The sequence below is a fragment of the Spirillospora sp. NPDC049024 genome, assembly GCF_040649235.1.
Taxonomy (GTDB): domain Bacteria; phylum Actinomycetota; class Actinomycetes; order Streptosporangiales; family Streptosporangiaceae; genus Spirillospora.
The window spans coordinates 54,566-144,300 of the sequence record NZ_JBEZFD010000002.1 but is presented as its reverse complement, the minus strand read 5'-3'; the positions used below and the strand labels follow the sequence as shown (position 1 = coordinate 144,300).

Below are 89,735 nucleotides of genomic sequence, written 5' to 3'. Positions count from 1 at the left end.
GCCGTCTTCTCGCCACCTGCGGTCTGCGCGGCGCCTTCGGTTCGGGCCGTCATGCGGGGTCCCGGAAGAGGACCGCCCGGGCCGTCAGCAGCAGGATCCGCAGATCGCCGGTGAACGACCAGTGGTCGATGTAGTGGTTGTCGAGCCTCGCCCGCAGCTCGATGGACGTGTCGCCCCGGAACCCGTGGATCTGGGCCCAGCCCGTCATCCCGGCCGGGACGCGGTGCCGCAGCATGTAGCCGGGGCAGGTGCGGGAGAACTGCTCCACGAAGTGCGGCCGCTCCGGGCGCGGCCCCACGAGGCTCATCTCGCCGCGGAGGACGTTCCACAGCTGCGGCAGCTCGTCCAGCGACGTGTCGCGCAGGAACCGGCCGACGCGTCCCACCCGCTCGTCGTCCTTGACGGTCCAGCGGGTGTCGGCCTCCTTCTCGTCCGCGGGCTTCAGCGTCCGGAACTTCAGCAGGACGAACTCCTCGCCGCCGAGCCCGATCCGCCGCTGCCGGAACAGCACCCCGGGGCCGCCCTCGATCCGGACGGCGACCGCGCACGCCGCGAGCACCGGCAGCGCGAGCACCAGGACGAGGGACGCCACGACGACGTCCAGCATCCGCTTGGCGCAGCGGGCGAACGGGGTGCGCAGGCCCCACTCGACCCGCGCGCACGGCAGCCCGGCGAGGTACTCGCGCCGCGCCGGCACCACCGGGACGACGTCCGACGGCGGCTGGACGAGCAGCGTCTCGCACGGCAGGGCGAACGACATGCGCAGGACCGCGTCCAGCCGGTCGGGCGGCACGTCCTCGGCGACGACGACCAGCGTCTCGACGCCGTGCTCCTCGACGAGCGACGGGAGGTCGGTGTCCGCCCCGAGGACGGGCACCGCGCCCGGAGGGCCGCCCGGAGTGTCGTCCGGCTCTCCCGCGGACACCTGCCCCGCCACCGCGAGCCCGAGGTCACCGCGTTCGCGCAGGACGTCGAGCACGTGGGCGGCGGTTCCGCCCGTCCCGACGACCAGGGCCGGACGGGCCCTGGAGCGGCGGCCCCGGTAGCCGCGGACCGCCGAGTTGAGGAATCCCCGCGCGCCGAGTTGGACCGTTCCGCACAGGGCCGCCGTCCACAGCCAGGCCGGGCCGTCCGAGCGCAGCAGCGCGGCGATCCCGCAGACGAGCAGCGTCCGGAACAGGAGCGGGGGCGCGTCGGTGAGCAGGGACGGCGCGCGGCGCGCCCGGTACAGCCCGCCCGCGCCGTTGAGCACGACGACCGCCGCGGCGGCCAGGCCCGGCAGGGGGCCTCCCCCGGTGAGGAACACGGCGGCGGCCATCGTCCAGCCGTCCAGCACGGCGAGGCACACCGGGCACAGCCAGGCCGGCAGCCGCGTCCCGCGCGCGGCGACCGGGCGGGCGCCCGCCGAAACGGGTTCCGGAGGGGCCGCGCCGGAGTCGACGGAGAAACTCAGCCCCTGGGCTCTCATCGCGGTCCCCTTCATGGACAAGACACCTTGCGGGGCCGTCGCAGGCGGCCAGTGATCAGCATCGCACCTGGTCAGAGCACAAATCGCCGCTTTTAACCGGGGCCGCCGCAGTCTTGGAGAGAAGATCAACGGGCTTGACGGAGAAGATCGACTCGACCTCCGCGGGGGCGGTGGCCCGAGAAAGATCATGCGAAGTGGCCACCGGATGCGAACCTTCGCGGGACCATGGACGTCTACAAGTGAGTCGGACGCCGAAACCGGCCGTCCGCGCCCTTCTGGGGGCGGGACGGGAATAAACGGCCGTTCCGGGATCTTGTTGCCGTCCCGCATCGCGCGGGATCCGGCGGGCTGTTGAGGGAGAACGGTGCGAGGTAAGGCGTTGGTGGTGGCGCTCGTCCTGGGCCTGGCGACCGCGTGCGGCGGGAGCAGCGGCGGTGGCGGCGAGGGCGGCGGCGGAACGACCACGAAGGGCGACGACGGCGCGCCCCAGGTGACGATCACTCCGGCGGACGGCAGCGGCAAGGCCCGCCCCGACCAGGGCGTGACGGTGACCGCGGCGGGCGGCAAGCTCGGCGACGTCTCCGTGAAGCTGAAGGGGGCCGACGTCCCCGGCGCCCTCTCCGCCGACAAGACCAAGTGGCGCTCCACGTGGACCTTGCAGCCGGGCGCCAGCTACCAGGTCTCGGCGACGGCGACGTCCGACAAGGGCAAGTCCACCACCGCGAAGAGCGTGTTCCGCACGACCCGCGCGACCGCCCAGACCCGCGTCAACAACATCGTGCCGAGCCAGAACGAGACGGTCGGCACCGGGATGCCGGTCTTCGTCCAGTTCAACAAGGCCGTCCCGGAGAAGGCGAAGCCCGCCATCGAGCGCGCCATCGAGATCTCCTCGACCACTCCCACCGAGGGCGCCTGGCGCTGGCTGAGCGCGGGCGAGTCCTTCAACGGCCTGCCCTCCGTCGTCTTCCGCCCGAAGCACCCGTGGAAGCCGCACCAGACCGTCACGGTCAAGGTCCACTACGCGGGCCTGAAGATCGGCGCCAACGTCTTCGGCGACCGCGACGCCACCCAGACCTTCAAGGTCGGCGACTCCCACGTCATCAACATCAGCGCCAAGACGCACCGCCTCGTCGTGAAGAAGAACGGCCGCGTCGTCCGCAACTGGGGCGTCAGCCTCGGCACCGGCGGCGACGTCCAGCGCGACGGCGTCGACCACCTGCTCACCACCAGCGGCGTCCACCTGACCATGGACCACGTCCGCCTGGAGCGCATGCGCCCGCCCGGCAAGAAGGAGGGCGACGACGGCTATTACGACGAGAAGGTGCCGTGGGCGACCCGCATCTCCAACAGCGGCGAGTACATCCACCAGAACATGGACGACCCGTCCTGCCTCGGTAACCGCAACTGCAGCCACGGCTGCGTCCGCTCCCCCGCGAACGACGCGCAGTGGTTCTTCCACTGGTCCTACCGTGGCGACCTCGTCACCATCACCGGCACCAAGCGCAGCCTCCAGTGGACGAACGGCTGGGGCTACTGGCAGCTTCCCTTCTCCCAGTGGGCCAGCGGCAGCGCCCTCGGCAAGCCCATCACCACGACCCAGGCCTGAGCACGTCCCACGCCTGACCTCCCGCGGCCACTACTCTTCGTGACCAACAGGTCGCGGGGGGGAGTGCCGGGGTGGCGGCGAAGATCATCCTTCACATCGGCGTGCAGAAGTCGGGCACGACGTTCCTGCAGCATGTGCTGCAAGCCAACGCCGAGGCGCTCGCCGGCGAGGGCGTCCGCTACCCCGTCAGCCTTGACTGGGCCCGGGGGCGGCGGACGGTCGCCAACCACGAATGGGCGAGCTACGGACTGCTGGGCACGGAGTTCCCCTGGGTGTCGCGGGACCGCGCGTCTGAGGAGACCTCCTCCTGGCAGACCCTGCTGGACGACGTGCGGTCGACGCCCGGCACGGTGCTGCTGTCGGCCGAGGCGCTCTCCGTCATCCGCACGCCCGCCATCCACCGCCTCCTGGACGCGCTCGCCGTCGACGACGTCGAGGTCGTGGTCACGGCCCGCGGCTTGGGCCGATCGCTGCCGTCTCTCTGGCAGCAGCACATCCGCAACGGCCGGACGGTGAGCTTCGAAACCTACCTCGCCCGCCTCGCCGCCCAGCGGGAGAATGGCCGGGACCACATCGAGACGGACCCGTCCGCCCATCTGTGGCGAGCGTTCGGCCTCGGCGGCCTCGCCCGTCGCTGGTCGGACGCGGGAGCCGCCCGCGTCCACATCGTCACCACACCCGGCAGGCCCCCGCGCCTCCTGTGGCAGCGTTTCGCGGAGGCGATCGGCCTCCCCGCCTTCGCCGAGTCCGCCGTCCTGCCCGTCGAGCAGGCCCACACCGGCCTGACCGCACCGGAGACGCAGGTGCTCTCGGCACTCAACGCGGCCATCCGGCAGACCGCCTGGAGCGGCCAGAACGCCGACTGGGTTCGGAAAAATCATCGGCCGCTTCCAGGCCCGCACCGAACGCGGCGGCAAGGTCGTCACCCCACTCGAATGGCGGACCCGCATCGCGCAGTGGGGCGAGGAAGACCTCGCCGCCCTCCAGGACTCGCCAGCGCAGATAGTCGGTGACCTGGACGAGCTGCGCTACGACCCGTCCTCGGAAACCACACGCCCGCCGACCCCCGAGGAAACCGCCCAGGCCGGCGCGGAAGCAGCGATCGCCCTGGCAGAGGCCGCCCTCCAGGAAACCCTGGTCCAACGCAACATCCGCCGCCTACGCCAACGCCTCACCACGTAGCCGCATCACCACGTGACCGGAAACAACCGCCTCTTCAGCACCGAATCGACGCGTTCCCCGGCGGCCTTGGCGTCCCCGCACGAAGAGAGAACCCGCCCCCGCTGGACGTCCTGGTAGACCCACGTCCCACCGACGGCCCGCGCCCGCACGACCACACCCACGTCTTCGGCGACCCCGCTGGCGTAAACCCAGAGCAGCGGCGTGGGGAACTCGCGTCCATACAACTTCACGCACCGCCACCCCCTCGCCCCGACCGCGAGCGCAAGCAGATCCAGATACCGGACGGCTTTCCGCCGCCCCCGCCACCGCCTCAGCACGAGACCCTCGCCCACACCCACTTGCCGGTCTCGCCCTCGGCCACCCCGCACGCCGCCGCCAGCGCCTGCACGAGCGGCAACCCCCATCCGCCCGTCCCGTCGTCGTACCCGTCATCGAGCGCCCGAGCGTCCGCCCCGAATTCGTCGGGCCCCATCACCGGCCGCATCACAGGCCGCTCCGCAGAAGAGTCCCAAACAGCCACCAGAACGCTCCCCGCCTCACGCGCGCACCTGACCCGGATCTCCCGCTCCCCCGCAACCCGCACGGCGTTGGTGACAAGCTCCGCGACGATCAACAGAACGCTGTCAGCGAGCCCCTCCAAGCCCCATTCCACAAGCCGCATCCCGACCACCGTCCGCACCATCCCCGGAACCGTCCGATCAGCCAGACAAGAAATGTCCACCTCGCCCGCATCCACGGCTTCTATCGCCATTTCACCGTCCCTCCCTTCGCGGCATTCCGCGGACAAGAGTGACCCCACCGCGTTAATTTCGGAAGGTTCGTGAAACAGATACAACAACGGAGGAGATCGAATGAGCCGCGCCGACTCACTGCGCCCCGACTTCTCGCTCTGGCATCTCATCGCCGTTGAGCTGCGCAGACAGCGCCAGATGCGGCGGATCTCCGGCGCCGCCCTGGGCGTCATACTCGACTGCGACCGATCAACTGTTGCACGTTATGAATCAGGGGACGTCCAACTCCCCACGGGACGCGCCAGGACCTTAGATCGAGAATGGGATCTTCAAGGCCTCTTCGAGAATCTGGTCAAACACGCCAAGAACGCCCGGGACCTCGACTGGTGGGAGACATTCAAGGAATACGAGCGCCGAGCGAACCTCATCAAGACTTACGAGCCCTCGCTTATCCCCGGGCTCCTCCAACGCGAGGCCTACGCACGCGCCATCTTCACGTCGAGCCGCCGGACGGACGCCGACGAGGCGGTGGCGGAGCGCCTGGCCCGTCAGGAAATCCTCACCCGCCAAGACCCGTGCAAGCTCATGGCCATCCTCGACACCGCTGCCGTGTTGCGCTCGTTCGGAGACGCGGACGTCATGCGCGATCAGCTCGGCCATCTCCTCGAAGCCTCAGAGTGGCCGAACGTCTACCTGCGAGTGACCTCTGAAAAGCTGATCGGCTACGGCGGCGTCGGAGGCGGATTCACCGTGATGCAGACCCCCACCGGCGACCTCGGATTCGCGACCGTCGGCTCCACGGGCCACATCTCACTCGATCCCATCGATATCCAAGAACAAGCGATACGGTATGACGAGATCGGCATGTCCGCGCTGACCGTCGAGGCATCCCGTGCCTTCATCGCCAAGACACTGGACTCACTCCCATGAACCTTCAGTGGCGCAAATCCACTCGCTCGGAAGATCACGGCAACTGCGTCGAGGTGGCCGCGCTCCCCCACGCGGTCGCCGTCCGCGACAGCAAAGCCCCCGAGAGCGGCCACCTCGCCCTCACCCCCGACGCCTTCGCCGACCTCCTCGCCCGCGCCAAGCGCAACGAGCCGGCTCTCTAACGCGGTGCCGCAGCCTGCCTTACGAGCACACCGGTCACTGCCATCAGGGCCGATGAAATGATCACATGGCACAAGTCCACCCCCAGCGACGAGGTCGGCGGCCGGTGCGTCGAGGTGGCCGCGCTCACCCACGCGATCGCCATACGCGACAGCAAAGCCCACCGAGAGCGGCCTCCTCGCCCTCACCCCTACGCCTTCACCGACCTGGCCATCCACGCCAAGCAAGGCAGTCTGATGCGCTGATCAACGCGACCGCCTAGAAACTGACACCCCGGGAGCCCGTTGAAGACCCGGCGGCCGGTGGAAACCGCTGACGGGACGCGCTCGTTCGGAGGACGTGGCACTCATCGCGTTCATGACGATTCCTGGCCTTGTGGTCGCGCTGGTCGCCTTCGCCATCCTCGACCGTGCGGGCCTGTGGGCGCATCGCAGGTTCCGCCTGCCTTGGAGGAGAGACGAGGTAGGCCGTCCGGTCTCGGCGATCGCGGTCGGTGAACTGGACGCCTTCTTCCATGGCACGCACCGGCATCAGCAGGAGCAGCGCCGCTCCTCCCTGATCCTGCGAGACGACGAGAACGACGGCGCGCCGCCGCGCAGCCGCGTCGATCTCGACGCCGGAACCGCCATCGTGCGGCGTCCGCCCGACTCCGCCGGAGCTTGATCATCCGGCTTTCGCCTCCGGGCCTCGGTCGTCGACCAACACCCCGCGTGTGACGTCCCAGAGTGCTGAGTTGTCTGACCTCCGCCCACGTCCCGGCGTGGGGTTCAGGGTGCTAAGCGGGTGCCGCGGCGCCAGATGGTGCGGGTGTCGAGGGTGTCGAAAATGGCGGTGGTGGATCGCCGAGGAGGCGGGGAGAAGGTCGGCGCGTGGGCCCTCGGCGATGTTCGGGCGGTCGGGCGCCACCCGCGCGAGCCGTTCTGCTGATCAAACGTCACGGAGCCCGATCAGCAGCCGACTTCGGATCGTCCCGGGACGGAAGCGCGAAGACCTCGTCGCCACGGAGACAGTCGCTTCTGGGGTCGGGCGACAAGGGGGCCGGTTCGTTGATCACAATCTGCGCGCGCCACCCGCCGACCGCCAGCCCGTCGGCGGCGTGGTCGAGAAGCCGGCTGTCGGCCAGGTCGCCGAGCAGCCCGGCATGCTCAAGGATGACGAACAGCGCGTCTGCGGCACCGGTCACCATGCTGGAGGCTTCGGCGGCGCTCGTGTCCGGATGGAGTTGGCGGTAGATGCGGCGCGCGACCGTCAGAAGACGGTCGGCGTCCGTCACGGTGAAGTCGCGTCGCAGCCGCACGGACAGGGCCATCCCGTCGGCAAGCGGATCGTCCCCCACCACGCTGTCATTGCCAGGCATGCGCACACGGTAGAGGAGATCACCAAGCTCAACGAGCCCGTCCGGGGCCCGCCTCGTACGGCCGCCGTTCCTCAGCGAGCGCGGCCGCCAGGAACGCGGTCTTCTCCACCGGCGCGTCCAACCTCGCACGCGTGCCGCAACCGCACCGTCTAGCCCCGGGGTGACAGTAATCAATCCTCCATCGACGCGCTTGTCGACAACCAGTTCGATATACTCTGGGCATGCGTTCGGTCACAGAGCGAGGTTTCGGTGAGGTGTCCACCCAGGAGCTGGTGGACGCCGCCGCCGCGATCGCCGCCGAACTGGCCCGACGCCCCGCCCCCGAATCACCTGCGGCGTGCATGCATCTCGCCGAGACGCTAGCGGCCGCCTCCGACGCCCACGAAAGCGCGCTGGCCGGGTTCATCGCCCGTGTCGACGCAGCAGGCGAGACACGCCGCTGGGGACTGCCGTCCACCCAGGCGTGGCTGCGGTCGCGGCTGGGCATGCGCGACTCGCGCGCCAAAGAGCGCCTCGCCCTGGCCCGCCAACTCCCCCGGCTCCCCACCGTGACCGCGCTGCTTGCCGCGGGCGAGTTGTCCTACGGGTACGCCTCCACCGTGGCCGACGCCGTCGTCCGCCTGGACGATGAGGACTGCGCCAAGGCCGAGACGCTGCTGCTGGACATGGTCGGGCAGGGGTTCTCTGCCGGGAAGGTCGCGGCGTTCGGGCGGCGCATCCGCGACGTGATCGCCGAACGCGACGGAGACGAGACGGCCCCCGAGGATGCGCAACGCGGGTATGAGCGGTCCTGGGTCACAAGCACCCGTTCCCTGGACGGCGGCCGCTACGTCAAAGGCTGGCTCAACCCTGAGGACGCCGCGATCTGGGACGGCGCCCTGGGTCCGCTGGCCAAGCCGGCCGGGTCCGACGACCGCCGCGACCTGCCCGAACGCACCGCAGCAGCGCTGAGCAGCGTGCTGTCGGGTGGGCACAAGGCCACCAAGGTCACCGTCATCTGCGATCTCGAAACCCTCACCGGCGGCCATGAGCCTGCCCGCCTCACGGATGGAACCCCCATCCCTGCGCCGCAGGCTCGCCGCATCGCCTTGTCAGCCGGAGTCTCACCCCTGCTGCTGGGGAACGGCCACGCGCCGCTGTACCTGGGCCACCGGGTGCGGTTCGCCACCGTTGCTCAGCGCCAAGTCCTGGAAACGCTGTACCCCACGTGCGCGGTACAAGGGTGCGAGGTGCCCGGGACGCTGTGCGAGGTCGACCACGTCAACGGATGGGCCCTGAGCGACAGCCCCACCGACATCGACAAACTCGCCCTGTGCTGCGGATGGCACAACCGCTACAAACACACCCATCCCCAACAAATCCACACCGCTCAAGACCCCGCCACCGGCCGCTACACCTACCGACTCCTCCCACCACCTGACACACCGGCAGCCGACCCACGAACGGCCGTCCCACCCGCCATCCTCAGCTGGGCCGCTTAAGCCCGCATGTCGGCGGGCGCGATGTCGTGCGCGAGCAGGTCGCCCATCTGATCCGGCTTTCGGAGCACCGAGTGTCATCTCGCGGATCGTCCCGAATGCCGCGCGGGGGCCAACGAAGGTTTGGATGGTCCGTTCAAGGTCCTCAAGGTCAAGGAGGGGAGATCGGTTTCCCTGAGGCACCAAACGGGGGCCGACTAGAGTTGGACGCCGAGGAGGTCATGGGTCTGCGCAACAGGTTCGACCGCATCGGTGCCGCGGCGCTACCCGTGGAGACGTCCCGGGCGCTACTCAAGGGACACGATGGAGAACATCTAATGGCGCCCCCCGCCGCCCTCCTCGCCCGCGCCAGACAAGACGAACTGCCGCGCTGACCCGCACGCCACGGCCCGCGTCAGGGTGAAGTAACTCGCCGCTCGGATCGTTCCCGTTGTCCGTCGAGGGTCCCGTGCCATCAACGGAAGAAACCGGACTCGCTCCGATGAACGTTATGTGACGCAAATCCACTCGGTCGGAAGATCACGGCAACTGCGTCGAGGTGGCCGCGGTCCTCCACGCGGTCGCCATCCGAGACAGCAGAACCCCCGATGCAGGCCGCCTCACCCTCACCCCCGATGCCTTCGCCGACTTCCTCGCCCGCGCCAAGCAGGACTCTCGCCCGTGCCAAGCAGGACTCTCTGCCGCGCTGACCTGAGCACCCTTGCAGCAGCGGACTCGGCGGCGGCGATTCGCACGGGGCAGCCGAACGCGGTGCGCCTTCAGCGGATGCGTGGAGCGTCCTGGGCGCCTTCGCTGTCCGTCGACCACGGTGACGTGGACATCGGCCCCGCCGGTCTTCCACACCAGACGCCCGCGATCAAGCCAGAGGTACTGAGCTATAGGCTGACCTCCGCAAACTTCGCCTATCAGGATGATCGGGGTGGCGGTACCGCAATGCCGACTCACGAGTGGACCATGGCCGATGAGGGATACGGCTCGCGTCCGCGCCCGAGGCGGAAGACCTTCCTGGTCCTGGCCGCGGGTCTGTCAGGGCTCCTGGGACTGCTCGCCGTGCTCTACCAAGTCGGTGCGCTGGACGGGAGCACCCCGTCCATTGGCCCGAAGAACTACAGCGCCCACGTCGAATGCCAGGTGAACACGGCCGGATCGCAGGGCACGGTAACGATCAGCGGCACGATCACAGGCGACGCGACGCGCTACTCGGTCACCGTCGAGGTCGTCGACGCGGCCTCTCACCAGCGGATCGGCCTCCAGACCTTCGAGGTTCGCGGCACGAACGCCTTCGAAGGGACCACTCCGGCGCAAGCTCCGATCGGACCCGCCGGCATCAAATGCAAGATCACCAAGGTCGCTTAACACGCCATCTCACTCACCGGCGCGGGCATCGTCGCCGCGATACTGATCGGTGACGCCCGGCAGTGTTCGCCCTGATCGTTGGCTGCCTGTTCGCCGTGCTGATCCCCCTGGGGATCGGGGCCCTCCTCAGCTCTCGGATCACCCTGACGGCGCAGGATCTCGTCGTCCAAGGGTTGTTCGGCCGGAAGCGTGAGCCACGCTCGCGCGTTGCGGAGGTGGTGCGCGCGAGCATCATCGCGCTTCGCGGAGGGGTCGGGAGAACCTGTTCGTGCGCGCGTCCGGCCCGAGGTCCTCCTGCACAGTCCGGCCGGACGCCCTCAGCGCGCCGCCGGTCGGCGACCTCTGGCTTCGCTCTCCGTGGGTTGCGACTCGCCGCTTTCGCAGTCTGGAAATCGAGGAGCGGGACCGGTTCAGCCAGCGTGCGACGAGGCGCCTGCGGGTGGTCGGCAGGCCCCGCCGCTCCGTGCCCCACTCGCGCGTTTCGGCCCCCGGTGGCCGGGGGCCGAAGACGGAATGGGCCCGTTGCGGCCAATGGCCTTTGGAGCGGCGTCCTATCGGAAGAGAGGAACCGACTCGGTTGTGAAGAAGTCCCCGTTCGGGTCGGCCGTCGTTGGGGCGGCGCGCAGGGCTCTGTCGGAGCGGCGCGCAGGCACCGCCCCAACAGTCATCACATCACCGTGTCACGCTGCCCTCACGCGGGAGGCGTGAAGTCGGCGAAGGGCGCGCAGTTACCGGGCCACGGCGGGTTGCCACCCAGGCCGGGAACCGGCCACACCGTGCACGTCGTCTGGCGTATGACGTCGTTGCCGGCTGCGTCAGTCCCACGAACGGTCACGTGGATCTGATTGGCCCCTCGGGAGATGACGGAGATTTCGCTGGCACCTCCTGCCGGGTAGCCGGGCAGGCCGGAGATGTTGTTCCAGGTGCCCAGGTAAGAATCATAGATCCGGGTCTGGCCGTTCCGGCCGATCGCTCCGATGTACTTTTCGCCGGCCTGGATCGTGCTGTCGAGGCCCAGGCCGCCCGGCCCGGTCGGACCGGTCGTTCCTGCGGGCCCGGTCGGTCCCGTCCCTCCCCCGGGCCCGGTCGGACCGGTCACTCCCGCGGGCCCGGTCGGTCCCGTCCCTCCCCCGGGCCCGGTCGGTCCTTCCGTGCCCGAGGGGCCGGTGGGTCCTGTCGGGCCGGGGGTGCCTTCGCCGGAAGGCCCGGTCGGACCCGTCTCACCCGCAGGGCCAGTCGGGCCCGTGTCACCCGCAGGCCCGATCGGACCGGTGGGGCCCGGCTCACCCCCACCAGGCCCGGTCGGACCCGTGGGACCAGTGGCGCCCGAACCCGGCCCAGTCGGACCTGTGGGCCCCGTGGCGCCGACCGCGCCGGACGGGCCGGACGGGCCGGACGGGCCGGTCGCACCGGTCGCACCGGACGGGCCGGTAGCGCCGGACGGGCCGGTAGCGCCGGACGGGCCGGTAGCGCCGGACGGGCCCGTCGGCCCGGTGGAGCCGGCTCCACCGGGGCCGGTCGGGCCCGTGGGGCCGGTGTCCCCTTTCTCCCCTCGCGGGCCAGTGGGGCCGGTCGGGCCCGTCGGGCACTTCGGCTTGCATCCGCCGTGGTCCTCACCGCACGACCCCGGATGGCAGCCGCCGTGGCCGCCGGGGGCACCGTCTCTCTGGAGTGCCGGCGCGGGCGCGGCTTGGGCTGCGGTGGCCAGTGCGGCCCCTGACATCACGGTGAGCCCGCCGGCGGTCGCCACCGCGACCAGCCAGGCACGCCCCTTCGGGGATGTTCGCCACTCTGGCCGTTTTCTGTAGTAGGCCAACTTCTTACCTCTTCTGCGAATTGTGCGGATTTGTTATCATCGACACCGCTCGAGCGGCAAGAAGCGCATGCCCACAAGGCATTCAAGTCAGCACATGGCCAACGAAATCATTCAACAACAAGGCGCGATAGAAGTTTAAGATTGGCCAGAAAAATCCGAATTACCCTTATGTGACCATAGGCCAGGGGTCAGCGCGTGCGGCGCCAGACGGCCCAGGCACCCGTGTAGGTCCAGCGGGACGTGACGAATCTGAAGTTCGCGGGTGCGGCCGGCCAGCTCTTCAGCGGGGACACCCTAGGGTTCCAGGGGACGACGGCGAGCGTGGCATCCGAGGGCAGGGTCGCCGGGTCGAAACGGTCCAGCGGTCTCAGATGCGTCCGCACCTGGAATGTCTGCGACACCCAGACGCGCCAGGGCATGCCGTTGTAGTCCAACGCCACCACGTCACGCGCGGTGAGTCCCGCCACGGCCAGGCTGGTGGCGGAGTCGAGCCTGTGGCCCCAGTACCGCGTACCCCGAACGGTGACCGCGGCGACGACCGCGATATTCAGGGCGACGACGAGAACGAGCGCCGCCGAGGCCACCCGGCGGTTCTTCAGCAGGATGAGAAACGCCGCCCCCGGGAACACCATGAACGTCGCCCATCCTGGCTTCAGAGCATCCCAGCTCCACGTCACCACGCTCATCTCAGGGAAGTCGAACACCCCGAAGAAGTCGGTGTACAAGCGCTGACCGGCGTGCTGCATCACCACGACAGCGCACAGCAGCGTCACCATGACCGTGACGGCGGCGGCGCGCTGGACGTCCCTGCGACGTCCGCACAACGCCACGGCGGCGCCCGCCAGGAACAGGACCGGTGCGAGGCAGGCCAGATAGCGGCCGTAGGCGAAGTTCGCGACCGTCCCCTCGTCCGGCACAGCGGCAGAGGACGCGAAGGCGATCCCCGCCGTCGCCGCCAAGACGACCAAAGCCGACACCCGCAGCGCCCGCCCCGCCCCCCGGCGCACCGCGACAAAGCCGGCGGCCGCAAGGCCCGCACCTGCCACTCCCCACGTGGACACGATGAGGTACCAGATCTTCCCCGCCGTGAGACCCAGGGCCCAGCCCCAGCCGTCCAGGCTGGTCAGCCGCTGGACGAGGAAGCCGTCCAGATGCATGGGACCACCGGGATAGATCTGCAACTGGAGCAGCTTGTTCAGCAGAGCGCCCGTGGCAACGCCCAGCGCCAGAACACCTGCCGCGACGACGACATCGCGCCTGGCCGCCCAGCGGCGCACGAACACGGCCACGAGCAGCCCCGCGTGCACCAGCACGATGACGTCACCGCGGACGTGAACACTGGCGGTGTAGGCGGCCAGCGCCGCGGCCGCCATGCCCTGCTCCATTCCGCCCCGCGACATCCAGGAATGGATGCAGAGGAGCCAGCCGAGCACGACCACCGGCAGGACCGCATCAGTCAGGGCGAACTGCCCGTAGTAGATGGCGGACGGCAGGAAACCGGTCGCCATCGCAACCGCATACGCCGAACCACGCGGCAACTCCAGCCGCCTCAACGCCACATAGGCGAGCACGAAGAGGAACGCACCGATCAGGGCATTGATGACCAGCACAAGCCGGTAGGCCGTCGCCGGGTCCTCGCTCACATGGAACGCCAGGCTGATCAGCAGCGGGTATCCGCCCTCATAGAAGGTGCGGCCCGACAGGTCGCCTCGATCACCGCCCGCCAGCAGGCGAGCGGCCCGGAGGTAACCGGTCTCGTCCGGAACGAGGACGGGCATCCGGTGCAACGGGATGAACACCAGCCGGACAACGAACTGCATCGTCCAACCGCCCGCGAACAGCACCGGCCACCAGGGACCGGCCCGGCGCCCGCCCTTGCGGATCGTCGACGCCGGTCCCCACCCGCGCTGGCGCGGTCTCACCGTTTCAAGCAAACCCATGCTGCCCGCCCGTCCCCCATCCAGGCGCCGAATTCTCCCGCCCGGCGCCACCCCCACCGCCCCTTGATGCCTCCGACGATTATCCGCAGCCGCCGATCATGAGGGCCTGAAGGAGCCCCCCTGATCACCGGACACGTACTGAAAACAGAAGATCCGCTGGACTCCGACCGCCACGACCGAGACGGCTTTGCCATCTCGCGACGGACGGTCCACATCGCCGGTGAATGTTTTGCATGCAGTCGCTCACAGCGAGGCTCACCATCGGGAGCGGCGCGAACGGTGATGGCCACTGGCCGCTCTCCGCACTCGCCGTGTCCGCGGCCCCTCCCCCTTCGCGACGCCACCACGGGTGCGGGGCGGGCCACCCGTTCCGGATGCGCCGGGGGCTCAGGTCACCGCCGGGGGGTGGTCGGCGATGGAGACCTTCAGCTGGGCAGAGTTGGTCAGCACGCTTCCGACCGGCGCCTGCGCCTTCGTGGCGTCGGTGACGACGCTGCGCCTGCCGAGGTACTCATAGGTCTTGTCGTCGAAGATGTACTCCTCGCGGACACCCCCACCGAGCGGGTTCAGCGTGACGGCGATGCCGGTCCTGCCTGCCGCGTCCACCGCGCGGCCGACGGTGGTGACGCCGTGGATGGCCGCCGCCGCCCGGAACAGCGCGGCCCGCTGCGCGCGGGGCATGTAGGCCTCGGTGAGCATGCTGCCGACGTTCTGCCACGCGTCGGCGTCGGCGCGAGGGCCGGTGCCCAGACCCATGTACAGGTGCTGGTACATCTTGGCCGGATCGGCCGGCAGGCGGCTCAGGTGGACGTAGTCGTTGCGCAGATTCTCGGCGCGGTCGTCGAAGTCGGCGGCCTTGGACATCGAGCTGCGTCCCACGGCCTGGCGGGCCTCGGCAGGGATGGGCCAACCCGGCCACGGCTTGGGCTCCAGCTGCCTTTCCCACAGGACGCCGTGTGTGGCGTCGCCGTCCACGGGCAGCCAGATCTTTCGTCTCTCCCGCCCCAGGTACCGGACCTGCCGACCGTCGGACTCACTCTCGACCGTGTCCATGGTCTGCGACTCGAAGACCAGGAACTGGCCGGGTCGGGGGTGCAGCTCCGGGGACTTGGCCGCGCGGTCGGCGGCCTGCTTGAGCACCTGCACCGACGCCACCGGCATCGTGTGGACGGCCGGCGGGGTGACCGGCTCCTCGCCTGTGTCGACCGCGATGACCCCGGCAGCGGCGGCGGCGACGCCCAGCCCCGCCGCCAGACCGATCCGCAGCCGCACGGCCCGGCGAGGGAGGCCGAGAGCACGCTGTCCGGTGGAACGCCCCGGGTTCGGGGTCGCGTCCCGCATGACGCTCAGCAGCCTGCGCTCCTCGGCCCGCACGTCGGTCAGGTCGAGCTCGGGGACATCCGAGCGGAACCGCTCAAGCTCGGTCATCTCATTCATGGACGGGTTCCTCACTGACGTAGATCACGGGATCGGTCGCACCGAGGTGCCTGCGCAGCCTGTGCTTGGCCCGGTTGATGCGCGACCGCACCGTCCCGACGCGCACGTTCAGCGCCTGCGCGGCCTCCGCGTAGCTGAGATCGCCCCAGGCGACCAGCAGCAGCGCGTCGCGGTGTCCTCTCGGCAGCGCGGCCAGCGCACTCGCCAGCGCCCTGCCGGAAGCCCCCGCACTGAGCCGCTCGTCACTGCGCTCCGTGAACGGCTCCATCACCGGGTCGGTGCCCATCCGCTCCAGGACGCGCAGCTGCCGGACCTCCGCCCGGACGTGCCGGCCCATCAGATTGGTGGCGATCCCGTACAACCAGGGCCGTGCGTTGGGGCGGGACAGGTCGTACCGTTCGCGCTGCCGGAACGCCGCCAGGAACGTCTCGGCCACCACGTCTTCGGCGGCGTCGGCGCCCAGCCGGCGGATCACGTACCGCTTGATGTCCGGTGCGTACCGGCGGAACACCTCGGCGAACGCCTCGGGCTCCCGGCGGGACCGCTCGACGACCGAGGCATCGTCGGCGTCCTCTTCACTCGCAGTGCTCATACACGGCCTCTCGGCTTCGGATCGGGACACCCGTTGTTGCCGAGCGGACCGCATCCGGTTCCCGCCCGCGTGCGGAGCCCCGTATGAGGGCGAGGACGCCGCAGTGTGATCAGCGCGTGGAGAGGCTGATCCCGACCGCGTGATGGACGCACCTGGCGCGGCGAACGGCGAACCCGCTCGCACCGAGCCGTCCGGGCTACCCCGCGGCTCCGGGAGGCCGTTGAAGCCTGACCTGGCGTTCGGTCTCGGTGAAGCCGAGCGAACGGTAGATCCGGATCGCCTCGGCTTCCGGATCGGCGACGATCACCAGCGTTTCGGCCCCTCTGCTCATGGCCTCCACTCCGGCGAAGTGGACGAGTGCGGAGGCCAGGCCGCGTCGGCGGAAGGCGGGATGGGTCTCGACGTGCTGGTAGCGGGCGAGCCCTTGACCGTCGAGGAAGACGCCGAGGCCCGCGCGCATCTCGCCGTCCACGAACGCGCCGAACCAGGTGGCGTCGCCCGCCTCGCACAGCCGCCGCTCCTCGGCGAGTTTCGCCGCCAGGAACGCCTTGTTCTCCGCCGACGCCTCCGACTCGTCGCACGCGTGCCGCAGCCGCGCCGCCTGATCCCAGTCGTCCGCGGTCAGCGTCCGCAGCTCGGCTCGCACCGGGCGTGCGGGGCGCAGGAGTGAGGAGGCGGTGAGGACCGCGTCGGTCTCGACAGTGATCCCGAGCCGCTCCCATCCTGCGCGCGGGACCGTCTCTCCCTCGGTCCCGTCAACACCGATCGCCAGATGGGCTGCCTCAGGGAACTCCGCGACGAACAGGCCGGGAGCATCCGGGAGCATGCGGGGGGAGACGAGCACGAAGTTGCCCCACCAGAAGTTCGGGTTGGCGGGCGTCCGGACCACCAGGTGGGACGGGTGATCGATGATGACGGAGCCGGCCAGCCGGCGAAGCAGTAGATCCGTGCGATAAGCGAGAGAGCGGACTTGCATCAGGCGAGCCTAAACCGACACCGGGGGACGCGCGTCTTTGCCGGTAGGCCCGGTGGTGGAGGGCCGGGGGCATTGCGATAGGGGGCCATGGTGAAGCAAGCCCGGGTGGACGGCGTCGCGGCGTCGACGGCGAGGGCGGCCATGTCCTTGTGGGCACGGCGCGGGAGAGAGCGGGCTCCGGGCGAGGACAAGAGCGGGAGGGCGAGGCGCGGAACGGCTTGGACGAGGGGCCGGATGCTCGCCGCGCTCGCGGCAGGGACCGCCGGGCTGCTGGCGTTCCATCGGGCGGTGCCCAACTCGATCGGCCGGCCGGGCAGCCTTCTGGAGACATTCCTGCCCTGGCTGGGGCTGGTGGCCGTGGTGCTGTTCGGCTTGGCGCTGCTGCGCCGTTCGGCCACCGCACTGGTGGCCCTGCTCTTGCCGACAGCGGCGTGGGCGTACCTTTTCGGCGGCCTGCTGCTGCCGGGGGCCGATCCCGGCTCTCGTGCCCTGGTCGTCGTCCAGCACAACGTCAGCGACGAGAACTCTGACCCGGCGGCCACGGGCCGCGCGCTGATCGCCGCGGCACCCGATCTCGTCGCATTGGAGGAACTGACGCCTTCGGCACTGCCCGTCTACGAGAAGACCTTCGCCTCAGCCCTCCCGTACCACTCGGTCCAGGGCACCGTCGGACTGTGGTCGAAGCATCCGCTGGCCGACAGCCGGTCGCTGGACATCAAACCCGAGGGGATCACGGAGGGCTGGAGCCGGGGGTTGCGGGCCACGGTGCGCACGCCGCACGGCGAGATCGCCGCGTACGTCGCACACCTCCCCTCGGTTCGCGTCCGGCCGAGCGGCCTAGCCTCCTCCTGGCGCGACGAGAGCGCCACCCGGCTGGGCAAGGCCGTCGCCGCCGAGGAACTGAAAACCGTGGTCCTCCTGGGAGATCTCAACGGCACCGTCGACGATCGTGGGCTGGCTCCGCTCACCACGCGGATGAACGTGGCGGAGCGGGGCCTGGCCTTCAGCTTCCCCGCGGCCTTTCCGCTGGCCAGGATCGACCAGGTCATGGCGCGTTCGGCGACCGTGACCCACGTCCGCACCCTGCCCGCCACCGGCAGCGACCACCTGCCGGTCGCCGCCCAGGTCGCACTGACGCCTTCTCCCGCGCCGTGAAGCCGAGCGGGGGTGGGCGGCCAAGGACGCAGGACGGCCCGGACGATGCGGTCGAGCGGCTTGGCGAGCGGCGGCTCAGCGGGGGACGGTGACGACGATCTTGCCGATCTGGGTGTTCGACTCCAGGTGGCGATGTGCCTCGGCCACCTCGGACAGGGGGAAGGTGCGGTCGATGACGGGACGGAACGCGCCCGAGCGCAGGCCGGAGGTCACGAAGGCGGCGGCGCGGCGGAGGCGCTCGGGGTCCTTGGCCGTCTCCAGCATCGTGTAGGTGCGCATGTTCAGCGCCGGCATGCCGAGGTCGATGCCCGGATAGGGGGTCGGCTCGCCGCTCAGCGCCCCGTAGACCAGGAGCGTCCCGCCGGGTGCGACCAGGCGGGCCAGGTCCGTCACGCCGGGGCCCGCGACCGCGTCGAAGACGAACTCGGCGCCCCGGCCGCCGGTCGCCGCGAGCACCCGTCCGGCCACGTCGTCCGACTCGGTGACGATCACCTCGGCCGCGCCCTCCTTGAGCAGCGCCTCCTTCTTCGCGGCCGTGCGGGTCAGGGCGATCGGGGTCGCCCCGACGCGGTCGGCGACATGGACGGCGGCGAGCCCGACGCTGCTGGAGGCCGCGTTCAGCACGACCGTGTCGCCGGGCCGCATGCCGCCGACCTCGACAAGCGCCCCATAGGCCGTCAGGTACGGCATCCACACCGCGGCGCCTTCTACCGCGCCGAGGCCCTCGGGACGGTGCAGCACGGCCGCGGCGGGCACGATCGCCTGCTCGGCGTAGACGCCGTACTCGTTCTGCGAGAACCCCGGCACCGTGCTGACCAGGTCCCCTGGCCGGAAACCGGTGACGCCCTCGCCGACCGCCTCCACCACGCCCGCGGCCTCGGTGCCGAGCCTGGCCGGGAACGCCTTCACCGGCTCGATGTAGTGGCCGGTCCGGAACAGCACCTCGGCCCTGTTGAGGCCGATCGCCTCAACGCGCAGCCGCAGCTCCCCCGGGCCGGGCTCGCCGACCTCGACGTCCTCAAGCCTCATCACCCCGGGTCCGCCGAGCTCGTGGAACATCACCGTCATGGCCATCGTGTGGGCCCTTCCTCGTAGCAGGTGGGCCTACTCAAACCCGTAAGTACGATTCCTGTCAAACTTTGATGGCAGTCGAAGTTCGATGCCCGCCAAATTCGATGTTCGTCGTACTATGGGCTCCATGGAGGCCGACCGCACCCCGACGCACCCCGACGTCCGGACGATCCCGTTGCAGCAGGTTCTCGAAGCCCTGGTCGATCCGGTGAGGCGGAGCATCGTCACGAAGCTCTGCGAGGCGTCCACCGACATCCGCTGCGGCGCGTTCGACCTGACCGTGAGCAACTCCACGGCCACGCACCACTTCCGGATCCTGCGCGAGGCCGGGCTCATCCGGCAGTACTACGTCGGCACCTCGCGCATGAACGCCCTCCGGCGCGACGAGATCAACGAGGTCTTCCCGGGTCTGCTGGACGCCATAGTCACCGCCGACCGCAGGTCCCCCCAGCCCGCCTGACCCCGCCGCGCGGAACCGGAGGCGGTGAGGAAGTCAGGCCGCGAGGCGGGCGCCTCGGCGCCAGACGGCTCGGGTGTTGAGGGTGTCGGAGATCGTGGTGGTGGGATCGCCGTCGACGAGAAGGAGGTCGGCGCGTAGCCCCTCGACGATGCGTCCGCGGTCATCGAGGCCGAAACGGCGGGCGGGGACAGAGGTGGCCGCGCACAGAGCCTGGACGGGGCTGAGCCCGGCACAGACCAGGTACTGCAACTCGTGGTGGAGGCTCGCGCCGTGTGCGAGCCCGCCCAGGAAGGGCAGCGGAACGGCGGCATCTGTACCGGCCAGCAGGTCCACGCCCGCGTCGCTGAGGGCCCGGACGGTGGCGAGGACGTCTTCGATCTTGCCCTGGGGGTAGTGGCCGTAGCTGGAGCGCAGCGTCTTGTCCCAGTCGGCGTCCAGGCGTGAGGCGACACGGGGATCGTCGGCGAGGTCGCCGCCGGTGATCCCCATCATGGAGGCGTTCAGGACGACGCAGGGGACGACGAACACTCCCGCGTCCTTGACCAGGTCGATGACCTCCTCGGTGTGAGGCCGGTCCATGAACAGGTGAGCCAGGCCGTCGATGCCCGCCTCGACGGCCATGCGGGTGGCGTCCACGGTCAGGGTGTGGGCGATCGTGAGCATGCCGCACCTCTTGGCCTCGGCCACGCCGGCGTCCAAGGTGGCCTGGTCGAGCATCGGCAGGCCGGGGTGCCCTTCCACGCTGCCGTCGTCGACCATGAACTTGATGTAGTCCGAGCCGCGTTCGATCAGCTGCGGGATGAACGCGACGGCTTCCTCGGGGGTCGTGGAGAACGGCATGAGCGGAGGCCGCCCGGTCGGCTTCGCCCCTGGAGGCGGTCCGGGGCGGAAGCCTTCCGGGAACAGCTCGCTGGGGTGGCCGCCCGGCGGCGTGATGCCGAACCCGGAGGAACGCACATCGGCGACGGTGTCGTCCTCGCTGATGTGGCCTCGGTCGTCGCGCGTGTGGAGGCCCTGCATCTCCAACTCGGTCGTCACGCCGAACCGCAGCGCCAGGGCCAGCGCCTCCCGGTTGGTGTGGACGTGGGCGTCGATCAGGCCCGGCAGGAGCGTCGCCCCGCCGCCGTCGACGATCTCGGCCCCCGCGGGAGGGTCGCCTCCGAGGCGGGTGATGCGCCCGTCCTCGACGAGCACGGTGGTCACGCCCAGCGCCTTCTCGCCATCGAAGACCTGGGCACCGGTGATAGCGGTCAGGGCTGCGGTCACGGCTTACCTCACTCCTGGAGTACGATCACCTCAATGTATAGCACTTGCTATGCAAATGCATAGCGTCATGCATATGCATGCCGACTGCAACTCGCTAGGATGGGTGCATGACCGACTCCCCTCCGGCTCCAGGGACCGACGACGGCGAGCTTCTCGATCAGGTCGGGCCGGCGCTGTCGCAGCTGCGGCGGCGCACCTCCGGCGGGCGGGCCGACCTCACGCGCAACCTGGTCCTGAACGTGGTCGCGAACGCGGCCGGGGAGATGACGGTCGGCGGACTCGCCGCCGAGATGGGAGTCACCCAGCCCGTCGCCAGCCGCACCGTCGCCGCCTGCATCGCCGACGGGATCCTGCGGAGGACCGCGTCCCAGGCCGACAGCCGGCGCACCGTCCTGGAACTCACGGACGCCGGAGAAGCCGAACGCCGACGCTTCGCCTCCGAACAACGCGAGACCTTCGAGGCCATCACCGCGCACTGGGAACCGGCCGAGCGCGTCCAGTTCGCCCGCTCCCTGATCCGCTACAGCCAGGACGCCACCACCTGGTCCGCCCACCAGCGCCACCGAGACCAGAACACGAACACCGACCCCGACGACTGACCGCCCCGCAACAGTGTGAGCGGACCGCCTTCCCCGAACCGCTTTGCCACGTCAGGCGGGGCGAATCGCCGTGCTGACTTCCATCCTGGGGTTCGTCGAGAGGCTGCGCGGGGTCGCCGATGGAGGCAGAGGCTTGAAGAGCGGGGTCAGAGAAGACCGCGGCGGCGCGCCTCGTTGACGGCGAGCACGCGGCCGCGGCATTCCAGCTTCTGGTACACGTGCTCAAGGTGTTTGCCGACAGTTCGGACGCTGATGCGACACAGCCTCGCGACCTGCCGGGCGGTGTGCCCCTCCGCGATGAGGGACAGTATTTCGAGCTCACGGGCCGTCAGCCCACTGCGCAACCGACTCTCCTCCCGCTGTTCCGGGGTGCCCCGTGGGTCGGCCGCGAGCGAATAGACCCGGTCTAGCAGGGTCAGCGCAGGCTGCAGGGCGGCCGTCACCTCGACCTCGCGGTCAGTGAAGTCGCTGGTGAACCGATTGATCGCCCAGCCCTTGCCGCCCTTTGGCGGCTGCACCCCGACCGCAATGCCCAACTGGTGCCGGGCCTGCATCGGGACGAACAATTCGCTGTAGACCCGGTGTGAACGCCAGGCGAGGTCCGGGACGAGGTCGCTGATGCGGCGGGGCATGTCGCCGGGATGGTCGAGGAAGTGGGCCACCAAGGGATGGTCGTCCACCACCGCGGCCAGTCTTTCCACCGAGACGGGGGCATCCGGCGGATCCGCCCAGAGCTCTACTTCCCCATTGACAAGATCGAAATCGTTCCACCCGACCGCGTCCCCGCCCACGGCGGCATGCAGGCATGCCGCGGCGGCGGAGAGATAGGTCCGCCGGTCGGGGAGCCCGCTCAGCTGATAGCTCAGCTCGGCCGCCGTGATCGCAGGGCGTCTCATCCCAACCCCTCGCATTCCCGGTACGTAAAAGAGCGTATTCCCTGAAGCCTTGTGATCGGGAGAACTTGGAAGTGTCCGTTCTGTCGACAGTGGAGGACTGGATCGACATGGACTTTCAAGGCCGGGACCGATCCGTGATCTTCGCGCCGGTACGCGGAATCGCGATCAACGCGATCGAGATCAAGGAAGGCGGGGCCACCGGGCACGGCAGTGGGAATCGAAGCCGTGTCCGTTGGTCGCGGGCGTGGCGGCACAGCCACGACGCCCTGGGCGGGCGGCTTTGAATCCTTCCCTCGGAACGAGGAGAACGCGAGCGATTCTGGAGGGAGACGCATGAATCCGCAGGGCCCGGAAACCGGGTACCAGAGCTTTGCCCCACCTCAGAGGCCTGGCACGACAGGGGGCACGAATCCGGGAGGGCGGACCCCGGGCTTCTGGACCGTTGTGGGAGGTGCATGCGCGGTGGTTGCGCTCCTGGCCCCCGTCGGAAAGCACTTGTGGGACCAGGCGCAGAAAGAGGCCGACTTCCAGTCCAAAGCGAAACACATCGCGGCGGCGGACCGAGAATGCGCGGCCGCCAGGGCGGCCATCTCACGGTTCGGCCAGCCGGACATAGCCGACTCTCGGGCGTACGCGTCGTTCTTACGTCAGATCATACCTGTGGAACGGCAGCTCATCGTGCGCTGGGCCGCCATCCCGACGCCGAAGGGCGACAGGGGGAAGGTGACAAAGATCATCACCTACATGCGACAGAGCTCCAACGAACTGGCAGAGGCCGCAATGTTCCTCGAAAAGGAGGACGTGCAAACGGCCAACAGGTCGATGACCAGAGCAAAGGAGTACGGACAGCGAGCCCAGCAGGGGGCGTTAGTGTACGGCTATCGGATCTGCTCGGACCTTTAGACCTGCGAGCGAGCCTTCCGCCGGCCCCGCCGTCCGCCCCGGTGTGGGGCCCGGCCGGGTGGGTCGTTCGTGCCGGCCGGGCTCGGTGGTCGGGCGTCGGGTGGTCAGTCGCCGGGGGCGATGCAGAAAGGGTGGCCTGCCGGGTCGGTGAGGACGGTCCATTCGCCTTCGCCGGGCTGGGTGTCCGGGCGGGTCGCGCCGAGGGCGAGGAGATCCTTCACCGCGGTCTCGACGTCCGAGACGGAGAAGTCCAGGTGCGCCTGCTTGGCGGGGCCGGGCCACACGGGGGGCTGGTAGCCCTCGATCCGCTGGAGCGCGAGTTGCGGCGCGGACCCGTTGCCGAGGTAGACGACGTCGTCGTCGCCGTAGGTGACCTCCCACCCGGTGGCCTTCCGGTAGAAATCGGCCAGCGCTGTGGGGTCGGCGCAGTCGAGGATGACCGCACCGAGCTTGTTGAGGACGGACATAGGGACCCCCTGCTGTCGAACATGGCTGGAACAGACGGCCGAGTGCTTCCTCAGCACCCCGCCTGCGACCAGCCTGCTCGCACCGGCAGGCCCAGGGCTTGAAGATCTTTGCGCACCTGGACCCCCGTCAGGCGCGGGTCCCAGGACGACGGCTGCGGGCGGAAGGCTTGTTCAAACGCGGCCAAGCTCGATGACCAGGCCGTCGTGCGCCATTTCGAAGGGGACGTCGCGGCCCAGCATGTCGTCCGACATATGGGTCAGGATCACGCGCCTGGCGGTCAGCCGGTCGCGGTGGGCCGCGAGGTCGGCCAGGCGCAGGTGGTACGGGACGGCCTTGTCGCGGTAGTAGGCCTCCGCGATGAGCAGGTCGGCGCCCGCCGAAGCCTCGATGAGCGCGTCCGTCCATGCGGTGTCGCCCGTGCAGGCGATGGCGCGTCCGGCGGCGTCCAGCCGAAGGGCCAGCGGCGGGGCGCCGCTCGGGTGGTCGACCTCCCACGCCGTGACACCGAAGCCGGCGACGGTCGTGGTCTCCCCCGGCGCCAGTTCGACGACCTCGACCGCGAAGCGGCGGCGCGCGGTCGACGAGCCCGGGAACATCACCTCCATCGCCGCGGCCAGGCGGCGTCCGGTCCCCGGCGGTCCGGCCACGGTCAGCGCCTCGGTGCGCCCTGAGAACTGGCCGTCGAGGACGAGGAACGGCAGCCCTCCGAAGTGGTCGCCGTGCAGGTGGGTGACGAAGACGGCGGCCACCTCGCCGGGGTCGAGCCCCTGCCGTTTGAGCGCGGTCAGCGACGTGGCGCCGCAGTCCAGCAGGACGGGCGGCAGGCCCGGGGCGCGGACGTGCACGCAGGCCTGGCACCGTCCGCCGCTGCCGAACGCGTCGCCGGACCCGGCGAACGTCACGGTGATCGGGTCGCCCACGTCCCCAGTGAAGCAAGCGCCCGGGAGGGACGCGAGTCCCCTCCGCCGAGGCTGGGCTTTTCCTACCGATACGTAGCTATTCGCGGGGGGAGGTGCGGAAGAGGGCGGTTCACTAGGATGCTCGGGTGCGCGAAGATCAAGAGGTCCAGGACGACGTCGTGCTGACGGCGCCGATCCGGTTGCCGGGCGGCGCGCCGGCGGCCGCGGACGAGCCCGTGGAGCGCGCCACGAGCACCGATCCCGCGCCGGTCCGGGCGTTCCGGCAGGACGTGGAGCGGCTGTCCGGGCTGGTCGCGCAGCTCGTCGAGACCGCGGGCGCGCTCGGCGTCCGGCTGGACGGCGAGGTCGACGAGGTGCTCGGCAGCGCGGAGAAGGCGTTCGCCGAGGCGCGGGAGGCGCGGCGGGAGGCCGCCCAGGCGGACATCCTGACGAGCGAGGCCGAGGCCCGCGCCGAGGCGGCCCGCCAGGAGGCCGTCGAGGCGCAGGAGGAACTCCGCAAGGGACTCGCCGCCGCCAAGGCCAGCGTCACGGCGGCGCAGGAGAGCGAGGCCAACGCGTGGAAGGAGGCCGGCGCCCACCAGCAGGCCCGTGCCACGTCCGCCAACGAGGCCGCGAGCGCCGAGGGGCTGCGCAAGCGCGCCGAGGCGGCGTGGAGCACCGAGCACCAGGCGCGCATCGAGGCCGAGCGCGAGCGCGACGACCTGGCCACGCGGCTGAGCACCGACCAGGCGGCGCTGGCCACGGCCAGGAGCGAGCTGGTCGACTCGCGCGCCGAGCTGGTGGAGCTGCGCGCCAAGCTGGAGGCCGCGGCCGAGGCCGAGCGGCGGCTGCGCGCGGAGCTGAGCGTCGTGCAGGGCGAGGTCGCGGGGCTGACCGTGGAGCGCGACGCCGCGACCGCGCGGGCCGACGAGCTGGCCGCGCGGGTCGAGCGCGCCGAGAAGCTCGCCGACACGGCCGACGCCCGGATCGAGGCCGAGCGGGTGCGCGCCGACCGGGCCGAGGAGCGCGCGGACGCCGCCGAGATCCGCATCGACCGCGACGCCGCGACCGTGCGGGCGTTGCAGGACACGCTGCGCGCGGCGCTGGACCTCCCGTCCGTGGAGGACCTCGACGACGGCCGCGGCGTGCAGGTCGGCGACGTCGGGGCGGTCACCGTCCAGCCCGGCGGCCTCGTCGGCGTCGACCAGGTTCCGGAGCTGATGGACGGGGAGCTGGCCGGACGGTTCGCCCGCGCGATCCTGGCCGTGCGCGTCCACCAGGCGACCCGGCGGGCCGTGGCAGAGCCGCAGGACGAGCCGGACGAGACGTCCGCCGAGGAGTAGCCCCTTACTCGGCAGGTCGCCGGGCGGAGGCGCGGCGGCGCAGGACGAGCCACCGTCCCGCCAGGCCGACGGCGAACATGATCACTCCGGCCGCCACCGAGGGCCAGGGCAGCGCGGCCACCAGGACGAGGCATCCGGCGGCGCCGAGCAGGTTGAGCGGGCGCGGCCAGCGGCGGTCGGCCGCGGGCTGGGTGAACGCGGACGCGTTGGCGATGGCGTAGTAGACCAGGACGCCGAACGAGGAGAAGCCGATCACTCCGCGCAGGTCGGCGGTGGCGACCAGCGCGCTCACCACGACCGCCACGGCGATCTCGGCGTGGTGCGGGACCTGGTGGCGGGGGTGGACGGCGGCGAGCCGCTCCGGCAGGTCGCGGTGGCGGGCCATGGCGAGGGCGGTGCGTCCGATACCGGCGATCAGCGCCAGCAGCGCGCCGAGGGCCGCCAGTGCCGCACCGATCCGCACGACGGGTGCCAGGCCGCCGGCGCCCGCGGCGTCGACGGCGGTGGCCAGCGGGGCGGTCGAGGCGGCGAGCCGGTCGGGCCCGGCGGCCAGCAGTGCCGCGACCCCGACGACCAGGTAGACCGCCACGGCGATGAACAGGGCGAGGGGGATCGCGCGGGGAATGGTGCGGCGCGGGTCGCGGACCTCCTCCCCCATGGTGGCGATGCGGGCGTAGCCGGCGAAGGCGAAGAACAGCAGCCCGGCGGCCTGCAGGATGCCGTAGGCGCCGCCGCTGCCGAGGGACGACCAGCCGCCCAGCCGCCCGGTGCCGGCGTGCCCGCCCGCCGCGATCCCCGCGACCACGACCGCCAGGGCGGTCAGGCTCGTGGCGACGAGCACGCGGGTGAGCAGGGCGGTCCTGGTCACCCCGCGGTAGTTGAGCGCGGCCAGGCAGACCACGGCCGCGACGGCGACCGCGCGCTGCGCCCACCACGGCCCGGGGACCGCGTAGGACGCGAAGGTCAGCGCCATGGCCGCGCACGAGGCCGTCTTGCCGACCACGAACCCCCACCCGGCGGTGAACCCCCACCAGTGGCCCAGTCGCTCGCGGCCGTAGATGTAGGTGCCGCCGGAGGTCGGGTAGGCCGCCGCCAGCTGCGCGGAGGCGACCGCGTTGCAGTACGCGATGACCGCGGCGATCACCAGGCCGACGAGCAGCCCCGTCCCGGCGGCGCGCGCGGCCGGGCCGAACGCGGCGAACACGCCCGCCCCGATCATCGAGCCGAGCCCGATCAGCACCGCGTCCCCGGTTCCGAGGCGGCGCGCCAGGCCGCCGCCGCCGGGCGACGGCGCCGCCCCGGACGGCTCCTGGGCTCCTCCGGGACGTGGTTCAGACGCCATCGCCGGACCTCCTGCGGCTATTGCATCAAACTGGTTTGATGTATCGTCCCGAGTGTGGTGTCACCGAGTCAAGCCGCCCGCGGGCGGGGCGAGCCGGATCACGGTCCGTCGGCCCCGGGGCAGGCCGTGCCGGAGTTCCTGCGCCTGGCCGCGCACCCGCTGCGCTGGGGGCTGCTGACCGCGCTCGCCGGCGGCGACCTGCGGGTCCGTGAACTCATGGCGCGGGTCGACGCGCCGCAGAACCTGGTGTCCTACCACCTGCGGCTGCTGCGCGAGGGCGGCCTGGTCACCGCCGTCCGCAGCACCTTCGACGGACGCGACAGCTACTACCGCCTCGATCTGGACAGGTGCGCGCAGTCCCTCGCCGGAACCGGCGCCGCCCTCCATCCGGCCCTGAACCCCGCCCTGCATGCCGCCGTGCATCCCGGCTTGGATCCTGCCCTGAACCCCGGCCTGCATCCGGGCCTGGGTCTGGATCCGGCATTTGATCCCGCCTTGCATCCGGCCCCGGATCCGGAGCAGCGCCAGATCGCCGCACCGCCTGCGGACCCGGACGACCGAACCCACCACGCGGTGCTGTTCGTCTGCACGGGCAACAGCGCCCGCTCACCGATCGCCGAAGCGCTGCTGCGCCACCACACCGCCGGACGGGTGACCACGATCAGCGCGGGCACCCGTCCCAAGCCCGCCCTGCATCCCCGCGCGGTGGAGGTTCTGCGCGAGCGGTACGGCATCGACATCGCCGACCAGCGGCCCCGCCATCTGGACACCCTGCGCGGCCACCGGTTCGCCCACGTGATCACCCTGTGCGACAAGGCCCGGGAAGCCTGCCCCGAGTTCGGCGATCGCACGCGCCGGCTCCACTGGAGCACCCCAGACCCCGCCACAGCCGCCCCGGCCGGTCCGAACGACCCCGCCGGTGCGGGGCGCGAGGCCGAGGAGGCGGCGTTCGTCCGAGCGGCCGCCGACATCGACACGCGCGTCCGCTACCTGCTGCCCGTCCTCGCCCTAGCCTCGGAGGATCACCCATGACGGAGCCCGCCCAGTACGCCAGCGTCCGCTACCTCGTCGACGACGTCCAGGCGGCCGTCGACTTCTACACCGCTCACCTGGGATTCACTCTCAACTTCAGCGCCGCCCCGGCCTTCGCCGACGTGGTGCGCGGACCGCTGCGGCTGCTGCTCTCCGGTCCCACCAGCTCCGGCGCCCGCGCCACCCCTGCCGACGCCGCCGGCGCGGGCCGCAACCGCATCCACCTGGTCGTCGACGACCTGGACGCCGAGATCGCCCGCCTGCGCTCGGAAGGCGTCGAGTTCCTCGGCGACGTCGTCAGCGGCCCGGGCGGAAGCCAGATCCTGCTCACCGACCCGGCCGGCAACCTCATCGAACTGTTCCAGCCCGCCGCCGCCCGCTAGGCAAGCCGCCGAACGAGCGACCCGGTTCCGATGGGCGGGCCCCGCGGCCTGGGGAGGTCGCGGGGCCCGAGGAGTCAGGCTTTGCCGGCGCGGCCGGGGGTCCTGTTCTTGAGCGGGAGTTCCACGAGGCGGACGCAGAGCATCGTCACGGCGAAACCGACCAGGCACTCCACCAGGAAGTAGGAGAAGGTGTGGTCCTCTGCGAAGACTCCGTGCGTCCCGATCTCGCCGAAGCGCTCGAGGAGCGGCAGACCCGCCATCGCCAGGAGCGCGCAGGCCCGGCGGCCCTGGCCTGACCTCGACAGGGCGGCGCAGACGAGTACGGCGACGGCCAGGGCGGCCCCGAACTGGAGGCGGGCCCACATCACCACGAAGGCTTCGGGGGCCTCCCGATTCGGTAGGCCGAGTTCGCTTTCGAGGAGAAGGCTGAACAGCGGGGACGACGAGAGCGCGACCAGGACGCCCGCCATGACCGCGACCCCGGCGACGCGGGCGCGCCCGAGCAGGCGGGCGCCGTGCCGAGGGCCGGGGGACGCGACGAGCGACGCGGTGGCCACCAGCGCGAGCGGCAGCGGGATGCCCGCAACGGAGGACGCCACGAAGGCATAGGGGGCTTCCGGGAAGTTCGCGGCCCAGATGGCCAGGAGGACCTGGACCGCGGTCACCGTACAGGCGGTGGTGGCTGCGTGGCGGTGGGCTCCGCGCCAGGCGAGAACCGCGATACCCGCCCAGGCCAGCCAGAACGGCGCGGTGCCGTAGGCGACGGGGAGCATGCCCCACAGGGTCCCGCCCCGGTCCATCCCAACGTCGACCGCCGCCCCCGTCGCCGGGATGTTGACGGCGAACCGCACCCCGTCGGCCAGGAGCATGGCCATAGAGATGAATCCGGCGACGGCGAGCGCTCCCGGCCACGGCGACCCGGTGGCGTCGCCCGCGGCGCGGCGCAGCCGGATCCGGACCGCGCCGCGGATCAGGTCGGCCGCGTCGGCGAGGGACGGCCGTGTCTGGTCCGGCCGGGCCGCGGACAGCAGCACGTCCAGCATCTCCTCCCCGTGCTCGGCGCGGTGACCGGCCGGGTACCAGGCGAGGAGGCGGCGGTAGCGGAGTTCGAGTGCGCTCACCGGAGCCCCCCGAAGGCCGGGGTCGTGCCGCCGCGGAGGCTCGGGAAGGCGGCCAGCCGGCGGGCGGCGATCCGCGTCCGCTGCTGGAGGGCCTCGACCTCCGCGGCGAGCGCGGCGGCGCCGTCCTCGGTGAGCCGGTAGTAGCGGCGCAGCCGGCCGTCCACGACCTCTTCCCGGTCGGGCGCGATGAGCTCCTCGGCCTGCAGCCGGTCCAGCGCCGCGTAGAGCGTGCCGGCGCGCAGCCTGGTCCGCCCTTCGGAGATCTGCTCGACGTCGGACATGATCCCGTAGCCGTGCTGCGGGCCGTCCGCGAGCGCGGTCAGGATCAGGAACGTCGGCTCCTGCATCGATTTGGGCATGCCATCGTTATATATCGATCATCTGACTATTCGCAAGCGCACCGCATCAGCACCGGTCACCTGAGCGCGGCGGGGGCGGCGGGCGGGACGGCGGGGCTCTCGGGCAGGACGCGGTCGACGCGCTCGTAGGGGCGGCCCGGCTCGGGACGGGGGTCCTTCTGCCCCCGGTTCGGCCAGAACGCCATGGCGCGTTCGGCCTGGGCGGTGATGGTGAGGGACGGGTTGACGCCGAGGTTCGCGGTGACCGCCGAACCGTCCACGATGTGCAGGCCCGGATGCCCGTGGACGCGGTGGTAGGGGTCGACGACGCCGGTCTCGGGCGTCTCGCCGATGACGCAGCCGCCGATGAAGTGCGCGGTGGTCGGGATGTTGAACAGGTCGAACCACGTCCCGCCGGGGGTGGCGTCGAGTTCCTCCGCGAGCATCCGGACGGCCTTGTGGGCGACGGGGATCCAGGTGGGGTTGGGCTCGCCGTCGCCCTGGCGCGCGACGAGCCTGCGGCGCCCGAGGCGGCCGCGCTTCTCGCCGATGGTGATGGAGTTGTCGGCGGTCTGCATGACCAGGGCGATGACGGTCCGCTTGGCCCAGTCCCTGAGGGACAGCCCGCGCAGGATGACGGTCGGGTGCCGGGCGGCCTGGCCGAGGAACTTCAGCCAGCGGGGCGCGCCGCCGCCGTCGACCAGCAGGGTCCGGATGACGCCCATGGCGTTGTTGCCCGCGCCGTAGCGGGTGGGCTCGATATGGGTCCTGTCGTCGGGATGGAACGACGAGGTGATGGCGAGGCCGGTGCTGTGGTCGACGTCCTTCTTGCGGTGCCAGACGGTCATGCGCTCGACGCCGAGGAGCGCCTCGGAGTTGGTGCGGGTGAGCTCGCCGAGCCGGGGCGACAGGTGCGGGAGACGGCCGGCGGCGCGCATCCGGTGCAGGAGGTGCTGCGTCCCGTACGTCCCGGCGGCGAGGACGACGTGCTCGGCGGTCAGCGTCCGGCGGCGCTTGCGGACCGGGCCGGTGCGTTCGGTGGTCACCTCGTAGCCGCCGGCCTCCAGGGGCGCCAGGGCGGTGACGGTCGTGTCGGGTATCACCCGCACGCCCGCCTTCTCCGCGAGGTAGAGGTAGTTCTTGGTCAGCATGTTCTTCGCGCCGACCCTGCAGCCGATCATGCAGGAGCCGCAGCCGGTGCAGGTGGTCCGGCGGGGCCCGGCGCCGCCGAAGTAGGGGTCGTCGGCGTCCTCGCCCGGCCGCTCGCCGAAGAACACGCCGACCGGTGTCGGATGGTAGGTGTCGCCGACGCCCATCCGGTCCGCGACGCGCTTCATCGCCTCGTCCGCGGGTGTGACGAGCGGGTTCACGGTGACGCCGAGCATGCGACGGGCCTGGTCGTAGAACGGCGCGAGCTCGTCCTGCCAGTCGGTGATGTGGCCCCACTGGCGGTCCTTGAAGAACGGCTCCGGCGGGACGTAGAGGGTGTTGGCGTAGACGAGGGACCCGCCGCCGACGCCCGCCCCGGCCAGGACGAGCACGCCGGCCTTGCCGCCCACCAGGTGGACGCGCTGGATCCCGCGCATCCCGAGGCGCGGCGCCCACACGTACTTGCGCAGCCGCCATGACGTCTTGGGCAGCGTGTCCTCGTCGAAGCGGCGCCCGGCCTCGATCACCGCGACCCGGTAGCCCTTCTCGGCCAGCCGCAGGGCCGACACGCTGCCGCCGAACCCCGAGCCCACCACGATCACGTCGAAGTCGTAGCCGTCACCGGACATCCCGCTCTCACGGGACGCAGTGTCATCAGGGGACACAGCGTCATCGCGAGACACAGCGCCATCAGGGGACACGGCGCACACCACCTTCGTCGGGGGGAACGAAGGGGCCGAGTGTGCCCCTCCGAAGCGTCGCGCACCATGCACGCATCGCAACGATTCACGGCGGTGTTTGTCACCGGAGTGACAAAGCGCGGCACGGCGGACGGCGAGCCCGCCCCGCGCCCGCCGCCGACCGTCCGCGCGGCCCCGTCCCAACGTGGCCCGGCCTTCACGCGGCCCGATATCGTCGAGGCCCCATTCCGCTGGAGGGACCCCTGTGAACCGACTTCATCTGGCGGCTCTGCTGCTCGTCCCGGCGCTGGCCCTCACCGCGTGCGGGGGCGACGGTGGCAACCCGAAGCCGACGGCCCCGGCGCAGGCCGATGCCACGGCCTCGGCCCCCGACGACTCCTCCGGCGCGGGCGACTCGGCCAAGGGCGGCTCGGCGAAGGCCCCGGCGGGGGCGCCGACGTCCGCGCCGCCGAAGGCCGTGAACGCGTTCGTCGCCTGCATGCGCAAGCAAGGCGTGAAGGTGCCGAAGGACACGACCGGCTGGCGGCCCGACCCTCAGGACGGCCGGACGCAGAAGGCGCTCATGGCCTGCATGAAGTCCGCCGGGGCGCCGACGCCGTCCTCCTGACGCGACGCAATGTTCTAATTCGTACGGCTTGGCAGGTGGCGTTCCCCGGCCGCTCGGCACGGACGCCACCTCGACCTCCTAGGCTCGACTCCCGTGACCGAGGACCCGTCGGCGAGCTTCGCCCGTGCCCGAGCGGCGGCAGGCGTCCTGTTCTTCGACGACCATGACCGCGTCCTCCTGGTCGACCCGTCCTACAAGGACTACCGCGACATCCCCGGCGGCTACGTCGAGCGCGGCGAAACCCCCCGCCAGGCTGCGGCACGCGAGGTGGCCGAGGAACTCGGGATCCACCCGGAGATCGGCCGGCTCCTGGTCGCCGACTGGGCGCCCGGCGAGGCCGAAGGCGAAAAGATCCTCTTCGTGTTCGACGGCGGCTCCCTCACCGCAGGCCAACTCGACGCCATCCGCCTCGACCCGAGCGAACTGGTCGGCTACCGCTTCCACGACATCGCCCGGATCCACGACCTGACCACCCCGCGCCTAGCCCGCCGCCTCGTCCACGCCCACGCCGCCCACCGGGACGCCACCACCCGCTACCTGGAACACGGCGAGCCGATCTAGAACGTTCAACCGCTTAGAATTTTCTTGCATCTTTAGAACTTGTGTCCAAGTATGCAGGTGACTGGGGTGCGCGCCCCGGCCCACGTGGCTCGCCCGTTCGCATTCCGATTGCCTCGAAGAAGGAGCCACCCGCCAAAGGGGTCCCAAGCTCATGAACGACACCACCAGCACTGCGATGGACGGCCTGTTCCTCTACGACAGGTCCGGGCGGCGCTACCCGATCAGCGACCGCCGCTGGCGCGGTGAGGACGGCTCGCCTCTGATGCTCAGCCCGGTGCCCGGGCCGGCACCCGACCGGATCGACACGAACGAGCGCTCCCTTTGGCGCTACCAGGCTGCGATCCCGGTCTCACCCCGGCACCGGGTGAGTCTCGGAGAAGGCTTCACCCCCATGCCGCCGCTGGACTGGGACGGGCTGCGCGTCCACTTCAAGCTCGAATGGTTCAACCCCACCTCCAGCTTCAAGGACCGCGGGGTCGCGGTGATGGTCTCCCACCTGCGCGGGCAGGGAGAGACGCACATCCTCGAGGACAGCTCCGGCAACGGCGGCTCCTCGGTCGCCGCCTACGCGGCCGCCGCCGGGATGAAAGCGAAGATCATCGTTCCCGCGGCGACGTCAGCCGCCAAGATCCTGCAGGTACGCGCGTACGGCGCCCGGATCGAGCTCGTCGCGGGCACCCGCGAACAGGTGTCGGACGAGGCGATCCGGCAATCCGAGCAGATCCCCTATGCCAGCCACAACTGGCACCCGTTCTTCCTTCAGGGCACCAAAACGGTCGCCTACGAGATGTGGGAGTCGCTCGGGTTCAGGGCACCGGACAACGTCGTGCTCGTGGCCGGTGCGGGCAGCAACGTCCTCGGCTGCGACATCGCGTTCAAAGAGCTGCTCGAAGGTGGCCACATCGACCGGCTCCCCAGGCTTCTGGTCGGCCAGCCGGAGCATTGGGCCGCCATCGCGGACACGGTGAACGGGATCGATCCACAGAGCCGAGGACCGCGGGTGCCGACGATCGCGGAAGGAGCCTCCATCGCCGCGCCCGTCCGGCTCCCGGAGGCCGTCGAGGCGATCCGCCGCTCGGGCGGGGCGGCGATGGCGGTCACCGAGGACCAGATCCGCACGGCCGTGCGCAAGCTCGCCTCGCGCGGACTGTACGCCGAGCCGACCAGCGGCGTCGCCGCAGCGGCCCTCGACCGCTTCCTGGCCGACGGCACCATCGGCCCCGGCGAGACCACCGTCGTCGTCCTCACCGGCTCCGGGCTCAAGTCCGCGGAGAAAATGGCCGCCGTCTTCGACATCGACCGCGCCCCGGACGGAGAGAGCCACCCGTGACCGTCGACGACCCCGACGAGCACCTTCTCGCCGAAGCCGAGAAGATCGCGATCGCGATCGGACGCATGTTCCCCGGCCTGTGCGAGGTGGTCCTCCACGACCTGCGCCGGCCGGAGCACGCGATCCGCGCCATCGAGAACAACCTGTCGGGCCGCCAGGTGGGAGACTCCGCCACCGAGCTGGGACTCCGCCGGATCGCGGACCCGGACTACCCGAGCGTGATCCAGAACTACCCCAACCAGTTCCCGGACGGCCGTCCGGTCAAGAGCACGTCCATCGGGATCAAGAACGCCCAGGGCCGCTACGTCGCGGCGCTCTGCCTGAACCTCGACGTGTCGAACCTCTCCCCCCTCACGCTCGTCCTGGCCAACCTGGTGGCGACCGAGGTCGAGCATCGGGAGGAGGCGTTGGAGACCCTGCAGAACCGCACGGCGCGGGAGTTGCGCGAGTTCATCGAGAAGTTCGCCGCCGAACGTGCCGCCACCCCGCGCTCACTCGGCCGTACCGCCAAGAAGGATCTCGTCCGGCAACTGCACCGCGACGGCTACTTCGCCACCAGGGGCTCCACCGAGGCCATCGCCGACCTGCTGGGGATCTCCCGGAGCACCGTCTACAACTACGCCCGGCGGTCCTGACCCCGCCCAGCCGCCACGTGGAAAGAACGCCCCCCGGTCCGAAGGCCGCATGACCCGTCCCGGTGGACGTTCGTGGTCACCGCAACAGGGGGCTGGAAACGCGCCAGGACCGTCGGACGCGATGGTCCGACGGTCCTGTTCGGCCGGTTCACTGTGCGGCCGGTTCACTGTGCGGCCGGTTCACTGTGCGGCCGGTTCACTGTGCGGCCGGTTCACTGTTCGGCCGGTTCACTGTCAGGCCTTGTTGAAGGTGCGCTTGGCCCAGAGGTAGGAGACGACGCCGATCCCGGCGCACCAGGCGGTGGCGATGGCGGCGCTGTCGCCGATCGGGGTGCCGAGCAGGAGGCCGCGGACGGTCTCCATGATCGGTGTGAAGGGCTGGTACTCGGCGAACCAGCGCAGGACGGTCGGCATGGAGTCGGTCGGGACGAACCCGCTGCCGAGGAAGGGCAGGAACACCAGGGGCATCGGGGCGTTGCTGGCGGCCTCCGGGGTCGGGGACTTCATGCCCAGGGCGACCGCGAGCCAGGTGATCGCCACGACGAACAGGGTGAGCAGCCCGGTGGCGGCCAGCCATTCGAGGGGTGTCGCGTTGGGGCGGAACCCGATGGCGAGGGCGACGCCGACGACGACGGCCAGGCCGATGAGCTGCTGGATGACGCTGCCGACGACGTGTCCGGTGAGGACGGAGGCGCGGGAGATCCGCATGGTCCGGAAGCGGGCGATGATGCCCTCGGTCATGTCGGTGGCGACCATGACGGCGGTTCCGGTCGCGGCCGTGGCCGCCGCCATCAGCAGGATGCCGGGCACGACGTAGTTGACGTATTCGTCGCGGCCGCCTCCGAGCCCGTCGCCGAGCGTGCCGCCGAAGACGTACACGAACAGGAACAGGATGATGACGGGCGTGACGACCAGCTGCACGGTCATGGCCGGGTAGCGGAGCAGGCGCTTGAGCTGGCGCCGGACCATGGTGGACGAGTCGCGCGCGGCAAGGGCGAGGGCGCTCATCGGAGGGCCTCCTTGTTCTGGTCGGCCTTGTTCTGGTCGGCCGGCTTCTGGTCGGCGGTGTCCTGGTCGGCCTGCCGGCCGGTGAGGGTGAGGAAGACGTCGTCGAGGTCGGGGGTGTGCACCGACATCTCGTCGACCTCGATCGAGTGCTCGTCCAGGACGGCGAGCACATCCCGGATCACCCGGACGCCGCCGTCGCTCGGCACCTGCAAGGTGAGCGCCTCGGGGTCGGGGGTGCCGACGCCGAGGGCGAGCAGGGCCGCGTCGAGACGGCCCGGGTCGGCGAACCTCAGCAGGATGTGGCCGCCGGGGATGCGCCGCTTGAGCTCATCGGCCGTTCCCTCGGCGATCAGCTGCCCGTGGTCGAGGAGGGCGATGCGGTCGGCGAGCTCGTCGGCCTCCTCCAGGTACTGGGTGGTGAGGAAGATGGTGACGCCGTCCCGGACGAGGTCGCGGACGATGCCCCACATGGCGCGGCGGCTGCGCGGGTCGAGGCCGGTGGTGGGCTCGTCCAGGAAGATCAGGCGCGGGTCGCCGACCAGGGTCATCGCCAGGTCGAGCCGCCGCTGCATGCCGCCGGAGTAGGTGGACGCCGGCTTGCGCGCCGCGTCCACCAGGTCGAACTTCTCCAGCAGTTCCGCGGCCTTCCGCTTGCCCTCGCGCTTCGGCAGGTGCCTCAGGTCGGCCATGAGGAGCAGGTTCTCCTCTCCGGTCAGCAGCTTGTCGACCGCCGAGTACTGCCCGGTGACCCCGATCGCGCCGCGCACGTCGTCGGCCTGGCGGACCAGGTCGAACCCCGCGACCCGGACCTCCCCGGCGTCGGCGCGGATCAGGGTGGACAGGATCTGGACGGCGGTGGTCTTGCCCGCGCCGTTCGGGCCGAGCAGGGAGAAGATCGTTCCTTCGGGGACGGCCAGGTCGATGCCGTCCAGGACGACCTTCTCGCCCTTCTTGTCGCGGTAGGACTTGCGCAGCCCTTCCGCCGCGATGGCCAGGGTGGTCATGGTGTTTGCTCCTCGGGGGCCGGAGGGTCAGAACCGCGGGTCAGAGGCTGCGGGCGGCGATGTCGCCGTGCATGGTGGTGGCGTGGAGGTCGAGTTCGGCGGTGCCGTCGTTCTTGAGGGCGTTGGTGATGCGGCCGTGGCCGGTGCCGGCGTCCAGGGAGGCCGAGACGCCTGCGGCGGCGGCGACCGAGATGTCGCCGGACTGGGTGCGGAGGACGACCTTGCCGCCCACGGCCTCGGCGATCCGGATGTCGCCCCGCTGGGTGCTGATCTCCGCGGGCCCGCCCAGCCGTCCGACCTCCACGTCGCCGTCGGTGGCGGTGAGGCGGACGCTCGCGGCCTCGTCCAGCTTGATCGACCGGTAGGCGCCCTCGAAGGCGACGTCGCCCAACCGCCCGACGGTCCGGAACTCGGCGGCGGCCGCCTTCCCTTCGACCCGGGAACCGGCGGGCAGCCGGACCGTCACCTCGATGGATCCGGAGGGGCCGAGGTACTGGTTCTTCGCCGGGACCTCGATCCGCAGGACGCCGTCGCCGTACTCGACCCTGGTCTGCTCCGCCGCCTTCGCGTCGCGGCCCTTGGCGGCGTCCGCGGGCAGGACCTCGACCACGGTGTCGGCCCGGTCGGCGGCGATGAACCGGACGCGCCCGGCGGGGACGTCGAGGACGGCGGAGATCGGGGCGGGGGTGTCGAACTTCTGCATCGTGTTCTCCTTGCGGGCTCGTCGTTTCCAACGATGGAAAAGCTACGTTGCTTTCCAGAGATAGGCAACATGAGCTTTGCACTGGAACAGTATCTATGCAGATCAGAGCCATAGAATCATTGCAACGAGCTTGAATCTAACGCAACGGTTCACCTGGCCCGCGTTGCAATGTTGTGAGCGTGAACGCTATGGTCGAGGCGTCAGGGAACACCGGTAGCACCATCGCCCCGCGCGGGCATCGAAGGGGGTCGTGATGCCCGGAGGCAGGCTCACCCAGCAGGAGCGCCAGCAGATCGCGGCGGGGCTGGCCGACGGCCTCGCCTACGCCGAGATCGCCCGCCGCCTCGACCGCCCGACCTCCACGGTCACCCGCGAGGTGATGCGCAACGGCGGACCCGCCGGCTACCGGGCCGACCTGGCCCACCACGCCACCCAGCGCCGCACCCGGCGGCGCCCCCAGGCCTCGTCCCGGGGGACGCGGGCGGTGCCGCAGCCCTACGGACGCGACGCCGCGGCCGTGCAGGAATTCCAGGAGGCCCTCACGACCGTCATCCTGACGTCGGGCCTGCCCTCGATGGCGGCCCGGGTGCTGGGCTGCCTCTACACCGCCGACGACAGCCTCACCGCCTCCGAGCTCGCCGAGCGCCTCCAGGTCAGCCCGGCGTCCATCTCCAAGGCGGTCACGCTCCTCACCGGCCTGGACCTCGTCCGCCGGGAGAGCGAAGGCCGCCGCGAGCGCTACGTCGTCGACAACGACCTCTGGTACCAGTCGATGATCCGCAGCGTCCGGGACAACGACCGCTTCAGCGAGACCGCACGGCAGGGCGTCGCCGTCCTCGGCCGCGACACCCCGGCCGGCAACCGCCTGGAGAACGCCGCCCGCTTCCTCGACTTCGTCAGCGAGAGCCTGACCCGCGCGATGGAGCAGGCCCGCGACGTCCTCTACACCAAGCCCGGAACGCCCCCGGCCGCCACCGCCCCGAGTCCAGAGCACGAATAGAAGCCGTCCCGAAGGCCCGGCGAACGCGGCATCCCGCCGGACGAACGGGGGCTCGCATCCGAAGCGGCTCCCGAGGGGCCGAATCCGGCGACGCCTCGGCGCGCCCCCCGAGCAGGATCGGTCCCATGACGAACGCCGCCGACAGAGAGCGACTTCGGCCGGTGTCGCAGATCACACGCGCGGCCTGTCAGACGGACGGGGCCGCCGGTGTCTTGTGTGCGTCAGGAAGCCCGCGGACGATCCGCGCGGCACTCCCCTCCACGAGTGAGGACGAAGTCATGGCGACCACCAAGGCGCCCCCGCCGACCGCATCGCGCCGCTGGGCCGCGCTGCTGTTCATCGGCCTGGCCCAGCTAATGATCATTCTGGACGGCACCGTGGTGAACATCGCGCTGCCCTCGATCCAGCGCGACCTGCAGATCTCCGACGGCGACCGGCAGTGGATCATCACCGCGTACACGCTGGCGTTCGGCAGCCTGCTGCTGCTCGGCGGGCGGATCGCCGACTACACCGGCCGCAAGCGGGTCTTCCTGGTCTCCCTGCTCGGTTTCGCCGGCGCCTCCGCGCTCGGCGGCGCCGCGTCCGACTTCGAGCTGCTGCTGGCCGCCCGCGCCCTCCAGGGCGGGTTCGGCGCGCTGCTCGGTCCGTCCGCGCTGTCGCTGCTCACCGTGACGTTCAGCGAGCCGAAGGAGCGCGCCAAGGCGTTCGGCATCTGGGGTGCCATCGCCGCCGCGGGCGGCGCGATCGGGCTGCTGGCCGGCGGAGCGCTGACCGACTACCTGGACTGGCGCTGGTGCCTGTACATCAACATCCCGATCGCGGCGGTCGCGGCGGTCGGCGGATTCGCCATCCTCACCGAATCGCGTCGCCCGGGCCGGGCCCGCTTCGACGTCCCCGGCGTGCTGGCGGTCACCGGCGGCCTGGTCGCGATCGTCTACGGCACCAGCCGGGCCGAGTCCGAAGGCTGGGACTCGGCGAAGGTCATCGGCCTGCTGGCGGCCGGCGCGGCGCTGCTCGCAGTGTTCGCCCTCATCGAGAGCCGCGTGGCGCAGCCGCTGCTGCCGCTGCGCGTCGTCGCCCACCGCACCCGCGGCGGCGCCTACCTTGCCGTCGGCATGGCCGTCATCGGCATGTTCGGGGCGTTCCTCTTCCTGACCTACTTCATGCAGGTCGTCAAGGGATACTCCCCGATCAGGACGGGCGTGGGCTTCCTGCCGATGACCACGGCGGTGCTGGTGTCGGCCGGCGGGCTCACCACCCGGCTGCTGCCCCGCGTCCCGCCGCGCGCGCTGATCGTCCCCGGCATGCTCATCAGCGCCTGCGGCATGCTCTGGACGCTCACCCTGGACCCCGGCACCTCCTACGCGTCCGGCGTGCTGGTCGCGCAGCTCCTGCTCGGCTTCGGAGCGGGCATGATCATGCCCGTGGCCCTCAACTACGCCACCCACGGCGTCGAGCAGGGCGACTCCGGCATCGCCTCGGCGAGCGTCAACACCGCGCAGCAGATCGGCGGCTCGATCGGCATCGCGCTGCTCAACACCATCGCCACCAGCGCCACCGCGGACTACCTGGCCACGCACGCCCGGCACGGCATGAGCCCGGACGTCACCAAGCGGGCACTGGTGGAGGGCTTCGGGGCGGCCGGCGCCTGGTCCGCGGGAATCATGATCGTCGGCGCGCTGATCGTCGGCATCCTGATGAACACCCCGCGCCCCGAGCACCAGCCCGTCGCCGAGGACGGGACTGTTGCCGACGACCAGCCCGTCCCCGAGGGCGCGGGAGCGCCGGACCTGTCGGCAGGAACCCCTGCACACAGCGTCTGACCAGCCGGAACCACGACCGCCGACCGGCCGCCTCAGGCCACGGGCAGAAGCCCGGGGACCATGAGCCCGGCCGGTGGCGGCCCGGCCGCGATGGTGTCAGGGAGGTGGAAGGGGATGGCAGCGGCGGTGTCGGTCGATGGGGCGGACACGCCGGGAGACGCTCATCTCCATCAGCACTGTCAGTTGACGAGCCGTCGGCGACCGGCAGGGGTTCCCTTGAGAGCGCCGAGCCGCACCAGCCAGTTCGCATACCAGTCGGCGAAGTCGAGGCCGGGGGTGAGCGCACCGCCGGGGCGGCGCACCTCGTCCCGCCAGACCCGCCCGGCGCCCGCCCCGGTCACGACCATCCGGAAGTACGCCCCATGCCCGATCTCACCGATGATCATGGACCCGGTCAGCGCGTCGTCATAATCCCCATGGTCATCCAGGTCATCGAAACGCTCACCGGGCACGCGAGCGGTGAACGGGAACGGTGTGGCCAGGTACCGGGGCGCGTAGACGCCCCGGTACGCCCACCGGGCGGACCGGCGAAGCGGCCACAGCCCGTAGCCCGGACCGGCTCCGCCGTCCCCGACCCGCAGGACGAAGTCGCGGTACGAATCAGGAAGGCGGACATCGAGACGCCGCTCCAGGTCGAGGACGTACTCCGACCGGCACGGCGGCCCCAACGCACCCTCGTCACCCAGCGAGGCGAGAGCGGCGAGGACCACACGACGGTTCCACATCCACTCCATGCCGCGTCCACTCCATGCCGCGTCCACTCCATGCCGCGTCCACTCCATGCCGCGTCCATCCATCTGGGGCGAAGCCGGGCGGCTCACGGAGATCATAAATTGCTCGGGCGGCACGTTCCGTGGGGATTTCGGCGCGACCGCTCAGGCCTTCGGCGCCCCTGGGGCTCGGGGCTTCATTCCGGGCCTGCGGTGGGGGGACGGCCGCGGAGGTAGGTCAGGACGGCGAGGACCCTGCGGTGCGTGTCGTCGGCCTGGGGCAGGTCGAGCTTGGCCAGGATGCTGCGGACGTGCTTGCCCACGGTCGCGTCGGTGACGACCAGCCGCCGGGCGATGGCGGCGTTGGAGCGCCCTTCGGCGATCAGGGCGAGCACCTCGTGCTCGCGCGGGGACAGCGCCGCGAGCGGGTCCCGGCGGCGGCCGAGGAGCTGCCGGATGACCTTGGGGTCCACGACCGTCCCGCCGTCGAGCACCTGGCGCAGCGCGGCGACGAAGTCGGCGACGTCCACCACCCGGTCCTTGAGCAGGTAGCCGACCCGGCGGCCGTCGCCGGAGTCCAGCAGGTCGGCGGCGTAGCTCAGCTCGACGTACTGGCTGAGCGCCACGACCGCGAGTCCCGGGTCGGCGCGGCGCAGCCGCACGGCGGCGCGCAGGCCCTCGTCGGAGAAGTCCGGCGGCATCCGGATGTCGGTGACGACCAGGTCGGGCCGGTGCTCGGCGACGGCCGCGAGCAGGGCCTCGGCGTCGTCGACGGCGGCGACGACGTCGAAGCCGAACCTGGCCAGCAGCCCGGCCAGGCCCTCCCGGAGCAGGACGCCGTCCTCGGCGAGGACTACCCGGACGGCGGTCGGATCGGTTCGCAAGGGAGCTCCACACGGACGAGGGTCGGGCCCCCGGCGGGGCTCGACACGAGAAGTCTGCCGTCGATGACCGCCACCCGGTCGGCGAGGCCGGTCAGCCCGGTGCCGCGGGCCGGGTCGGCGCCGCCCGCGCCGTCGTCGGTGACCTCCACCGTGAGGACGCCGCCGGCGAGGCGCGCGACCACCGCGGCCCGGTCGGCGCCGCTGTGCTTGGCGGCGTTGGTGAGCGCCTCGGCGGCGGCGAAGTAGGCCGTGCTCTCGACCTGGCGGGGCGGCCGTCCTGACAGGTCGGCCTCGACGGTGACCGCGAGCGGGGACCGGTCGGCCAGCTCGCCCAGCGCCGCCGCCAGGCCCCGGTCGGTGAGGACGCGGGGATGGATGCCGTGGACGAGTTCCCGCAGCTCGGTCATGAGCCGTTTGGCCTCGTCATGGGCGTCCGCGACGCTGTCGGCCGCCGGGGATCCGGGCGGCAGGTCCACCCGGGCGATCCCGAGCTTCAGGGTGAGGGAGAGCAGCCGCTGCTGGGCGCCGTCGTGCAGGTCGCGCTCGATGCGGCGGCGCTCCGCCTCGAACGCGTCGACCAGCCGGGCCCGGGAGCGCGCCACCTCGACCAGCTCGGCCTGGAGCCGTTCCCCGGAGCCGTGGCGCAGCAGCGCCCGCGCGAGCGCGCCCTGCGCGGCGGCGGCCAGGGACAGCAGGTACGGGACGGCGGGCAGCAGCACCAGCCCCGCGACCGCATAGGGCAGCGCGTCCGCCGGGGTGGCGAGCCGCACCGGGCCGAGCACCATCGGGCCGTCGCCGCCGAGCAGGATCAGCGGGGCGGCCACGGCGCCGAACTGGAAGGCCAGCACGGACATCAGCGCCGCGTACAGGACGGGGACGGCGGCGGACAGCAGCACGAAGTAGCCGAGCGCGCGCCAGGTGACCGGCTCGGTGTAGCGGGTGCGGAGCCACGGCAGGACGCCCCGCTCGGGCGGCCGCCGATGCCCGGGGCCCGCCGGACGGACGTCCACCAGGCGGAGCCGTCGCCGTTCCAGCCCGGTCAGCGGGATCGTCGCCGCCGGACCGAGCCCGGCGATCAGCAGGAGTCCGCTGGCGGCCGGCAACGCCCGCTCGCCGAGGGCGGCGTCCGAGGTGGCGGCCAGCAGCAACGGCATGCCGAGCAGTACCAGCGGCAGGCCCGCCGCGATCACGACCGGCACGGTCGACAGCAGGTAGCCGGCGGCGCGCCAGGGCCAGGCCGTCAGGAGGAACCCGCGGCGTCCCATCGCGGCCAGCAGAGTGGGGGGCGGGGCGGGCGGCGGAGTGGCCGACCGGGTGGCCGACGGGGTGGCCGACGGGGTGGCCGACGGGGTGGGCGGCGGGTCGTTCGGCACAGGCGTACGGTAACCGACCCCACCGCCTGCCCGGCCCGGACGAACGCCGAGGTAGTGCCAGCCATACCTCCAAGTTGGTGGACCACCGTGATGCGGTCGGCGGGGCCCCGGCGGTGGGATCGAAGCATGAGACGAAAGCTTCCCGCACGGGCCGTCGCACCCCTCGCCGGCCTCACCGCCGCTGCGCTGGTCGGCGGGCTCGGATACGTCTGGCCCCGTCCCGCTCCCGCCGCGGCACAGCCTGTGTCCTACCGGGCTGCGTCCCAGCGGGCGGCGTCCTTCAAGACCACGGGGTGGTCGCAGAGCTGGGGCGCGGCGGTGCAGCGTCCGATCGCCGGCGGCGAGGACGAGGGGCCGAACTGGTCGGTGGAAGGCTTCGGCGACCATTCGCTGCGCCAGGTCGTCCGGCTGAGTGCGGGCGGGACGAAGGTGCGGATCCGGCTGTCCAACCGGTACGGAACCCGGCCGCTGCGGGTCGCCGGTGCGGCCGTCGCCCGGTCGGCGGGCGGCGCCCAGGCGTGGCCGGGGACCACGGTGCCGCTGAGCTTCGCCGGGGCACGGTCCGCCACCGTGGCTCCGGGCGGCGAGATCGCCGGCGATCCGGTGCCGCTGGCCACCGCGCCGCTGGAGAAGCTCGCGATCACTCTGCGGTTCACCGGCTCGACGGGGCCCGCGACCTTCCACCGCTTCACCACCCAGCCCGCCTACCGCGCCTCCGGCGACCACCTGTCCGACGTGGGCGCCGACGCCTACACCGCCTCGACCGACGCCCTGTACTACCTGACCGGCGTAGAGGTCACCGGCGGGAACCGCGGGGGCGCGGTGGTCGCCTTCGGGGATTCGCTCATCGACGGGGTCGGAGCCGCGCCCGGTGCCGACGCGCGGCTGCCGGACGTGCTGGCCGAGCGCCTGGCCGCCGCCCGGAGCCCGCTCGGCGTCGTGAACGCGGGCATCGGCGGGAACCGGCTGCGCTACGGCTCGGCGTGCGCCGGGGAGAAGGCCACCGCCCGGTTCGCCCGCGACGTCCTGGACCGTCCCGGCGTGCGAGCGGTGATCGTCCACCTGGGCGCCAACGACATCCGCGTCACCCCCGGCGACCCGTGCCTGCGACCGGGCGGACCGGCGACCGCCGCGCAGGTCATCGACGCCCAGCGGCGACTGGTCCGCGCCGCCCGCGCCCGCGGCCTGACCGTCATCGGGACGACCATCCTGCCGATGAAGGGCGCCCTGTTCCCGGTGTGGACGCCGCAGGTGGAGAAGGAGCGCGACGCCGTCAACCGCTGGATCCGGACCAGCGGCGCGTACGACGCCGTCCTGGACGCCGACCGCGTCATGTCCGACCCCGCCGACCCGGACCGTCCTCGCCTCTCGTACGTGTACCAGGACGGGCTGCACCCCAACGACGCGGGCTACCAGGCTCTGGCGCGCGGCATCGACCTGCGGGTCCTGCGATGACGGCCCCCGCCCTCGCGCATCCCGCCGTCCCGGTCGCGCCGGTGCAGCTGCACCAGGTGAGCAGGCATTACGGGACGGGCGAGGCGCGGGTGCAGGCGCTGTCCGACGTCAGCGTGACCTTCCCCGCCGGTTCGTGGACCGCCGTGATGGGCCCGTCGGGCTCAGGCAAGTCGACTCTGCTGCACTGCGCCGCAGGCCTGGACCGGGTGACATCCGGCCGCGTCCTGCTCGCCGGGCAGGACGTCACCCATGCCGCCGACGCGACGCTGACCGGGCTGCGGCGCCGCGCCGTGGGGTTCGTCTTCCAGAACTTCAACCTGATCGGCTCGCTCACCGCCGAGCAGAACGTCGCGCTTCCGCTGACGCTCGCGGGTGCCCGGCCGTCGCGCCAGGTCGTGCGGGCCGCCCTCACCGAGGTGGGCCTGGCCGACCGCGCGCGGCACCGTCCGCGCGAGCTGTCGGGCGGGCAGCAGCAGCGGGTGGCGATCGCCCGCGCGATGGCGACGCGGCCTTCGGTGCTGTTCGCGGACGAGCCCACCGGGGCCCTGGACACCGGTTCGGCCCGCACCGTCCTGCGGCTGCTGCGCCGCATGGTCGACACCGCCGGTCAGACCGTCGTGATGGTCACCCACGACCCGGTCGCGGCGGCGAGCGCCGACGCGGTCGTGTTCCTGTCGGACGGGCGGATCGCCGACCGGCTGGCGCGTCCGTCCGCCGCGCAGGTCGCCGAACGGCTCACACGGTTGGAGGGCTGACCGGTGCTGCGCATCTCCGCCGGCACCGTCCGGGACCGCTGGCCGCTGTTCGCCGGGGCGCTGCTGACCGTCTCCCTGGGCGTGGCGCTGGTGCAGTCGTCGGTGCTCGTGCTGGTCTCGACGGGCGAGCCGAAGATCCCGCCGGGCGCCTCCGGACGGACGGCCGAGCAGATCCGGGAGGGGTACGTCGGCGCCGCCACGCTGCTCGGCATGGCCACACCGCTGGCGATGTTCCTGGCGGTGTTCATCGTGGGCTCGACGTTCGCCTTCGCCGTGGAGCAGCGGCGCAAGGACCTGGCGCTGCTGCGCATGCTCGGCGGGAGCCGTCCCCAACTGGTCAGGCTGCTGCTGGGCGAAGCGTTCCTGCTGGGACTGGTCGGGAGCTTCTTCGGGATTCTGCTGGGCGTGCCGGGCACGTGGGCGCAGGTCCGGTTGCTGATCTGGATCGGGCTGCTTCCGCGTGACTTCTCCGCCGACTGGTCCCCCGGCGTCCTGCTGCTGTCGCCGAGCGTGGGGATCGGCGTCGCGGTCTTCGGGGTCCTGTCGGCGTCCTACCGGGCGGCCCGGGTCCGTCCGCTGGACGCGTTGCGGGACGCCCCGCGCGCGGCCCGGGTGATGACCGCCGGCCGCTGGCTGTCCGGGGTGTCGTCGCTCGCGCTGACGGTCGCGCTGGTCGCGGCCGGGCACGGCGCGGACCTGCTCGGCGCCCTGCTGATCGCCATGGCCGTGTCGGTCTTCGGGTCGATCGCGCTCAGCGCGCTGAGCCCCCTCGCCGTCCCGCTGGTCGGCCGAGCGCTCGGGACGGTGCTGCGCGCCGGCGTGCTCGGGGAGCTGGCGCAGGCGAACCTGCGCGACGCGGTACGGCGCAGCGCCTCGACGGCCGCGCCGCTCATCGTCCTGGTCGGCCTGCTGGTCGGCCTGACCGGCGCGCTGGACTCGCTGGCCCGGGCCACCGGCGCGGACCTCGAACGGACCACCGCCGCCGACCTGGTGGTCACCTCGAACGGGGCGGCCGCCGCCCGGATCCCGCAGGTCCCGGGCGTCGCACTGGCGTCTCCGCAGAGCCAGGTGGAGATGTCGGTGACGTCCCGGCATCGCGTGGAAGGCCGTTCCTACCGGCAGACCCACCACTCGGGGATCACCGCCGTGGACGCCGCCGCCTACCGGCGCACCCACCGCCTCACCCTCCGCTCCGGCTCGCTGGACGCGCTGCACGGACGCACCATCGCGATCGGGCCCCGGCTCGCCGCCGAAGGCGTCCGCAGCGGCACCGTCACGGCACGGATCGGCTCGCGCAAGGTCGAGCTCCGCACGGTCGCGCGCCTGCCGGAAGTCCTGGAGAACGGCAGCGACAACTTCCTGGTGCCGCGCGACCTCGTCCCCGCCGAGATGCTCGCGGACGCGCCCACCGAGACCTTGGTGCAGGTCACCCCCGGCACGTCACCGACTGAGGTCGCCGCACGCATCCGCGCCGCCGGGGGCGGCGAGGTGCACACCCTTCACCAGTGGGCCGACGCCAGAGTGGCCGACCAGCAGCGCGGCACCATGGGGATCATGGCCGTCCTGATGGGCATGTCCGGCCTGTACGCGGCCATCGCGGTCGTCAACGCCGTCGTGATCGCCGCCGCCGAACGCCGCACCGAGTTCGCCGTCGCCCGCGCCACCGGCCTGACCCGCGCCCAGGTGGTCCGGATGGCGGCCATCGAGTCGGCCGCCGTCACGTTCATCGGCTTGTCCCTGGGGGCTTTGGTCGCGGCAGGGGCTTTGGCGGGCTTCTTCCCAGAGACCCAGGGCGTCCGCATCCTCGCAGTCCCCTGGCCCCTCCTAGCCCTGCTGACCGCGGCTTCCCTTCTCGTCACTCCCGCGGCCGCCGCCCTGACCGCCCTCGCCGCTACAAGACCGTCCCCCACGGCTTTGGTCGCCGCCCGCGAATAGAGCCTCGTCGAGCCCCGACGCAGGTGAAAAAAGGTTTGAGCGAGACGGCGCCCCGTTGCTACCTTCGCGGTCGACCGTGAAGAAGTCGCAAGGAGGTGAGGACCCGTGAACACAGTCACCCATGGGTGCTCCCTCAGCCTGTCACGGTCCGGCGACTGACGTCCGGAGTCGCCAGGAGCGCCTGAGATCGAGGCTCTCCTGGAAGGAGACTCCGATGGACGCAAAGCCTTCTACATCCAGCCTGAGCGATAACGCGGTCTTGGTCACGCGCGTCGCGGACAGGCACTGGCATGCACTGGACGACGACCTGGTGGTCGGCCGCGGATATGCCGAACACCGGCCCGACGGACGCCTGTTCGTCAGCATCGACGCCTGGCAAGACGCCACCTTCGACCAGCTCGCCGAGGCGATGCTGGCGGAACTGCCGGCGCCGCTCTACACGGTGGTCGATGAAGCCGACGTCGACCTGACCGCTCGCTGGCAGCGGGTCGGTTTCACGATCCGGCGCCGCGAGTGGGAGTACGTCGTGCCCACCGACCCGCAGGTCACCGGGCTCGACAAAGTCCTGCCGCCTCCGGGCGTCACGATCGTGCCCGCCGGTCAGGCGGACGAGAACCTGCTGCGGGAGGTGGACCGCGCGATCCGCGACGAAGTCGAGTCGACCGTCGGATGGTCGCAGTCGATGCCCGCGGAGGTGCTCCCCCGCCCGGGCGACGACACCATCGTCGACCCGTCGAAGTACGCGGTGGCCGCGGCGCCCGGCCGCTACCTGGGCCTGATCCGGGTGGTGACCGTGCGCCGCCCGCGCATCGGGCTGATCGCGGTCCGTGCCGGCGAGCAGCGCCGCGGCATCGCGCGGGCACTGCTGGCCCACACCCTGGGCACGCTGCACCGCTCCGGGTTCACCGCGGCCTGGGCCGAGGCCCAAGAGTCCAACCGAGCAGCCATGGCGCTCTTGGAGGGCATCGGCGCCCGGCAGATGGGCAGCAACCTGGAGCTGGTGCGATGAGGAGCAAACACGGCATCGAAGTCGAGGGCAAGGTCGTCGAGTGCCTTCGCAGCGCCATGTTCACGGTGGAAATCGAGGGCGGCCACCGGGTACTCGCCCACATCAGCGGCAAGATGCGCAGGAACTTCATCAAGATCTACCTGGAAGACCGGGTCCTGGTGGAGCTCACGCCATACGACGTAACCCGCGGCCGCATCGTCTTCCGCTACCGCAACTAGCGGTCGCCACCGTCCCTTGTAGCTGATCCCGGGGGTGTGTATTGCTGTGGAGGGCAGGGCATGCGCTCTGCCCTCCACGCCATGTCAAGCGGACTCGGTCGGGAGGCCCGCCTCCACCCAGTCCTGGATGCCCTCGCGGTACTTGCGGACGTTGGTGTAGCCGAGAGCGGTGAGCCGATCGGCGACCTGGCCGCTGTTGGCGCACGCCGGGTTGGAGCAGTAGGTGACGATCGCGGCGTCGCGGTCGGGCAGCAGGGTCGGCGCCTGGGCGTCGACATCGGCCGAGACCAGTTCGAGCGCACCGGGCAGGTGCTGCTTGGCGTAGTACTCGCCGCCCAGGGTGTCGAGGACGGTCACGCTGCCCGCTTCGATCGCTGCCTTCAACTCGTCGCGGGTGATGAGTGCGGTCATGCCAGTACCCTTCGACTTAATAGGACTGTGGTCCGGTTAAATGCGCACACTATGCGGACTACAGTCCGCTTGCAAGTGGTGTCGCAGGGACTGAGCCCACGGCCCCATGGCCGGATCGTGAGCTCCCGGTTCGGGCACACGCCGACTGCGAGCCTCCTGGCACTGCATCCGCTCCCGAGGTTGGGCCGTTCACCCCTGCCGACGTTCGAGCCCGCCCGTCCCGCGAGGTGGGCGGGCTTCGGACTTGGGCGCGGGCCGGTCAGCGGGAGAGGTCGTAGAAGTGGAGGTTGAAGGTTCCGTCCTCCCAGCCCCCCAGGTAGAACCAGTTGTCGCCGCTTTGTATGTGCCAGTGCGACGTTCTGGGGAGGTCCCAGCGCTTCTTTCCAGTGGACGCGTCGCGGACGACGCCGTGCTGGTCATCTTCGTCGTCGGACCACCAGAGCAGCACGCTTCCACCGACGAGCGGCTGGTAGTCGTGAAACTCCATGTCGTCGACCGACGCGCCGCCGGCCTGCCACATCTGCTGGCCCGTCGACTCGTCGAGCGCCCGGACCGTGCTGCTCTTCTCGCCGGTCCCGTGGGCGGTGAGGACGATGCGCTCGTCGGCGCCGATCGGTACACCTCGTTGCCGGGCCGTCCAGCGCGGCTTGCGGGTCTTCAGATCGAATGCCTGCGTCCGGGCGCTGCGGGTGGCGAACAGGAAGGCATCGGAGGCCGTCCCGTACTCGTGTGCGGGCGTGCTCTTCAACCGGCACATCCGGCCGGAGTTGTAGAACGGCAGCCGGACCCGCCCCTGACGCTTTTCGTGGCGCAGGTCATGTATCCCAATAGAGTAGCGACAGGAGCGCTGTTTGCCTTCTCTCTCCGTTATCACCAGAAAATTGGAAGCGATGCCCGGGTCCCCAGATCTGTACTGAACCTGCGCCGTTCGTCTCCCGGTGGTCGCGTCCACGGTGGTCGCGGTCGGCTTTCTCTTGTCCTTGAGCTGGGACGGCTTGCTCAAGAGCAGGAGGTGCCGACCCGACGGGCGGGTGTCGATTTCGTTGACGTACTTCTGAAAGAGCTTGTTGTAGGACACCCAGGTGTCCGGCTGCGCAGGCAGGGTCCATGAGGGTCTGCCGGTGCGAAGGTCACGACGCGAGACCGTGCACGCCTTCGGGCAGTCGGAGGTGTAGACGGCGTCCTTGAACACGGTCACTTCGCCGTTTCTCAGACTGTCCTTCCACAGGGTGCGTCCCGTCGCCGCGTCCAGCGCCATCAGCCATCCACCCCGCCCCGGCGAGTTCCCTGGTTCCTCGGTGCCGGCATTGGTCAGGACGACCACATCGCCGGCCACCTTCACCTGCCGGATCGCATAGGAGAAGCGTTCGAACGGATGGCGATAGGACCAGCGCTGCCGACCGGTGCGCCGGTCAAGGCCGATGACGGTCTTGTCCGCCCAGAGGATCACCGAGTCCGCGGTCGCGCCCGTCGCCTTCACCTTGGCGATCTCGAGTTCGGCGCGCCAGGTGGGCGCCTGCCCCTCGTCCCCGAATCCGCAGCCCGTCAGGCCGACGGTCGCGATGAGCGTCCCGGCCAGGAGGCCTCGCCTGATCTGCGCGGCCTGCTTCATTTCGCGCACAACCGATCGACTCTTGATCATCTTCACCGCCCCGCGCTCCCGGCGTCGCCTGAGCCCGGCTTCTCCCGTCCACGGGAAAGGTCGTAGAAGAACAGGTCGTAGTCGTCGTCCTCGCCCAGGTGCCCGTATGGCGAAGCGGCGAACCAGTCGTCCCCTGCACCGGTCATGAAGCAGCACCGCCCGAACGTGTGCCACTGCCTCTGCCCATTGGCGGCGTCGAAGACGACACCGCGCCCCTCTTGGTCGGTGTGCCGCTCATACCAGAACAGCGCTCTGCCTTCGACCAGGGCTCCCGGGCGGTCGAACGAGAAGTCCGAGTTACTCGTCTGCCACAACTGCCGACCGGTCACCGAATCGCGCATCCGGTAGACGGGACCGCTCTCGCCCAGCCCGGGAGTCGCCTTGGTCAGGACGAACCGCCGATCGGCCGCGTAGATCCGCTCGCCCGTCCGGAGCGTCCAGCGAACCGCGCCCGTGGCCAGGTCGAACACATGCGTCCGCCAGTCGGCGTCGGTGAACACCAAGGTGCCGGGCGGCCCGAGATCGGATTCGTCCACCCCCTGTTTCCAGTCCAGCGGGCAATAGGTACCGGTCGGCCCCTCTATCCCTGCGACCCGTGCCCGCCATCTCTGACTGCCATCGTGCAGATCGATGCCTCGCAGTACGTGCGTGCACGGAGGCTCCGCGGTCACGGCCTCCTTGATCACAAGAAGCCCGGGCAGGACGTTCACGTCCTGCCCGTCGGTGCGGCCGGCCCCACCGCGCGCGTACGGGACGCGGGCCAGCCGTCTCCCGGTCGCCGCGTCCACGCTGGTCGCCAGACCTTCGCGTGCACGACCGCCCGCGCGCAGGAGCACCACCTGCGGGCCCGACGTACCGGTCTCGAGTGGCGGGGCGTCGTAGCGCACGCCCCTTTTCTGCGATCCGATGTCGGTATCCGCGACGCGCGTGCCCGACGGTTCGGTCAGAGACCACACGGTTCGTCCGGTACGGAGTTCGCGACGGGACACCAGGCACTTCTTGGCGCATTCGGCGACGTAGACCCCGTCCTGGAAGACGGTGACGGCGCCTTCGCCGAGGTCGTCCTTCCACAGCGCACGACCGGTGGCGAGGTCCAGGACGGTCAGCCGGTCGCGGCCCCGCTCCGGCCGCCGGAGCCGGTCGGAGAAGACCACGGCCACATCCCCGGCGATCTTCACCGCTCCGCCGTCATCCGCCAGCGTCTCGGTCTGGTCGCGGTACGTCCAACGCAGCTTCCCGGTGCGTCGCTCCAGACCCGTTACGGTGTCGCCCCACCAGAGGAGCACGGTGTTCTCACTCGCCAGCACGGCGGAATCACCGTCGAGGCCGCGGAGGTTCACCTCGGCGGTCCAGTGGGGCGGGCGCCCCACGTCGTAGTCGAATCCCAGCAGACCATAGGACGTCAGGAGGAGGGCCCCGGCCAGCAGGCTCCTCCTGATGCGCGGCGCCCCTCTCAGCCATCGCACGGTCGCGACCGGCAAATCCTTGATCATCCGGGGGACCCTACCAGCGCGGATTGCCACCTAACATGGTAGATATATCCAATTTGCCAGTACTCGATCGTCGCACCGGGTCGCAACGGCCAAGTCGCGACCACTCCGAACGCCCCGATCGTCCCTCGCTCCGCCCATTGCCGCGCGCAACTCGGCGCCTGCGTTCACCAACGCGCCCGCCCTCACAGCCCCTGGCACTACGACCTGACCCTGACCAAGTGCCGACTGATCGTTGACGCCCAAGCATGCAAAGCCGTCCACACCCTGCAGCTTCGCAAGGCCACATCACGCCAAAAGGCTCATTTGCGACCTTCCGCCGGACCCACTCCTGCCGTGATGGCGCGGCCCGCATCGTTCCGCGAATCCCAATCCGGCCGCCATTAAGGTCGACCTGCACGAAAAGCCGGATGCTCGCCATCTCCGACGAGGACGTAGTCGTAGTACAGAGGGAAGCCCTCTTCGTCCTCGGGGTATTCATGGCTGCTGTGGTTCGCAAAGATCATGGCCAGCTCCTGGACCTCGAAGGCGAATTCCTCGGTGACCGTGTAGCGGGCTCGGAGGATCTCGTCGAGGTCGTCGGACGGAGTACGGAAGACGTCCGTCTCGCCGAGGAGCACGTGTACGTCGGCCGTCTCGTCGATGAAGCGCGATACGGCCACGGAGCTCACGACGTCGCCGCGCGTGGAGGCGATCGTGTACTCGAAGAGGGGCAGCCGGACGAGCAGCCGGATCTCCCCGCCCCGGGATGCCGTCACCCGCTCTACACGTGCACCCTCGATGTCTTCGGCGATCGACTGGGTCTCATCGAGGGAGGCGCCCAGCCGGAACGGGCCGATGCCCTCGCGCGGGAGAAGCGGAACGTCCATGTGTTCTCTCAATCCAACAGCACATCCTCACCCCTACGAGTGACGCCACGAGCCCGAGCGTCAGAAAGAGGCCAACCGCGCACACACCAGGCTCCGCCGGACCCGGCGAACGCCCGGACGCCCTGCTCAAGTCATGGAGATTCCTGCGGACGCTGCACGACTGCCGGCACCGCGCCGGCCGCCTCGCCAAAGCCGTCCAAACCCCTGCAACTCCGCGGGACTGCATCCCGCCAGGGCCGGACGGCGTTCCATGCCCGATCGAGGCATGGGGGCACCGGCAGGTTCGGCGGTCCGGCCCCTGACGCCCTGGGCCCGCCCGTCCGGCGACGCCGGGGGAAGCGCGGTCGCACCCCAGGGGGTCGGGTGCGGCCACTCGCCGGACGGGCGGGGGTTCTAGAGGGCGAGCCGCGCCCAGACGACCTTGCCGCGACCGCCGTTGACGTGCCGGTATCCGCAGCCGCCGGTCGCGAGGAGCCGCACCACCATCAGGCCCCGGCCGCCCTCGGCCTCGGGATCGGCCGCCGGCACGGCCGGCGGCGCGTGCGACGGGTCCCACACCCGGAACTCGATGGCCCTGTCCAATAGCGTGACCCACGCCAGGACCTCGTGCCCCTCGACGGCGTGCACCACGGCGTTCGTCGCCAACTCGGACATGATCGTGCGCCCCACGTAGTCGTGCTGCGCCAGCCCCCACGCCTCACACGCCTGCGTCACCAGCGAACGCGTCAGATACACGCTCTCGGGATAAGCGCGCCAGCGGAGAGCGAATTCGTTTGGCACCTTTGACGGAAGCTTGTCCCAATTGCCCTGAATGACATTCACGCCGGGCCACCTTTCTCGCCGAACCCGGTCCACACTTTGCCGCCGCCCGTTACGCTTGTCGCGTTTCGTTCAGTGATCCCTAGACGAAGGATCTTGAATGGCGAGAGTGGACCGCCTGGATCCCGATCACAATCTGTGGCACTGGCTGTCAGTTGACCTGCGGGTTTGGCGCGAGGAACGCAACCTTTCACAGGTCGACGTAGCCAACATTTGCGGCGTCGATAATTCCACGGTTTCAAACTGGGAATCGGGCAGCGCGAAAATCCCCCAGAAGCACACCGAAACTCTTGACCGGGTTTGGCGCACCCGTGGTCATTTCACCCGACTTCGGGGGCTTGCTGACAGCTCCCACGACCCGGACTGGTACCAGCAGTTCACTACCTACGAGCGGCGAGCGACGGCCGTCAGTCCATACTGCGCCCTTGTGATCCATGGCCTGCTCCAGACCCCGGATTACATGCGCGCCCTCATCGTGGGCGGTCAGAACATCGATGATGTGGATGCCGCAGTTGAGGAACGCGTGGCGAGGCAAGAAATACTCAAGGGTACTGAGCCGCCGAACCTCTGGGTATTGATCAAGGAGTCGGTTCTCTGGGACTGCATCGGCACACCGAAAATCATGCGGGAGCAACTCGCCCACCTGCTCGAACTGAGCCATCGTCCAGGAATGATCGTTCGCGTGGTCCCCCGCAGCATCGGCGCGCATCCAGGGGTCGACGGCTCGTTTACTCTCCTCCAAGTCAGTGGAGCCGAAGTAGCTTGGTCGGAGGCCGTCGGCGGCGGACGCCTGGTTACAGACCCTGTGAACGTTAGCGACTACCGGGTACGGTATGACCTAATTGGCGCTGACGCTTTGTCCCGAGATTCCACGAGGAGTCTCATAGCTAAGGTCATGGAGGCCATGCAATGAGCGAGTCGATTTGGCGCAAGTCCCGCCGGAGTGGCACAGGAGGTGCGGGGGGCCAAGAGTGCGTGGAGGTGGCCGCTCTCGCCGAGGGACGCGGCATCAGAGACAGCAAGGCGCCCGACACCGGCCACCTCACCCTCTCCCCCGCGAGCTTCGCCCAACTCGTCATCCGCGTGAAGCGCGGAGACCTGGACCTCTAACCCGCCGGACAGCACGGACGGCCCCGCCTTCGATCTATGGCGACACCCGAATCGACGCGAAGGCGAGGCCGATCCCGGGCCCTGACGCTGGGCACCAGGACACCCGCCCTCGCAAGCGTGCCGCTCCTGGCAGTCTTGTCGTTCCGGCCACCTGTGTCTGCGTACGCGCTACCAGCAGTTTCGCCAGCGTCTCGGCGAAACGCCGGGCCTCGCCCATGACCGCATCGGGGTCGCTGTAGATATAGCGCGCCCGTCCTGCCAGTTCCCCGAACGAGTCGACTGGTCCGCGCTGGTCTCGCTGTAGGGGCGGCGGCAGGGACGGCATCGCTGTCTCCCGAGAGCTTCACCAAACTCGTCGCCGGGCGGAGTAGGGCAGTCCGACTCGCCTGCCTGACGCGGCCGTTTCTCCTTCTCTCCGTCCGCCCTCCCTCACGGACTCGACGGGTAGCCTCATCGCGGTGCCCGTAGCGACGGGATACGGCGGCGCTGGTGGCCGGTGGCCTGGGCGTGGCGAGCCGTTGGCTTTTGGATGTGACGCATGGACTTGCTGCCCGAGGACGACTTCACCATCAGGCTCACGCGTGATCAGGCTCTGGTGCTCTCCGACTGGCTCGACCGCATGGAGGGCAACAAGGAGTTCGCCAAGCTGCTGAACGAAGACCGAGCCGTGTGGTCACCGATCCACCGCATCTCCGGAACGCTGGACAAGTCGCTGGTGGAAATCTTCATGCCCGACTACACGGCCCGTCTCGACGCCGCCCGAGAGCGACTCAAGGACACCCTCGGCGACCTTGGTCACCCACCGGCGGAACCCTAGAGCCCATGTCGCGCCTGCTGGAGTTGTCCGCGATCTCAGGTGCGGGTACCGGGGCGGTCGACGATCTTCTGGGTCACTTCCGCGTACCACGACAGGACGGTGCCCGGCTTCGTCGTGTACGGCTTGCCGTCATCGCCCTTATAGGTGTGCGGGTACACGACGTCCTCGCGAGAGCCCAGGTAGGCGTAGGTGGTGGGGTCGAGGATGATGCTGGTCTGTTCGCCTACGTCGTTGGTCCGGGCGAAGGCGACGCCTGGGCGGCCGGCGGCGTCCCGTACGTCCTTCCGCAGCGTCACGCCTTCGACCTTGGGCAGTGCACGGTAGACGGCCGCTCGCAGCTTGGGGGGCGACGGGTCGCGGAGGATGTCGTCCATGGTTTCGAAGACGTCCTCGGCGGACGTCTCGCCGATCTGGGTCGGATACCGGGCCGTGGAGAGGCGATGCAGGAGTGCGCCGGGTGCCGTGGGCAGCGTGTCGTAGTTGCCGAGGTTGAACAGCGGTCCATTCGTGTGGTTCTTCAGGTCGTACGGGGTGGAGGTGAATACGCGCAGCTTGCCGCCGAAATAGTGGGCCCGGCCGCCGCCGTCGACACGGTGCCAGTCCTCGAACGTTATCCGGGAATTGACGTCGACGCCTTTCCACCAAGTGCTCATGTCGAAGCCGCCCGCGCTCACCGCACGCGTGTAGACCCACTGTCTGGGACCGGGTTTGCGGTACGGCTGCCGCTCGGCGGCATGGGCGGCGCGTGAGCCCAGTTCGACCGCGCTGGCGAGCCGGACGTCAGGGAACGGTTGGACGTCCGTGGTGGGAAGCGCCGTTGAGGCATGTGTCGGACGTGGCGGCCCGTCGGAATCGTGCAGGATGACCACGCCCGCCACGGCGCCCGCGACCAGGATCGCCCCAGCCGGCAGGACCCATGGTGTGAGCCGTCCAAAGGCAGGGCGTCTGATCCGGCCCCATATGGTCCCGCCTGCGGGCCGAGGGGCGGGGCCGTCGCCGGCGGCCAGCGCGCGCAGGCCGCGCAGCACCGACTCCTCAGCCTCGGCGGACATCGGCGAGACGGTCTTGCGGAACTCCCGCACCTTCGTGAGTTCGTCCATCAGTGCTCCTCTCCGATCGAATCCACGTCGCCGAGCGCCCCGCGGATCTTGCGGCGGGCCCGGTTGAGGCGGGAGCGGACGGTGCCGATGGGAACGTCCAGCGCCGCCGCGACCTCCTCGTAGCTGAGTTCGGCCCAGGCGACCAGCAGCAGCACGTCGCGGTCGCGGCGGTGGAGTGCCGCGATCACCCCGGCCAGGCGGCGGTCCTCGACCTGCGCGTCCACCCGCCGGACGACGGCCTCCGCGAGCGGCTCGGGGAGCGGGTCGAGGCCCGTGCGCCGGAGTGCCCGGTACATGCGCTCCTCGGTGCGACGGTGCCGCGCGATGAGGTTGGTCTCGATCCCGTACAGCCAAGGCCGCGCCACCGGCTGCGCCAGGTCGTAGGAGGCGCGCTGCCGGAAAGCGACGAAGAACGTCTCGGCGACGATGTCCTCAGCCGTCTGCCAGCCGAGCCGTCGCGCCGCGTACTGCTGGATCTGGCTGCCGTACCGTTCGAACAGCACCGAAAAGGTCTCCGGTTCGGTCAGCGAGTGCCGGATCACCTCCGCGTCGCTCAGGACCCGCGCCTTTCGCTGATCGGCGGCGGCGCCGGTCACGGGTTGGGCCCATCTCGATGCGTCATGGCGTCCCTTCGTGTGGTTGCGATGGGTTGTTGCCCGAAAGCGCCACCCGAGTTCACGCGCCTATTCGCCCTGCTCCGGTACATGCGAGTCCTTCTGCGTCTATCTGCGTCCATCCGCCGTCGCCGCCGAGCCGACATCGGGGCGGCGCGGCGGGTCCGGTTGGCGTGTTCGGTGCTGGACGCCGCCCCACATCGCTGGTTGGTCGGCAGGCGCTGTTCGGGCTGGTTCCAAAGATCTGAGATTTCGTTGCCGGGGATGTCGAGAACGGAGGGGTGGCTCCGTCCCAGGGGCACGGGCGACCGAGAACCGTCGCTCGACGACGCGAGCCAAGGAGCGATGACCATGGAGCAGCACGAGATCAACGAGATCCTCAGCCGGCCGTTCAGCCAGGAGCTGCTGGCCCGCGATCTGACCCGCCTGGCCTATGTCGCCGAGGACGGCACGCCCCGCAACGTGCCGATCGCGTTCACCTGGAACGGCTCGCAGATCGTCCTGTGCACCAGCAAGAACGCCCCGAAACTGCGCCACCTGCGGCAGCGTCCCGAGGTCGCGCTGACGATCGACACCGAGGTGCACCCGCCGAAGATCCTGCTCATCCGGGGGCGCGCCGAACTCGACGTCGTCGACGGCATCCCGGACGAGTACCTGCAGATGAACGGCAGCTACGAGATGACGCCCGAGCAGCGCGTCGAGTGGGAGGCCGAAATCCGCTCGCTCTACGACGGCATGGTCCGGATCGTCGTCACCCCGACCTGGGTGAAGCTCATCGACTTCGAGACCACGCTGCCCAGCGCGGTCGAGGAGCTGGTCCGGGAGCGGGCCGAACGCCAGAACGCCTGAACCACCCGCATGGGCTCAGGGTCGCCTCATCACCATGGTTCAGGTGAAGCTCGCTGCCAGCAGCAGCCCGGCCGAACCGGTCAGCAGGACCGGGCAGATCTTGAACCAGACGACCGGCGTGCGGGCGCCGGTGAGGGTCGTCAGTGCCGCGAGGACGAGCAGCGCCCCCGCGATGACACGGTAGGTCCAGTCGGCGGCGGACGTCCCGCCGCCGACCACCGTGACCACGATGACCAGCACGGCGAACGACCACATGGCCACGGCTTCGGCCAGCCACTCCTGGGTCAGCACCCTTCGGTTGTCCTCAGTGATCTCACCGAACCCGGCGACGACGGCCCTGGTGGGAATCGCGTGCGAGATCCCCCACAGACCGACCAGGCCTGCGGCGAGGTAGGCGAGAACCTCCTCCATGCCACCACCGTCCATCGCCGCCCGTCCCGGCCTGGTCGAGAGCCCTTCGCACCGGACACCCGGCAGGGGCAGGCGGCCAGTATCGAGATCTTGTCGGCTGCCTGGTTTTCAGGGCCTCTGGATCCGGTCAGCCCATGCGGTTGGACGAGCAGGACGCGACCGCGAAGGGGCCAGTGGAAGTGTTGTCGGCGACCACCTTGCCGTTGACGCTGATCCGACAGGTGACCGAGCCCCGCTCGCCTGCGTTCTGGACGTCGAGCCGAAGAACGTCGAAGCCGCTGACCTTCCGGGACGCCGTCTGGCGCCACGGCAGCGACTGGCCGTTGGCCTGCGTCGAGGCCTGGCCGAACGAATAGGTGATGTCCGCTTGGGCCGCGCCGCCGGCGCCTTCTGCCTCCAGCACGACGCGGGTCTGCTTCTCCTCTGTCACGTCGCCGAGCGTGACCAGGATGAGGGTGATGACGATCGCCCCGATCAGGATGCCGAGGTAGCCGAGGACAAGGCCCGCGATCGCCATGCCCCTGCCGCTCTGGCCGGTCCTCTTGATCTGGGAGAGCGACACGTGGCCGAAGATGACCGCAAGGATGCTGCCGAACCAGCCCAGCCATGTGATGCCAAGGATCAACGAGACGATGGCCAGGGTGTTGGTGCTTCCCGGCTGCGGTTGCCCAGGAGGTGCTCCAGGCGGCGACCCTCCAGGGGGCGGTCCTCCATGGGGCGGTCCTCCATGGGGCGGTTCTCCAGGCGGAGGCGCTCCGCGGTCTCCGTACCCACCGCCCGGCACGGACATGACGGCCTCCCCCCAGGATCGACCTTTCTCGGTCAGCTACCCACAGTGATCACCCACTACACTCCGAACAAATCGGCGCCTCCGCCGTCCACATCCGCTTGCGGTGGATCGGGACGATCACCCGGACGTGTCGCGGTCTGCTGCCGTTTGTAGGCGGAGGTCGTTGGCGACTGCGAGGGCCAGGGCGATGCCGTCTGCGGCGTGGGCGCCGTGTTGCCAGGCTTCGGTGTAGGCCGCCGGGTCCAGGCGCTCGCGGACCCGGGTCTCGGTGCGGGTGTGGTGAAGGTGGAAGGGGCGGAGGCCGGTGAGCGCGGCGCCGGTCACCTGGCGCTGGCGGTGCGCGGCTCCCAGCAGGCGGGCGGTGTGATGGTGGTTCCCTAGGACGCTCGCCGTCCAGGCAAGCGTCTCGACGCCCCAAGCGGGGCCCCAGCGGTCGTTCATGGCCCGTTGCCGCAGGAGGGCGTCGCAGAGTGGTGTGAGCGCACTCGCCGGGTCGCCGTGCAGGAGGGCGGTGAGGCCCGTGGCCCATTGGGCCCAGGTGCGCGCCCACTCGGCTCCTGAGGCGTCGGCCTCGGCTACATAGGTTTCGCATGCGGACACGGCGATGCTCTGGTCCCCGAGGAACGCGGCCGCCATCGCCCAGAACATGGTGGCCATGTGGGCGTCGCCGATGTGGCCCGCGTCCCGCAGCCCCTCGCGTGCCCGGGCCAACCGCTCGATGCAGGCGGGGTCACCGTGCGCCAGCAGCATGTGGACGCCCTCGACGTAGGCCACGGGGGGAGCCTGCGCGCCCAGGTCGCGGCACTCGTTCATGAACGTCTCGGCGGCCGCCTGGTCCCCCTGGATGGACGCGATGAAGGCCTTCATGACCGTCACCATGATCGTCTCTTCGCGGCCGCCGGGGCCGAGACCGGCCGCGAGGCTTTCGAGCCAGTGGCGCGCCTCGCCCAGCGTTCCGCTGAAGAACCAGGACCGGGTGCGCGTGAGGTCGGCGGCGATGTCCGCACCGGTTCGGACCCGGTCCGGCTGGTTGACGCAGAACCCCAGGGCGGCGCGGAAGTTGGGCACCTCCGTGCGCAGCCGGTCCAGCCAGCCGACTTCTCGCGGGCTGCACCAGTCTGCGGCGGCGCCCGCCGCGAGGGAGTGGTAGTGGTCGCTGTGGCGGATGCGGTACTCGGTGGCGTCCCCGTCCCACCGGAGCCGGTCGAGCCCGTACTGGCGGATGGTCTCCAGCAGCCGGTAGCGCGCGGAGCGGCCGTCGCCGTCGACCACCACGACGGACTTGTGGATGAGGCCGGTGATCAGGTCGAGCACGTCGGCCCGGGCTATGCCGTCGCCCGCGCACACGGCCTCGGCCGCCCGGAGGTCGAAACTGCCGGCGAAGACCGAGAGCCGGGGCCACAGCCGGCGCTCCCCTGGCGTGCACAGGTTGTAGCTCAGGTCCATGACCCCGCGCAGCGTGCGCCGGTAGCGGTCCGTCGCGGGCGACTGGGGGACGGACAGCAGCCGGAAGCGGTCCTCCAGTCGTTCGAGGATCTCCTCGACGGTGAGGGACGTCAGGCGGACCGCCGCCAGTTCGATGGCCAGCGGGATGCCGTCCAGGCGCCGGCAGAGTTCGGCGGCGGAACCGCCGTCCCGCAAGGGAGCGGCGCATGCCGCCGCCCGGTCGCTCAGCAGGCGGACGGCCTCGCACGCGCCTCCGTCACCGCCGGGCCGGAGGGTCAGGCCGGAGACGAGCAGGACGTGCTCGCCCGGTACGCCCAGCCGCTCACGGCTGGTGGCGAGCACCCGGAGGCTCGGCGCCGAGCACAGCAGCCGCTGGACGAGCCGCGCCACGGCGTCGACCAGATGTTCGCAGTTGTCGAGCACGAGCAGCAGGTGCCGATCGCGCACGTGGTCGGCGAGGGCGTCCATCGCGGACCGCACCGACTGGTCGCGGAGCCCCAGCGCCTCGGCGACGGCGCGGGCCACCAGCGTCGAGTCCGTCAGCGCGGCGAGGTCGGCCAGCCATACCCCGTCGGGGAAGTGGGGCCTCATCTGCCCGGCGGCGCGCAGGGCCATCCTCGTCTTGCCGACTCCGCCGACTCCGGTCAGGGTGACCAGGCGCGACGCGCGCAGCAGGCGGCGCGTCTCGGCCAGCTCCATCTCCCGGCCGACGAAGGACGTCGTCTCGGCGGGCAGATGCCCCTCTCCGGCCGGCGATGCTCGGCGGGTCGCGGTGAGCTCGGGGGCGGAGGCGAGGATCCGCCGGTGCAGCGTCCGGAGTTCGTCGCCGGGATCGATCCCCAGTTCGTCGGCGAGGAGGCGGGTGACCTCGCGATAGCGCTCCAGCGCCTCCCCCTGCCGACCGCACTGGTAGAGGGCCAGCATCTGCTGCGCCCAGAAGCGCTCCCGGAAGGGGTGACGTCCGGTCAGCCTCCGCAGCTCCGGCAGTACGTCGGCGGGACGTCCGCACCGCATGACCGCGTCGATCCACAGTTCCTGCGCGGCGAGATGGCGCTCGCACAGCGCCGGGACGACGTCCTGGAACCGTTCCGCGGGCAGGTCGGCCAGGGGTTCGCCCCTCCAGAGCGCTAGCGCCTCGCCGAGCAGCTCCGCGGCGCGGTCGGGGTCGCCCGCGGACGACGCGGCGGCCCCCTGCCGGACGAGGGCGTCGAACCGGCGCGCGTCCACGCCCTCCGGCGGCACCTTGAGCACGTAACCGCGGCGATCGGTGACCACGATGCCCGGGCCGAGCGTCCGGCGGAGTCGCAGGACGTAGTTCTGGACGGCGTTCCGCGCACCTTGGGGCGGGTCGTCGCCCCACAGTCGGAACGCGAGGGCGTCCACCGAGACGATCCTGCCCGCGTCGACGAGCAGCGCCGCAAGAAGGACGCGGTGCTGACCGGCGCGGATCGGCACGCGCACGCCGTCGCGCACGGCCTCGAGGGGCCCCAAGATCCCGAACTCGTACCGGGGGTTCACTGTCCCAAGATATAACAATGCGTTAGTAAGCACATACTCTCCGCATCGATCTGCAGATCAGGGACCAGAGTGACCGCGACGTGACCGGGACGACAGCGCAGGTCGGGATGGTGGACAGCAAGACGCCGGAGGCGAACCGCCTACGGCGCGACGCTCCCCTCGCTGCGGCGGCGCAACCGCTCGCAGCCGACGAACCCTCGAAGGGATCCTTACTCATGACACGCAAACCCACCGCCCTGCCCGCACGTACGGCTCGCGTGCTGGCTCTGGGGTCGGCGTTCCTCGCCCTCACCGCCGCAAGCGTCGCCGCGGCGGGCGCGGCGGGCGCGGCGGGCGCGGCGCCCCGCGACGCCGCGGCCCCGTCCGGCACCACCGCGGCCCTCGAGGTGCGCCAGACCTACCGGAACGACGCGACCAAGCGTTGCCTGGACGACCACGGGGCTGAGAGCCACCTGCGCACCTTCCCCTGCAACAACACCGACTTCCAGAAGTGGGAGGTCTTCGCCGTGGGCGACACTCGCATCCTCAAAAACGTCGCTACCGCACGCTGTCTGGACGACCACGGCGCCATGGGGAACCTGCGCACCTTCCGCTGCAACGACACCGACTTCCAGAAGTGGCGCGTCACCCCGTACGAGGGCGGCGCCATCCAGCTCAAGAGCGTGGCGACCGACCGGTGCCTGGACGACCACGGGGGCCTGGGCAACCTGAGGACCCATCCCTGCAACTGGCAGCACTACCAGGCCTGGCGCTGATCGGGGGCCGCCAGGCCGGCTGATCGGAGGTCGCCAGGCTGAGAGGCGGTGCGGTCCGGCCTGGCCGCACCGCCTCGGCCGAGGTCGCCGACGGGCAAGCCGGGGCAGCGGGGCTGCCGATACCTGCGTCAACTCGGCTTTCCCGCTGTCGGCGCCCTGGTCGCCGGCATCAGCGCGGGAGCGGGTTCCCGCTTCCGCTCCGCGAACGCGACAGCGGCGCTTGCGCGGCATTCCGGTGCTGGGGACGAGGAGCGCCGGGCCGTCAAGCGTCCGGCGCTCCTGGTCGTTTTGTGGAGATAGCAGAGACGGGTCCGAGGGGCGACCCGGTCGGCTCTGACAGCGCATCTCTGTGACCTAGGTCACTTATCGATGGTGTCGAGATCCTGGACGCGGGTCCGAGGTAGCGGCGAGACCCGTCGACAGAGGAGGAATCCATGGCCGCCGCCATCGCCCCGTCGTCCCGCACCGCCCGTCCCACGTCCCGCGCGTTGATCGCGGGGGCTCTCGCAGGGCCGTTGTTCCTCGTCTCCGCCGTCACCCAGATGGCCATGCGCGAGGGCTTCGACGTCACCCGGCACCCGATCAGCCAGCTCGCCACCGGCGGGCTCGGCTGGATCCAGATCGCCACGTTCGTGCTGACGGGGCTGGGCTGCGTCGCCCTGGCCGTCGGCCTCAAGCACACGATCACCGAGGGGGTCGGCCGGCGGACCGTGCCCGCCTTCGTCGCGGTCTTCGGGGTCGGGCTGGTCGCCGCCGGGCTGTTCCCCATGGATCCGGAGAACGGATTTCCGGTCGGCACCCCGGAGGGGCCCGTCGCCCGGATGTCCTGGCACGGTGTCGCGCATTCGGTCGCGGCTGCCGTCGCCTTCACCGCGCTGGCCATCGCGGCCGTCATGATGGCCGTCCGCTGCGTGCGCCGGCGGGCCGTGTGGCCGGCCGTGCTGAACGGCGCCGTGGCGCTCGTCCTGCTGGTGCCGATGTCACCGGATCACATGAGCCTGCAGATCGCGCTCAACGGCCTGGTCGCCTTCAGTTGGACGACCGCCGTCGCGGTGTCCCTGCACCGCCCGTCATACCCGGCTTGACCTGGTTAGACGGCTGGAACCCGGTCCCGCACACTGGTGAGGCAAGGAGAGGATCGCCATGAGATACCTGCTGCTCAGCTACACCCCGGCCGCCGCCTGGGACGCCGCGACCGCCGACACCCCGTCGGAGGAGGCGCTCGCCGCGTTCGCCGAGTACCAGGAGTTCCAACGGGAACTGACCGAGACCGGCGAGTTCGTCGCCAGCGAGGGCCTCGGCCATCCGGTGGTGAGCACCACGGTCCATAGGGGACAGAGCGGCGTGGTCGCGACCGACGGGCCGTTCGCCGAGCTCAAGGAGGTCCTGGCCAGCTTCGCCGTGGTCGACGTGACCGGCCGGGAGCGAGCCGTGGAGATCGCCTCGCGGATCGTCGAGGTGCTCGGCGAGCCCATCGAGATCCGTCCGATCATGGGGGAGGAGTTCACGGCGTGAACGGCGAGGTCGAGCATCTGCTGCGCACGGAGGCGCCGCAGGTGCTCGGCGCCCTGGCGCGGCGCTTCGGCCGCTTCGACATCGCCGAGGACGCCGTCCAGGAGGCGCTGCTGGCCGCGGGCCGGGACTGGTCCGCCCACGGCGTGCCGAGTGATCCGCGGAGCTGGCTGATCAGGATCGGTTACCGGCGGATGGTCGACCTGCTCCGCTCCGACCAGGCCAGGCGCCGGCGCGAGACCGAAGCCGGGATGGCCGACCTGGCCATGCGGGAACCGTCCCGCCAGGCCGGTCCACCGCAGGAGATGGACGACAGCCTCACCCTGCTGATGCTGTGCTGCCACCCCGCGCTGAGCACCACGTCCCAGGTCGCGCTGACCCTGCGTGCGGTCGGCGGCCTGACGACCGCCGAGATCGCGCACGCCTACGGCACGTCCGAGGCCACCATGGGCACGCGGATCAGCCGCGCCAAACAGCAGCTCGCCCGTGCCGGCGCCCGCTTCACTCCGCCGACCGACGCCGACCGGGACGCTCGGACGGCCGCCGTGATGCAGGTGCTCTACCTGGTCTTCAACGAGGGCTACACGGCCACGGCGGGTCGCGAGCTCGCCCGCGTCGACCTGACCCGGGAGGCGATCCGGCTGGCCCGCATGCTCCGCGCCTCGCTCCCCGACGACGCCGAGGCGGCGGGCCTGCTGGCGTTGATGCTGCTCACCGACTCACGGCGGGACGCGCGCACCGGCGCCGAGCGCGAACTCGTGCCGCTGGACGAGCAGGACCGCGCGCGGTGGGACCCCGAGCTGATCCGCGAGGGCACCGAGCTGATCGACAGCGTCTGGAACCGCGGCGCGGCGGGTCCGTACCGGCTTCAGGCGGCCATCGCGGCCGTGCACGCGGCGGCGGCGTCGCCGCAGGAGACCGACTGGCCGCAGATCGCGTTGCTGTACCTCTGGCTCGAACGGCTCGCCCCTACCGCGCCCGTCCGGCTCAGCCGCGTGGTGGCGGTCGCCCAAGCGTACGGACCGGCCCGGGGTCTGGCCCTTCTGGACGATCTCAACAGGCGGCACCACCTGGACCGGGAGCCCCTGACCCGGCAACGGGAACGTGCGGTCCGCGCCCACCTTCTCCAGATGACCGGCGACACCGCCACCGCAGCCGACCTGTACCGCCAGGCGGCCGCCCTGACCGGCAACCAGGTCGAACAGCGCTACCTGCTCGCCAAAGCCGACCGTCTCGCCTGTGGGCTCCACCCCGGTCCCTCCACATCGAGATATCGTGGTCCGTCGGTTTGATTGACGAGGGGATGGCGCATGGCGGCGGTGGCGGAGTTGGGTGCCGAGGAGCTGATCGAGGCGTTCAAGGCCCTCGGGAATCCCGCGCGACTGCAGATCATGCAGTGGCTCAAGGACCCCGAGAAGCACTTCGGCGAGTGGGAGCCGATCGCGGACCGCCAGGCGGTCGGCGTGTGCGTCACGCACATCCAGGCGAAGGCGGGGCTCGCCCAGTCGACCGTGTCCAGCTACATGAGCACGCTCGAACGGGCCGGGCTGGTGCGTTCCACCCGGGTGGGCAAGTGGACCCACTACCGGCGCGACGAGGAGCGGGTGGCGCGACTGGCGGAAGCGCTCGCCGTCACCATCTGATTGACGAATCGCGATATGTCGATATGATCTCCTCATGTCGACTCCTGATGCTGCGCCCAATGCCCTGATCGTCCACGCGCACCCCGAACCCGCCTCGTTCAACTCCGCCCAGATGGCGACCGCGGCGCAGGCCCTGCGCGACGCGGGATACCGGGTCGACGTCCTCGACCTCTACGCCGACGCATGGGCCCCGACGCTCGTCCGCGATGAGTTCGCAGCGGTGGAAGGCCACTTCAAGCCGCAGGCCGAGCAGATGCGCGCGGTCAGGGACGGGACGCTCGACGCGACCGTCCGAGCGCACCTTGACCGGTTGCTCGCCGCCGACCTGCTCGTGCTGTCGTTCCCGATGTGGTGGTTCTCGCTGCCCGCCATCCTCAAGGGATGGGTGGACCGGGTCTTCGTGATGGGCGCGGTCTTCGGCGGGGACCACGGGCTCTTCGAGGACGCGGCGCTCGTGGGCAGGCGGGCGATGCTGCTGTTCACGACCGGCGGGTCCAGGGAGTCGTTCCTGCCTGGCGGCGCCTTCGGCCCGATGGACGACTTCCTGTTCCACATCCACCGCGGAATGCTGGAGTTCGACGGCTACGAGGTGCTCGACCCGGTGGTCACCTACGGCCCGGCCCACATGAGCGACGAGGAACGGGCGGCGGCGCTGGACGCGGTCAGAGAGTCCGTCAAGCGTGTCGCGACGGATTCCCGGGCACGCGACGTCTCACTGGTGTGAGTCGACCTCAGCGGTGAACCGCAGGACGCGTTCGTTGACGCGGTCGGCGCATTGGCCGGAGACGGCGTGCGTCGCTTCGGCCCACAGTTCCGCCTGGACCTTCGGGGATCAAGACCGCGATCACTTCAGCACACGGAACCGGAGGTCGGTGAGCCCGCCCGTCCCGCCGAGTTCGGTGCGTTCGAGGTCTGCTCGGAGCGTCGCGTCGGAGACCAGGCGCACGCCGTCGCCGAGCAGGACGGGGGCCAAGTGCACGAGGATCTCGTCGAGCAGTCCGGCCTTCAGGCATTGGCGGGCGACGTCCGCGCCGAAGACCACGACGTCGCCTCCGTCGGCCGCCTCGCGCGCCGCGGCGAGGCCCGTTTCGATCGCACCGGCCAGGAACGTGATCGACGGATCGGCGGCCTCCGGCACGGGCCGGTGCGTCATGACGAACACCGGCCCGCGCCAGGCCCCGCCGTAGACGCCGTCGAGCCCGTCGTAGCGCTCCATCGCCACGTCGTACCAGTTGCGTCCGGCCAGCAGCGCCCCGGTCGTGCGGACCACCTCCCGCGCCGAGGCGGGCATCCGATCCGCGTGCCCGGAGACGAAGTCCATCGACTCACCCGGTCCGGTGATGAATCCGTCGAGCGACATCGTGATGTGCCAGCGCACGAGACCTGTCATCGCTGCTCCCCGGCTCGCATGGATCGTCTGGATGTGTCCGTCCGGGACGATCCCACACGCCCCGGACACTCTCGTGCGGACGGAGCCGGGCGCATGGTGCTGAGGGGAGGTGGTCTGTGCGAGGTGTGGAGCGCGACGGCTACGGCCCTGTCCGCGGCGTCATGTGCGAGCGCCGGCAGAGGGAGGCGCGCGCCCGGGCGGCGTCGACCGGTGCGCACGCCTCCGCGCCTCCGCGTGCCTCAGCGGGTGCCGAAGTTCTGCGTCCAGTAGGGGGTTCCGGCCTTGAGCGTGACGCCCACGCCGATGTTCTTGAACTTGCAGTTCAGGATGTTGGCCCGGTGGCCGGAGCTGTTCATCCACGCCGACATCACGGCGGCGGGGGTCCGCTGGCCGTAGGCGATGTTCTCGCCGTAGGTGGACCAGCGGTAGCCGGCGGCGGTGATCCGGTCGCCGGGGTTCTTGCCGCTGGGGTTGGTGTGGTCGAAGAAGTTGCGGGCGACCATGTCGTTCGAGTGGCCCTGCGCGGCGGCCTGGAGCCGGGAGTCGACCGTCAGGGCGCCGCATCCGTTCTTGGCGCGCTCGGCGTTGGTCAGGGAGACGACCTGCTGGGCGAGCGTGCCGCCGCCGCTGCCGCCGCCGGGTGCCGTGGAACGGGGCACCTGCGTGGTCGGCCGCTTCTTCTTCGGCGGTCGCTTCGTGGTGTGCTTCGCGGGCTTCTTCGCGACGGTCGAGCGCTTCGCCGTCTTGGCGGCCTTGGGTTTGGCGGCCGTCACGTTCGTCTTGGCGGGGGACGGCGAGGCCGGCGCGGGTGCCGCGTGGTCGGCGACCGGGCGGGAGTCGGCCGGGTCGTCGGAAGAGCCGGTGAGGCCGTAGGCGATCCCGCCGGTCAGGGCGAGCACGCTCGCGCTCGCGCCGATGGCGGCCCACCACCGGCCGCTCGGACGCGACGCCCGTCCGCTCGGACGCGGCGCCTGTTCGCTCGGACGCGACGCCTGTTGGCTCGGGCGCGGCGCCCGTCCGTAGCTCCCGCGGCGCGTCCGGGGGCTCCGTCTCGACCCCGTGTTGTTCCTCTCGCTCACGTAAGCCTGCCTTCATGGGTTCCAGGTGAATTGCCGGACACCTGGGAGACCCTCGGGCACTGTACGGATAACAGAAACCGCGTCCGGAATCTGAAGATCGGGCTTCACCTGGGAGGACGGGCGAGCGGCTCGGGTCGGTCGTCAGGAGGTGCGAGCGTCGTAGTTCTCGCGGTTCGCCTGGACCTCGTCCATGTGCGTCTGCGCCCAGCTTCGGAGCCCGCGCGTCATGTGGTGCAGCGAGAGACCGAGGTCGGTCAGCTCGTAGGAGACGGTGACGGGGACCGTCGGCGTCACGGTACGGGTCAGCAGACCATCGCGCTCAAGCAACCGCAGCGTCTGGGTCAGCATCTTCTGGCTGACCCCGGCCAGAAGCCGAGAGATCTCGGAGTAGCGCATCGCCTTCGGAGCGTCTGCGTGTGCCGCACCGGTCTGGCCGGCGCCGTCGTCGCCGCCCAGCGCACACAGGATCAGGACGACCCATTTGTTGGAGATCCGGTCGAGCAGCTTCCGGCTGGGGCATGCCGCCAGGAACGCGTTGTATTCGACCTTGGCCTGATCCCTCTTCTGGGCCGCCTTCATCGTCGTCACTGATCGCACCTCTCACCGATGGGTGGGTTACGCACTCCAGAGTGCCTACTTCCCGATGGGAAGTTGCTCTCCAATACTGATGCGGGGGCCGCCGCAGGCGCCACCCCTTCCAGTGCGCGACGAAAGGCAACAGGATGAGCACCCCTTCCCTCACTCTTCCCGGCGGCACCTGGCCCCTGGGTGATCTGACCGTCACCCGGTTCGGCTACGGCGCCATGCAACTGGCCGGTCCATGGGTCATGGGGCCGCCCGCCGATCGCGATGCCGCCCTGGCCGTTCTGCGCGAAGCGGTCGACCTCGGCATCACCCACATCGACACCAGCGACGCTTACGGGCCGCGGGTCACCAACGAGTTGATCCGCCAGGCGCTGCACCCCTATCCCGAGTCTCTGCACATCGCGACCAAGGTGGGCGCGACCCGCGACGAACAGGGCGGCTGGCCTCCGGCCCGGCGCCCTGAAGACCTGCGCCGCCAGGTTCACGAGAACCTGGAGTCCCTCGGGCTCGACGTGCTCGACCTGGTCAACCTCCGGCTCGGCGACGCCGAAGGCCCCCGGCCCGGTTCGCTCGCCGAGGCGTTCGGAACGCTGGTCGAACTCCAGCAGGAGGGCCTGATCCGCCGCCTCGGGGTCAGCAACGCCACCGAGGAGCAGGTCGCCGAGGCGCAGAGCATCGCGCCGATCGTGTGCGTGCAGAACATGTACAACCTCGCCCACCGCCACGACGACAAGCTCATCGACCGGCTCGCCGCTGACGGCGTCGCGTACGTGCCCTTCTTCCCCCTCGGGGGCTTCACCCCGCTCCAGTCCTCGGCGCTCTCGGCGGTCGCCGCCCGGTCGGAGGCGGCACCGATGTCCGTCGCACTGGCCTGGCTGCTGCGGCGATCAGCGAACATCCTGCTCATCCCCGGCACCTCGTCGACGGCACACCTGCGCGAGAACATCGCGGGCGCGGGACTCTCCCTCTCCGGTGAGGACCTGACCGAGTTGGACGGCATCGGGCTCGGGTCGACTCCCACGGACTGAGCCGAACCATCGCCCCATAGGGCACGAGGACAGCGCGGGAGGACGCATTGCCTCAGGCGTAGGAGCCGGGCGCTGGCGCGCGTCCCGGAAGGCATCTGGTTTTCGTCGGCTGGAGCGCACAATGCGAGTAGGAGAGGGGCGGTGCGAGGGATGGAACGCGAGCACTACGGCCGCCTTCTGCGGCTCGCTTACCTGGTGCTGGACGAGGGGGACGATCCGCTCGGGCAGGCTCGCCGGGCCGTCGCCGAGGCCCTTCGGGGGCGGCAGGGCGGGTACCCGGCCATGCGGACGCGGCTCGTCTCGATCCTCCTCGACGACCCGCCCGCCGGACGACGCCGCGGGCAGCGCCTCCTGTTCGAGCCCGCGCGGACGCCGCGAGGACCGGTCCGGGCGGCCTTGCTGGAGCTGTCGCCGCGCGAGCGGCTCCTCTATCTGCTGCGTCGGGACGGCCTCACCGCTCCCGAAGTCGTTGCGGAGCTGGGCGACCGGCACCCGGTCGACTTCCAGGACGTGGACCGGGCCACCGCCCTCGTCGGAGAGCCGACCGGGCTGGACGAGGCGGCGCAGCGCGACGAGATCGAGGCGTTCGAGCCCGACCTCGTGCGGCTTCGACCACCGCTCGCCGGTCGGGCCGTCCGGCATGCCGCCGTGGCGGGCGTGCTCGTGGCGGCGCTGCTGCTGGTCACCGGGGCCGTCATCGCACGGCCGGGCGGTTCGGTCGAGCCCGGCAGGGTCGACCCGGCGGCGTGGCGGGTGTCCGGTGCGCCGACCATCTACGAGTGGCCCGCTCACGGCGGGCTGCTCCATGACGAGCGGCTGCTGCGCCGGGCAGCCGGCGCGTGGCGGGACGACCGCCGTGATCCGCCGGTCGGACGCGTCGTCGTCCTGTACGCCGGGACGGTGGACGGCGCGTCCCTGGTCGTGCTGCGCGACTCGCCCGGTCCTCGGGACACCCCCAGCGTGGCGCAGTACTTCGAGCGGCGCCTGTCGCGCGGTGTGGAGTCCGTCCGCAAGCTGGAGACGGACGCGGGGCAGCTCATCATGCTGGGCATGACGTGGCGCTACCTCGTCCCGCCATGGCTGCGGGACGTGCGGGCGGCGGTGCCGTCGGGGCGGGCTCCGGACTGGCGGCCGGTGGCGGTCCGGGACGGGCTGAGCGATCCGCTGCCGTGGCACTGGTTCATGCCGCGCTGCCAGAACTACGTGGTGTTCCAGATGGCGTTCGGGTCGCGGACGGTCACGCAGTTCGCCTCGAACGACCCGCGGTCCTCGGCGCCTCGGGTGCGGTTCCGGGATCCGGCGGAGGAGGCGAGACGGTCCGGATGGGCGGCGCTGCACGCGGTCGCCTGCGGAGGTGCCGCGACGCTGAGCGAATCCGGCGACCTGCGGCTCGGCCGGTTGTGGAGCGGCGGGCTGCCCGACGGGGGCGGCCGGGCGACGCTGCTGACGGTGGACGCGTCCTCGCCGTGGGGCGCCCCGGGCGGCTCGGTGCTGATGTCCGACAGCGGGCGCGCGATGTCCGGAAGGGGCGGGACGAACAGCGACTACTCCTCCCCCGCCGGGACGACGGCCGCCGCCGTGTGGTGGCGGTCGCCGCGTCGCTGGTACCTGGTGGCCGCGGCGGGCTCCGGCGTCACGCGGCTGAAGGCGGTCGGCGAGCTGGGCTCCCGCGAGGACACGGCGGACGGGACGCCCCTGCTCGTGGTGCCGGGCCCGCGCGGCGGAGCTTCGGCCCGGCTGCCGGTGGTCCAGGTCGTGGCGTACGAGTCGGACGGCGACCGCACGGTCATCAACCCCTCGTAAGCCGACCGGTGGCACCCATCCGGACGCCGAGACGGCCTGCGCCGACCTCATCAAGGCCGGCGGAGCCGCGCCTACTCCCCTGCTCCCCCGCGTCCCGGACCTCGGTGTTTTGAGGTCGGTGGTGTCATTTGAGGTTGGCGGTGAGGGTGCCCTCGGCGCCGAACAGCTCCTCGCGCCAGCGTTCCAGCAGTTCCGTGCTGTCGAAGTCGTCCGGGTGAAAGCCGGGCTTGTTGTAGGCGCGCAGCCGCCGGATGACCTCGCGCTTCAGGAACGGCGAGTGCCGCAGCGCGGCGAGGCTGCGGAGCAGGCGGCCGGGACGGTAGGTCGCGGGGTCGCCCAGCAGCGAGATGAACGTGCCGGTGACCACGAGGAACAGGAATCCCGCGCTGATGACCCGCATGGTCCGGATCCGGGTGCGCTCGGTGCCGCCGACCTGCCGGAAGACGTCGAACGCGACGGCCTTGTGCTCCGACTCCTCCAGCGCGTGCCACAGCAGGATCGACCGGACGCTGGTGTCGCCGAGCAGCCTCTGCGCGCGGGGGTCGGAGAGCAGGCACTCGGCCATGGTCGCGGTGTAGTGCTCCAGCCCGGCGGTGAAGCCGAGGCGGACGATCGGCGGCAGGAAGCGGTCGGCCAGGCGGAGGTCCCGCTTGACGACGGCGGAGATCCGGTGGGTGGGGTAGCCCATCTCGCGGAGCGTCCGGTTGAGGTGGTCGTGCTCGCGCCCGTGGACGACCTCCTGCCCGATGAAGCCCCGCACCTGCGCGGCGAGTTCGGGGTCGGCGATGCGGTCGCGGTAGTGCCGCACCGAGCGGACGAAGAAGTCCTCGCCCGGCGGGAACGTCGCCGACAGCAGGGCCACGAGATGGCTCATGACCAGGTCGCCGTCGACGTAGTGGCGGCGCAGGGACCCCTTCGGGTGGTCGAAGGCGACGCGGCGGGTCTGGATGGCGCGCTCTGTCATGTGGACCTCTCCTCGGACGCGGGGGATGTGTCGGGGGCCGAGTAGGCGTAGTCGTCCAGCGGGAACGTGCGTGCGGCGTGCGCGGCCTGCGCGGCGCTCGTCGGCCGCAGGTAGGGGGTGTCGCCGTGGTGGTCGAAGTAGTAGCTGTTGGCGGTGGCGCAGCCGTTGGTCGCCCACAGCGAGCCGGCGAGCCGGTCGCGCATGCGGTTCGTCCAGCGCTCGGTCGGTTCGGGACGGACCTCCACCGAGACCGCGCCCCGGCGGCGGGCCTCCTGGATCACGCGGACGACGTGGGCCGAGGTCGTCTCCACGAGCTGGTGCCAGGTGCCGCCGACCCAGCCGTACGGGCCGAACATCATGAAGTGGTTGGGGAGACCGGGGATGCTGATGCCCTCGTAGGACGCGAGCCGGTTCTCCGCGTAGAAGGTCGCGAGGTCGAAGCCGTCGCGGCCGCGGACCGGCGTCCGGCGGAAGACCTCGGGGTCGCTGGCCAGGCGGAACCCCGTCGCGAGGACGATCGCGTCCACGTCGCGCTCGCGGCCGTCCACGGTGCGGACGCCCGTGGCGGTGACCCGGTCGATGGCGTCGGTGACCAGCGTGACGTCCGGCCGGTTGAAGGTCCTGAGGTAGGTGTTGGAGACGGACGGGCGCTTGCAGCCGAGTCCGTAGCCGGGCGTGAGTCTCCGGCGCGTCTCGGGATCCTTGACCTGCGTCCGGTACCAGAGCGAACGGGCGAGCCGCGCGCCGCCGTGCGCGAGGTAGGGCTTCCTGCCGTGCCCGACGACCAGGTCGACGAGGACCATCTCGACGCCCCGCGTGGCCGCCCGGCGCACGGCGTCCTGGACGCGCGGGGCGCGCCGGAACAGCCGGCGGACCGGGCGCGGGACGGGCGCGTCCAGCTTCGGACCCACCCAGATGGGGGTGCGCTGGTAGACGTCGAGGCGCGCGGTCCGCGGCGCGATCTCCGGGATGATCTGGACGGCGCTCGCGCCCGTCCCGATGACCGCGACCCGCTTGCCGGCCAGGTCGTAGCCGCGGTCCCAGGCGGACGAGCGCAGCACCGTGCCCGTGAAGTCGTCGAGGCCCGCGATGCCGGGCGGCTTGGGATCGACGAACGCGCCGATCGCGCTGACCACGAAGCGCGCCGTCACCTCCCCGCCGGGAGTGCGCAGCCGCCAGAGCGCGGCGTCCTCGTCCCAGACGCGCTCGGTGACCTCGGTGCGCAGGCGGATGTGGCGGCGCATGCCGTACCGGTCGGCGAGCCCGTCGATGTACTCCCTGACCTCGGAGCCGGGCGCGAACACCCGGCTCCAGCGCGGGTTGAGGGCGAAGCTGAACTGGTAGGCCTGCGCGGGCACGTCCACGCCGATGCCGGGGTAGACGTTGTCGCGCCACGTCCCGCCGATGTCGCCCGCGCGCTCCAGGATGACGAAGTCGTCGATGCCGGCGCGCCGGAGCGCGATCCCCATCCCGATCCCGCTCAGCCCGGCCCCGATGATCGCTACCTCGGCGTCCGGCGCGGGGGCGGCTCTGGGCGCGAGGTCGGGCACAGCGTTGGGCACGGGGTCCGGCATGGGGGGCACCTCCCGCTATTGGAGCACGCGTCGAATATACCTCCGCAGGTCCACCGCGCCAGGTGTCGTCAGGTACACCCCCGGCTCGGGTTCTGGGCCCAGTGCCGCCGGACGGGCCGGACGGAAGTCTTGATCACGTCAAGCGGACGACCTTCCAGGAGGAATCCATGCCACGCGCTTTCGCTCCCCGCCGGGCCATCACCGCCTCGCTCGTCTCGGCCACGGCGCTGGCCGCCGGAACCGCCATGGTCGCCGGGACGGCCCTCGTCGCCGCGCCGGCCGCCGACGCCGCCCCGTCCCCCCACTCCGCACCGTCCCGCGGCCCGCACGGGCTCGACCGGAAGGTGCAGGACGCCGCCGACCGGCTCGTGGCCGACGGCGCGCCCGGCGTGATCGTGATGACGCGGCGCGGCGGACGGGTCTCGCACGTGACCGCCGGGGTGTCGGACAAGGCCACCGGCGCCCCGATGGACCACCGGCTGCTGTTCCGGGCCGGGAGCGTGACCAAGTCGTTCACCTCGACGGTCGTCCTCCAGCTCGCCGCCGAGCACCGGTTGTCCCTGGACGACAGCGTGGACAGGTGGCTGCCGGGCCTCGTGACCGGCAACGGCAACGACGGCACGAAGATCACCATTCGGCAGCTGCTCGCGCAGACCAGCGGACTCAACGACTACACGCCCGATCCGCGCGTGATGACCGACCCCGTGCGGGCCTGGCGGCCCGAGGAGCTCATCGCGATCGCGATGGAGAAGCCGCCGCAGTACGCGCCCGGGACGAGCTGGAACTACGCCAACACCAACTACATGCTGGCCGGAATGATCATCGAGAAGGCGACCGGGCGGACGGTGGGCACCGAGTTCGAGCAGCGCCTCTTCGGGCCGCTGCGGCTGCGGCACACGTACTACCCGACGACCGAGACCTCCTTCCCCGGCCGTTACGTGCACGGGTACTACTACGACTTCGGGGACGTGAGCACGCAGGTCAGCCCGTCCAGCGCGCGGACGTCCGGGGGGCTCGTCTCCACGGTCGACGACGTGGCCCGGTTCAACCGCGCCCTGTTCACCGGCAGGCTGCTGCCGGCGAAGCAGATGCGCGAGATGCGGACCGTCCGGCCGGTCAACGACGACGGCGTCGTGGAGGACTACGGACTCGGCGTCGCCCGCATCAAATTCTCCTGCGGTTACGCGTGGGGCCACGACGGCGGCTTCCCCGGGTACCGGACGTGGACCTACACCAGCGCGGACGGGCGCAGCCAGGCGGTCATCACCTACAACGAGTCCAAGCTGGAGTACGACAAGACCTTCCGGGCCGACCTCGCCAAGGCCGCCGACACCGCCTTCTGCGCCTGATCCGGCCTTCTGCACCTCACCTCGCTCCTGTGCCTGATTCCGGTTCCTTGGGCGGCCGCTCCTCGGCGGGCCGCCCAGGGAGCCGTCTTCGGTGCGGGTGCCCGGTTATAGGCAGGTGAGCAGCGGCGGCCGGGTTTTGTGCCCCCGCCCTACAGCCGAAGGGGGTGTGACCTGCGTACGGTCAGGACGTCCCGCCGCACAGCCGGGCAGACGGAGGTGTGCGATGAACCCGAGGGTGTACCGATGAACGCAAGGGCGTGCCGATGAAGAGAGCCCTCGCATCCGGCGTTCCCGCCGACCGCCCCGTGCGCATCCCGCCGCGGCTCGCCGAACGGGCCGAGTCCGCCCAGCGTGCCGAGCTGGACGAACGGCGGAGGCGGCTGCTGCGTCTCCTCCTCGCCGCCCCTCAGGCGGGCCTCGGGGCTCTCGCTGTTGCGGCCGAGCGGGCCCGGTGGCCGCTGCCGGACGAGGTCACGCTGGTCGCCGTCGAGCCGGGCGCCCACCGCATCTGGACGGCGCTGGGCGAGGACGTCCTCGCCGAGACTGAGGGGCCGGAACCGCACCTGCTCCTGCCGGGGCCGTTCACGTCCGAGCGCCGCGCCATGCTGGACGAGGCGCTCCCCGGCCGTCGGGTCGCGGTCGGCCTCGCCATGCCGCTCGCCCAGGCCGCGGACTCGCTGCGCTGGGCGCGGCGGGCTCTCGGCCTCGCGCTCGACGGCGTCCTCGACGGGCCGGTGACGCTGTGCGAGGAGAACCTCGTGGCACTGTGGCTGCTGTCCGATCCGGCGCTCGTCGAGCAACTGACCCGGCGGCGCCTCGGCGTCCTGGACGGCATGCCCCGGGGCCGGCGGAACCGCCTGACCGAGACGCTGCGGACGTGGCTCGTCACCCGCGGCACCGCGGCCGAGATCGCCGAGCAGCTGGACATCCACCCGCAGACCGTCCGGTACCGGATGCGCAGGATCGAGCAGACCCTCGGGGACGCGCTGGCCGATCCGGAGGTCCGGTTCGGCATCGAGATCGCGCTCCGCGCCGCCCACCTCGAGTCGCGCCGTCCCGGCCCCGCCGCGTTCCGTCCCGCCGCGGGGCATCGCGCGCATCCCGACCCGCGCGGCCTGCGACCTTTGACATGATCTGTCGGTGACCGTCACGAAGCGGACCCCCGTCCGCCTGCTCGGCGCCGCGGGCGCCGCCCTCGGGTCGCTCGCCCTCGGCGCGTGCGGCTCCGCCGCCGTCCCCGGCGCGAGGTCCGCCGGAGCGCCCGCCACGGAACCCGCCGCCGCGACGACGTCGCCTCCCGGCATGCCGGCGCCGCCGCCGCGCCCGTCGCCGCCCCCGCCGGTCTGCACGGCCGAGGGGATCGCCGTCTCGATGAACGAGCCGGACGCCGCGATGGGGTTGCGCGCGGCGCGGATCGAGCTGCGCAACTGCGGGAGCCGCCCGTACCGGCTGAACGGCTACCCGTCCCTGCGCGTCCTCGACGAGCACCGGCAGCCGTTCGACGTGGCCGTCGTGCGCGGCACGCGGCAGGTCGAGGACGCCGGACCGAAGCCGCTGACGATCCGTCCGGGCCGCAAGGCCGCTTTCGTGGTCGTCTGGCGCAACACGGTCACCGAGACGACCACGGTGGCGGTGGCCGGGAAGTACCTCGAAGTCCGTCCGGCGCCGGGGCGGCCCGTCGTGATCGTCCCGGCCAACGGGCCGATCGACCTCGGCAACACGGGACGCCTGGAGGAGACCGCCTGGCGCCTCGCGACCGGCTGACTCAGCGGGGCGGCGCCCCGACCTTGCCGATGCCGAGCGTGTTCTGCGCGGGCATCAGCCCGGTCTCCAGCACCTTCACCAGGATCGGCATCGTGAGCTGCCCCAGCCGGTCGGCCTTGGCCGCGCCGAGCGTCCGCCACGGCTCGTAGGCGAGGTCGTCGGTCGTCCGCTCGACGTCGTCGCGCAGCTCGCGTCCCCGGGCGGTCGCGGCGCCGTCCGCGTCGACGAGGCCACGGGACGCGAGGCGGTCGCGGGCGGCGGCCCACTCCTCACCGGTCCAACCGCGGCTCGCGAACGTCTCCACGGACGCGGCCCCGACGGCGGCGAAGGACACCAGCGCCTCGACCGGGTCGAGCCCGTGGGCGAGCAGCGCGGCCACGTGCCCGTCCCCGCGCTGCTCGCGCAGGACGCCGATGGCGTGCCACAACGCGAGATGCGGCTCGTCCGGCCAGGGCAGGTCGGCGTTGGCGGCGGCGATCGGGCGGCCGGCGGTGCTCGCGGCCTCGGCGGCGGCGCGGGCCAGCTCGGCGGCCTCGGCGAGGTCCGCGCCGCCGATGCCGTCAACGCCGTCGCCGAGCAGCGCCCGGTACATGCGGTCGACGGCGCGCATGCGGGCCTCCAGGACGAGGCCGGGCGGCGCGACCGTCCAGGCGGCGGGGACGTGCTCGGCCACCATGCGCGGGCTGAAGCTGTAGAAGGCGGCCGACACCGCGTGCGCACCCGCGGCGCCGAGCGGCGCGGCGCGCCAGGCGAAGTAGCTCGGCCAGCGGGTCCGCACGTCGTAGCCGAGCGCCTCCGCCTCGGCGAAGACCTCCGGCGAGTACCAGAACAGGGCGTGCAGGGGTTCGAGCTGGTGCCACATCCGCCGTGCGAGACCGGGGTCCTCCGCCATCACGCGGTCCTCTCTCTCGGAGTCGTCACCCCCACTGTATCTTGACATTGCCTAGATTGACATTGCCCAACTCGGCATCGCCCCCACGGACGCCGGTCGTATGGACACCGGTCGTATGGACACCGGTCGCGTAGGCACCGCTTGGATGGGTGCCGCCCTGCTTGGCACTGGTCGGATTGGCGCCGCACTCCTCGGTGCCGCCTGGATCGACATCGCCCGGTCGGGCGTCGCCCGGCTCGCTCTCCCGGTTCCGCGCGGGGTCCGGTGTGACCGGCCATCCCCTGGGCGGCGCGCTGAGCCGGGACGGCGGCGTCCCGCCCGGCCGGGTCCCCGGCACCGGGGACACGGGAAGCGACGGGGAGTGCGGCCTGGCCGGCAGGACCGGCGGCACTTCGCGCGGCTCGCCGGAATCGCGGGAGGCCCCGCCCCAGGACGTCCGGTCCCGAGGCGCTTGGTCGCGGGAGCCCCGGGCCTGGAACGACCGGTCGCGGGACGCCTGGCCGCCGGACGCCTGAGCGCGGGAGGCCCACTCCCGGGACGTCTGGCCGCGGAACGTCTGGCCGCGGGACGTCTGGCCGCGGGACGTCCGGTCGCCGGCCGTCTCGTGGTGGGAGGTCTGATCCGGGGAGGTGGGCGCGGTCCGGCGCTCGTGGCGGGGGAACGCCAGCAGCGCCAGCACGGCCAGCCCGACGCCCGCGGCCCGGAGCCAGAACGGTCCGGACTCGCGCGGCCACGGCTCCGCGTACAGAAGCGTGGCCGACAGCAGCAGGTGCGTCTTCGCGGTGACCGTGACGACGGTGACGATGACGGTGAGGCGGCAGCGCTGGAGGCCGATCGACAGCAGCCCGACGCCGAGCACGCCCGCGAGCAGGAACAGGTAGGGGTGCGGTGAGAGCGGCACGTCCGCGCCCCGGCCCGCGGCGAGCATCATCGCCATGCCCTCGCCGAAGACCTCGGTGGCGCCGAGCAGGACGCCCGCGCCGAGCCCGTAGGCGATGCCCGTCAGCGGCCGCGCGTGCCGGCCGCCGACCGGGCGGTCGCGCACGCTGAACATCCACAGCGGAACGGCCAGCGACGGCACGCACACCAGCGCGGCCTTCCAGAGCGGCAGCGCGGCGGCGGCCTCGCCGGCGCGGTCCGGCGCCTCCCCGCCGAGGCCCGGCAGCACCGACAGCGCCGCGGTGACCATCGCGGCGACGGTGAGGAGGACGGCGAGCCACTCGCGCGTGGTGGGCCGCTCGCCGAACCCGCTCATCCCGACGGCCAGCAGCAGGACGAGCCCGAGCCCGTAGGCGGGCAGCGTCGCCGCGACGGGCAGGGTGACCAGCGCGGTGGCCGAGAGCCCGAAGCCCGCCATGAGCACCAGGAGGCCGGCGAGCCAGCGCGGGCTGCGCGCCAACCGTCCGGCGGTGTGCAGGGGGTGCCGGCCCGAGACCGGGCTCATCCGCCCCATGGCCGTCTTGAAAAGGACGTACGCGACGATGTAGACGGCCTGCGCTGCGCAGGCGAGGAAGACCGCGTGCATGGCGCACCTCCCAGGGGTGGAGCCCCAGGGTGACATGGGGAAGGTCTGCGGTGATCCTCCCTGGACGACGGAGAAGTAGCGGGTTTTGTACGCCCGGGTGAGTAGTGCCCAACGCGATGGAGATGTTTTTCATGATGTGGGGCTGGAGCGGTGACTCCTGCCGTAGGCTCCGCCACCTAAGGTCGCCCTGTCCCGGAAAGGCCAAGATCAATGCGTCCATTGCGTTGCCCGGTCACTAAGCGCAGGTGAATGATTGCTGTGCGCTTCCTAAACCGGGTTGGTGATGCAGTGACCGAGGGGATGGAACGGCTCGGTGAACCGATCGGCTTCACCGGGGAGGGCGACGGCGGCCGGCGGGCCCGCTGCGCCGTCCGCGAGCGCGCCGCGAAGGTCCTCGCGGACGAGGCGCTCCTCGACGACGTCGAGCTGATGACCGCCGAGGGCGTGGCGAACGCCATCCTGCACGGGTCCGGGCTCATCAGCGTGACGATCGCGACGGACGGCAGGCGGCTCCGCGTCGAGGTGTCCGACGACGGCCCCGCCGCGACCGACCCGAGCGAGCCGCCCCGCCTAGACCACGGCCGCGGCCTCACCGTCATCGACGCGCTCGCCGACGAGTGGGCCCTGGAGCAGTCCCCCCGCCGCACCCGCCTCTGGTTCGTAGTCGACACCCACCGCCCCGCCGCCGACATATGACCCGCCCCCGCACCTGACACCGCCCCGCCCGCTGGCGTGCCCCCGCCCATCGGCGTATGGCCCCGCCACTGACGTGTGACCGCCGCTGACGTGCGTCCCCGCGCGAGAGGCCGGTGCTGGCGTGTGACGCTGCCCGACCGCGTGTGGCTGCGGGCTCCGGGGGTGTGGGTCTGTTAGGTGGGGAGGGCTCGGCGTAGGACCTTGCCGGTGGGGTTGCGGGGTAGGGCTTCCAGGAAGTGGACGTCGCGTGGGACTGCGAAGCGGGCCAGGTGGTCGCGGACGTGGGTTCGAACGGTGTCGGCGTCCAGGGTCTCGCCCTCGCGCAGGACGACGAAGGCGGCGGCGCGCTGGCCGAACTCCTCGTCCGGGACGCCGACCACCGCGACCTCCCGCACCTGCGGCAGCTTCTCCAGCACCTCCTCGATCGCGCCGGGGAAGACGTTCTCGCCGCCTGAGACGATCATGTCGTCGTCGCGGCCGTGCACGAACAGCCGGCCGCGGTCGTCGAGGTGGCCGACGTCGCCGAGGCTCATCAGGCCGTCCCGCATCTCCTTGGCGTCGCCGCTGGTGTAGCCGGCGAACAGCAGTTCGTTCGCGGCGAAGATCCGGCCCGTGGTGCCGGGCGGGACGGGGTCGCCCGCCTCGTCCAGGACCGCGACCCGCGTCCCCGGCGGCGGCGTGCCCGCGGTGTCGGGGCAGGCACGCAGGTCTGCGGGCGTGGCGATGGTCACCCAGGACGCCTCCGTCGACCCGTAAAGGTTGTAGAGGACGTCGCCGAACTCGTCCATGAAGGCGGTGGCGAGCGTTGCGGGCAGCGCGGAGCCGCTGACGGCCGCGATCCGCATCGAGGACGTGTCGTACTTGCGGCGCACGGCCTCCGGCACGTCCAGGACGCGCTGCAGCATGACCGGGACGGCGACCAGGGCGGTCGTGCGGGTGAGGTCGATCGTGCGGAGCGTCTGCTCCGGGTCGAACCGGGTGCGCAGGATGATCGTGGCGCGCAGCGAGATGGCGACCTGGAGCATCGCGTAGCCCCAGGTGTGGAACAGCGGGGCCTCGATGAACATCCGCTCGTGCACCCGGTAGGGGATGCGGGACAGGATCGACGTCAGCGGCGACAGGCCGGGACGCGAGTGCCGGTCGGCGCCCTTGGGGCGGCCGGTCGTGCCGGAGCTGAGCACGATCGTCCGGCCCGCCCTGGCCGGGGGCTCGATCGGCGCGGCGGGCGAGGTGACGATGAGGTTCTCCAGCTCCGAGGCCGTCCCGCCCGCGGTGATGACGCGCACGGTCTTCGGCACGGCCGCGATGAAGCCGGTGAACTCCGCGTCGGCGATCACGACCTCGACCTCCTGCTGCCGCAGCACGGTCACGAGCTGCTCGGTGCTCATGCCCGTGTTCAGCAGGACGAGGTCGGAGCCGCGCTTGCTGCACCCGACCAGCGCCTCCACCATGCCGCGGTGGTTGCGGCACAGGACGGCGACGCGGGGGGCGGCCCCGGCGCCGGAGTCCCCGAGGGCGGCGGCGAGCCGGTCGGTGCGGGCGTCGACCTCGCCGTAGGTCAGCTCCCCGGCGTCGTCGACGATCGCGACGGCGCCGGGGTCGCGGGCGGCGGCGGAGGCGAGCGTCCCGCCGAGCAGGGTGCCCCAGCGGTGCAGGGCGCCGAGCTGGCGGGCGACCTTCAGCGGCGGTCCGGGGCGCCACAGCCCGCTGCGGGCGAACATGCCGCCCGCCCGCGCGACCGACACCACCCGCCCGACCGGCGTCACCCGCCCGACCGGCGTCACCCGCGAGACCGGATCCTTCCGGTCGGCCGGCTCATTCCGGTCGGCCGGCTCATTCTGGTCGGCCGGCGCCGCGCGGCGTCCGGACTCCGATCGTCCGCTCATCTGCCGCCTCCGGGGTACGGGGTTCGGTTACACCGACCGTACGGATGGCGGCTTTCGTCCTCTGCTGACCTGACCCAGCTCTTCGGCCGGGCTTTTGTCAGGAACCTGACAAGGCGCGCCCCTCCGCGGCGACCACGGGCATGCCCTGCTCAGCGGGTTCGGCCGGGGCCGAGAGGTCGAGGCTGTCGCGCAGGGTCACCGGCTTGAGGAACGCCGCCGCGACGATGCCGACCACCGCGATGGCCGCCGAGATCAGGAAGATGTGGCCGGTCGCGTCGCCGTAGGCGGCCCGGACGACCTCCTGGACGGGCGCGGGCAGCGCGCGGATGTCGAGGGTGCCCGCGTCGCCGCCGCCCGAGCCCGGGTTCACCCCGAGCCTGCGCAGCCCGTCGGCGATCCGGCCCGCGACCTGGTTGGCGAGGACCGCGCCGAGCACCGAGACGCCGACCGTCCCGCCGAGGGAGCGGAAGAACGTGACCGTCCCGCTCGCGGCGCCGATCTCGTGCAGGTGCACCGAGTTCTGCACGACGAGGACGAGGTTCTGCATCGTCATGCCGACCCCGGCGCCGACCAGGAACATCGCGGCGCCGATGAAGACGAGCGAGGTCTGGTGGTCGATGGTGGCCAGCAGGCCGAACCCGGCGGTCAGCACGAGCGTCCCGACGAGGATGTAGGGCTTGACCTTGCCGGTCCTGCTGGCGAGGCGCCCGGCCACGGTGGACGCGCCGAACACGCCGAGCATCATCGGGAACGTCAGCAGGCCCGCCTTGGTCGGGCTGTAGCCGCGCCCGATCTGGAAGTACTGGCCGAGGAAGACGGCGCCGCCGAACATCGCCATGCCGACGGCGAGGCTGGCGGTGATCGCGAGCGCGGTGTTGCGGCGCGCCACGATGTCCAGCGGGACGATCGGCTCCGCGGCGCGGGACTCGACCCACACCGCGACGGCGAGCAGCACGACGCCGGCGCCGGCCATCGCGGCCGTCTGCCACGACAGCCAGGCGAAGCCGTCGCCGACGAAGGTGACCCAGATCAGCAGCACGCTGACCCCGGCGGCGATGAGCGTCGCACCCAGGTAGTCGATCTTCACGTCCGGGCGCCGGACGACCGGGAGCCGCAGGGTCTTCTGCAGCAGCCCGAACGCCACGACCGCGAACGGCACGCCGATGAAGAAGCACCAGCGCCAGCCGAGCGCGGAGTCGACGACGAGCCCGCCGAGCAGCGGCCCGCCGACCGTGGCGACGGCCATCACGCCGCCGAGGTAGCCGTAGTAGCGGCCGCGGTCCCGGGGGCTGATCATCGCCGCCATGATGATCTGGACGAGGATCTGCAGCGCGCCGACGCCGAGGCCCTGCACCGCGCGGAACGCGATGAGCTGCCCGGTGCTCTGCGCGAACCCGGAGGCGACCGAGGCGAGGATGAAGATGGTGACGCCCGCCTGGAGCAGGACCTTCTTGTCGTAGAGGTCGGCCAGCTTGCCCCAGATCGGGGTGCTGGCGGTCGAGACCAGCAGCGTCGCGGTGACGACCCAGGTGTACTGCGACTGGCTGCCCTTCAGCGCGCCGATGATCTGCGGCAGCGCGGTGGACACGACGGTGCTGCTCAGCATCGCCACGAACAGCACCAGCAGCAGGCCGCTGAGCGCTTCGAGGATCTGGCGGTGCGACATCGGGGCCGATCTCGCTGGGACCTGCTCGGTCAAGGAACGCCTCCGGGTGAAGTGGGAACGAGGGGGTCAACCATCGGCCCGGGGACTTTATTCCCACTGGGCAAATTTTCGCGCTGGGCATCTTTTTGCCCGATAGTCTGGGGCGACCATGGAGACCACCGGCGGGCTGCGCGAGCGCAAGAAGGAGGCGACGCGCCGCGCCCTGCACGAGGCCGCGGTGCGCCTCGCCGTGGAGCACGGCCTCGACGAGGTCACCGTGGAGGCCATCGCCGACGCGGCGGGCGTCTCCCGGCGCACCTTCTCCAACTACTTCGCCGGCAAGGAGGACGCCCTCCTCTACGGCGACGAGCAGCGGATGCGCGCCGTCCTGGAGACCTTCGCGTCCCGGCCGCCGGACGAGTCGTCCTGGACGGCGCTGCGGGCCTCGATGAACGCCCTGTACGCGGAGGCCGGCGAGCTCGACCCCCGCTGGGCCGCGCAGACGCGCCTCGCCCGCAAGCACCCGTCCGTCCTCGGCCGGCAGCTCGCCCACTACGCCGAGTTCGAACGCTCCCTGGCCGACCTGATCGCGTCCCGCGACGGGCTGCCCCCGCTGCGCGCCCGCGTCATGGCCGGCGCGTTCATGACCACGCTGCGCATCGCGGCCCAGACCTGGATCGAGGAGCAGTCCGTCCGCCCCCTCGCCGAGGTCGCGGGCGAGACCCTCACCGAAATGGGCCGCGAGTTCCGTTGAGCCCCGCCCGTCAGGGTCTGGGGATGTTGCGCAGGTTGCTGCGGGCCAGGTCGAGCATCCTGCCGACACCGCCGGTGAGGACGGTCTTGCCGGCCGACAGCGCGAAGCCCTTCACCTGCTGCGGCGTGATGTGCGGCGGGATGGACAGGGCGTTCGGGTCGGTGACGACGTCCACCAGGTAGGGGCCGGGCGCGGCGAGGGCGTGCTCCATCACGGTGCGGACGTCGGACGGGCGCTCCACCCGCGCCGACTCGATGCCGGCCGCCTCGGCGATCGCGGCGTAGTCGACGGGCTCGTGGTCGGTCTCGTAGGACGGCAGGCCGTCCACCATCATCTCCAGCTTCACCATGCCGAGCGACGCGTTGTCGAACAGGATGATCTTCACGGGGACGCGGTGCAGACGCACCGTGAGCAGTTCGCCGAGCAGCATGCCGAGGCCGCCGTCGCCGGAGATGGAGACGACCTGGCGTCCGGGCGCGCCGAACTGGGCGCCGATGGCGTGCGGGAGCGCGTTGGCCATGGAGCCGTGCACGAACGAGCCCATCACGCGCCGCCGCCCGTTGGGAGTGATGTAGCGGGCGGCCCAGACGTTGCACATCCCGGTGTCCACGGTGAAGATCGCGTCGTCGTCGGCGAGGTCGTCCAGGACACCGGCCACGTATTCGGGATGGATCGGGATGTGCCGGTCGATGTCGCGCGTGTAGGCGGAGACGACGTTCTCCAGCGCCCGCGCGTGCCGGTGCAGCATCTCGTCCAGGTAGGTCTGGTCGCGCTTCTGCTCGACCTTGTCCAGGACGAGCCGGATCGTCTCCCCGACGTCCCCGTGGACCGCGAGGTCGAGCGGGGTGCGGCGCCCCGGCTTGGACGGGTCGTCGTCCACCTGGATCGTGTTCTTGCCCGGCAGGAACGGGTCGTAGGGGAAGTCGGTGCCGAGCAGGAGGACGAGGTCGGCCTCCTGCATCGCCTCGTAGCAGGCGCCGTAGCCGAGCAGGCCGCTCATGCCCACGTCGAACGGGTTGTCGTACTGGATCCACTCCTTGCCGCGCAGCGCATGGCCGACCGGGGAGAGCAGCCGGTGCGCCAGCTCGATCACCTCGGCGTGCGCGTCCCGGACGCCCGAGCCGCAGAACAGCATCACCTTCCGCGCCCGGTTCAGCGCGCCGGCGAGCTGCTCCACCTGGTCGGACGGCGGCCGGACGACCCCCTTGCGGACGAGGAAGTCGTGCTCGCCGGTGGGTGCGGCCGTGTCGCGGCCCGCGACGTCCCCGGGCAGCGTCAGCACGGAGACGCCGCCGAGCCCGATCGCGTGCTGGATCGCCGTCCGCAGGATGCGCGGCATCTGCTCCGGGGTGACGATCGGCTCGCAGAAGTGGCTGCAGTCGACGAACAGCCGCTCGGGGTGCGTCTCCTGGAAGTACCCGCTGCCGATCTGCACGCTCGGGATCTGCGACGCCAGCGCGAGCACCGGCGCGCCCGAACGGTGCGCGTCGTAGAGGCCCTGGATGAGGTGGGTGTTGCCGGGGCCGCAGCTGCCCGCGCACACGGCGAGCCGTCCCGTCGTCTGCGCCTCGGCCGCCGCCGCGAAAGCGCCCGCCTCCTCGTTGCGGACGTGCACCCAGTCGATGCCGCGCGTCCGCCGCACGGCGTCCACGACCGGGTTGAGGCTGTCGCCCACCACCCCGTAGATCCGCCGGACACCGGCCTGCCGCAGCACCTCGATGAACTGGTCGGCGACGGTCGCCATGCGCCTCTCCCCCCGCTGAGTCCGCGCTACGTCTCCCCCGCCTTGCAATGCCCGATGGCTCACCGCCGACACCGGACCCGTCCAACACAGCGACGATCCACCACAGGGACGATCCACACGGGACCACGGCTGACACCCGCGCCCCACAGGGGTTAAATAGTCAATCTGTAAACTAGTTCGACGGGACGGCGGCGGATGAGCGCGGATGACGCGGCGGAGCTGGACTTCTGGTCGTTCGTCGAGCTCGCGGGGCGGCGGCTCTCGGAGGAGTTCGGGTTCCGGCACCGGCTGGCGACGCGGCTGCTGCTGACGCTGAACCGCGCCTCGGCGATCGTCACCTACGACCTGGAGTCCACGGTGCACCGGCCGCGCGGCCACTCCTGGTCGGCGTTCCGGCTGCTGTTCGTGACCTGGCTCGCCGGGCCGCTGGAGCCCGGCCGGGCCGCCACGCTGGCCGGGATGAGCAGGGCCGCGGTGTCCAACCTGAGCAAGACGCTCGTCGCGGACGGCATGCTGGCGCGCACCCCGGGCGAGCGGGACGGCCGGTCGGTGATCCTGTCGCTGACCGAGCGGGGCGAGCGCGCCATGCTGGAGATCTTCGCCGGGCAGAACGAGCGCGAGCGGCAGTGGGCGGACGTCCTGACCGAGACCGAGCAGCGGATGCTCATCATGCTGCTGGACAAGCTCATCGCGGGCCGGGGGTCGTTCGACGTCCGCGAGCGGAGCTGATTAGGGCCTTCCCCTCGGAGGGAGAACAGCCTTAGGGTCGACGGAAAGTAGTTAATGCGTTAATCATCGGAGGCGATGGAGCATGGCCCACTACCGCCGGGTCGGCCACGTGCCGCCGAAACGCCACACCCAGCACCGCCACAGCGGCGCGGGGAACGGCGAGGAGCGGCTGTACTTCGAGGAGCTGATGGGCGAGGAGGGCTTCTCCTCCGACTCGTCCCTGCTGTACCACCGGGAGATCCCGTCCGCGATCGTCGACTCGCGGGTCTGGGACGTCCCCGACCAGACCACGACGCCCAACCATCCGCTCCGCCCCCGCCACCTCAAGCTGCACGAGCTGTTCCCCAAGGAGACGTGGTCCGAGACCGACGTCGTCACCGGCCGCCGGGTCATCCTCGGCAACGGCGACGTCCGGCTGTCCTACGTCGTGGCCGCCGCCGACTCGCCGCTGTACCGCAACGCGACCGGCGACGAGATCGTGTACATCGAGTCCGGCACCGCCACCGTCGAGACGATCTTCGGGACGGTGCGGGCGCAGCAGGGCGACTACGTCGTCATCCCGACCTCGACCACGCACCGGTGGCTGCCGACCGGCGACCAGCCGCTGCGCGCGTACGCGATCGAGGCCACCGGCCATGTCGCGCCGCCGAAGCGCTACCTGTCGCGCTACGGGCAGTTCCTGGAGAGCGCCCCGTACTGCGAGCGCGACCTGCACGGCCCCGACGAGCCCCTCCAGGCCGAGGGCGCCGACGTCGACGTCCTCGTCAAGCACCGGACGTCGCGCGGCATCACCGGCACCCGGCTGACCTACGCGCGCCACCCGTTCGACGTCGTCGGCTGGGACGGCTGCCTGTACCCCTTCACGTTCAGCGTGCACGACTTCGAGCCGATCACCGGCCGCGTCCACCAGCCGCCGCCCGTCCACCAGGTGTTCGAGGGCCACAACTTCGTGGTCTGCAACTTCGTGCCGCGCAAGGTGGACTACCACCCGCTGTCGATCCCGGTGCCCTACTACCACTCGAACGTGGACTCCGACGAGATCATGTTCTACTGCGGCGGCGACTACGAGGCCCGCAAGGGCTCCGGCATCGGGCAGGGCTCGGTCTCGGTGCACCCGGGCGGCCTCGCGCACGGCCCGCAGCCCGGCGCGTACGAGCGCAGCATCGGCGTCGAGTTCTTCGACGAGCTGGCCGTCATGGTCGACACCTTCCGCCCGCTCGAACTGGGCGAGGGCGGCCTGGCCTGCGAGGACGGGGCGTACGCCTGGACGTGGGCGGGGCGGCGATGAGCAGCCCGCTCGCGATCCCCTCGTTCGCGGCCGGCCTGTGCGACGACGCGGCCGTCTTC

The 89,735-nt window shown here is 71.2% G+C and carries 91 protein-coding genes and 2 pseudogenes (1 of these 93 cut by a window edge); 50 read left to right on the top strand and 43 right to left on the bottom strand.

The window, feature by feature from the left end; translation table 11 throughout:
* Window positions 1–49 precede the first annotated feature (49 nt).
* Window positions 50–1,468 carry a sugar transferase gene (locus AB0C21_RS03525; RefSeq protein ID WP_500202477.1) on the bottom strand — a complete coding sequence of 473 codons (1,419 nt, stop codon included), beginning with the start codon at window positions 1,466–1,468 and terminating at the stop codon, window positions 50–52.
* Between the two features lie 364 nt (window positions 1,469–1,832).
* Between AB0C21_RS03525 and AB0C21_RS03520 the strand changes: the two genes are divergently transcribed.
* Together AB0C21_RS03520 and AB0C21_RS03515 are read left to right on the top strand one after the other, a co-directional pair.
* Window positions 1,833–3,074, top strand: coding sequence for a L,D-transpeptidase (locus AB0C21_RS03520; RefSeq protein ID WP_500202476.1), 1,242 nt, complete (start codon window positions 1,833–1,835; stop codon window positions 3,072–3,074).
* A 71-nt stretch (window positions 3,075–3,145) separates the two neighbouring features.
* Entirely contained in the window at window positions 3,146–4,087 is a 942-nt protein-coding gene (locus AB0C21_RS03515) for a hypothetical protein (protein WP_500202475.1), read from the top strand.
* 174 nt (window positions 4,088–4,261) lie between these two features.
* Here AB0C21_RS03515 and AB0C21_RS03510 read toward each other — a convergent pair whose 3' ends face one another.
* Window positions 4,262–4,573, bottom strand: a complete 312-nt coding sequence (locus tag AB0C21_RS03510; protein ID WP_500202474.1) for a hypothetical protein — start codon at window positions 4,571–4,573, stop codon at window positions 4,262–4,264.
* Window positions 4,567–5,007 (bottom strand): ATP-binding protein, encoded by a 441-nt coding sequence (locus AB0C21_RS03505; protein ID WP_500202473.1) that lies wholly within the window; start codon window positions 5,005–5,007, stop codon window positions 4,567–4,569. The genes AB0C21_RS03510 and AB0C21_RS03505 overlap by 7 nt, the downstream gene beginning before the upstream one ends.
* Window positions 5,008–5,107: 100 nt before the next feature.
* Here AB0C21_RS03505 and AB0C21_RS03500 point away from each other — a divergent pair, with 100 nt between their 5' ends.
* The 4 genes from AB0C21_RS03500 (at window position 5,108) to AB0C21_RS03485 (ending at window position 6,760) form a co-directional block, all read left to right on the top strand.
* Window positions 5,108–5,917 carry a helix-turn-helix domain-containing protein gene (locus AB0C21_RS03500; protein WP_500202472.1) on the top strand — a complete coding sequence of 270 codons (810 nt, stop codon included), beginning with the start codon at window positions 5,108–5,110 and terminating at the stop codon, window positions 5,915–5,917.
* The gene (locus tag AB0C21_RS03495) at window positions 5,914–6,099 is read left to right on the top strand and encodes a DUF397 domain-containing protein (RefSeq protein ID WP_500202471.1); all 186 of its coding nucleotides are present in this window, start codon (window positions 5,914–5,916) and stop codon (window positions 6,097–6,099) included. Before AB0C21_RS03500 ends, AB0C21_RS03495 begins: the two co-directional genes overlap by 4 nt.
* Window positions 6,100–6,156: 57 nt before the next feature.
* Window positions 6,157–6,342, top strand: coding sequence for a DUF397 domain-containing protein (locus tag AB0C21_RS03490; protein WP_500202470.1), 186 nt, complete (start codon window positions 6,157–6,159; stop codon window positions 6,340–6,342).
* Between the two features lie 94 nt (window positions 6,343–6,436).
* Entirely contained in the window at window positions 6,437–6,760 is a 324-nt protein-coding gene (locus tag AB0C21_RS03485; protein ID WP_500202469.1) for a DUF6191 domain-containing protein, read from the top strand.
* 271 nt (window positions 6,761–7,031) lie between these two features.
* On the opposite strand, the gene AB0C21_RS03480 is transcribed toward AB0C21_RS03485, so the two are convergent.
* Entirely contained in the window at window positions 7,032–7,454 is a 423-nt protein-coding gene (locus AB0C21_RS03480) for a hypothetical protein (RefSeq protein ID WP_500202468.1), read from the bottom strand.
* Window positions 7,455–7,675: 221 nt separating this feature from the next.
* Here AB0C21_RS03480 and AB0C21_RS03475 point away from each other — a divergent pair, with 221 nt between their 5' ends.
* From AB0C21_RS03475 to AB0C21_RS03460, 4 genes and pseudogenes are all read left to right on the top strand, one after another.
* The gene (locus AB0C21_RS03475; protein ID WP_500202467.1) at window positions 7,676–8,935 is read left to right on the top strand and encodes an HNH endonuclease signature motif containing protein; all 1,260 of its coding nucleotides are present in this window, start codon (window positions 7,676–7,678) and stop codon (window positions 8,933–8,935) included.
* Window positions 8,923–9,306, top strand: coding sequence for a Scr1 family TA system antitoxin-like transcriptional regulator (locus AB0C21_RS03470; protein ID WP_500202860.1), 384 nt, complete (start codon window positions 8,923–8,925; stop codon window positions 9,304–9,306). The genes AB0C21_RS03475 and AB0C21_RS03470 overlap by 13 nt, the downstream gene beginning before the upstream one ends.
* A 134-nt stretch (window positions 9,307–9,440) precedes the next feature.
* Window positions 9,441–9,626 (top strand): annotated as a pseudogene (locus tag AB0C21_RS03465) (DUF397 domain-containing protein); the annotation flags it as partial.
* Between the two features lie 119 nt (window positions 9,627–9,745).
* Window positions 9,746–10,288: a hypothetical protein gene (locus AB0C21_RS03460; protein WP_500202466.1), complete on the top strand. Its 543-nt coding sequence runs from the start codon at window positions 9,746–9,748 to the stop codon at window positions 10,286–10,288.
* Between the two features lie 2,004 nt (window positions 10,289–12,292).
* On the opposite strand, the gene AB0C21_RS03455 is transcribed toward AB0C21_RS03460, so the two are convergent.
* The 4 genes from AB0C21_RS03455 to AB0C21_RS03440 form a co-directional block, all read right to left on the bottom strand.
* Complete coding sequence (locus AB0C21_RS03455) at window positions 12,293–14,044, bottom strand: hypothetical protein (RefSeq protein ID WP_500202465.1); 1,752 nt, start codon at window positions 14,042–14,044, stop codon at window positions 12,293–12,295.
* A gap of 387 nt (window positions 14,045–14,431) precedes the next feature.
* Complete coding sequence (locus AB0C21_RS03450; RefSeq protein ID WP_500202464.1) at window positions 14,432–15,481, bottom strand: CU044_5270 family protein; 1,050 nt, start codon at window positions 15,479–15,481, stop codon at window positions 14,432–14,434.
* A complete protein-coding gene (locus AB0C21_RS03445) occupies window positions 15,474–16,073 on the bottom strand; it encodes an RNA polymerase sigma factor (RefSeq protein ID WP_500202463.1) in 600 nt (199 codons plus the stop codon). The genes AB0C21_RS03450 and AB0C21_RS03445 overlap by 8 nt, the downstream gene beginning before the upstream one ends.
* Before the next feature lie 196 nt (window positions 16,074–16,269).
* Window positions 16,270–17,049, bottom strand: a complete 780-nt coding sequence (locus tag AB0C21_RS03440) for a GNAT family N-acetyltransferase (protein ID WP_500202462.1) — start codon at window positions 17,047–17,049, stop codon at window positions 16,270–16,272.
* A 234-nt stretch (window positions 17,050–17,283) separates the two neighbouring features.
* On the opposite strand from AB0C21_RS03440, the gene AB0C21_RS03435 reads away from it, so the two are divergent.
* Entirely contained in the window at window positions 17,284–18,204 is a 921-nt protein-coding gene (locus tag AB0C21_RS03435) for an endonuclease/exonuclease/phosphatase family protein (protein ID WP_500202461.1), read from the top strand.
* 75 nt (window positions 18,205–18,279) lie between these two features.
* Here AB0C21_RS03435 and AB0C21_RS03430 read toward each other — a convergent pair whose 3' ends face one another.
* Window positions 18,280–19,278: a zinc-dependent alcohol dehydrogenase family protein gene (locus AB0C21_RS03430; RefSeq protein ID WP_500202460.1), complete on the bottom strand. Its 999-nt coding sequence runs from the start codon at window positions 19,276–19,278 to the stop codon at window positions 18,280–18,282.
* Window positions 19,279–19,402: 124 nt separating this feature from the next.
* On the opposite strand from AB0C21_RS03430, the gene AB0C21_RS03425 reads away from it, so the two are divergent.
* A complete protein-coding gene (locus tag AB0C21_RS03425) occupies window positions 19,403–19,735 on the top strand; it encodes an ArsR/SmtB family transcription factor (protein ID WP_500202459.1) in 333 nt (110 codons plus the stop codon).
* A 33-nt stretch (window positions 19,736–19,768) separates the two neighbouring features.
* On the opposite strand, the gene AB0C21_RS03420 is transcribed toward AB0C21_RS03425, so the two are convergent.
* A complete protein-coding gene (locus tag AB0C21_RS03420) occupies window positions 19,769–21,001 on the bottom strand; it encodes an amidohydrolase family protein (RefSeq protein ID WP_500202458.1) in 1,233 nt (410 codons plus the stop codon).
* A gap of 107 nt (window positions 21,002–21,108) precedes the next feature.
* Between AB0C21_RS03420 and AB0C21_RS03415 the strand changes: the two genes are divergently transcribed.
* On the top strand, window positions 21,109–21,600 hold the full coding sequence (locus tag AB0C21_RS03415) for a MarR family winged helix-turn-helix transcriptional regulator (RefSeq protein ID WP_500202457.1): 492 nt from the start codon (window positions 21,109–21,111) through the stop codon (window positions 21,598–21,600).
* A gap of 146 nt (window positions 21,601–21,746) precedes the next feature.
* Here AB0C21_RS03415 and AB0C21_RS03410 read toward each other — a convergent pair whose 3' ends face one another.
* Window positions 21,747–22,496: a response regulator transcription factor gene (locus AB0C21_RS03410; protein WP_500202456.1), complete on the bottom strand. Its 750-nt coding sequence runs from the start codon at window positions 22,494–22,496 to the stop codon at window positions 21,747–21,749.
* An 89-nt stretch (window positions 22,497–22,585) separates the two neighbouring features.
* Between AB0C21_RS03410 and AB0C21_RS03405 the strand changes: the two genes are divergently transcribed.
* Both AB0C21_RS03405 and AB0C21_RS03400 read left to right on the top strand, forming a co-directional pair.
* Complete coding sequence (locus tag AB0C21_RS03405) at window positions 22,586–22,780, top strand: hypothetical protein (RefSeq protein ID WP_500202455.1); 195 nt, start codon at window positions 22,586–22,588, stop codon at window positions 22,778–22,780.
* A gap of 178 nt (window positions 22,781–22,958) precedes the next feature.
* Window positions 22,959–23,399, top strand: a complete 441-nt coding sequence (locus tag AB0C21_RS03400) for a hypothetical protein (protein WP_500202454.1) — start codon at window positions 22,959–22,961, stop codon at window positions 23,397–23,399.
* A gap of 104 nt (window positions 23,400–23,503) precedes the next feature.
* Here the strand turns inward: AB0C21_RS03400 and AB0C21_RS03395 are convergent, their stop codons facing one another.
* Together AB0C21_RS03395 and AB0C21_RS03390 are read right to left on the bottom strand one after the other, a co-directional pair.
* Entirely contained in the window at window positions 23,504–23,866 is a 363-nt protein-coding gene (locus tag AB0C21_RS03395) for a VOC family protein (protein WP_500202453.1), read from the bottom strand.
* Window positions 23,867–24,037: 171 nt separating this feature from the next.
* A complete protein-coding gene (locus AB0C21_RS03390) occupies window positions 24,038–24,787 on the bottom strand; it encodes an MBL fold metallo-hydrolase (RefSeq protein ID WP_500202452.1) in 750 nt (249 codons plus the stop codon).
* A gap of 125 nt (window positions 24,788–24,912) precedes the next feature.
* Here AB0C21_RS03390 and AB0C21_RS03385 point away from each other — a divergent pair, with 125 nt between their 5' ends.
* Window positions 24,913–26,109 (top strand): hypothetical protein, encoded by a 1,197-nt coding sequence (locus AB0C21_RS03385; protein ID WP_500202451.1) that lies wholly within the window; start codon window positions 24,913–24,915, stop codon window positions 26,107–26,109.
* 4 nt (window positions 26,110–26,113) lie between these two features.
* Here the strand turns inward: AB0C21_RS03385 and AB0C21_RS03380 are convergent, their stop codons facing one another.
* Complete coding sequence (locus tag AB0C21_RS03380; RefSeq protein WP_500202450.1) at window positions 26,114–27,451, bottom strand: APC family permease; 1,338 nt, start codon at window positions 27,449–27,451, stop codon at window positions 26,114–26,116.
* 126 nt (window positions 27,452–27,577) lie between these two features.
* Here AB0C21_RS03380 and AB0C21_RS03375 point away from each other — a divergent pair, with 126 nt between their 5' ends.
* The gene (locus AB0C21_RS03375; RefSeq protein WP_500202449.1) at window positions 27,578–28,483 is read left to right on the top strand and encodes an arsenate reductase/protein-tyrosine-phosphatase family protein; all 906 of its coding nucleotides are present in this window, start codon (window positions 27,578–27,580) and stop codon (window positions 28,481–28,483) included.
* Window positions 28,480–28,866 (top strand): VOC family protein, encoded by a 387-nt coding sequence (locus AB0C21_RS03370; protein WP_500202448.1) that lies wholly within the window; start codon window positions 28,480–28,482, stop codon window positions 28,864–28,866. The genes AB0C21_RS03375 and AB0C21_RS03370 overlap by 4 nt, the downstream gene beginning before the upstream one ends.
* A 74-nt stretch (window positions 28,867–28,940) precedes the next feature.
* Here AB0C21_RS03370 and AB0C21_RS03365 read toward each other — a convergent pair whose 3' ends face one another.
* The 3 genes from AB0C21_RS03365 to AB0C21_RS03355 are packed head-to-tail and all read right to left on the bottom strand — an operon-like array spanning window position 28,941 to window position 32,103.
* Window positions 28,941–29,987: a hypothetical protein gene (locus AB0C21_RS03365; protein WP_500202447.1), complete on the bottom strand. Its 1,047-nt coding sequence runs from the start codon at window positions 29,985–29,987 to the stop codon at window positions 28,941–28,943.
* The gene (locus AB0C21_RS03360) at window positions 29,984–30,346 is read right to left on the bottom strand and encodes a PadR family transcriptional regulator (protein WP_500202446.1); all 363 of its coding nucleotides are present in this window, start codon (window positions 30,344–30,346) and stop codon (window positions 29,984–29,986) included. The genes AB0C21_RS03365 and AB0C21_RS03360 overlap by 4 nt, the downstream gene beginning before the upstream one ends.
* A gap of 56 nt (window positions 30,347–30,402) precedes the next feature.
* On the bottom strand, window positions 30,403–32,103 hold the full coding sequence (locus AB0C21_RS03355; RefSeq protein ID WP_500202445.1) for a GMC oxidoreductase: 1,701 nt from the start codon (window positions 32,101–32,103) through the stop codon (window positions 30,403–30,405).
* A gap of 316 nt (window positions 32,104–32,419) precedes the next feature.
* Here AB0C21_RS03355 and AB0C21_RS03350 point away from each other — a divergent pair, with 316 nt between their 5' ends.
* The 4 genes from AB0C21_RS03350 to AB0C21_RS03335 all read left to right on the top strand — a co-directional run bounded on the left by AB0C21_RS03350 (window position 32,420) and on the right by AB0C21_RS03335 (window position 35,308).
* Window positions 32,420–32,782, top strand: a complete 363-nt coding sequence (locus tag AB0C21_RS03350) for a hypothetical protein (RefSeq protein ID WP_500202444.1) — start codon at window positions 32,420–32,422, stop codon at window positions 32,780–32,782.
* 93 nt (window positions 32,783–32,875) lie between these two features.
* Window positions 32,876–33,343, top strand: a complete 468-nt coding sequence (locus AB0C21_RS03345) for an NUDIX domain-containing protein (protein ID WP_500202443.1) — start codon at window positions 32,876–32,878, stop codon at window positions 33,341–33,343.
* 151 nt (window positions 33,344–33,494) lie between these two features.
* Window positions 33,495–34,673, top strand: coding sequence for a threonine synthase (locus AB0C21_RS03340; RefSeq protein WP_500202442.1), 1,179 nt, complete (start codon window positions 33,495–33,497; stop codon window positions 34,671–34,673).
* Window positions 34,670–35,308, top strand: coding sequence for a helix-turn-helix transcriptional regulator (locus AB0C21_RS03335; RefSeq protein WP_500202441.1), 639 nt, complete (start codon window positions 34,670–34,672; stop codon window positions 35,306–35,308). The genes AB0C21_RS03340 and AB0C21_RS03335 overlap by 4 nt, the downstream gene beginning before the upstream one ends.
* 234 nt (window positions 35,309–35,542) lie before the next feature.
* Here AB0C21_RS03335 and AB0C21_RS03330 read toward each other — a convergent pair whose 3' ends face one another.
* Genes AB0C21_RS03330 through AB0C21_RS03320 form a run of 3 tightly spaced genes read right to left on the bottom strand, consistent with a single transcriptional unit; the run spans window position 35,543 to window position 38,023 of the window.
* A complete protein-coding gene (locus tag AB0C21_RS03330; protein ID WP_500202440.1) occupies window positions 35,543–36,316 on the bottom strand; it encodes an ABC transporter permease in 774 nt (257 codons plus the stop codon).
* Window positions 36,313–37,320 (bottom strand): ATP-binding cassette domain-containing protein, encoded by a 1,008-nt coding sequence (locus AB0C21_RS03325; RefSeq protein WP_500202439.1) that lies wholly within the window; start codon window positions 37,318–37,320, stop codon window positions 36,313–36,315. The genes AB0C21_RS03330 and AB0C21_RS03325 overlap by 4 nt, the downstream gene beginning before the upstream one ends.
* A 40-nt stretch (window positions 37,321–37,360) precedes the next feature.
* The gene (locus AB0C21_RS03320; RefSeq protein ID WP_500202438.1) at window positions 37,361–38,023 is read right to left on the bottom strand and encodes a DUF4097 family beta strand repeat-containing protein; all 663 of its coding nucleotides are present in this window, start codon (window positions 38,021–38,023) and stop codon (window positions 37,361–37,363) included.
* A 253-nt stretch (window positions 38,024–38,276) separates the two neighbouring features.
* On the opposite strand from AB0C21_RS03320, the gene AB0C21_RS03315 reads away from it, so the two are divergent.
* A complete protein-coding gene (locus AB0C21_RS03315) occupies window positions 38,277–39,023 on the top strand; it encodes a GbsR/MarR family transcriptional regulator (protein ID WP_500202437.1) in 747 nt (248 codons plus the stop codon).
* Window positions 39,024–39,301: 278 nt separating this feature from the next.
* Complete coding sequence (locus tag AB0C21_RS03310; protein ID WP_500202436.1) at window positions 39,302–40,846, top strand: MFS transporter; 1,545 nt, start codon at window positions 39,302–39,304, stop codon at window positions 40,844–40,846.
* Between the two features lie 179 nt (window positions 40,847–41,025).
* Here AB0C21_RS03310 and AB0C21_RS03305 read toward each other — a convergent pair whose 3' ends face one another.
* The 3 genes from AB0C21_RS03305 to AB0C21_RS03295 form a co-directional block, all read right to left on the bottom strand.
* Entirely contained in the window at window positions 41,026–41,571 is a 546-nt protein-coding gene (locus AB0C21_RS03305) for an SMI1/KNR4 family protein (protein ID WP_500202435.1), read from the bottom strand.
* 182 nt (window positions 41,572–41,753) lie between these two features.
* Window positions 41,754–42,440 carry a response regulator gene (locus AB0C21_RS03300; RefSeq protein WP_500202434.1) on the bottom strand — a complete coding sequence of 229 codons (687 nt, stop codon included), beginning with the start codon at window positions 42,438–42,440 and terminating at the stop codon, window positions 41,754–41,756.
* Entirely contained in the window at window positions 42,410–43,813 is a 1,404-nt protein-coding gene (locus AB0C21_RS03295; RefSeq protein WP_500202433.1) for a sensor histidine kinase, read from the bottom strand. The genes AB0C21_RS03300 and AB0C21_RS03295 overlap by 31 nt, the downstream gene beginning before the upstream one ends.
* 126 nt (window positions 43,814–43,939) lie before the next feature.
* On the opposite strand from AB0C21_RS03295, the gene AB0C21_RS03290 reads away from it, so the two are divergent.
* The 5 genes from AB0C21_RS03290 (at window position 43,940) to infA (ending at window position 49,185) form a co-directional block, all read left to right on the top strand.
* Window positions 43,940–45,268 carry an SGNH/GDSL hydrolase family protein gene (locus AB0C21_RS03290; RefSeq protein WP_500202432.1) on the top strand — a complete coding sequence of 443 codons (1,329 nt, stop codon included), beginning with the start codon at window positions 43,940–43,942 and terminating at the stop codon, window positions 45,266–45,268.
* On the top strand, window positions 45,265–46,023 hold the full coding sequence (locus AB0C21_RS03285; protein ID WP_500202431.1) for an ABC transporter ATP-binding protein: 759 nt from the start codon (window positions 45,265–45,267) through the stop codon (window positions 46,021–46,023). The genes AB0C21_RS03290 and AB0C21_RS03285 overlap by 4 nt, the downstream gene beginning before the upstream one ends.
* A 3-nt stretch (window positions 46,024–46,026) precedes the next feature.
* On the top strand, window positions 46,027–47,958 hold the full coding sequence (locus AB0C21_RS03280) for an FtsX-like permease family protein (protein WP_500202430.1): 1,932 nt from the start codon (window positions 46,027–46,029) through the stop codon (window positions 47,956–47,958).
* Window positions 47,959–48,217: 259 nt separating this feature from the next.
* Window positions 48,218–48,967: a GNAT family N-acetyltransferase gene (locus tag AB0C21_RS03275; protein ID WP_500202429.1), complete on the top strand. Its 750-nt coding sequence runs from the start codon at window positions 48,218–48,220 to the stop codon at window positions 48,965–48,967.
* The gene (gene infA / locus AB0C21_RS03270; protein WP_500202428.1) at window positions 48,964–49,185 is read left to right on the top strand and encodes a translation initiation factor IF-1; all 222 of its coding nucleotides are present in this window, start codon (window positions 48,964–48,966) and stop codon (window positions 49,183–49,185) included. Before AB0C21_RS03275 ends, infA begins: the two co-directional genes overlap by 4 nt.
* A gap of 84 nt (window positions 49,186–49,269) precedes the next feature.
* Here infA and AB0C21_RS03265 read toward each other — a convergent pair whose 3' ends face one another.
* From AB0C21_RS03265 to AB0C21_RS03250, 4 genes are all read right to left on the bottom strand, one after another.
* Window positions 49,270–49,596, bottom strand: a complete 327-nt coding sequence (locus AB0C21_RS03265) for a rhodanese-like domain-containing protein (RefSeq protein ID WP_500202427.1) — start codon at window positions 49,594–49,596, stop codon at window positions 49,270–49,272.
* Window positions 49,597–49,855: 259 nt separating this feature from the next.
* Window positions 49,856–51,238: an outer membrane protein assembly factor BamB family protein gene (locus AB0C21_RS03260; RefSeq protein WP_500202859.1), complete on the bottom strand. Its 1,383-nt coding sequence runs from the start codon at window positions 51,236–51,238 to the stop codon at window positions 49,856–49,858.
* Between the two features lie 2 nt (window positions 51,239–51,240).
* A complete protein-coding gene (locus tag AB0C21_RS03255; protein ID WP_500202426.1) occupies window positions 51,241–52,731 on the bottom strand; it encodes an outer membrane protein assembly factor BamB family protein in 1,491 nt (496 codons plus the stop codon).
* A 380-nt stretch (window positions 52,732–53,111) separates the two neighbouring features.
* Window positions 53,112–53,597, bottom strand: a complete 486-nt coding sequence (locus AB0C21_RS03250) for a hypothetical protein (protein ID WP_500202867.1) — start codon at window positions 53,595–53,597, stop codon at window positions 53,112–53,114.
* 17 nt (window positions 53,598–53,614) lie between these two features.
* Between AB0C21_RS03250 and AB0C21_RS03245 the strand changes: the two are divergent.
* Window positions 53,615–53,794: pseudogene (locus AB0C21_RS03245) on the top strand (IS5/IS1182 family transposase); the annotation flags it as partial.
* A 196-nt stretch (window positions 53,795–53,990) separates the two neighbouring features.
* Here AB0C21_RS03245 and AB0C21_RS03240 read toward each other — a convergent pair.
* On the bottom strand, window positions 53,991–54,377 hold the full coding sequence (locus AB0C21_RS03240; RefSeq protein ID WP_500202425.1) for an ATP-binding protein: 387 nt from the start codon (window positions 54,375–54,377) through the stop codon (window positions 53,991–53,993).
* A gap of 139 nt (window positions 54,378–54,516) precedes the next feature.
* On the opposite strand from AB0C21_RS03240, the gene AB0C21_RS03235 reads away from it, so the two are divergent.
* The 3 genes from AB0C21_RS03235 (at window position 54,517) to AB0C21_RS03225 (ending at window position 56,343) form a co-directional block, all read left to right on the top strand.
* The gene (locus tag AB0C21_RS03235; RefSeq protein WP_500202424.1) at window positions 54,517–55,329 is read left to right on the top strand and encodes a helix-turn-helix domain-containing protein; all 813 of its coding nucleotides are present in this window, start codon (window positions 54,517–54,519) and stop codon (window positions 55,327–55,329) included.
* Window positions 55,326–55,526: a DUF397 domain-containing protein gene (locus AB0C21_RS03230; RefSeq protein ID WP_500202423.1), complete on the top strand. Its 201-nt coding sequence runs from the start codon at window positions 55,326–55,328 to the stop codon at window positions 55,524–55,526. Before AB0C21_RS03235 ends, AB0C21_RS03230 begins: the two co-directional genes overlap by 4 nt.
* A gap of 538 nt (window positions 55,527–56,064) precedes the next feature.
* A complete protein-coding gene (locus AB0C21_RS03225) occupies window positions 56,065–56,343 on the top strand; it encodes a hypothetical protein (protein ID WP_500202422.1) in 279 nt (92 codons plus the stop codon).
* 35 nt (window positions 56,344–56,378) lie between these two features.
* On the opposite strand, the gene AB0C21_RS03220 is transcribed toward AB0C21_RS03225, so the two are convergent.
* The gene (locus AB0C21_RS03220) at window positions 56,379–57,443 is read right to left on the bottom strand and encodes a CU044_5270 family protein (protein WP_500202421.1); all 1,065 of its coding nucleotides are present in this window, start codon (window positions 57,441–57,443) and stop codon (window positions 56,379–56,381) included.
* The gene (locus tag AB0C21_RS03215; protein ID WP_500202420.1) at window positions 57,443–58,039 is read right to left on the bottom strand and encodes an RNA polymerase sigma factor; all 597 of its coding nucleotides are present in this window, start codon (window positions 58,037–58,039) and stop codon (window positions 57,443–57,445) included. Before AB0C21_RS03215 ends, AB0C21_RS03220 begins: the two co-directional genes overlap by 1 nt.
* A gap of 369 nt (window positions 58,040–58,408) precedes the next feature.
* On the opposite strand from AB0C21_RS03215, the gene AB0C21_RS03210 reads away from it, so the two are divergent.
* Window positions 58,409–58,906, top strand: coding sequence for a pyridoxamine 5'-phosphate oxidase family protein (locus AB0C21_RS03210; protein ID WP_500202419.1), 498 nt, complete (start codon window positions 58,409–58,411; stop codon window positions 58,904–58,906).
* A gap of 39 nt (window positions 58,907–58,945) precedes the next feature.
* Here the strand turns inward: AB0C21_RS03210 and AB0C21_RS03205 are convergent, their stop codons facing one another.
* The 3 genes from AB0C21_RS03205 to AB0C21_RS03195 form a co-directional block, all read right to left on the bottom strand.
* Window positions 58,946–59,317 carry a hypothetical protein gene (locus AB0C21_RS03205; RefSeq protein ID WP_500202418.1) on the bottom strand — a complete coding sequence of 124 codons (372 nt, stop codon included), beginning with the start codon at window positions 59,315–59,317 and terminating at the stop codon, window positions 58,946–58,948.
* Between the two features lie 127 nt (window positions 59,318–59,444).
* On the bottom strand, window positions 59,445–60,107 hold the full coding sequence (locus AB0C21_RS03200; RefSeq protein ID WP_500202417.1) for an MmpS family transport accessory protein: 663 nt from the start codon (window positions 60,105–60,107) through the stop codon (window positions 59,445–59,447).
* A gap of 117 nt (window positions 60,108–60,224) precedes the next feature.
* Window positions 60,225–63,071 carry an AfsR/SARP family transcriptional regulator gene (locus tag AB0C21_RS03195; RefSeq protein WP_500202416.1) on the bottom strand — a complete coding sequence of 949 codons (2,847 nt, stop codon included), beginning with the start codon at window positions 63,069–63,071 and terminating at the stop codon, window positions 60,225–60,227.
* Between the two features lie 215 nt (window positions 63,072–63,286).
* Between AB0C21_RS03195 and AB0C21_RS03190 the strand changes: the two genes are divergently transcribed.
* The 6 genes from AB0C21_RS03190 (at window position 63,287) to AB0C21_RS03165 (ending at window position 67,705) form a co-directional block, all read left to right on the top strand.
* Entirely contained in the window at window positions 63,287–63,826 is a 540-nt protein-coding gene (locus AB0C21_RS03190; RefSeq protein WP_500202415.1) for an RICIN domain-containing protein, read from the top strand.
* A 434-nt stretch (window positions 63,827–64,260) separates the two neighbouring features.
* A complete protein-coding gene (locus tag AB0C21_RS03185) occupies window positions 64,261–64,911 on the top strand; it encodes a DUF998 domain-containing protein (RefSeq protein ID WP_500202414.1) in 651 nt (216 codons plus the stop codon).
* A gap of 58 nt (window positions 64,912–64,969) precedes the next feature.
* Window positions 64,970–65,341, top strand: coding sequence for a YciI family protein (locus tag AB0C21_RS03180; protein WP_500202413.1), 372 nt, complete (start codon window positions 64,970–64,972; stop codon window positions 65,339–65,341).
* Window positions 65,338–66,630, top strand: a complete 1,293-nt coding sequence (locus AB0C21_RS03175) for an RNA polymerase sigma factor (protein ID WP_500202412.1) — start codon at window positions 65,338–65,340, stop codon at window positions 66,628–66,630. Before AB0C21_RS03180 ends, AB0C21_RS03175 begins: the two co-directional genes overlap by 4 nt.
* Before the next feature lie 18 nt (window positions 66,631–66,648).
* On the top strand, window positions 66,649–66,981 hold the full coding sequence (locus tag AB0C21_RS03170) for an ArsR/SmtB family transcription factor (protein WP_500202411.1): 333 nt from the start codon (window positions 66,649–66,651) through the stop codon (window positions 66,979–66,981).
* A 34-nt stretch (window positions 66,982–67,015) separates the two neighbouring features.
* Entirely contained in the window at window positions 67,016–67,705 is a 690-nt protein-coding gene (locus AB0C21_RS03165) for an NAD(P)H-dependent oxidoreductase (protein ID WP_500202410.1), read from the top strand.
* Window positions 67,706–67,825: 120 nt separating this feature from the next.
* Here AB0C21_RS03165 and AB0C21_RS03160 read toward each other — a convergent pair whose 3' ends face one another.
* From AB0C21_RS03160 to AB0C21_RS03150, 3 genes are all read right to left on the bottom strand, one after another.
* Complete coding sequence (locus AB0C21_RS03160) at window positions 67,826–68,371, bottom strand: dihydrofolate reductase family protein (RefSeq protein WP_500202409.1); 546 nt, start codon at window positions 68,369–68,371, stop codon at window positions 67,826–67,828.
* Window positions 68,372–68,610: 239 nt separating this feature from the next.
* Window positions 68,611–69,270, bottom strand: a complete 660-nt coding sequence (locus AB0C21_RS03155; protein ID WP_500202408.1) for a CAP domain-containing protein — start codon at window positions 69,268–69,270, stop codon at window positions 68,611–68,613.
* A 321-nt stretch (window positions 69,271–69,591) separates the two neighbouring features.
* Complete coding sequence (locus tag AB0C21_RS03150) at window positions 69,592–70,029, bottom strand: winged helix-turn-helix transcriptional regulator (RefSeq protein ID WP_500202858.1); 438 nt, start codon at window positions 70,027–70,029, stop codon at window positions 69,592–69,594.
* A gap of 143 nt (window positions 70,030–70,172) precedes the next feature.
* Between AB0C21_RS03150 and AB0C21_RS03145 the strand changes: the two genes are divergently transcribed.
* Together AB0C21_RS03145 and AB0C21_RS03140 are read left to right on the top strand one after the other, a co-directional pair.
* Window positions 70,173–71,063, top strand: a complete 891-nt coding sequence (locus AB0C21_RS03145) for an aldo/keto reductase family oxidoreductase (RefSeq protein WP_500202407.1) — start codon at window positions 70,173–70,175, stop codon at window positions 71,061–71,063.
* Window positions 71,064–71,204: 141 nt separating this feature from the next.
* On the top strand, window positions 71,205–72,866 hold the full coding sequence (locus AB0C21_RS03140; protein ID WP_500202406.1) for a hypothetical protein: 1,662 nt from the start codon (window positions 71,205–71,207) through the stop codon (window positions 72,864–72,866).
* A gap of 124 nt (window positions 72,867–72,990) precedes the next feature.
* Here AB0C21_RS03140 and AB0C21_RS03135 read toward each other — a convergent pair whose 3' ends face one another.
* Window positions 72,991–73,830, bottom strand: a complete 840-nt coding sequence (locus AB0C21_RS03135; RefSeq protein ID WP_500202405.1) for a metal-dependent hydrolase — start codon at window positions 73,828–73,830, stop codon at window positions 72,991–72,993.
* Entirely contained in the window at window positions 73,827–75,404 is a 1,578-nt protein-coding gene (locus AB0C21_RS03130; RefSeq protein ID WP_500202404.1) for a flavin-containing monooxygenase, read from the bottom strand. The genes AB0C21_RS03135 and AB0C21_RS03130 overlap by 4 nt, the downstream gene beginning before the upstream one ends.
* A gap of 167 nt (window positions 75,405–75,571) precedes the next feature.
* Between AB0C21_RS03130 and AB0C21_RS03125 the strand changes: the two genes are divergently transcribed.
* From AB0C21_RS03125 to AB0C21_RS03115, 3 genes are all read left to right on the top strand, one after another.
* Window positions 75,572–76,753, top strand: coding sequence for a serine hydrolase domain-containing protein (locus AB0C21_RS03125; protein WP_500202403.1), 1,182 nt, complete (start codon window positions 75,572–75,574; stop codon window positions 76,751–76,753).
* Between the two features lie 263 nt (window positions 76,754–77,016).
* The gene (locus AB0C21_RS03120; protein ID WP_500202402.1) at window positions 77,017–77,886 is read left to right on the top strand and encodes a helix-turn-helix domain-containing protein; all 870 of its coding nucleotides are present in this window, start codon (window positions 77,017–77,019) and stop codon (window positions 77,884–77,886) included.
* Window positions 77,887–77,893: 7 nt separating this feature from the next.
* Window positions 77,894–78,517 (top strand): DUF4232 domain-containing protein, encoded by a 624-nt coding sequence (locus AB0C21_RS03115; RefSeq protein ID WP_500202401.1) that lies wholly within the window; start codon window positions 77,894–77,896, stop codon window positions 78,515–78,517.
* A gap of 1 nt (window position 78,518) precedes the next feature.
* On the opposite strand, the gene AB0C21_RS03110 is transcribed toward AB0C21_RS03115, so the two are convergent.
* A complete protein-coding gene (locus AB0C21_RS03110; RefSeq protein WP_500202400.1) occupies window positions 78,519–79,409 on the bottom strand; it encodes an SCO6745 family protein in 891 nt (296 codons plus the stop codon).
* A gap of 25 nt (window positions 79,410–79,434) precedes the next feature.
* Entirely contained in the window at window positions 79,435–80,934 is a 1,500-nt protein-coding gene (locus AB0C21_RS03105) for a hypothetical protein (protein ID WP_500202399.1), read from the bottom strand.
* A gap of 288 nt (window positions 80,935–81,222) precedes the next feature.
* On the opposite strand from AB0C21_RS03105, the gene AB0C21_RS03100 reads away from it, so the two are divergent.
* Window positions 81,223–81,630, top strand: coding sequence for an ATP-binding protein (locus AB0C21_RS03100; protein ID WP_500202398.1), 408 nt, complete (start codon window positions 81,223–81,225; stop codon window positions 81,628–81,630).
* A 173-nt stretch (window positions 81,631–81,803) separates the two neighbouring features.
* On the opposite strand, the gene AB0C21_RS03095 is transcribed toward AB0C21_RS03100, so the two are convergent.
* The gene (locus tag AB0C21_RS03095; protein ID WP_500202397.1) at window positions 81,804–83,414 is read right to left on the bottom strand and encodes an AMP-binding protein; all 1,611 of its coding nucleotides are present in this window, start codon (window positions 83,412–83,414) and stop codon (window positions 81,804–81,806) included.
* Window positions 83,415–83,613: 199 nt separating this feature from the next.
* Window positions 83,614–85,182, bottom strand: a complete 1,569-nt coding sequence (locus AB0C21_RS03090) for an MDR family MFS transporter (protein WP_500202396.1) — start codon at window positions 85,180–85,182, stop codon at window positions 83,614–83,616.
* A gap of 148 nt (window positions 85,183–85,330) precedes the next feature.
* Between AB0C21_RS03090 and AB0C21_RS03085 the strand changes: the two genes are divergently transcribed.
* Complete coding sequence (locus tag AB0C21_RS03085) at window positions 85,331–85,915, top strand: TetR/AcrR family transcriptional regulator (protein WP_500202395.1); 585 nt, start codon at window positions 85,331–85,333, stop codon at window positions 85,913–85,915.
* Between the two features lie 10 nt (window positions 85,916–85,925).
* Here the strand turns inward: AB0C21_RS03085 and AB0C21_RS03080 are convergent, their stop codons facing one another.
* The gene (locus AB0C21_RS03080) at window positions 85,926–87,659 is read right to left on the bottom strand and encodes a pyruvate dehydrogenase (protein ID WP_500202394.1); all 1,734 of its coding nucleotides are present in this window, start codon (window positions 87,657–87,659) and stop codon (window positions 85,926–85,928) included.
* Window positions 87,660–87,854: 195 nt separating this feature from the next.
* On the opposite strand from AB0C21_RS03080, the gene AB0C21_RS03075 reads away from it, so the two are divergent.
* The 3 genes from AB0C21_RS03075 to AB0C21_RS03065 all read left to right on the top strand — a co-directional run.
* A complete protein-coding gene (locus AB0C21_RS03075) occupies window positions 87,855–88,388 on the top strand; it encodes a MarR family winged helix-turn-helix transcriptional regulator (protein ID WP_149260337.1) in 534 nt (177 codons plus the stop codon).
* 82 nt (window positions 88,389–88,470) lie between these two features.
* Window positions 88,471–89,676: a homogentisate 1,2-dioxygenase gene (locus AB0C21_RS03070; protein ID WP_500202393.1), complete on the top strand. Its 1,206-nt coding sequence runs from the start codon at window positions 88,471–88,473 to the stop codon at window positions 89,674–89,676.
* On the top strand, window positions 89,673–89,735 hold the 5' end (the start) of the coding sequence (locus AB0C21_RS03065) for a hypothetical protein (RefSeq protein WP_500202392.1). The gene runs 789 nt beyond the window's last position; the window shows 63 of its 852 coding nt (coding positions 1–63); its start codon is at window positions 89,673–89,675; the stop codon falls past the right edge of the window. Before AB0C21_RS03070 ends, AB0C21_RS03065 begins: the two co-directional genes overlap by 4 nt.

Excerpts from the sequence above, each read along its gene's own strand:
- AB0C21_RS03145 (WP_500202407.1), top strand. The coding sequence starts at position 70,173 with ATGAGCACCCCTTCCCTCACTCTTCCCGGCGGCACCTGGCCCCTGGGT.
- AB0C21_RS03125 (WP_500202403.1), top strand. The coding sequence starts at position 75,572 with ATGCCACGCGCTTTCGCTCCCCGCCGGGCCATCACCGCCTCGCTCGTC.
- AB0C21_RS03105 (WP_500202399.1), bottom strand. The coding sequence starts at position 80,934 with ATGCACGCGGTCTTCCTCGCCTGCGCAGCGCAGGCCGTCTACATCGTC.
- AB0C21_RS03160 (WP_500202409.1), bottom strand. The coding sequence starts at position 68,371 with ATGACAGGTCTCGTGCGCTGGCACATCACGATGTCGCTCGACGGATTC.
- AB0C21_RS03440 (WP_500202462.1), bottom strand. The coding sequence starts at position 17,049 with ATGCAAGTCCGCTCTCTCGCTTATCGCACGGATCTACTGCTTCGCCGG.
- AB0C21_RS03180 (WP_500202413.1), top strand. The coding sequence starts at position 64,970 with ATGAGATACCTGCTGCTCAGCTACACCCCGGCCGCCGCCTGGGACGCC.
- infA (WP_500202428.1), top strand. The coding sequence starts at position 48,964 with ATGAGGAGCAAACACGGCATCGAAGTCGAGGGCAAGGTCGTCGAGTGC.
- AB0C21_RS03455 (WP_500202465.1), bottom strand. The coding sequence starts at position 14,044 with ATGGGTTTGCTTGAAACGGTGAGACCGCGCCAGCGCGGGTGGGGACCG.
- AB0C21_RS03110 (WP_500202400.1), bottom strand. The coding sequence starts at position 79,409 with ATGGCGGAGGACCCCGGTCTCGCACGGCGGATGTGGCACCAGCTCGAA.
- AB0C21_RS03130 (WP_500202404.1), bottom strand. The coding sequence starts at position 75,404 with ATGCCGGACCCCGTGCCCAACGCTGTGCCCGACCTCGCGCCCAGAGCC.
- AB0C21_RS03305 (WP_500202435.1), bottom strand. The coding sequence starts at position 41,571 with ATGTGGAACCGTCGTGTGGTCCTCGCCGCTCTCGCCTCGCTGGGTGAC.
- AB0C21_RS03220 (WP_500202421.1), bottom strand. The coding sequence starts at position 57,443 with ATGGACGAACTCACGAAGGTGCGGGAGTTCCGCAAGACCGTCTCGCCG.
- AB0C21_RS03380 (WP_500202450.1), bottom strand. The coding sequence starts at position 27,451 with ATGGCGTCTGAACCACGTCCCGGAGGAGCCCAGGAGCCGTCCGGGGCG.
- AB0C21_RS03250 (WP_500202867.1), bottom strand. The coding sequence starts at position 53,597 with ATGGACGTTCCGCTTCTCCCGCGCGAGGGCATCGGCCCGTTCCGGCTG.
- AB0C21_RS03165 (WP_500202410.1), top strand. The coding sequence starts at position 67,016 with ATGTCGACTCCTGATGCTGCGCCCAATGCCCTGATCGTCCACGCGCAC.
- AB0C21_RS03315 (WP_500202437.1), top strand. The coding sequence starts at position 38,277 with ATGCCCGGAGGCAGGCTCACCCAGCAGGAGCGCCAGCAGATCGCGGCG.
- AB0C21_RS03505 (WP_500202473.1), bottom strand. The coding sequence starts at position 5,007 with ATGGCGATAGAAGCCGTGGATGCGGGCGAGGTGGACATTTCTTGTCTG.
- AB0C21_RS03290 (WP_500202432.1), top strand. The coding sequence starts at position 43,940 with ATGAGACGAAAGCTTCCCGCACGGGCCGTCGCACCCCTCGCCGGCCTC.
- AB0C21_RS03225 (WP_500202422.1), top strand. The coding sequence starts at position 56,065 with ATGGACTTGCTGCCCGAGGACGACTTCACCATCAGGCTCACGCGTGAT.
- AB0C21_RS03190 (WP_500202415.1), top strand. The coding sequence starts at position 63,287 with ATGACACGCAAACCCACCGCCCTGCCCGCACGTACGGCTCGCGTGCTG.
- AB0C21_RS03075 (WP_149260337.1), top strand. The coding sequence starts at position 87,855 with ATGAGCGCGGATGACGCGGCGGAGCTGGACTTCTGGTCGTTCGTCGAG.
- AB0C21_RS03395 (WP_500202453.1), bottom strand. The coding sequence starts at position 23,866 with ATGTCCGTCCTCAACAAGCTCGGTGCGGTCATCCTCGACTGCGCCGAC.
- AB0C21_RS03480 (WP_500202468.1), bottom strand. The coding sequence starts at position 7,454 with ATGCCTGGCAATGACAGCGTGGTGGGGGACGATCCGCTTGCCGACGGG.
- AB0C21_RS03310 (WP_500202436.1), top strand. The coding sequence starts at position 39,302 with ATGGCGACCACCAAGGCGCCCCCGCCGACCGCATCGCGCCGCTGGGCC.
- AB0C21_RS03135 (WP_500202405.1), bottom strand. The coding sequence starts at position 73,830 with ATGACAGAGCGCGCCATCCAGACCCGCCGCGTCGCCTTCGACCACCCG.
- AB0C21_RS03255 (WP_500202426.1), bottom strand. The coding sequence starts at position 52,731 with ATGATCAAGGATTTGCCGGTCGCGACCGTGCGATGGCTGAGAGGGGCG.
- AB0C21_RS03090 (WP_500202396.1), bottom strand. The coding sequence starts at position 85,182 with ATGTCGCACCGCCAGATCCTCGAAGCGCTCAGCGGCCTGCTGCTGGTG.
- AB0C21_RS03170 (WP_500202411.1), top strand. The coding sequence starts at position 66,649 with ATGGCGGCGGTGGCGGAGTTGGGTGCCGAGGAGCTGATCGAGGCGTTC.
- AB0C21_RS03185 (WP_500202414.1), top strand. The coding sequence starts at position 64,261 with ATGGCCGCCGCCATCGCCCCGTCGTCCCGCACCGCCCGTCCCACGTCC.
- AB0C21_RS03495 (WP_500202471.1), top strand. The coding sequence starts at position 5,914 with ATGAACCTTCAGTGGCGCAAATCCACTCGCTCGGAAGATCACGGCAAC.
- AB0C21_RS03085 (WP_500202395.1), top strand. The coding sequence starts at position 85,331 with ATGGAGACCACCGGCGGGCTGCGCGAGCGCAAGAAGGAGGCGACGCGC.
- AB0C21_RS03210 (WP_500202419.1), top strand. The coding sequence starts at position 58,409 with ATGGAGCAGCACGAGATCAACGAGATCCTCAGCCGGCCGTTCAGCCAG.
- AB0C21_RS03355 (WP_500202445.1), bottom strand. The coding sequence starts at position 32,103 with ATGTCCGGTGACGGCTACGACTTCGACGTGATCGTGGTGGGCTCGGGG.
- AB0C21_RS03525 (WP_500202477.1), bottom strand. The coding sequence starts at position 1,468 with ATGAGAGCCCAGGGGCTGAGTTTCTCCGTCGACTCCGGCGCGGCCCCT.
- AB0C21_RS03325 (WP_500202439.1), bottom strand. The coding sequence starts at position 37,320 with ATGACCACCCTGGCCATCGCGGCGGAAGGGCTGCGCAAGTCCTACCGC.
- AB0C21_RS03230 (WP_500202423.1), top strand. The coding sequence starts at position 55,326 with ATGAGCGAGTCGATTTGGCGCAAGTCCCGCCGGAGTGGCACAGGAGGT.
- AB0C21_RS03330 (WP_500202440.1), bottom strand. The coding sequence starts at position 36,316 with ATGAGCGCCCTCGCCCTTGCCGCGCGCGACTCGTCCACCATGGTCCGG.
- AB0C21_RS03425 (WP_500202459.1), top strand. The coding sequence starts at position 19,403 with ATGGAGGCCGACCGCACCCCGACGCACCCCGACGTCCGGACGATCCCG.
- AB0C21_RS03370 (WP_500202448.1), top strand. The coding sequence starts at position 28,480 with ATGACGGAGCCCGCCCAGTACGCCAGCGTCCGCTACCTCGTCGACGAC.
- AB0C21_RS03445 (WP_500202463.1), bottom strand. The coding sequence starts at position 16,073 with ATGAGCACTGCGAGTGAAGAGGACGCCGACGATGCCTCGGTCGTCGAG.
- AB0C21_RS03450 (WP_500202464.1), bottom strand. The coding sequence starts at position 15,481 with ATGAATGAGATGACCGAGCTTGAGCGGTTCCGCTCGGATGTCCCCGAG.
- AB0C21_RS03490 (WP_500202470.1), top strand. The coding sequence starts at position 6,157 with ATGATCACATGGCACAAGTCCACCCCCAGCGACGAGGTCGGCGGCCGG.
- AB0C21_RS03435 (WP_500202461.1), top strand. The coding sequence starts at position 17,284 with ATGCTCGCCGCGCTCGCGGCAGGGACCGCCGGGCTGCTGGCGTTCCAT.
- AB0C21_RS03415 (WP_500202457.1), top strand. The coding sequence starts at position 21,109 with ATGACCGACTCCCCTCCGGCTCCAGGGACCGACGACGGCGAGCTTCTC.
- AB0C21_RS03285 (WP_500202431.1), top strand. The coding sequence starts at position 45,265 with ATGACGGCCCCCGCCCTCGCGCATCCCGCCGTCCCGGTCGCGCCGGTG.
- AB0C21_RS03500 (WP_500202472.1), top strand. The coding sequence starts at position 5,108 with ATGAGCCGCGCCGACTCACTGCGCCCCGACTTCTCGCTCTGGCATCTC.
- AB0C21_RS03410 (WP_500202456.1), bottom strand. The coding sequence starts at position 22,496 with ATGAGACGCCCTGCGATCACGGCGGCCGAGCTGAGCTATCAGCTGAGC.
- AB0C21_RS03475 (WP_500202467.1), top strand. The coding sequence starts at position 7,676 with ATGCGTTCGGTCACAGAGCGAGGTTTCGGTGAGGTGTCCACCCAGGAG.
- AB0C21_RS03120 (WP_500202402.1), top strand. The coding sequence starts at position 77,017 with ATGAAGAGAGCCCTCGCATCCGGCGTTCCCGCCGACCGCCCCGTGCGC.
- AB0C21_RS03320 (WP_500202438.1), bottom strand. The coding sequence starts at position 38,023 with ATGCAGAAGTTCGACACCCCCGCCCCGATCTCCGCCGTCCTCGACGTC.
- AB0C21_RS03430 (WP_500202460.1), bottom strand. The coding sequence starts at position 19,278 with ATGGCCATGACGGTGATGTTCCACGAGCTCGGCGGACCCGGGGTGATG.
- AB0C21_RS03205 (WP_500202418.1), bottom strand. The coding sequence starts at position 59,317 with ATGGAGGAGGTTCTCGCCTACCTCGCCGCAGGCCTGGTCGGTCTGTGG.
- AB0C21_RS03150 (WP_500202858.1), bottom strand. The coding sequence starts at position 70,029 with ATGAAGGCGGCCCAGAAGAGGGATCAGGCCAAGGTCGAATACAACGCG.
- AB0C21_RS03340 (WP_500202442.1), top strand. The coding sequence starts at position 33,495 with ATGAACGACACCACCAGCACTGCGATGGACGGCCTGTTCCTCTACGAC.
- AB0C21_RS03260 (WP_500202859.1), bottom strand. The coding sequence starts at position 51,238 with ATGATCAAGAGTCGATCGGTTGTGCGCGAAATGAAGCAGGCCGCGCAG.
- AB0C21_RS03200 (WP_500202417.1), bottom strand. The coding sequence starts at position 60,107 with ATGTCCGTGCCGGGCGGTGGGTACGGAGACCGCGGAGCGCCTCCGCCT.
- AB0C21_RS03360 (WP_500202446.1), bottom strand. The coding sequence starts at position 30,346 with ATGCCCAAATCGATGCAGGAGCCGACGTTCCTGATCCTGACCGCGCTC.
- AB0C21_RS03080 (WP_500202394.1), bottom strand. The coding sequence starts at position 87,659 with ATGGCGACCGTCGCCGACCAGTTCATCGAGGTGCTGCGGCAGGCCGGT.
- AB0C21_RS03265 (WP_500202427.1), bottom strand. The coding sequence starts at position 49,596 with ATGACCGCACTCATCACCCGCGACGAGTTGAAGGCAGCGATCGAAGCG.
- AB0C21_RS03070 (WP_500202393.1), top strand. The coding sequence starts at position 88,471 with ATGGCCCACTACCGCCGGGTCGGCCACGTGCCGCCGAAACGCCACACC.
- AB0C21_RS03235 (WP_500202424.1), top strand. The coding sequence starts at position 54,517 with ATGGCGAGAGTGGACCGCCTGGATCCCGATCACAATCTGTGGCACTGG.